The organism is Phosphitispora fastidiosa (assembly GCF_019008365.1).
In the GTDB taxonomy this organism is placed as follows: domain Bacteria; phylum Bacillota; class Thermincolia; order Thermincolales; family UBA2595; genus Phosphitispora; species Phosphitispora fastidiosa.
This window is the reverse complement of record NZ_JAHHUL010000018.1, coordinates 1-98,440: the sequence shown is the minus strand read 5'-3', so window position 1 is coordinate 98,440 and position 98,440 is coordinate 1. Positions and strand designations below refer to the sequence as shown.

The following is a 98,440-nucleotide window of genomic DNA, read 5'->3' as shown; positions in this document are numbered from 1 at the left end:
GTCCTAAATTCGAAGCAATTGTGAGATATTAGGAGCAATCCTAACTCTAGAGTGTCCAGTTTATCAAGAAAGGGTCAACTAAGAAATTTTCATAATTAAAATACCTCTTTGATTCTTTGAGTATAGTAAAAAGCACTGTAATCCTCCCTCAGTGAATAACGATAATAATATTTGTCATTTTTTACATTAATTCCCTGTTTATTAGTATACTTCTCTTTTTTTATCTAAACTCCTTCTTCATAAATCAGCAAAAAAACAGCGGGACTTGGCTTGTAGTCCCGCTGTTTCCATGGTGGGTATGGATACCTATTTAAAAAGTTACAGCTGCTTTCATTTGCAGGTTATCAACCTTTCTTCAGTTCAGCATCTGCAGCCTCCTGGCTTTTATCATCTGCCAACTCCTGGCTTTTATCATCTGCAGCCTCCAGGCGCATCTCATCCTTTACACTGGAAGTCGCTTTCTTGAATTCCTTGATTCCTGACCCCAGGGCCTTACCCATTTCCGGCAGCTTTGCCGGTCCGAAAATAACCAGGGCAATTACCAGTATCAGAATCAGTTCCGCAGGCCCAAGACCAAACATTATATCCACCTCCGTTTATCGGGTTAGATTTATCCGGTGTCACTGTAAAAAATCGGTACAATGCCTTACCATTTTCACCCACGGTCATTTCCGAGTGCAGAAGTTCCCTTGATTTGTTCCGGAGCAATAATCTCTTGACAGCATAGGTCCTCATACCAGAGACAGTGCCTGTGTTTGATATACTCCAGGTCCACTCTGCCGCTGAAAATACTTGGCAGCAGAGCCCGGTTCGCCTTGAAGACAAAGGCCCCCAGGTGTGCAATGATTCCGAAAATAACCATGAAGGTTGCTATATTGTGCAGCATTGTCATCCAGTAAATAAGGTCATTGGAAAAGGTGTTCGCCATTGTGGGAAGATTTTTCAGGACTTTAAAAATTCCTGTTATAATTATTGTGCCCAGACTTCCTGCGATAAAAACATAGGCCAGTCTCTGTTCCGGAAGATACTTGTGGCATGGCGGTTCTTCACACTTGGTAAGCATAGCCTTTACCAAGAGATATGATTCCTTCAGATCACCCTTGCGGGGTATGATGTGGAAGTGCCTGCACATACCATGGTATACCACATGGAATACTGCCGCAAAAACCAGCGCAATAGCAGCAATATAGTGAACATATACCGTTATTTCATAATTTGAACTCCAGGCGAATCCGGGGACCTGGTCGAGGAGATAACGCTTATATATGGGCATCTGGCCCAATCCGGTAAATATCAGAATAAAGGTGGAAAGGGTTACTGTCCAGTGTATCAGCCTTACTGTCAGGGAATGCCGCAGTATGGTGGGTTTCTTTTCTACAGTGTTCTTAGCGGTCACCGGCATCATCCCCCTTCATGGTTTTATATGCCTTATATCCGGCTGTAAACAAACCGGCAACGGGCGCCAGCAGCAGACCTGCTGCAAGACCATTGGGGGTGTCCAGAAAGTTCCCCACATTCACCGGTGTACCGGGGTAACCGGGTGCATCCGGATTAGGCTGTTTTGCCTTCTGGGCCATGAAGGCCTTATTGATTTTCTCAAAAGGTACAGGTGAAACATAAAAAGTAGAGGTCCCGCCATTTTCCTTGTCGCCGTAAACATATCCGCTGATTTCCTTGGCCCTGGCCTTAGCCAGTGCCAGCATTTCGTTCCTGGAACCGAATTTGATGGCACCATTGGGACATGCATCTACACAGGAAGGGTTTTTGCCCTCTTTTACCCTGTCAATACAGAGGTCACATTTGTACATAACCCCTCCGCCAACAAAGTCAGGCGCAATCTTCATATACAGTCCCACACCTGCCTGTCGCGCCGGAATTCCCCAGGGGCAGACATCCCTGCATTTGGCGCCCCCGAAACAGGTCTCGGGATTAATCAGAACAGCACCCTCTTTGGTTACAGTCTGGGCTCCAAAGGGACAAACCTTGGCACAGGGCGGCTTGTCACAGTGCATACATCTCCTGGGCATGTTGACAGCATATGTCTTGCCATTATGTTCAATTTTAGTTTGCTGAATAAATGTCCAGTTATATGGAGTAAGCCTGGTAGTGAGCCCCTTTTTGTCTGACCAGTCTTCCTTTTTATCCTGGGGCCAGTAATTGGGGATTTCAGTATTCTTCACAGGATTGGGGAATTTATCCTGATTTTTGGCACGGCAGGCGCTGACACACTTGGGAACCTCTAACCCTTTACAGCCATTGCAGAGAGTCATATCTATAAATGTGCCTGCCGGTTCCTGCCCCGTGGAAGCTTGGGCAGCCTTTTCAGCCCCGGTCAGGGCCATTCCGCTGACTACTCCGGTAGCTATTGCCCGCTTAAAAAACTCTCTTCTGGAAATACCACCCATATTCAAACCTCCTCTTGCAATACCCCCCTGGGGTATCTTTATATAATTTATACCATACCCCCCATAGGTATGTCAAGAGGTTTTTGGGCTCGAATTTTGTAAGTTTGATGCCTTCTTATGTTTCAGGCTTAGATTTTTTCCGTATCCTTTTCTCCTGTGTAAATGAGGCAGCCTTTTAAAGGTTAAGACCCAAATCAAGGAGGAGCAGATATGTTCCGGAACGACGAGTCTGACATCAGCCGGCCCACGAGCGCCCCGCGCGAGTGGCTAGCCGGCTGAGTTGTAGCCGTCGTGAAGGAATTTATCTGCTCCTCCCTGGCAATCGGGTCTAATATAAAGGCTGCCTCATCTATATCCGGGCAAAGCCGTTTGAAAAAATCATCCCCAGCGCGGCCAAAAGATGGCATAAACGGCCGCTACGCCAAGGGCGACCCATAAACCCGCCCGGTTGGGAATACCCAGGTACATGACCGCAAGTGTGATTATCCCTAGAATCCCCAAATATGAACCATAGACTAATGCATTTCTGCTCATAAGTATCCCCTTTCCTCATCCTCAGTAATATATTCCGTGTTCTGCAGGTTCAATTCCTCCGGGGCATGCAGGACCAGCATCTTCCACGCTGAATCCGGCGGGGCATATTTCTGCGTTGCCGCCGAAACCACCATGATCAGCAGCAGGGAAAACGGAACTGCCCAGATAGCCGGCTGTTCACATAGTGTTTTAATAACAGGATGTTCCCCAAACCACTGCCCCAGGGAAGGTATCAACTGCTTATCGGCCAGCATGACAGATACGATGGCAGCCAGTGCCGAGGTGCCGCCGATCAGCATTCCGGCACCGGCGCCGATAGCGGTACATTTTTTCCACCAACAGCTCACTATCAGCATGGGAAAATATGAAGCAGCTCCAATGGCAAAGGCCCAGCCCACCATCATGTTGATATCAAAGTTTTCTACAAATACCCCCAGCAGACATGCCGTCGACCCGGCTATCACCGCAAATACCCTGAAGCCGGCCACTTTCTGTGACGAAGTGGCCCTCGGGTTAATCATTGTCCCATATACATCATGGGCCAGAGCGCTGGTTATGGAAACCAGCAGCCCCGAGAACGTAGTCATAAACCCGGCAAATGCTCCCATTGACGTAACCGCAGAGAGAATATCCCCCAGATGAGGGACATAGTTATTCAGCAGGCGGGGCAGGACCAGAACAACGGAGTCAGTTGACCTGGCTCCTCCCGCAACCGAATACAGCTCCGGTGTCCAGGCTCTCCCCAGTGCGCCGAACATCGGGGGGAACAGGTAGAAGACCCCCAGGAGAATCATTACCCAAAAGGTGCTTTTTCTGGCGGTCTTGCCATCAGGGTTTGTGTAAAAACGCACCAGTATATGAGGCAGACCCGCCGTTCCGCACACAATGGCAATAATCAATGAATACGTGTAGATAACCGGATGGCCGTATTGGGAACTAAGGACCCCATAAGGTTCCAACCAGCTCTTATCAGTCGGCGCATTTGGCACCGGCTGCCCCGCATTGTAAGTAATCAGAACCTGATTCTGCGGTCCCGCAGGAGTAACAGTAAACCTGGCGGAAACCGTCAGCGGCAGCTCCCTGCCGGTGACAGGGTCAGCAGCAGTTACCGGCTGCCCCTGCCTGGTGACGGTCACCGGGTTACCCGTTTCAAACCGGTCCCCTGCCCGGTACATATACACGTCTGCCTGCTCTTCCGAAGGAAGGGTCACTGTCTCGACAATGTCCGGCAGCTTGGAATTCATCAACTGCTGTGCTTCCACCCTGCCAGCATCACCGGCGATTCTCCGGGAAGCCGTGATCAGGACCCTCGTATCCTGGAGGAAAACACCCTGGGTAGCAGCGCCGAAAACAATTTCATTCATGGGAGGGTCTGGCTTGTAAATGGCCGTATAGTCAGCAGCAAACTTTGGCAAAGTATTGCCAAGGCGGGGATCATTGTGGAACTTTTCCAGGTTCGCCCCATAACCACCCAAAAAAATAAACATAATAAACATTGGTATTGAAATGGCGGCCATTTTAATCCAGTACTGGACAGCTTGTACAAAAGTAATCCCTTTCATGCCGCCCAGAGCCACATTAAATACTACTACAAACCCGACCACACCGACACCAACCCAGTACGGAGTGTTCAGGATATTTACAAAAGCTGTTCCTGCTCCTTTCATCTGGGGCATCGTATAAAAAAATCCTATAAACAGAACAAAGATGACCGCAATTTTCCTGAACATCGGGCTGTTATAGCGGCCCTCGGCAAAATCCGGAATCGTATAAGCCCCAAAACGCCTCAGGGGGCTTGCAATAAACAAAAGCAGAAATAGATAACCCGCAGCATAACCAACCGGATACCAGATATTGTCATACCCGCTTTTCATGATCATTCCGGCAACACCCATAAAGGAAGCCGCACTAAGGTACTCCCCGGAAATAGCGGAAGAGTTCATAGGGACGCTCACCGCTCTGGAGGCAACATACATATCCGCAGCGCCTCTGACCGACCTTCTGATATAAAAACCCAGTCCAATAGTAAAAATTGCCAGCAAAATAACACCGGCAAGAGGGATTACCTGGATTTCCTGCTGCAATCGCAAGCCCCCCCTTCCCGCTGCCCATCACCTGTCTTCATCCATATCAGGGCCTTTTCCTCCAGGGCAATCGAATTCCTGACATAAACCCAAGAAATAACCCAGGTAACAGGATAAATCAAAACTCCAAGGAGCAGCCAGGTAACGGTAAAACCGGCTATCCTAAGATTCATGATTTCGGGGAATACATAGTTAAGGATCGGAAGTCCCAGGAGAATTCCCACAAAAACCATAAAAAGCTTAAAACTTAGCTTAAACTGGCTTTTCATAAGCCTGTCAAGATACTCTTCACTGCACAGAGATACCTGTTTCTCACCGCATAAAGGCTTCTCCTGCTCCTGATGACCCACAGATATCTGCTTCACTTTAGGGCCTGGCTGCCTATCACTACTGCCATGCACCGGCCTCTCCCCCCATATATATGATTTCAGCTTACCCTTCTCCTTAGCTTAATTATAAATTTCACAGGCTTAATGGGCATTAAAAATTCCGTTAACAGAAATAATTAGCACTTTAGGCCGTTTTCCGGTCAGGGATAACAAGGGAACAACCGGTCAAAAGAACGGACTGAGTGGTCATATTTAGCCCTTAAAGGTTTTGTTTTAAAAAAAGTTGTGTGAAGCAAAAAAAATCCCCGGCATCTAAACTGTCAGTAAATGCTGAAGATCTTAATATTTGATGGAACTTTAGCGATTAATACCGTCATGTTGGAGTGTGAATCAGAAAACTCCGGCGACAGTATCAGGCAGTTCCTCAAGTGTTGTCACAATATCCGCCCGGTAATCTCCGCCACCCCGGTTTATCAGATAGTCTTTTACCAATACGGTCCGCATTCCCAGTTTGGCAGCAACCAGGTCCTCATCCACATCATTTCCCACTACCAGGCACTCTTCGGGTTCTTTCCCGATATGGTCCAGAATCTCCTGGAAATACTCCAGGTATGGCTTGCAAAAATGCATATTCTCATAGCTTGTGATAAATCTGCAGTCTGAGCGCTCAACTCCGGTCCACTTCAGCCTCTCAATGATGGCCTGTTCCGGAAAGACAGGATTTGTGGCAATAACTACATCACCTCCCCTTTCCAGAACTCTTTGAACCGCTTCCCGGCTCTCCCCCCTCGGGGAAGCAAATACTGACAGGGAAGGAAAATCATTTTCGTAAAATTCACCAAACATCTTTTCCAACTCATCCCCTGGCATCCCCACCCGCGGAATAAAATCCTCCATAAAAACATCCCGATTTAATTTACCGGGGTCATTGTTCTTCATCATCTTTCCCGTTGACTTCATCAGGGCCCGGATAAACTCCGTGCTATCAATACGGCTGCTAAACTTTTGGGCCAGGAGTCCCAGGTAAGCTTCAATAAGCCTGTCTGTATCCACTGGAAGCAGCGTACCGTCAAGGTCAAATAATACAGTATTAATCATTGGTCTTATCTCCCTGGTTGTTTTTTTGAGCAGCATAAAATATTCTGCGGCTGTCATGCCTGGGAGGGTCAAAAGAAAACCCATGAAACACATCCCGCACAACAAACCCGGCTTCTCTTAGAAAGCCAAGTATTTGATCACTTTTGTAAGCCTTTTCCCGGTGTGTCTCCACAAATTTTTCGTATAATCCGCCCTGTTTTTCATGTAACCCGTTCTGCTTCACAAAGCCGGTCAGCCGTATCTCCCAGATGTCGGCCTCACGGTCATAGGAGGTTTCCCAGATGAGGGACATGTCTTCATCATCGGCAAACGTGGTATCTCCTCCGGCCCCAGACAGCTTTTCAACGGCATTCATGTCAAAAATAAATAATCCCCCCGGTCTCAGGGACCTATATGCCTTTTTAAAAACCAGGCATAGGTCGTCCGGGCTGATAATGTAATTCAGCCCATCATGGTAACTGGTGACTAAGTCCATAGGAACCGGCAGCTCAAGATCCCGCATATCCTGCTCCAGGAATACTGCAGCCAATCCCTGTTCCCCGGCTTTTTGACGAGCCTTGGCCAGCATTGCCGGAGCGATGTCTATGCCATATACCTCGTAACCCCGGGCAGCCAGGGGTAAAGTTGTATTACCGGTGCCGCATGCCAGGTCAGCAATTCTATCGGCACGGACAGAGTACCTCTCCAGAAGCTGTTCCAGATAATCTGCCCATTCCTCATAATCTATGCCGGCCATCAGGTAGTCATAGATATCTGCCAGTTTGACATACTGTGATTGTGGCATTATTCGTCACCAAACCCAATTCCCACAGCTTTGGCAGCAAAAACAATATCACTGTCAGGGGAAACCCTGCGCAGCACTTTAACGGCATCCATTATGGGAACAGATTCAATGTTTGTCCCCCTCAGGCTGACCATTTCACCAAATTTCTTTTCCATAAGAATTTTTACCGCATGAGCGCCATACCTGGTACCAAGGAGCCGGTCAAAAGGAGTGGGGCTCCCCCCCCTCTGCAGGTGGCCCAGAACCGTAACCCTCGTTTCCATTCCACTGCATTTTTCCAGCTGTTCCCCGATAACATTGCCAATCCCGCCAAGTCTGATTGGGTCAGCGCTGTCTGCAATGATTCTCTGTACAACCATCTCTCCGCCAACCTGTTTGGCGCCCTCGGCAACCACCACGATACTGAACTTCTTGCCCTGAACCTTACGGGCCTTAATTTTCTGGCACACATGTTCAATAGAAAATGGTATCTCGGGAATCAAAATAACGTCTGCTCCTCCGGCAATTCCTGAATGGAGAGCAATCCAGCCCGCGTACCGCCCCATTACTTCAAGAACCATTACCCGGTGATGGGACTCAGCAGTTGTATGCAGCTTATCAAGAGCCTCAGTGGCCGTAACCAGAGCAGTGTCGAAACCAAAAGTAACATCAGTTGCCGAAAGATCATTATCAATAGTTTTGGGGACACCGACAACAGGGAGGCCCTGGTCACAGAACTCCTTGGCAATACTTAGGCTGCCATCGCCCCCGATAACCACCAGAGCATCAACTTCCATTTCCTTCAGGTTGTCCATAATATGTCCGGACATATCCACATATACACGTTCTCCATCCTTCATCATAGGATATTTAAAGGGATTGTCACGGTTAGTTGTGCCAAGGATTGTCCCTCCTCTGGGTAATATCCCAGATACTGAAGCAACTGTCAGCTTCTTGGCCATATTATTGATCAGACCGCCAAACCCGTCCAAATAGCCAACTACTTCCAGGTTGTACTTATTAATGGCAGTTTTGACAACCGCCCTGATAACGGCATTAAGGCCGGGACAATCTCCACCGCCTGTCAATACGCCAATTCTCTTTATTTCACCATTCACCGTTTTTCCCCCTTTAGACTTATTTTTGCTGATATTTCGCCGCTGTATCTATCCACTCCTTTATTATACAAAATATTTTTATGGTTTAATACAAGGATTTACGGTGTTGGTGTCGAAATAAGGAGAAATTCTTAATTGTTAAAGGAGGGTGTTGTCGTGCTGGTAAAAGACCTGATGTCATATCCTGTAGTGACTATATTAGATGATTCCACCGTCGGTGAAGCCCTCGATATTTTAAGAAAAAAAAGTATCGGGCATCTGCCTGTGGTTGATTTAAACCATTCTCTAATCGGCGTGGTAACCGAATCAGATCTTTTAAAGGTGTTTCCTAATGGCAAGGAATTATCATCATTTGAATCCAACCTGCTTTCAAGGACTCCTGTTTCAAGGGTGATGAAATCAAACCCGATTTCCATTTCTCCTGATGAAATAATTGAAAAAGCAGCCCTGATTATGCGCACCAACAGGATTAGTTCGCTGCCGGTTCTGGATAGCAGTAAAATCGTTGGCCTGATTACCAAAAATGATATCATTGATGCCTTCATTACAGCTCTTGGGCTCAGAGAAGGCGGGACCAGAATCTCTATTCTGTTTCAAAAAAAATGGGGGTTCCTCTCAGACCTGGTTTCATTTACAGATAACAAGAACATCTGTATAGATAATATTGTAACCTTCGGTAATGAACTGGTCCTCAAGGTAAAAGGCAGCCGCCCTGATTTTGTGGATGATCTGAAAAAGGCCGGCTATATCATCGAAGACGTTGCCTATATTGAGCCTTATCACGAGCCTGAAGCAAAATAAAGACTAAGTAGAACTTCCCGAAACGTCCGCCGCCTGAGTTTTGAGCAGCCTCTTATTATATGCCCTGATAATGTCTGTCCGGGTAAGTATTCCAATAATTATTTCGGGGTTATTTCTGTCAACAACCGGCAGGCGGCCAATACCTCTTAAACCGAACTTCTTTAATGCTTCACTGAGGTTCTCATCGGGAAATGTAACCATAAGCTCAGTATTCATTATTTCCCCTACTGACCGGGTATCAAATCCCCGGTCATGTGCTTTCCTGATGTCAAGATACGTTATTATCCCCACCAACCGGCCTTCCCGTAGCACAGGAAATCCCATATGCCGACTGCCTTCGAAAATACTGTTCATCTCCAAAACACTAATATTGGCCGAAACCGATTCCACTTCCTTCGCCATAACATCACCCACATTCAGTGATTCAATGATGCCCTTTTCCATCCCCTGGTGCAGGTTAATTCCCCTGCGCTTAAGCTTGAGGGTGTAAATGGACTCCCCGAATAAGTGGTTGGCCACCATATAGCTTGTTACACAGGCCCCCATCAATGGCAGAATAATACGGTAATCATTGGTCATCTCAAAGAGCATTATCATTGAGGTAATCGGAGCCCTGGCCGCGCCGGCAAAAACGGCTCCCATCCCCACCAAGGCATAAGCTCCGGGACTTGCTGTGATATCGGGAAATAGTTTATGGGCAACTGTACCTACTGTGCCCCCCAGCATCGCTCCCATGAAAAGCGAGGGGGCAAAAACCCCACCGGAACCTCCTGACCCCAATGTTAGTGCAACCGCAAACAGTTTCATAAAAACAAGCACCGCAAGCAGCCAAAACGCCAGTCTGCCTGCCAGCGCTTCCTGAATTGGCCCATACCCGGCGCCAAATATTTCAGGAAACCACAGGCCGATAATCCCTACCAGCAGCCCCCCCAAAGCAGGCTTAAGATACTCACGGATATTTAACTTGTCAAAAAGGTCCTCGAAATAGTACATAACCTTTATTTCACAGACCGCAAATATCCCTGCTAATACACCCAGCGTAATATAAATAAAAGTCTCTCTATAATCAACCAGTGAGTAATTGGCGGCAAACACTGCCGAGTTACCCCACCAAAGCGCCCTGGCAATAACAGAAGCAGTTACGGAAGAAATTACGGTGAGGCTGAAAAAAGATGAAGAAAACTGGCCACTGATAACCTCAAGGGCAAAAAACACTCCCGCAATCGGCGCATTAAATACGGTTGCAATTCCGGCTGCAGCGCCACAGCAAACCAGGGTTTTCATCCGTTCCTCCGACAAGTGAAAGACCTGAGCTATTGTGGAACCAAACCCGGCGCCTATCTGAACAATAGGCCCCTCAGCCCCGGCGGAGCCTCCCGAACCGATGGTCAAAGCTGAAGCCAGTGACTTTACCAGTACAATTCTGGTCCTGATTTTTCCTCCCTTTACGGCTACAGCGGCCATGACTTCAGGCACCCCATGCCCCTTTGCCTCCCTGGCGCAAAAGTAAGTCAGAGGACCAACAAGCAGCCCCCCAACCACAGGAAGTAAAAAAACATAGTAATCCTTTAGCAGCCCTCCGAGAATAATCCGGCCCCCGCCAAAAAAATATTCGGTAAACAGGTCAATTGTATACCTGAATACGAGTCCCAGCAAAGCGGCACCTATCCCGACCCCAACAGCCATAACAATCAGGAAAGTATTTTCGGGGATAATGGATTTATCCAAAACACGGCGCAGTACACTCATTAATTCTCACCCAACTTTTACGATTGATTATAACAACACAATTTTTATTATATACCCATCCTCTGCTTCCAGCAACCCACCACCGCTCCCGAAAACTTCCAGCAATTTCCTGCTTGGCCGCAAAAAAAGAGAGCTCCTGTTACGGACGCTCTCCTGTACTTTTCCTTTTTTAGAAATGGTACCATATACTCCTGTAATCGTCGGGGTCCTCACCCCTCTTAGACATCTCCGCAAGGAAATCCAGAATCGGAACATCCTCATGAAGGTATGGCTTAGTATCAGCGAATCCCAGATCCCACGGATAAAACTCGTATACCCTGGAACCATCAGGAGTCAGCATAATAACCTCGTGATCATGCCCGGCGCGGAGGTAACTCTTGCCAATTCGCGGTATATTGAACACGGCCTCATCACACCTGTCCAGCCCCGGTGTCAGCCTTGCCTCTTCAACCTGCTCCTGAATCAGCCTGGCTATAGGTACCCGATAAGCCCTGGTTTCCTCTTTGCCCTTGGCATTAAAGGTATAATACGGATCCACACCTATAGACCGCAGGGCCTTGCGCAGGCCCACCATCTCAAAGCGGCGGGCATTTTCCATTGTAAAGACCCCCTGGTTGTAAACCGGTACCCCCCTCGAACGAAGTTTGCGGACAGCCCTCACACTCTCAGGAGTTATTTCGTAAAGGTGCTCAAAATGAGTCATTACAGCAACTTCACGCCTGCCGGGTTCAATAAAACCGGCCAGTATCTTGGCATATTCATCAGTAATTCGCATCGGCAGCACCACAGGGGTCCGGGTTCCTATCCTGATTCTCCTGATATGGTCTAACTCTGCCAATCTGCCCAGGACCTTCCTGGTCATGGCATCATTCATCACTGCCGGATCCCCGCCGGTTACCAGGACTTCAGTTACTTCAGGGTTTTCCTCAAACCACTGCAGAGCGCTCTCCAGCTTACTGTTGGAGGCCTTGGCGCCCGCATCCAGGACATCGGTTATTTCCCAGTTTCGCTGACAGTAAACACAGATCTGGGCACAGGTGTTATATGGTTTGAAAATGGCAATCTGGGGATATCTCCTGGTAACCAGATCCACCGGTGAAGTATCCTTTTCTCCCATAAAATCAAGGTCAGCGCCAAGTTCTTTACTTAAAAGGACATTTTCCACATAATCAAGCGGCGGGATAACCTGTGCCCTGATTGCATGGTCATGCTTCCTTCCTGCTTCATAGTCCATCAGGGAAACATAGTATGGGGTAATCCCAAATGGAAGCCTGTTCCCAACACCCCTTTCAATAGCCATTCTTTCCCTTGGAGTCAACCGAATCATTTTTTCCAGAACCTTTACATCTCTGACAATATTCCGGCACTGCCACTTCCAGTCATTCCACTCTTTAGTGGAAGCGCCTAAAACCTTTATGATTCTGTCCCTGTTGGCAGTCCTCATCCTGATTACTTCATCATCCAGACCGCCGGGGTATTTGCTGATCCGGGCATCTATCTTCTCCCCCACAATGTTGAGTGTTTGAGATCTCAGACGTGCCACTGCCCTGTGGTTATCCTTTTCAAAATGTTCCATGGAAATAACCTTGCTGCCAAGCTCTGTTTTGCCCTTCATGCCCAGGAAAATATTTCTCAGATCCTCAATAAAAGCTACTGATGCCGTTACCTCCGGTTGGTGGGCCAGTTCTGTCAAAAACTTGAGTACACTTTGTCCCGTAAGCTCTTCACTTCTTATGGAAAAAATGTTTTTCAAAACCTGGATACAGCGGCGGGATATGTTTCGCTTGGTAGTATCGGTATTATGGTGAAAAGTGAAGTTTTTGCGTTCAAAATCCGCCAGGTAATTAAACACCCTTTTTCTGATGGTTTCCAGGTCTGCTTCCTGCAGCAGCAGCTGATAAAAAACAGGGTTCTCGGACCAAAACATTTCAACCAGGATGGGAAGAGTTGTTTTCAGATAAACAGGGTTTTTTAAATGAGCATAATTTAGCGCTCCGTTTTTTTCTAACCGGTCAATAATTTCCATCTAATCCCTCCCTATGCTTTTATCATCTAAAAAAAGGTACAAAAAAACCCAGGTAAAGAGGATGCCTGAGCCTGCTATCAAAAGAAATTCGAAAGCTGAACCATATGTGAAATGCACAGCAATTCCTCTTGCCACGCTGACGAGGTTAGCTGACGGATTCGGAAGGAAGAGTCCCCCTACCCACAATACTGTGAGATTCACCCCATTGTTTGGTTCCCCCGCATCCCGGTGAAAAACCGGAGATTTAAGCGTATTCCCAATATGTATTTTTAGTATTTATAGTATATCACAGCATCTATGTCTGGTCAAACACCCCAGTTGCTTGTTATGTCCCCGCCGGAAAGCCACACTGCCGCCAGGCTTCATAAATGACGATAGCAGCGGAGTTGGAGAGGTTAAGTGAACGCACATCATTTATCATGGGAATTCGCATACAATAAGCGGAATTTTCCCGTATAATTTCCCCGGGCAGGCCTCCCGTCTCCTTACCAAAAACCAGAAAATCTTCCAGACTGTAGTTCACCTCAGTATAAAACCTGGTTCCTTTTGTGGTCAAATAGTAAAAGGTATTCTTACTATACTTCTGTCGAAGTTCATTGAAATTGTCATAATAATTTATATCAAGCAGATGCCAGTAATCAAGCCCAGCTCTTTTTAAATATTTGTCATCAATTGAAAATCCCAGCGGTCTGACCAGGTGCAGTGAACTTCCGGTAACTGCGCAGGTGCGGGCAATGTTTCCTGTATTCTGTGGAATCTCGGGCTCTACGAGTACAATATTCATTAGCAGGTTTCACCTCAGGACTGTTCTTTTTTATCCAAACTGTTGTCTGAAGGTGTTTGCTCATTCTCTTTAAGATGTAATTTAAGATAAGCAAACAGGGAAAAGTACAGAAAAATTGACCCCGCCAGCGTAAGGCCAACAGCTACAGTATCCACAACCCGGAGGGGAACATCAAAAACAGCTGTAACCACAGGCCCCTGATATTGGTCCGGAACTATAAGCATGGAGATGGCCAGCAGGTGAAATAAGAATATAAAAATAAATCGCTCCCTCATCATAGACCTCCGAAGAAGTTTTTGGGTATTTTTAGAAGTTTTTAGAAATATTAGATATTTTCCGTATACATTATACCATAAAGGTACAATCTTTCCAATAAGCCGGAAGTTTATAATTAATTGAACTTTCAAAAAAAATAACAGGAGTATCCCTAAGTGCTTTCTGGACAGACTTAGGAGACACTCCTGAACCAACGGTCAGCCATTAGTCCTTGATATTATTCCTCCTTGAATGAAAAAGCTATAGCCTTGAGAAATCTCAGAATATCCTTTAGGCCATCGAGTATCAGGAGGTATATTAGTGAAGATTTTGGCAGGCAAATCCCCTTAATCAGCCGTTCCTGATGCTCATCGGCGTATTTACGACCAATTTCCTCGTAAGTTTCCGCCTTTTCAATAACATGACTTATCAGAACAGGGTTTCTTGTCAGAATAAGATCATGGACTGTGTTTAAACCATCCTGTGCCGCCATAAAGAAGTCCTTTAATTCACTCATGGCTTTATCACTGAACAGAATCCCCTCATCAGCTTTACTGCGGATATTTACGATTATTTTATCAAGGCTGTACTTTATTTTCTCCATTTCATTTACCATTTCCACAATAGTTGCTGCCGGCAGAACTTTTGAATCCTCCTTTGCTGCAAGAACCATTACAGTTACTTCTTTTGCCATGCTGTCGATAGCCTGTCCGAGCTGCTCGGCTTCTTCAAGGCTAGCCCGGCTATGCCTCAATAAGCCGTCAAAGACTTTGATCGTCATCTCCCCGGCATCGTGAGACAATCGGTCCAAAAGCCTGCAGACCTCATCAAATTCATGAGTACACAGTGATTTAGTCATAAAGCCACCCCCCAAATTATTTATTTTACTACCAGGTAACTACTATATGTTTATTAAATTATATCAAATTCACTCTGAAGGTGATAAGGAATTCTCGTAAACTGATTAAAATGAATGCTAAACGGGTTGTATGAAACAACAAATGGTCAGCATGTCTCCATTCATTGACACCCACCCCAATTTCTGATAAATTAATTAAAGGTATAAACAGAATTAGAAGGAGGTTAACAGGTTGGGACAGAATATTGTGCAAAAAATCATCGGCAGTCATATACTTTCCGGAAACATGGTTCCAAATGAAGAGATTTCTGTTAAAATTGATCAGACACTTACACAGGACGCCACCGGCACGATGGCATACCTTCAGTTTGAAGCTATGGGAGTGCCGCAGGTAAAGACCCGCCTTTCAGTAAGCTATGTTGACCATAATACACTGCAGACCGGTTTTGAAAATGCAGATGACCATAGATTTTTACAGTCAGTTGCAGCAAAACACGGTATTTACTTTTCAAGGCCCGGAAACGGGATATGTCATCAGGTACACCTGGAACGCTTCGGGGTTCCGGGGATGACACTTTTAGGTTCAGACAGCCATACCCCAACAGGCGGCGGCCTTGGTATGCTTGCTATGGGCGCAGGCGGCCTCGATGTTGCCGTGGCCATGGGCGGCGGTCCGTTTTACCTGAATATGCCAAGGGTCGTAAATGTAAGACTTAGCGGCAGACTGAACCCCTGGGTTTCAGCTAAAGATGTCATTCTTGAACTATTGCGTATAATGACCGTTAAAGGCGGTGTAGAAAAAATAATCGAATACTCCGGGGAGGGTGTCACCACCCTGAGTGTTCCTGAACGGGCTACCATTACCAATATGGGGGCCGAACTGGGTGCCACAACTTCAGTATTCCCAAGTGATGAGGTTACTCTAGGTTTCCTTAAGGCTCAGGACCGGGCACATGACTGGTCAGAGCTCAAAGCTGATGACAATGCCTCTTATGACGAGATTATTGAAATAAATCTTACTGAACTGGAACCCATGGTAGCACAGCCCCACAGCCCCGATAATGTAGCTAAAGTCACGGAAGTGGGCCGAATCTCTGTGTATCAGGTTGTTATCGGCAGCTGTACAAACTCTTCTTATACTGACCTGATGAGGGTAGCCGGAATTCTCAAAGGTAAAAAGGTTCATCCGGCAACAAGCCTGAGTATTGCCCCCGGTTCCCGCCAGGTGTTTGAAATGCTGGCCAGAAACGGCGCCATGGCTGACATCATCTCGGCCGGGGCCAGAATACTGGAAACAGCCTGCGGACCATGTATCGGCATGGGGCAGTCGCCGTCTTCCGGAGCAGTCACGGTACGGACCTTTAACAGAAACTTTGAGGGGCGGAGCGGGACTGCCGATGCCAAGGTATACCTGGCAAGCCCTGAGGTAGCTGCAGCATCAGCTTTAACGGGGGTCCTCACCGACCCCAGAGAATTGGGAGATTATATTGATGTACCAATGCCTGAAAAGTTCCTCATAGATGATAGTATGATTATCCCACCGGCTGAAGACCCGTCGCTGGTTGAGGTTCTGAGAGGGCCTAATATTAAGTCCCTGCCGGTTAACCGGCCGCTCCCCGCAAAACTCAGCGGACCGGCTCTACTGAAACTGGGAGACAATATTACCACAGACCATATCATGCCGGCAGGAGCCAAAATTTTACCCCTGCGCTCCAATATTCCGGCCATTTCCCAGTATGTATTTTCCGGAATAGATATTTCATTCCCCGACAGGGCCAGGGACGCAGGTGAAGGGTTCGTAATCGGCGGCCACAATTATGGCCAGGGTTCCAGCAGGGAACACGCCGCCCTTGCCCCTATGTATCTGGGTATAAAGGCCGTTATAGCCAAATCCTTTGCCAGAATTCACAAGGCAAACCTGGTGAACTTCGGGATTCTCCCCCTTACTTTCGTTGACGAAAATGATTATGACACCTTCAATGAAGAAAGCACCCTGGAAATTGACGTATCATCCATTGCCACCATGAATGAGCTGGTTGTCAAAAACGTCACCGGCGGGAATGAATTTAGAGTACGCCACGACCTGACCCCGCGCCAGATGGAAATCATCAAAGCAGGTGGACTCCTCAATTACACCAAGCAGCAAGCCGGATAAATATGTGGTGGGTATTGTACCGATTTTCCGCACTGACGCCTATCAGTCTAAGCTGCTACTCCCCGGCAACAAGGCAGCGTCCCCGAACTTGATGGCTCATTGAGCTTTTCTGATAAGATGGCCGCCTCTCGTTTTGGCTTTGCCAAAACTTCCCGGCGGCCTTCGCCATCTTCGAACATACGGGGACTCCCGCCTTGTTGCCGGTGCTTCGCAGCAAGACTCATAACGGCGTCAGTGCAAGGAAAATCTTGTACAACACCTCACCACATTCACCACATCCATTCTTATCATCTTGGATTTAGCATATATCAACTTACTAAAATAGGTTACGATTCTGCAGCAATTATTGTTACCAGAACACTTCTTGAAATGCTAATAGACTTTTCATATTTATGGCTGCGTAAAGACATTAATGGCAAACATACTGACGTAAGAGAAGCTTGGATGAGATATGATGCCGTTAGAAGAGAAAGAATAGAAACCAAATGGGATCAAATGCAAGACTATCGAATTAATAACGGATTACCTGTTGTAGAACCTATGAAGATTTTTAACCAGGAAGTATCCGACCTGATTAATTATCAAAAAATCGAGTTCAAAAACAAATTTAATAGGAGAGGCTGGTGTGTTCCCAAGGGCGAGTCTGACGTCAATACTAAAGGCCTCTTAGTTTTTTAAGCAACTGGGAATGTCACAAATATTAATGGTTAATTACTTATGGCTATAAATTAGAGAGTGGCAGATGTGTTCCGGAACGATGAGTCTGATGTCAGCTTGTCGGCGAGCCGCGAATGCGGGAGCCGGTAACAAGCTGAATCGTTGCCATCGTGGAGGAATATATCTGCCACTCTCACTTTAATAGCCATAAGTAATTAACCCAAAATATTGGCAGCCCTTTACTATAAGAACAAAGGCCTTCTCCCATTGGTCACGGTTTACGACCGTTAACCCTCATATATCGCCCACCAGTCATAAAATCATTGTATATTAGTAACAATTTGTAGTATATTGTTTTAAACAGGCATCCTCGGGGGTGTTTTATTATGCAAAAAATTGAGATTCTTGAAAAAATTACTCCCTTTAATCAATTGGACCTTCAAATACTTATGTCTATCCAACCCAATATTCAGGAAAAGAAATATCCCAGGGAAAGCTTTATGTTCAGACAGGGAGACGCGTCCCTAAATACTCTGTTCATTATTACCGATGGTGTTGCCGAAATAATCGTCCACAACGAAAAGGGAGTGGAATCCGTGGTAGGCCTGCGCCGCCCGTATGATATTTTCGGTGAGACGGTGATTCTTTCTGAAAAGAATTACCCCGCATCCATGAGGGCAGCGACAGACTGTACATGCCTGCTGCTTCACAGGGACATTTTTGACACCCTCATGCAGCAGAGTCCCCAGTTTTCTGATTTTTTCAACAGGCTGCTGACAGACAGGCTCAGGGAAATGTTTAATGAAGTAATCATGGAACAGTCGTACGATGCGTACGGAATGGAAGATGCCCAGCCATTCAGAAAACGAGTTACCGCTGTAATGACATCACCAGTCATCACCTGTACTGAGGATGACCTGGTAACAACTGCCGCCAGAAAGCTGACCAAAAACAGGATCAGCTCACTTGTGGTGGTCAATCAATCAAAGCACCCAGTTGGAATTATAACTGAGTCTGACATGGTTTCCAGAATACTCACCAGGGGAGACAACAATTTTACCGAAACAAAGGTGAGAGATGTGATGACCCCCAACCCGGTGACTCTGCCTCCGGAGGCCTTTTATTTTCAGGCCCTGCTTACAATGGTCAAAAATAAGGTTAAGCAGCTTCCCATTATCAACAACGGCGAACTCCTCGGAATCGTCACTCTGCGTGACCTGGTACAGAGCCGGAGCACCGGTGCTATTACCACAGTTAGTAATGTTGAATCAGAAACAACAATAGAAGGTCTGGTAAGATCCAGTCATGATATCGACAATGTCCTCAAGGCCCTGGTGGCGGAAAAGGCCTCATCCAGAGAGATTTGTGAGGTCATGACAGAACTTTATGATAGGCTGACCAGAAAAATCATTCAGATTTGTGAAAGGCAGATGCTGGATGAGGGCTATGGTCTGCCCCCTGTCGACTACTGCTGGATTACAATGGGCAGCAGCGGCCGTAAAGAACAGATTACCCGGACGGACCAGGATAATGGCATTATTTATGACGACACCGACCCTATTAAAATAGAGGAAGCAGAAAGCTACTTCCCCCGATTGGCAGCCAAAGTTGTAGATGCCCTCAACCAATGTGGTTTCGCCCTGTGCAGCGGCAACGTGATGGCTACCAATAAGCAATGGCGCAGGCCTTATAAGGAATGGGTTTCCACAGTAACCTACTGGGTCCAGGAACCCCACTCAGAAATGCTGCGCAACTTTACGATTTTCCTGGATTTCCGACCTGTTTACGGGACGGTAAGACTGGCAGAACGCTTGAAAAACAGTGTGTTCCGGCTTATCAATGAATCCCCGATTGTTTTACATTTCCTTGCCAGGGATGACCTGTCACACGCCGTGCCCCTCGGACTTTTCAAACAGTTCATTACAGAAAAGTCCCCGGAGCACAAGGGTGAACTGGATATAAAAGGTACCGCACTGGTTCATATCGTTGACTGCACCCGGATTTTCTCAATCCGGGATGGGATTACCGCAACCAATACCTTTGCGCGAATTGCACAACTCACTGCAAACGGTACCCTGCCTAAGGATGATGCAGAGTATATTGATGCGGCATATGAAACCCTGCTGACATTCAGGAACAGGGAGAACCTGCGTAAACAGGCCCTGAGCCTGGAACCCGACAACTATCTCAACCCGTACAATTTAAGCAAACGGGAGCAGGCAGTCCTTCGCGAATCATTTAAAGCAATAACCAGACTACAAAGTTTTACCGGCTCTTATTTCAGGGTAGAGGGTTATTAACCCGGCCTGCCGGCATTCTACCGGAGGAAGTGTGTGCAGATGAAAGATCTGTTTAGAATCCTTCAATGGGCCGTAGGTTTGAGGAGCCCCCGCAAAGACATCGCCTCAGGAGAAATTGACCCCGCCGTGCTTCTCGAGATTAGATATAAAACCGCGGCCGAAAAAAATAAGATATCACTGGATACGCCTCTTATGAAAACCAGATTCGTAGTATTTGATCTGGAAACAACCGGACTGTATCCCTTCAGTGGAGATGAAATTACCTCCGTGAGCGCTGTGGTGATAGAAAATGGTCAACTTCGAAAGGATATATATTTTGACCAGCTGGTAAATCCCCACAGGGACATCCCGCCGCTTGCTACCGAGATTACCGGAATTAGCAATGAGATGGTGGAAAATTGCCCATCTGTCCTCTGGGTCCTCAACGAATTTCTTGACTTCGCCAGAAACAGTGTGCTGGTAGCCCATAATTCTGATTTCGACCTCCACTTTATCAACATCAAACTTAAGCAGTACTGCCATACAAAAATATCGCATCACATCGTGGATACATTTGTCCTCTCAAATGCCCTCCTCACCGGGAAGAATTGTCAGACTCTGGATGCCCTAATCAGGTTCTACAAGCTGTCTCCCGAAGGACGGCATACGTCACTTGGCGATTCCCTGGTAACAGCCGAAATCCTGCTAGAGTTTTTCAAGATGCTGGCTTCACGCAGCATATATACTCTTGGTGACCTATATAATTACCTCCACTGGAGGTCGTTCCAATAAGTAAAGCAAAAGGGGCTGTCTCAAGACAGCCCCTTTAAATTATCTCCGTATTTATTGACATCATTTCCGCATCCGTATTCCGTTCAATGAATTTGATGACCTCATTAACCATACTGTCCACATGCCTGCGGTCAGAACTTACCGCTGCAAACCCAAGGACAGCCTTCCTCCATTCATCCTGACACCCGGTCTCGGCAATAGAAACATTGAATTTAAGGCGCACCCTGTCTATCAGGCTCTTGATTTCCCGCCGTTTGTCCTTGAGAGAGTTGGACCAGTCAAGCCGCAACTCCACAGTACACAAACCTGCAAACATTATTAGCGGACCTCCAAGTCATTTTATTATTATTCCTTTAAGATAGTAATCTTCAGAAACAAGCTCCCTCCTAGCTTCTGCCCCATAGTTATAGAATATTCTATAAACCCTGACATAAGACCTTTCGGACCTCATGTTTTCGTCATCATTGCCATTTTCGGTAACCATCTGAACAGATTCTCCCGGGTTTCCGGCGCCAAATAGTTTTACATTGACACGACCATCTGCAACAATAGCTGATATGTATATTGGCGTATCGGTATTGTTAAGAAACTTCAAATCCATTTCCCCGTAAACTACTGCAGCATCCAGTCCAGGACCGATATAGGCGGGAGGCGAAGAATGAGGGTGTCGTTCTTTAATCGCTAACCCGGAATAAAGAGCAGCTTCGTAAAGGGTTGTGGCAACCTGGCATACACCACCCCCGGTACCCTCTGCCAGACGCCCGTTTACCAGCACCGGGGCGCTGCGGTAGCCTTGCTCTCTGACCCTGGGCCCAACCATTGTATTAAAGGAGAATACCTGCCCTGGCGGTATAATTGTCCCATTTAACATTTTAACAGCCAGGTAAATATTATCAGCTCTTTCTTTATCCGAAGATGAAAAAGCCGTAATCCCGGCACCGATTACCCTATTGATCCCTTTAAGGTCTGAAGCCTTGATATGCGGCATTGCCTGCGCAACCTGGAGCTTCACAGGCACATTGCCTGATTTGCGGATGGCTTCCCTGACCTGTTCCATAGCAACCGCTATGTTAAGTGATATACCTTCGCCTTCAGGAACCAGCCGAACCTTGCCACGCTCAGATACTATAGCTGCATTTACAGGCTGAACATTGATTTCTCCTGCAATTTCCTTAAGGGCACTATTAAATTTGGCTTCATCCAAATTGTATTCCAGGGGGAAATTAGGCTTACTGTACCTGATCCTGAACATTTCCAGCACTTTCCGTATGCTGCTGCCGCTTTTCCCTTCCAAAAGGGCCTTATCAACTGTAGCCCTAATATCAAAAGTAATCCCCAATTTATTAAGTGAGTAAAGCCATGTCTTCTCTTGATACTGCAAAACTATGTTTTCGGTCTGCAGCTTATCACGGTTTTTCCCCAGCAGAGCTGCAGCCTGATCCGCAGTCAAGCCTCCGACCTTCATACCGCTAATAAAAACCCCAGGGAAAATTATATTTCCCCCGGGGACAGATGCAAAAGCCAGTCCACCTAGGATACTGACCAAGCCCTGGGATATCAGAAAAGCGGCAATCAACAGGTATTTTTTCGGAAAACCGGTCATTTTCGCTCCCCCAGCCTGGATTCCTCCTAAATTTAACCTAATCCCTGGTATTCATGGAGAGTTCGGAGAATTTACCGGTCGCTTTGGCTTTATCCATTAACTCTTCGGTAATAACATCTCCCTCTTCAGCTATAGCTTCTCCGGTTTCGGTTTCAATCCTTTTACTTGCCTTCCGGCCCAAAAGGTATTTCCGTTGTCTTTCTTCAAATAGTTTAGCCGCTTCCGACTGCTCCTGGGTCCCGGCTTTTTCCTCAGGCAATATTTCTGCGGTTGCTTCTGCAGTTTCAGTAGAAGCGCTGTCAGGTGATACATTTTGAGTATTTGAACTTTTTTCCGGACTGCCGGAATTTCCCGATAACTCATTGATAATCAGAACATCTTTGCCAAAAGTAATAATCTTATCTGAGGGGATTATTTCTTTACTGCCTGTATCATCTAATGAAGTCATTTCACAGGCATCAATGCGGCCCTCATTGTCCTCATCCACCAGAATTTCGCTGACCATACCGATCATTTTACCTTTTCTGGTCATGACCCTGGTACCTTTGACCCGCACGTTTTTCTCCAGAAGTCCGTTTATTTCGGGCTCATCACCAAGGTCCACAATACAGGAAGAATTCTGAATGGTAACTGCATCTTCCCCAACACCTTCAACCAGTCTGAAAGGTAAAACCTTGATACCCAGATACCGGAGGCCATTATCTACTACCAAATACTGTACCAGTCCGTTATCGGCGTTTATTACCAGATCACTTACAGTTCCCAGCTCTTTTCCGTCTTCAATGCTAATGACTGACAATCGCAACAGTTCTTCGCTTCGTTTCATTACCTACTCTCCTATCATAAGGCTTTATATATATCGAAAATCCGTCAAACTTTATCAAAGCTAATTATCAAAAGTATTATTCAGCCACTGATCTACCTTCCCCTCAACACTAACCTTTATCAGAGCGGGCAGCTTTGAAAACGGCAAATTTGGCGTATTGGCCTTATTAAGCGTTTCCTGCAATATCTCTATGTATTTAATATTAATTGTTATTTCGCGGGCCTCTTCAGAAGACAGTTCCCCTGATATGCCCTCCAAAAAGTCCTTCATACACTGTTTCGCCTCAGTATATTGTCCCAATTCCCTGTACATTGAATGCACATCAAAAGCCAGCATACTTTTCAGGTCTGGAGGAGGATTCAGGTCAAGCGCCGAAGAGAAGTATTTTATGGCCAGGTCAAGTTTCCCTCCGATTTTGGCGTCAAATCCCCTGTCAACGTAAGAATAAATTAACTCCAGTACTTCTTCAGAACCACGTTGCTCAGAAATCATAATCTCTTCTCCCTGTGCGGTATTATCCAGACCAGGCAGGCCGCCTGTATTATCTTTTACTTCAACAGTTTCGTTCTCTATGTTACCATCGTCTATTATAGATAAATCATCTTCTTCCGGTTCTTCATCCGGTTCCGCTTCTTCTTCTTCTTCTGCTGCAACTTCTTCTGCTTCTGCTGCAGCTTCTTCGTTTGAATTTGGCTCTATATGTATTTCCACAGAATCATCAGCAATTACTTCAAGTCTATCTTTAATCTCTTCATCAGCCAAAGCTTCTTCTTTAGTATTAACCTCAGCAGTAATATCCTCAGCGGCAGCCGCAATCAGCACAACCGCTTCTGTATGCTCAGGTTCCGCACCCGGGGGGTCAGCTTGTTCTATCTGTGTAATATAATAAGCCCCTAAACTTAGGATCAATAAATTTATCCCAATAACAACATAAATGTTAAAAAACCCCGCTAATAGTGGAAAACTTATTCCGACCAGCAGCGAAAGGCTACCAATAAAAATAAAGGCCTTGGTTGACAAGCCCGTATCTGTTAATTTGAAATAAAAAAATGCGGCAAAAAGGATATTAATCAACAATACTGTTATATAATAACGGGTCATAGACAACCTCCCCGAAGGGACACTCTGTGTTTAAGCTTATATTCGACGAATACCACTTAATTCCTTCACTGTTTCTGATATTTTTAAAAAATTTCCTTGTTTTCGGCACACGTCGGGTGAAAAGGGGTGGCCTGGGGTAATTGAGAGGTTGAACAGTCACAGCGTCATCGCAAATTGCATGATGGCTCCAGACGTTCCGAAATCATAAGACATAAAAATTTCGGACTCCTGGAGCCAGTCCGCTTAACTCCTCAGGCTATCCTGCAGCCACGTGCGTGCTTGCTAATGGCCAGGTCATATAATTCAAGATATTCTGCAGCAGACCTGTTCCACGAAAAGTCATTTTCCATTCCGGAGACAACCAGACCACGCCACCTCTCCGGATAATCGCGGTATAACCGCAGAGCCCTTTTGACTGTTTCCAGCAGGACAGCTGAATCATATGGTTCAAAGGAGAAGCCGTTACCCGAATTTGTTTCCATATTATAATCAACTATGGTATCAGCAAGTCCTCCGGTAGCCCTCACTATCGGGACTGTCCCATACCTCAGGCTGATGAGCTGTCCCAGACCGCAGGGTTCAAATTTCGAAGGCATCAAAAACATGTCTGCACCGGCATAAATCCGCTGCGCCAGGATGCCGTTATAGCCAAGGTATAACCCTATTTTATGGGGATAACGGTCCCTGATTCCGGCAAACATTTCTTCATAATACCTGTCACCTTCTCCCAAAACAACAAACTGAATATCCTCCTGCAGCATTTCATCAACCATTTCTGCGATAATATCAAGACCCTTCTGGTCAACCAGCCTTGAGACCAAACCAATTACCGGCACATCCCTGACAGGCAGGTCCATTTCTTTCTGCAGGCTAAACTTGTTTTCATACTTATCCTGAATCGAACGCGAGTTATAGGCCCTGAAAATACGCGGGTCGGTTTCCGGATTAAACTCATGATAATTGATTCCGTTTACTATACCGTGAAGATCCTGGGATCTTTTCCGCAGTAACCCTTCAAAGCCCAGCCCATATTCGGAGGTCTGGATTTCCTGGGCATACCTCTTGCTCACAGTATTAATCACATCACCATATACAAGCCCGGCCTTCATAAAGCTGACCTGGCCGTAAAACTCCAGAGAGTTGGGGCTAAAATACTCACTGCCAATTCCCAGTACCCGCATGAAGTCAGGGTCATAATTGCCCTGATAGAGAAGGTTATGAACTGTAAAAATAGTACTTATTCTGTTATAAAATGAATCCTGCGGGCTGTATCTTTCCTGGAGTAGGAAAGGAATCATTCCTGACTGCCAGTCATTACAGTGAATAACGTCAGGCTGGAAACTAATTCGCTTCAGCATTTCCAGTACGGCTGCATCAAAAAAAGCAAACCTTTCGGCATCGTCAAAGTGGCAGTATATTCCCTCACGATCAAAATAGTGATAGCTGTCAATGAAGTAAACCGGAACGTTCTTTGTTCCTCCTTCAGGCAATTTCGCTTCAACATTAGCTTGCCTGACTATGCACGTCTCCATCCGGTTACCCATCTTTACCGGGAAATCGGCGACAGTGGTCAGGTCATCAATACCCTGATACCTCGGAAGCACAATCCTGGCATCATTACCCATGGCAGTTAATGCCTTAGGGAGAGATCCCATCACATCGGCAAGCCCCCCGGTCTTTGCAAACGGCACAACCTCAGCCCCTACTAACAACACTTTAAGATTTCTGTCCAGCATCATAATTCATACCTCCGAAAAAAGTTCATTTATGCCAAATAATTTATCTTATCTTAGAGTGTGAAAACAAGAACCTTTTTATTCTATCTACCTGTTTTATTCTATCTACCTGTTTAAAATAAATCAGTCACCCCCAAAAAACAGTTCCCATTTTCGATAGGTTATATTAACCAATACTTGAACAAAAGGGAGGCCTCACCGGATGCGCCGAACCAAATTAGTTTCCCTATTAACAGGTTTTTCTTTTATGGCTTCCTGCTTTTTGACTACCGGGTTTTCTTTTTCATATGTACAGGAATTTAATCTGCCGCCTGTAATTTCGGAATCACTGCCTGATCCATTCCCTTTCCCTGATGCCAAAGGTAATTGGGCTGAAGCCGCAATTGCTGAGATGTACGTCAAAGGTGTGATTAATGGATACCAGGATTCCACCTTCAAACCTAACAGGCCGGTAACAATGCTGGAAGCAGTGGTTATTCTGGGAAAAATGTCAAATTACGAGCCATCGGAATTTGACCTGGAGTCAAATAAATATCTACAGATAAATTTTAATATTCCTGATTGGGCAATCGGTTATGTGGCAATGGCGTTAAAGCAGGATCTCCTCCTATACAGTGAATTGCAAAAAGCGTCTTTGCAGCAGCCCCTTACCAGGGAAGAAGCAGCCGTATTCGCAGTCCGCAGCCTGGGTCTGGCAAAACAAGCCCGAAAGAAAACCAACACTCCACTGCCATTCTCAGATTCCCAACAGATTGAGGAAGACATAAGGGCATATGTCTCAATTGCGTGTGAATATAAAATTATGAACGGTTTTCCGGATGGCAGGTTTCAGCCGGATACTCCGTTATCAAGGGCCGAAATGGCAGTAGTGCTGAGTAATATTGCGCTTCATTTGAATTCGGACAGTATTACCGGGTCTGTTGAAAATATTGCAATTGAAAAGGACTTGATTTACATCACTGATGCAGCAGGAGATACCTGTCAGGTAAAGCTGCCAGGACATTTCCTGGTATACCTGAACGGCAAACCGGCTGTAATAGAACAATTGACTCCCGGCAATTACATCAGGGTTAACACTTCCGAGGATAACACCTTAACTGTCATAGCGGCCCAATCCATTGTCCCCGACAACGGTGTTCCGGTATCAATTAAACCGGTAAGCAAAGATTACTCATTTCCTGAACTTCAGCAGTGGGCAGATACAAATAAGGCTTCAGAAAATTACCTTACCGCTATATTTGATAGTAATCTTTACTTCCTGGTCACCCGCGGGGAGAAAAAGACCGGGGGATATACGGTAGACATAACCAAGATATCTTCAGTCAGTGATGAAAAAGGAATCACTTACAGAGTTTGGACCACCCGCGCTGATCCGGCCAAAAGCGCCATGGTTATTGAAGTAATTACTTATCCTTACGCAATGGTCAAAATACCCCTTTCGGAACAGCCCTTAAATTCAGTAATTTTTGTTGATGAATTTAACCAGATCCTGGCGGAAATAACGATTGACTAAGAAAGAGCAGTCCTTGTGACTGCTCTTTCTTTATTGACAGATCCCATATTTTTTGATTGTAAAAATGTAACAAGAGACAGGGGTAGATGAATTCCTCGGGCGGGGCCCCCAATCCGTTACCGAGCCCCGGCCTTTCAGAAAGGCCGGGGCTTCGACGGATCGGGGGAACCCCCATACATCTCCGCCGGCAACCGCTCCCGCTATGCGGTCACGGGCCGGACGGACGACAGACTCCGCCCTCCGGAACACATCTACCCCTGTCTTATAACATTTTTACAACAATATTAATGACTTTGTCAGCAACCTGAAAGCAGTCCTTGTGACTGCTCTTTCTTTTCCACAATTTTACTGAAATTAATGAGCTAATTTTAAAATAAACAGCTAATAAAAGGAGTTCAGTCAAGAAATGCTATGGATAAAAGGAGTGATAAAATTGCTGAAGATAACAGACCGCTTTACCCGGGGACTGCTGGCCGGTATCATTGCTGGGGTTATTGCTAAAGCTTATGACATACTGGCCTATTATTTAAATTTTTCTACATTTCGCTGGCTGGATGTTGCCGGAATTGTAATTTATGGCCGGAGACCGTTAAATGCAGGTGAGGCAGTTTTCGCCACACTGAGCACATGGTTTTTTCATGCCCTGCTGGGCATAATCTTTGTATATCTCGTACAAAGGCTGATTTCCAGCGCCAATTTATTTTTAAAAGGCTGGTACTTCAGTGTAATCAGCTGGTTTTTGATCTATGCCATTATTATACTTTTTAAAATCCCGGAAATCTCCGCCATCCCATTGAAAACATCTGTTTCAAATTTCATAGGCGCTTCAATCTGGGGCCTAATCCTGGCTGCAGTGCTGTACTGGCTGGAACAGCCTTTAGATAACACCTGACTCTTCCTCCGCATCAGGAATAAATTCCGCATGAATATCGTGTTTGTCAAAAAAGCAGACCATATTCTGCAGAGCAGGCTTTTCGGTAAAATAGTGGCCACCGCCGATAACATTGATGTTTAATTGTTCTGCCAGTTTGCGGAAACGCAGGTTTGCCTCAAGGGAATCGGGTATTTCTGCTTCCTCAATCGCTGTTCCGGTAAGGAAAGTGTCACAGCCAAGACGTCCGGCCTCAGTAATAAAGTGCTCATATCCGCCATTTCCGGCAATCACAGCCACCCGTCCGGCTTCAGTACTCTTTTTGTTACTGATAATATTGATATCCCTGGCCCCGGTCTGCCTGCTAAGCAGGTTTTTTAATTCATTGAGACTGCTAACAGGTGACCGGCCAAAAACTCCCGTGGTTTTGCCATTAACTGCGGCAAATTCACCTTCCTGCCTGATGCCAAGCATCCTGGCCAGCTGCACTGAAGTTGACCAGGGCCCATTATTGAAAAATGGAGTGTGCAGACTATAGACTGATAACTGCTTTTCCTTGATTTTCTCAAGAATGTCCAGGGGAATAGGCAAAAAACCTTTTTTCCTGTGAAATCCACAGCAGTGGTGAGTAAACACCAAATCACCCCTGTCCGCCTTCTCCAAAATCTTTTCAAATGGTCTTCTGTTAGGAAATACCGTGCAAAAAACTTTACTTGCTTTGGCAGCCCCTTTAATCATTAACCCGTTATAATAATCAAAAAATGCCCACCGATAAAATTTCCGGTAATTAATTCCCGCCTTTTGGTTTACTTCGGGAAACACAAAACCTATCGGATCATATTTTTTAGCGTTTTTCAGATTTGCAAAAGGGTACAGCAGGCCTAAAATCTGGCGATGCCTGCGCACTTGAAACGGGAATGATTCTTTTAACAGTTCACATATTTTACTTAATTCCATAGAAACCCCTCCGAAGACAAACTGGATTTTAACAGGTATTTGGTTTATACTAACAGTATTCCTGATTTTTCTGGAGGTAAACCATTGAAGCGTATTTATCGCAGAGAGTTGTGGCAGCGAATCGGAAAAGCAAATGAGGACTTCGGGCTTATCGGAGCCGGTGACCATATTGCCATAGGGCTGTCCGGTGGCAAGGACAGCACCGCACTCCTTTATATCATGACTGAATGGCAGAAGTTTTGTCCGGTCAGCTTCAAAATTACTGCTATTACCCTTGATATGGGCTGGGGCGGCGACCTGACACCCTTGAAAAACTATTGTGCGGCAACCGGGGTTCTCTATCATGTCGAACAAACCAATATCGGCCCCATTGTATTCGAAACAAGGCAGGAGTCAAACCCATGTTCACTTTGCGCCAGACTGCGGCGGGGAACATTACACAATATCGCCAAGTCACTGGGCTGCAACAAAGTAGCTCTGGGACACCACCTGGATGATGCCCTGGAAACCCTGCTCCTTTGTATGTCCTTTGAAAGCCGCTTCAAAACTTTTAAACCAAAGACATACCTGGACAGGGCAGACATTACCCTGATACGTCCTATGATATATGTAGAAGAAAAAACAATAATCAAGCTTGTAAAAAGATTGTCCCTCCCTGTTATTCATAACCCCTGCCCGGCCAATGGCCTGACGAAGCGACAGGAAATGAAGGATATTATTTCCTGTTGGGAAAAAATAAGTCCCTCAGTTCGGGATAATCTGCTGGGTGCACTTAAAAACAGTAATCTTTGGCCACGCTGATCTGTAGCTTTCACCGTCCTAAACATTGAATACTCTGAATATTCCAAATTTCCTTCTTAGTTTGAAATTTTTTTTTGAAAAAACCCCCTGACCGGGGGTTCACTCTTTCACACTGTATTGCTCCTGTTATGGAGCCTTTTTATTAACGCAATATGATATAACCTGATATATTCGAGAGCTGAAGCAGACCAGGAAAAGTCTTCTGTCATGGCTTTCCTGACCAACCCTATCCACAGTTCCGGACTGCCCCGGTAGACATCTATAGCAGCTTGAACAGCAGTCAGCAATTCTTCCGACCTGTAATTACGGAAAACGAAACCATTGCCGTTATGTGTACCGGGATCGTAATTCGTAATCGTATCAGCAAGGCCGCCGGTGGCCCGTACAATGGGAATAGCGCCATACCTCAGACTGATGAGCTGCCCCAGTCCACAGGGTTCGAATCTGGAAGGCATCAGGAACATATCCGCACCCGCATAAAGCTGTTGGGCCAGTGGGGCATTAAAACCGATATGGACCGCTGTTTTGTCCGGATGCCTTAGAGCCATATTTTTGAAAAAACTTTCATAATAGTTATCCCCTGATCCCAGAACTACTACCTGGATATCGTCCGCCATTAAGCGGTCATAAATGTCCGCCAGCAGGTCCAGCCCCTTCTGGTCTACCAGTCTGGAAACAAGGCCCAGCAGCGGCCTGTCGCCTACCGGAAGTTTCATGGCCCTTTGCAGGGCATATTTATTATTCCGCTTAAGTTCAACTGAGTTGCTGTCATAGTTTTGTGCCAGCAGAGAATCCCGAGCAGGATCAAATTCGTCATAATCGATACCGTTTACTATACCGTACAAGTCCTCAGACCGCTTCCGCAGCAGCCCTTCCATGCGTTCACCATACTCAGGTGTCTGAATTTCCGTGGCATAAGTCCTGCTAACAGTGTTAATGACATCTGAATATACCAGTCCGGCCTTGAGAAAGCTGATGTCCCCGAAAAACTCAAGCCTCTCGGGGTGATAGTACTTGTCACTGAGTCCCAGCAGGCGCAGACAGTCCTTGGGATAATTGCCCTGATAGTACAGATTATGGACCGTAAACAAAGTGGCTGTATTCCGGTAAAAGGCATTTTTAGAGTACTGTTCCTTCAGGAGAACAGGAATCGGACCGGTTTGCCAGTCATTGCAGTGGATTATATCGGGTTGAAAGCCGATCCTGGGAAGCATTTCCAGAACAGCCCGGCAGAAAAAAGCAAACCGCTCCACTTCATCGAAATAACAGTATAGATTATTGCGGTCAAAATACTGGTAGTTATCTACAAAGTAAACCGGCAGTGTCCTGCGGCCTTCACTGTCAAGTTCAATATGGTGCTCACGGATTATGGCCGCCTCTTTCCGCCCACTGATCATTACCGGGAAATCATGTATGGTCTCAAACCGGCATGAGATAAATTTGTATCTGGGCATCACCACTCTAATATCATGCCCCATCTGGGCAAACGAGCGGGGCAGCGAGCCGGCCACATCAGCAAGCCCGCCGGTCTTGGCAAAAGGTGACACCTCTGAGGCCACATAAAGAATTTTAAGTTTTTTGTTTTCAGTCATTGGCTTCCACTCCATTCATGCCGCTGTCATCCTGTAGGTCAGGCCGTGTTTCCCCTCAGTCAGGCTGAGTTTCCCTCAGCAAGCCTGCAGCCATTTCAGGTGACACCGGGTTTATATGTATGCCTGAACCCATTTCAAAGCCTGCAATAACGGAAAGCCTTGGCATGATTTTGATATGCCAGTGGTAACTGCGGCTTTTTATGCCTGCTGGGCAGGTATGTATTGTCAGGTTATATGGCGGGCGGCACAGGGTTCTTTCCAGCCTTCTGATTGACCGTCTGACCGTTCTGCCCAGCGCTTTTATTTCCTCAATGCCGGTTTTTTCAAAGAAGGTTTCATGTTTGGTGGGGATGATCCATGTTTCATAGGGAAAGCGTGAGGCAAAAGGTGTTAATACCACAAACTCCTTTGTTTGTTCGATGACCCTGGACCCATTATTTGTTTCCTCAGCAATCATTCTGCAGTAGACACATTCCCCATTGGCCGCCCAAAACCTTTGGGTTCCATTTATTTCCCGGGCAACTGTTTCGGGCACCAGCGGCACCGCGATTATCTGCCAATGACTGTGTTCAAGGGATGCCCCCGCGGCAGCGCCGCTATTTTTAAAAACCTGGACATACTTAACCCGTGGGTCTGCGGATAAATACCGGTATCTTGAAGCTATAACCTCCATAACCTGTTCAGCATGGGTATCAGACAGCCGTCCGAAGGTCTCATTATGCTCCGGCGTGTCAACAATGACCTCGTGAGCGCCAACAGCCTTAACAGCCTTCCTGCCTCCTACATAAAGACAGTCAGGGTTACCGGCTGTCGTAACAGCGGGAAACTTGTTGGGGAAGGCCCTTACCGTCCACCCCGGGCAGTCAGGCAGTCCGCCGCCGGGCCTTATTGCAAGTATTTCAGGTGGAGTAGCGGTCTCTTTGCCATAACAGAAAACACAGCCCTTACTCCCTTTTGGGGGTTCATTTACCTGCGTAAAGTCCTGTGGCCGTTTACTTCTTTCCGCGGCAATTATAACCATACCTCCGGTAATCAGGTCTTCTCTTATTTCCGGCAAAACAGCACCTCCGTATAATCCCTCCAAAATTCAGGTAATTATATTATATGAGCTGTTTCCCGATATCAGCACTAATATTCGCTGTTTTCCTGCAAAAATCCCCTAATTCCCTTGTTTACCGTAATATCTGCAGTAATCCCTCAACTGACATTCATGACATTTAGGTTTTTGTGCCCGGCAGACTCTGCGCCCGTGAAAAATAAGCCAGTGATGAGCCCGATTCCAATCACTGCTTGGAATTATCTTCATCAAATCTTCCTCGGTTTTTTCCGTTGTCTCTGCAGCAGCCAGTCCGAGCCTGTTGGATACCCTGAAAACGTGTGTATCAACGGCAATCGCGTCTTTTCCAAAGGCATTTGCCAGAACCACATTGGCTGTCTTCCGCCCGACTCCCGGAAGCGCTATCAATGCCGCAAATTCGTCAGGCACCTGGGAATCATGTTTTTCAACCAGTAGTTTACTGGCCGTAATAATATTTTTAGCCTTATTTTTATATAATCCGCAGCTCTTAATTTCTCTTTCAAGTTCTTTAGCTGTCAGGACAGCAAAGTCCCGGGGTGTGGCATGCTTCCTGAAGAGCTCCGCAGTAATGGCATTAACCTGCCTGTCGGTTGTCTGTGCCGAAAGGATGGTGGCCACCAGCAACTGAAAAGGGGTTTCAAAATTGAGTTCTGTCTGGGGATTAGGATAAAGTTCATCCAAAATCCGCAGAATTGCAGTAGTTTTGTTGTTTCCCATATGTTTAATTTCCTTATATTTTGGCCAGGATTACTGCCCGGCCGCCTTTTTGTTTTTCACACACTTTGCATGAATGATACCAGAAGTAAAAATCGTTTGTCATTATTTGTTTTGACATCAGGTAACGATCAAACTGTTTCAACGCCTTGGGCACAAGATACCTGGGGCCTGTATAAGCCTTGCCCATAAGTATGAGTTTATCAAAGGTCTTGATATTACTGTCTTTTACAGATGGTTTGACTATTTCAACCATTATACTCCCCACTAATAGACCATCTTCAAAAAGGACGAACAGCGGCGATACGGTTTGGTATCCCTTTTCCTCAATCTCTTTAAGGGTTTTTTCGATTCTGATTTCCGGGTTTATGGGAAAGTGAGATACCATTGGCGTTTTTAACATATAAAAGGAACGTCCCGCGAGATCAATTTCCTTTAAATCCAAGTTGTCAAATTCATCCCCGGTAAAGTCAGGGCAAAAACAGCTTAATTTCACGGCTCACACCTCTTTATTCAGGGTTTCCCATAACCTTGTTGTATTCAGGCAGCTGCAGGGTTTTGAGGGCCATCCCTGTGCCCACGTTAATTCCCACACCGACAGACCATAACTTTTTTAATATCTCCACTGGAAAATAACTGGCTATTATCGCCAGTAAGACTGCACCGATTATCCCCCATTTTACAGTATTCCGCGCCCTTTCAGGGTATCCCAGTCGTCGCCAGTTCATGGCTGCCAAAAGAATACCCAAAATAAAAAACGGCGCTGAAACAAATGGAATGACTTTTGGGTGAATCGGTTTTTTATGTTCCCCCATAATTACCTCCTCCCCGAATGCAGTAAATTTAACTGCTGCCTTCCGGTAGTATTATACCAAATACCTGCACAACTAAAGCAAAAAAAATCCTCATCAGAGGACTTTTCATCTAAAAATCTTTGAGATTAAACCTAAAAATCCAGATATAAATATTAGCAACGGCATTGTATAAAATCAGGTAAAGTGAAAGGAAAAACAGTATTCCAAAGACATTACTTCTTACAGATAACATCATACCTGCCAATGAAGCAAAGAGAAAACCTCCACCGCCAAGGGTAAAAAAGCCCAGACCCCACATTCGACGCATATACAAACCATATGAGCCAATAATAACAGGGGCTACAGCAATAACTGCCAGTGGCAGGACAACTGCCCAGATGTTCTCAGGCAGGTAAGCAGCTTCTACAACACCCTGATTAATCAGGACAAAGTATGCAAATGTTATTATTGAATTCAATACAGCCAGGACAATAACAACTTTAAACCTAAAATGCCTGCCGTCAGTATACAAATCAGTTCTCCCCCTACTTACTGTTAAAATAAGCCCTGCTCTGGTGAGCGCATGATAATCCTTATTCTAACAATGTTATTCTATCCCCAGTTATGATTTTCCTTCCTGGTGTCAAAATTTAATCTCTTTATGTTTGGAGGGGTTCTGAAAAAACAGTAAATAAAAAAAAGGGGCATGCCTCTCGTCCCTTAATTTTCCGGAACTATGACACTCCCCTTTGCTTTATTCTTCTTTAATAGCGCTTGTAGGGCATCCATCTACGGCCTCATGGGCCAGGGCTTCCATACCGGACGGCACTTCAGGGACTTTGGCCACAGCTTTGTCGTCATTGCCCCATTCAAAGACATCGGGACAGGTATCGATACACATACCACAACTGACACAGACATTATCAATAACTTCGACCTTCATCATAATCCCTCGCTTCCTCTAAGCATTGTATCATTCGTGTCTTATTATGGTCCCATGTCCTTGGAATTATTCAGGTCCTTGGAATTATTCAGCCTGTCACCCATGCCCCCTAAAAAACTGCGCACACCAGGAAATATAATAATTTCAGTAACTGCCCCGGCAAACTCTTCGCCCCGTGGCGAATCGGAACTGTAATAAACTTCGAATTCCTCACGTGCCGGATGAAAGTCAACTTTAGTTACCCCCTCGAACCCTTCCAGGGTCTGTCTGACACGCCTGACTCACCCGCCGCACAACAAACCGGTTACGGACAGTAATAACTTGTGTTCCCCCGGTTTAAGTTCCGAATCTGCTAAAACCTTGACCTCAGGATCAACGAGAATATTCCGCGCACCGGGACCCCGGCCTTCCCGGGCAGAGCGGCGTTGTCCGCAGGGCTCTTCTTTCACAGCACACTGGCGGCATCCGTTATCGATAGCCTTACCGGCAGCTACAAAAGGTGTGCTGACCAAATCTTCAGCCACATCCACCATCTGTTTGCCCGTTGTATTCCTGTCATCCAGCAGTTTGCGCGCCGCTTGCAGCGGCAGGAGCGCCAGTGACTGGTTCAACCTGATGAATTCCTTAACAATACTCAGCATTTCTCTTTTCACCGCCTTCAAATCAATTGTCCCTTAAAAATAATTGCCGGAACAATTGTTTGAATTATTATTTCCCTATTACTTTTGTCCCATACTACGGTGAAAAATGTGCCAAAACATTCTAAAAAGACTTGCCGAATTCCGGAGTGGTGTCTGACTTTTTCCCTATGCCGACTGTCAGGCAGTTTTTAGGGCAGTTATTCACACACTCAGTACATAAAATACATTCCGGATGCGAGACCCGCTGTCCTGCTGTGATGTATTCCAATATCGGCACATCCATTGGGCAGACTTCTTCACACCTGCGGCATCTGCTGCAGGACAAATGGTTTTTTTCGATTTTGAGGACACTCTTGGGAGAAGTCAGGGTCATTAATGCCCCTGCAGGACATAAGTACTTGCAAAACGCCCTGCGGTCCCCCAAAAACAATGCCAGGACCGTTCCTACCACATATATCAAGGCATTTTCCGTCAATATCCACTTAAACTGGGCTTCCGGGCTCAGGAAATTGTAACCTGCAGCAATAAAGAAACCCGGGACAATCAGTGCAATGATAAGAACCACATATTTATACATAAAGTGCTTTTCCGGAATTCTTTTTTTTACCCTCCTGACAGGAAGCAACTCGAAAAGCGAAGCATTCCAGCACACCCAGCCGCAAAAACCGCGACCGAACAGCAGGGGACCGAAAAACTTGGCTATGGCAACATGTATGGTGGCCCCGGTAAATACACCTGCAAACAAGTTAAAGACAATCTGGCTTAATTGCAGATTGCTTTTCCCGGAAATGAAATGAACACCCCAGTAAAACAGAGTGAAAAACAGCAAGAAAGCCAAACGGGTTGATATTACCGGTGATTTCCTTTTAACCGGTCCATACATTTGAATACCCTCTTCCTTCCTATTTTTCCAGATAAGTTCCCGCTTCCTTTAACATTTCCCTAATGGGTAGACTGTAAGGACATTTTTCCTCACACTGCCCACAGTCAGCACAATCAGATATTTTAGCCGGCATCGGTCGGTAGCGTTCCACAGCCCACTCCTGCAGCCCATAACGAGTCGAATAACCCTGCAGCAAAAAAATCGTCGGGATATCTATGCCCCTAGGGCATGGTTGACAATACTCACATCTGCGGCAGAATTTCCGTCCCAACAGTTCCGTTTCCTCATCCAGGAGGCTTTTCTCCTCACCTGACAATTCGGAATCTATTTGTCCTGCAGCAATATTTTCTGCAACCTGGGAGACTTCATCCATCCCGGGAATCGCCGTTGTAAATCCGTTTTCAATGATGAATTTCAGGCAGGCAGTCCTGTTTTTAAAAGCTCCCCCGGCAAAGGGCTTCATAGCTATTGTTCCCATATCCAGATCCCGGGCCAGCGGCAGCAGTTCATCAAGAGCAGCTATTTCCACGGGATTAAATGGAACCTGTACTGTATCAAACTGACCTGTTCCGATTACCTTGACAAGTATTTGGGCTATGTGCCCGGTTACACCGATAAAACGAATTTTCCCGCTGCTCCTGGCATCCTGAAGGGCCTCCAGAGCGCCTCCCGGAGCCAACACCTTTTCCAGGCTCCCCTCATCCTTAACATTATGCAGTTGATATATGTCTATGTAGTCAGTTTTCATTTCCCTGAGGCTGGTGTCAATATCCCGCGCCATATCCTTCCTGCTTCTGGCCATGGACTTTGTTGCTATTATTAGTTTATTCCGGTGGCTTCCAATAATCCCCCCCAGCTTGGACTCACTGTCGGTATAAGCCCTGGCGGTATCAATGAAGTTAATTCCACCGGCTACTGCTGCCTCAACTACCTTGACTGCCTGGTCGGAGCTGACCCTTTGAATCGGGATGCCCCCAAAACCTATCACAGCAACCTGTAAACCTGTTTTTCCCAGCCTACGTAACTGCAAACCTGATCACCACCTTTGTTGTTCTTTTAATGTTATCATCTCAGCCGCAACCCGGTCAATTAGTTTCTGTAATATCTCCGCAGGTAATAAGCTGCATTTCACTTATTGTATCCATGTACATAGTAAGTACATGCATGGGCACACTATACAGAAGGGTTGGCATTAGTGTAATCTCAATCAAGAGGGCAATCATATTATGGCAGAATAATTGAACAGGAGGGAATGACTTGGACAAGAAGGAAGACAGGAAAAAGGCAACCCGGGGAAAGATAACTGCAAATGCAGGGGCTGCAATGGAGCCCTATCAGGCTGTCGAATATACCTCTGCCGGGGATAGGGTGACACCTTATGAAGCTGATGAAGATTTAGGTGAAAAAGGGAATATGCAGGAATGATAAAAGGCAGGATATCCTTGCTCCCATCATTTTTGAGCCAAATTTTATTAAGACAGGGGTAGATGTGTTCCTTAAGGCGGTGTCTGTCGTCAACCGGTCCAAAGCCGCTTTCAGCGGGTTTGGGTAACCGGTTGAGACGTTGCCCGCCGGAGGAACTCATCTACTCCTGGCGTTATTACATTTGACTCAAAAATAATATAACCCTGTGCATACTGTGTTTATATCACTATATCCCCTGATGAATCAGGGGGTTCCTCGTTAAGTAAGGGAGGCTTGGCTGCTTTGATACCCCGGTACAGAATGTATACCGCAAGGCCCCACTTAATCACCCAAAACATGGGCAGCGCCGGATAGGCCAAATTTTTAAGCATCTCAATCAGCCACGGCAGGGTAAAGGCATAAACAGCCATATTTAACAAGTTTTCGAACTTGAGCTCTGACTTCTCACTGCTATTAAGAATCAATCCAATAGCAGCGAGAATCAATACCGTTATGAAAACCCATACTAGTTTAAAAATATAGGCAAAGACAGCAATGAAAACCAACAACCATTTAAGCAAAGGCATTAAGCCAATCAAATCCTCCTTATTATAGGAAATCTCTTTAAAATTTGCAAACATGATTTCCTTCTGCTGATAATCCTGTTTAGTGATCAACCTATTCCGTAAAACCAGGACCCCTTCAGTATAATCATTCAAGACTGACTCCTGGGTTTGTCCGGTAGTATCAATTATCATAACGGTGTGTCCGTCATCACCTAATATGATGGGCTGCTCCCCCAAAACGATCAGTTCGCCGTTTTCCAGCCTGAATTCGGGTATTTGCTGCTCCACAGTCTCCCTTACCCCTGCTGCACCGGCCTTAAAATCAAAAACAAACCTGAGGCCGCCAATCAAAAATGTCAGGGTAAAGAGAAGAACCAAATATTTAAAGGTCTTGCCTCTTTTTTGAATGGCAAATTCACTGTAAGATTCAAAATTTGTAAAGCTGTCCTTGACCTGCCTGAAAAACCCCATCGATACTCTCCTCTCACGCTGCAAGTAATATTATTATCCAGCCGGCTGCTTTTAACTCATCCGGTTATTTTTTTGGCAATCCTTTCCCACAGTTCGGGAGCCTTCTTAGCCAGATTTATCGGCTTTCCGATACGGTCCACAAAGGCATGTCCGGTCTTTCCCTCAGTAATAACCGTGCCCTTTGGGGAAAGTAAACGATATTTAAAATTTATCCTGGTTGGCGTCAGCCGGGTTACTGTTGTCTGAACAGTTATCAGGTCATCATAACCTGCCGGGATTCTATATCTGCTCTCTGCTTCGGTAACCGGAAGCATTATTCCCATCTCTTCAAATACAGTATAGGGAAGACCTATGGACCTGAACAACTCTGTCCGGCCCACCTCAAACCAGGTAAAATAGTTTCCGTGATACACAAAACCCATCCTGTCAGTTTCTTCATACCTGACCCTGATTTGTGTTTGATTTACTGCTAAAGATGTTTCCTGTAGTGTTTTTTTATCCACTGAAAATAAGTGCTCCTTTCTCTGGTTGTCCCATATAATTATACATTTAAACGACCAATGGAGTCCATCCAAAAACATATTTTGGCGGCAATCCAGTTGGACATTCACAGGATAAAAATCTGCTTTTGAGGGAATTTATATTTTAAGCGCATTTACTTGAAACAATGTACATGAACAAGGAGGCTTGATTATGTCAGACAGGATTGTTGCCGCAATATTTGGCGGCATAATTGGAAGCATCCTGCAAACAGCTTTGGGATACATTTTTTACCTGACCGGTCTTGCCAAGACCAATCACCTCTTAATGGCCGGCAATTTTTTTCTTAATGAAAGTGCCCTTAATACTACCGCCGGATATATTGTAGGCTTGCTTGCAGACCTGGTTATGGGTGGATTTCTGGCATTAATCTTTGTATACCTGATTTCAATTACAGGAAAAGATTACTGGCTGTTAAAGGCTCTTGGCTATACCGGCTTTGTTTGGGTACTCGGCTCCGGCCTGCTGGATAGGGCTTTTAATATAGTGCCTGTTTTGCAGGAGCATGCCCTGACAAATCTGTTAATGTTCGTAACAAATATAGTTTATTCCGTCTCCATGGCTTATTTTGTGGTCAGGTGGGGCCGGTTCCCCTCCAATATTATTACCCAGGATTACGATGATCCTGACAACCGGTGAGATTACAGAAGGTGAAAGATTTCTTAAATGCCTAACGGCGACCATACTTTAACAAATAATAGCGATAATTCCAGTCTTTGAAGAAATCCCTGGCCGCCGCCACACCTGAATCATATAATGAGCGGATACGCTCTTCCGAAATACCGAAATCTGTGGCTCTTATTCCCATAGTGGGTATAGTTATCGTCCGTTTAAAATTCTTTTCCTCAACAAACCTGTTGTCATGAGCTTCCAGCATGGTACCAAAAAGGGCCTTCAGCATTGAAATGGGGCCATCAATATCATTGCGCCGTTCTTCATTTGGCCCTGTCAGCTTGAAACCTATTGTCGGCATGTCTTCCAACCCGCTGCAATCGTCAAACAGCCAAACCGGGAAATTACTCAAAAGCCCGCCGTCCACAATACAGCTATTAAGCTCCCTGCCATCTTCCGCTTTATGCGTCACCTGAACAGGCTCAAAGAAAAAAGGAATACTGATGCTCATCCTTATAGCGGTGGCAACCTCTAGGTTATCAGGGTCTATCCCGTAACGTGAGATATCCTGGGGGAGTACCAGCATTTTTCCTGATGTTATATCAGAGGCAATAACCCGGAGGCGGTATCGCCCCGGAAAATCTGATGCGGACCGGTTAACAACCACAAGATCGCCAAAACTCTTAATCCCTTTAGCCTTAAGAGCTTCCCTGACCCAGTTTTCAATATAATCACCCTTATAAAGGCCAAGATTAACCCTGAGATTCCATGCAGGACCAAAAAGAGGTAATTTGCCCACCGCGTCATTGTCTTCGAACCGGCGGTAATCGATACTGAAAATCATATCCCTGATCTCTTCTGCAGTATACCCGGCAGCAACCAGAGAGGCCACTATAGCCCCTGCAGAGGTACCGGCAGCATACATCCAGCTGTAATGCTCGCTGGCGACCGAGAGCGCCCCGGCGATGCCAATCCCCTTAATCCCCCCGCCCTCAAAGACAGCATTAGCTTTTTGCTTTTTAACTGCTATTCCAGCCATATACATTCACCCATAGTATTATATAAAAATGCTGGATAATTGGTGAATAGGGAAAAATTGGCTAATGTTTAAAAACTCTGCAGCTCAGATATAACAAGTTTGATGTTCTCAATGTGCATTTTAAGCATAACCCCCTCAATGGGGCGGTTCCTATAGGGCAGGCCGCTAAGCACTTCAGTGATTTCTCTGGTCTGGAGGCCTTGTACAAACAGATCCTGAGCCCACTCGGTCAGACTTACCAGGTACTCCCGGTCGCTTTCAATCCGGTCAAAAATCTCTTCTCTCCCGTCAGCAATATCACCATGTCCCGGAACAACACAGGTTATATTATGGTCTCTGACAAGTTTCCCGGCCAGATCCAACGTTTTTTTGTAAGCTGCCGTACTGAAATTTACAAAGGGGAACTCCAGGTTGGACAGGTAGTCCCCGGCAAACATAATGCCGCGTTCCAGGCTGATTACGAAAATACAATCACCGGTATGCCCCGGCGCATGAACAAGCAGCAATTCGTCACCACTTATGGAAATCCGGTACGTTCCCTGAAAAGTTATCTCAGGGTCAGGAAAAACAAAGGGAGGTGTGCGAAGTACGTAATAACTCTGGTCAATTTCATTGAGCTGGATCAGCTGGGAATCGCGGTCACAAAACGCAAATTCTTCATGTGCTACAAGCTTATAATTCTTAAAATTCTGGTAACCAACTATGTGGTCAAAATCTGAATGGGTAAAAATCATGTACCTGTTAAAGCTGCGTTTCCGGTTGACAAAATCTGCTATTATCCTGATTTCTGCCGGAAAATAGCAGGGATCAATAACAAGGTTTGCTGTTTGATTTATAATGACAGCGCTGTTGGTCTGCCACATGGAGCTCTGATAAACATAGATATCAGGGGCTATTCTATAGGGCATAGGTTCACCGCCTTTTGTTGAGGTATGCAACCGGCAGCATAAATAACTAGAAAAGAAAAGCGCGCATAATTCAGAAAGGTTTGCCATTGCGCAAACCCTCTTCAGCTTATAGTATCATTTTCCGGTCCCTGGTCTTCAGTTATGCCGTAAACACGGTAAGCTCCAATCTCCGCCTGACCGCTTAACTCCTGATTAAGCTTATAAAAGTAAGAACCATTATGATTTTGCCGGGCATTTTGTGCTTCATCCTTTATATCATTATATACTTCATCCCCAGTGTCATAATTCATAATCAGTTACTCATCTCCCTGCCTGTATATTTCTAACTATGATATACTTCATTCCCGGAAAATATTCGTCTGCCGCTTCCGAACCGGTTAAAGCTCCATGCGGCTGCCGGGAACTGCCTGCTGCTTGTATTTATAATGTTCATCGGCATAAGCCGAATCAATCTGCCGCCATTTGTTCCCATATAAGCTCATCTGTTCTTCCCAGAGGCCGCCGCATAATGGGCATTTCAGCAAAACAACATTTTCCGGGCGCAGCATAGCCAGTACCTGCCATTTCTGCCGGGAAGTACCGCATGTACAATCAGTGGTCCCCCATCCGGTGTGTTCCCTCACTATACTCATACCCCGGGCATTTTTCTTTACCTGACTTTTCAGCTTGCGGTTAAAAATTATTAATACCCAGGTGATAGCAAGAATTATAAAAAATATCACTGATTTAATCATCCGGTTCACCTTTTACATTAACTTCAGTCCTGTGTACTTCCGGAGCGCCCCCAGATACCTGGGGATTATCGTTTGGTTTGCTGTAGGAAACCAACACCACCCCCGCAATTATTACAAGCACGCCTATCCAGCGAATCGTTGGAATAGTTTCTTTGAATAACAGCCAGGCGGCAACCACGCCGATAATATAAGCCATACTCTGCATGGGATAAGCATAACTTAACTCCGCCCTTGAGAGGACAACAAACCATACAACTGTTGCCACCACATACAGGGCAAGACCTGCAAGAATAAACGGGGACAGGGCAACTCGCAGCATATTATCCAGAGAAAGGCCGCCCTCTCTTGTCAGTCCAATTTTCCAGAGGATCTGCCCAGAGGTGAGCAAAACAACATTAAAAACTATCAACAGGATTGTTTTCAATCTTTTCCCTCCTGTTAACGGTTTCATAAAGGTCTTCCACCTTCTTGTTAAGCACCCCGATCTCCTGGGCCAGCCGGACGTTCTGGTTGTGCAGTCTTGAAATAATTACAGAATAATGAAGTATCAGGGCAAAAGAAAAAAGAATACCTACAATGAACAGCAGTGAAGGCGCATAAAAGATGCCCAGCCGCTCGGCAAGGCTTTCAATCATACCCCGCCACAGCGTTAGTGTCAACATAACCCCGCCAACAAACAGCCATAACAGGGAATACTGCTCTTTAAGCCTCTTGCTGCGGACCAGCTCAAGAACAATGACAAGGAATCCCAGGCTGAACAAAGCTGAAAACAAAAATATGTTAATCATTATCCTTAAGCCTCCTTTTTATGTGCCCTGAGCAGGTTCATGAAAATTGCCAGCAGTACCTTAATCATGTAGTATACCGACCTGATAGGTGTTATTGATGACCTGCCATATTCCCGGGGCGCCATGGTAACCGGCACTTCTTTAATGGAAAACCCGCTCTTCTTGAGCAGAACCAAGGCTTCTACTTCCGGGTAGTCTGTGGGATAGTTATTGACAAAAAACTTGATCACCCGTTTACTCACTGCCCGGTAGCCGCTGGTGGTGTCTTTCAAAGGCTGCCTGTTAATCAGTGAAACTACGGCAGAGAAAACTACCATTCCCATTTTACGGGCAAAGGGTGTTTTGTACCCGGTCTTGGCGACATACCGCGAACCCAATACCATATCAGCTTCGCCCCGGAGCACAGGTCCGATAATTTGCAGCAGGTCTTCAGGGTTGTGCTGGCCGTCAGCATCTACCTGGATGGCAACATCATAATTATTTTTGTGGGCAAATAGATACCCGGTCTGAACTGCCCCGCCTATCCCCAGATTGAAGGGAAGGTCGATAACATTGGCCCCTGACTCCCTGGCAACCGCCGAGGTCGCATCCTCGGAACCGTCATTAATTACAATCACGTCTATCCCGGCAAACTGACGAATCCTGCCGACAATTCCGGGAAGGTTTGGTTCCTCGTTAAAAGCAGGAATAATAACAAGTACCCTCTTGTCTTTTAATAAATCATTGTTATGCAGTAAAGCGCCATTATCGTCTCGCATCTTGTCCCCCATATTGCAGCAGATTAAAAACCAAACCTTTTATCTGGATAATATAGCCAATACTCTCTGAAACTATTATACAATAATGAAGTGCTTTGGGGAAATACTTATATCAGGGCCATATATTAAATTATGTTCAGAAAGGAGATTTTTCATGAAGCAGGTAGCAAAGGCAAAGGCTGACAAAGTACCCAAAGAAAAAGAGCCTACACGGGAAAAGCCCTATAAAATGACCTATAGTGAGACATATGTAGAACCCGTGGGAATGGGTCCGGTGAAAGAGAAGTAAAATGTCTACCTGAGTAATTTTTTAAGAAACTCATGAGCCTGTTCGAAAAGAAGGCCCACCACAAACCAGACCGGAGCATAGTCGAGCCTGATAAGGCCTCCCACAGAGTACGGGGAATGGCCGGAATAATCCCAGGGAATCCTGCCTACAGCCATTTTGATAACCAGGCCGGAAGCAAACTCCATTGTGAAAATCACTAGGGCCCAGATCATTCCTCTGGCAGGCCATCTAAGCCCTCTTATGCTTTCGTGAACAGGCTCCAATAGAAATGCGGCTCCATAAATAGGGAACATCCAGATATAACTGACTCCCCGGAGGCTGTAATCACCCCTGAGCATTGAACCTCCGCCTGTCCAGACTATTTCCATAGCTACACCTAAAAGGCCGTAAAATAGAATTCGGTATTTCATGTAAATATTTTTTGTCCGGAACGGTCAAAATATGCCTTACTTATCCTTCCGGGCAGCCATATATCCGTTGTCCATCAAAATCCTGGCGCCCTCCCAGCCTCTGACAAAATTAATGAATTTCAGGACATCCCCTGCCGGTTTCCCTTTGGTAACAAAGGCCAGTTCCTTGATATAAGGGTACTCCCCGTTTAGGACCATTTCGTACCTGGGACTTACCCCATTTATCTTTAGCATGGAGGTTTCAGGGTATTCAAGAGTTACCGCACCCAGGTCTGTCCACCCAATACTGTACGGTATGGATCTAATGGCCTCATTCATTGCCTGATCACTCCTTAACAGAACCGCCTCAGGCAGGTTGCCGGTATTCCCAAATCCCTTTAGGCAGTTATCCCATACAAGCCGGGATGAGTCTGACAGCTCCCTGGTAAGTACAACAATTTCATGGTCAGGCCCGCCAATTTCCTTCCAATTAGTAATTTTGGCAGTGTAAATCCCCAGCAGCTGTTCTTCGGTAAGATTGTCAATATTAACATTATTATTGACGGCAAAGCTTAACAGAACCCTGGCATACGGGATGTATTCCAGCCCAAGTTCACGCTCGGCAGGCAGGAATTCACGGGCAGTCAGGCCAATATCGATTAAGCCTTCATTGGCGCTCTTGATGCCACCGGTAGAACCAAGGCTTTCCGGTATCTCCACCTCAATACCGGGATACCGCTCCATAAAAGCCCGGCCCAACACTCTGGTAATTGGCAGGTTTGACCCGGAACCTCCCACCATGAGAATAGTCCTTTGGGAACCCGGTACTCTGGATTGATTCAGCTCGTCCTTACTTTCTGCAGCTCTAATTTCTACAGCTTTTTTACTGTCCCAGTATCCTGAAACTGCCAGTATTATGAAGTTTAGTATAGCCACACATATAAGTGCAGTTAATACCTTTCTTCTATCCACTTACATACCCCTCTCTCAGGAGATCATTCTGGATGCATCGAAATCGATATTTTCCAGAATCCGCAAAAACGCCTCCACAATGGCGGGGTCAAAATCCGTCCCGGAACACCTGACCATTTCCTCCCTTGCCTGCTGAAAAGTCCTTTTTTTCTGGTACGGACGTAAGGAGGTCATAGCATCAAAACTGTCAGCTACCTTGAGAATCCTGGCAGACAGTGGAATCTCTTCTCCGGCAAGCCCCGCGGGATAACCACCTCCGTTAAAACTCTCATGATGGTATAAGACCAAGGGGGCAGCTTCAACCAGGGAAGCGACGGATTTTACTATCTCAGCTCCCCATTCCGGGTGGCGCTGCAGTAATCCCAATTCATCCCGGGATAGTTGGCCGGTTTTATTTAACAGCTCTCTGTCTATCTCAATCTTGCCAATGTCATGCAGGTAGGCGCCAATCTTTATTGTTTTTAGTGTGGACTCATCCAGATCCATGGCCTCTGCAATAAGGAGCGCATACCTGGCTACCCTTTCTGAATGTCCATAAGTATACTTATCCTTTGAATTTATCATCGATATAAACGTTTTAATGGTATTAATACGCTCATGTTCGGCTTCATTAGCCACACGCTTAAGTTCATCCAATACCGAATAATAGAGAACCACCCTGTTCCTATTGGTGTTTTTGGCCTTGTAAAGAGCATCATCAGCCATTTTTATCAGGTCATCCTGCCTGGTGGCATTAACCGGCACCGCAGCTATCCCGGCGGAAATACTTAAAACGCCGTCAGGCTGATTATCCCGACCTTCAAAGGGGAAGCTTTCTACTTCCTGCCTGATGCGCTCACACACGGAATAAGCCGCTTCAGGAACGGTATCAATCAAAATGATGGCAAATTCCTCCCCCCCGTATCTGGCGGCAATATCCACACCCCTGATATTCCTCTTGATAATCTTCCCCAGAACCTGAATGACCTTGTCGCCGGCCGGATGGCCCTGGCTGTCATTATATTTTTTAAAATAGTCAATATCCATCATTACCAGGGAAAGGGGATACTTGAAACGCTCGGCGCGGTTTAATTCCTCCCTGAGGCGCTGCTGAAAATACCGGTGATTATATAATTCCGCTAAACCGTCTACGGTGGCCAGCAATTCAGCCTCATCGAGCCTGGCCTTAATCTTATCAGCCATAAAGTTTATTGCCTTGCCAAGCTGCCCCAGTTCGTCCCCGGTGAATACCCTGATTCTCCTGCTTAAATCTCCATTGGTGATCGCAGTTGTTACTGTCAGCATATTCGTCAGCGGCCTGAGGATTAACTCTGCCAGCAGGAAACTGCTTAAGAAAATCAGGACCCCGGCTGCAATCGTAATTCTTATAATATCATGTGATAATTCCACCTTGGCTGCAAGCAGATATTCATTTGGCACCATTACGGAAATTTTGCCGTCATCACCAATTTCCTCCCAGGCGTTGAGATACTCATTCCGGTCTCCGGAAACCACAACCCGGAAATCACCATCTTCCATTGAAGCAATCAGCTGAGGCATGATTTCGGCACGGGTCTCCCGGCTAAGAGTTGAAGCCGTCAGCTTACCGGCATGAAATATATTAATTTCCACGCCAGACCTGTCCTTAATTTCCGCAAGCTCCGGATCACTAATATGACGGTCAACCACCAGAGCGCCAATAGGGACTTTCAACCCATAGCTGGTGGGATCAAAATGAATAGGTGAGGCTGCATAAAGTTCCAGACCGTTCCCGGTGACACCAAAATCCGAACCGGTAACTCCCTCTATAGCGCGGTTGAGAAGGCGGCCTTCAGCTAAATTACCTTCTGATGCCCGATTGAACAATTCAACTATGATTTTTTTATTCCGGTCAAAAACCTGTATTTTCTGATGTCCGGAATAGTACTTGGCAGGGGCCAGCAGTTCATAAAGCAATTTCCTGTTATTCCCGGCCACTGCCTTTTCCAGTTCCGGAGAATCTGCCAGCAGCCGGACATAGGCTTCAAGGTTAGCGGTCTCATTCCTGAAATTTTCGACAGTCCCAGTCAAAACGCCATAAGCCTTTTCCTGCTGCATTTCTTCTATTTTGGTATCCACCAGGTTCATGGCATAATAAGAAATAGCGGCAATAATAGAAAAAGTAACAATAAAGAAAGGGATAAAGATCTTCGTCCTTAGCCCTATGGAATATTTATATTCCAACCGGTTTGCCAACTTAAACAAAGCCTGGTTCATTTTTTTGAAAGCCATGGTCTCTCCCCCCACTGGCACTTCACAAAAACACTTCACATTACATCTTATAATACGTTCTATTTCTATTCTTTACGACTATATCCTCTTTTTACCTATAGTAGTAATTGTTATTATACGCCTTAATACTACCCTCTGCTATCATAAATATCTGGCCGGCGATGCTTCAGGAGGGGAAACTCCCTGCGTACCTGAGCGGCTTTTTGGGGATCAATTTCAACGGTCAATACCCCTTCTTTTTCTTGCAGCGCCCCGATTATCTGGCCCCAGGGGTCAGCCGCCATGGAGTGGCCGTAAGCCACATATGAAGCTGCTTCATTCCTCGCCGGCGCTATTCCGGCAACGTAAAACTGGTTGTCAACCGCTCTCATCCTGATGGACAGCTCCCAGTGGGCCGGACCTGAAATCATATTAAAAGCGGCAGGTACTACCATCAGCACAGCGCCCTGTAAAGTCATCAGCCTGGCAAGTTCCGGAAAACGAATATCATAGCAGATTCCCACACCAATTTTCCCCAGGGATGTATTCACAACCGTTATCTCATTCCCTGCACCCAGGGTGTCCGATTCTTTAAACCTCAGTTTCCCGGTAAGGTCAACATCAAAAAGGTGTATTTTCCGGTGTCTGGCCAGAAGACTGCCGTCAGGCCCGAAAACAAAACACGTATTATATATGGAGTCACCATCCTTTTCGGGAATAGACCCGCCAAATACATAAATCTTATTTACTGCCGCCTCTTCTGAAAGCATCCTGATGGTTTCCCCTTCAGGATATGACTCAGCAAACAAAGGAAATGCCTTGCTTTCATACGGACAGTTAAACATCTCCGGAAGGGCTGCTGCTTTTGCGCCCTGGGCTGCAGCTTCCCTGATCATGTCCCGGGCCCTGACTATGTTTCTTGCTTTATCTTCGGTTACTTTGCTCTGAATAATCCCTAATACCCATTTGTCCTGCAATGAATTCACCTCTTGTATTAAACTACAGAACCTGCTTTAGTCAAGCAGGCCCGAACTGATAGTGACAGCCATTACCCGGCCTTCACTGTTAATATCCAGTAATAGCTTGTATTCCTTTTTGTCCACAAGGTTATAAGTCCATAAATTAGTCTGCACAGCGCCTGCCTTGCCCAGCTTCCTAATGACATCTTCCCTGGAATCACCGACTTCAACCCCTCCGGGCCCGGGACAGCCTCTGTCCGATGCAGCCACTTTGACCACAACACCATTCTTATCAAAGATAACTTCCATACCATCATAACTATCTGTTCTCAATGTCTGTTGCACGAAGTTATCCCATTTCCGCTGCGTTTTTCGGGGAGTGCCGCCGGCCTCTTTGGCTTGATTCCGGGTCATATCAAGGCCTATGCCTGAGATTTTCATATCCTTTTCCTGTATATCAAGGGCCTTGCCAGACTCGGCTTCAACCTGAAAATATTTGGTTTCCGGAACCCGGTCAGGATACCTCTCAGTGACCTCAATCAGCCAGACAGGGTAGTCATCTGACGGTTCACGGTCTATCTCAAAGGTCAGTGTGGTTCCATCGAGTTCAGATACCCGAATCAGGTTATTTACCCAGGGGACATTCTTCACCGCGCTGACAGCTTCTTCAGCAGAAACATATTTTGAGGCGCTCTCATCTGCACTGTCTGCCCCGTCTTTTTGGTCTTCTGCACCTGCGAGCCCCGAAGGTATCCTCTCCCGGCCTGACCACATCAGGTCATAAACCGGCTCTGAGTAATAACCTGTAAGCAAACCTGAAACTATCACGACTAATACCAACACTATTCTTTTTAACAAGTTTAATGACCCCCCCGGCAGTTGTTTGTCAAAAATTCTATTTTGACAAATATTCCTAATATAAAATTATTCAACACCGGGCTGTCATTTCCTTCATAATCAAGGTTGATTTTCGATACCTTTTCCTCTCCTGATAAGCCCGTAAGTAAGACCAAGCAGCAGCAGCAGACCCGCATACCCTACTGCAGGATAAACTGTCCTTACCAGAGTTGAAAAACCCAGCAGACTTGCCAGAAATGCAGCAACAGCAGTGCCTATAATATAGTACCTGGCCCTGGGGCTCTCCTCAGGGGCCAGCCTGACCGTAAAACCATAAAGACTTCCCACCGCTGTTGTATAAATTTCAGCCAGAAGAACTATGCTGTAAAAAGTTCTGAACACAGGGCCCAGGGTTCCGGCCACATACAACATCGGAATTTCAAATCCTCCCGCTGTGGGAAGATTGGGAGCCAAAGCCAGAAGAATGGCCGCTGCCCCAAGCCCCAAACCGATGCCTCCGAGGATAGCTCCCTTTGTCAAGAGTCCGGGACGATTATAGCTGGCTCCAGTTGGCGCCAGAACAGCCACCGCCATTACCAGATTATACGACACATACAGCACCGCCGCCAGAGGCCAGAAGGGCACCGCTGCTTTAAAGGGAACCGCGCCGATAACCGGGTTAGCAAAGAAATCCTTATTAATCAGCGTCCACACAGCCATACCCACTACTGAGGCTAACAACACCGGGACAACCATGCTTATGGAGGTGATAACACCTCTAAGTCCCAACATTACGGTAGCTACCGTGACGACTACCATCACAGCGCTGCCAATAACAGCCGGCCATTGGAACTGCTCGGCAAAAATTGCTCCTGCCCCGGCGGCCATTGCCGTAAAAGCGCCAAAGAGGAAAAATGTGATCACATAGTCAATCACGGTTCCCATCCAGCGTCCCCCGATATGTCTTATTATTTCGAGGTGTGACTTCGCCCTCAGTCTCATGCCCATATCCAGTATCGCCCAGCCAAAGAGACCGAACATGGCAGTTGCGGCCAGCAGCCCGGCAAAACCCAGCAGACCGAACTTCCCGAAAAACTGCAGTACTTCCTGTCCCGAAGCAAAGCCGGCCCCCACTACCGTGCCGACATATGTTGCTGCAATTTTGAAAACAGATAAACCGGGAGTTTCCCTGGCCTTATTTTCCGTATTACTTCCTGGAGCGTGTCTTACTTCATTCAATACTATGCTGCCTCCTTTTATCTAATACCCTGGAAGTTTTCACGATATAGTAAGCAATCGTTGAGTGTGCCAGCAAGGCCACAGGAAGTGTGAGAATACTGTTCCAACCGTTATAAACAAGGTAACCGGCCCGGAAAAGCCAGTGGACAGATAAACCGGCCAGCATGGTAAATCCCGCCAGGTAAGCAAAAACCTGCCGGTCATTGCCCAGGTATTTCATGAAGTATGAGAACATTATTACTTCCGGAACCCACGCCAGGGCTGCAAACAAAGGTATCCCGGCAAAGGCAAAAAAATCGTGGTATCTCAGCTGCCAGACTTCAAAAACCGATACCAGGAACCCCATAATGATGACAGCCTGCCCAAACCCTCCGATAATGCCGACCGGAAACAGCTTGATAACTGCCCGCCGAGGCACAAGTATCAGCATTGCAAGCATTAATAGTATAAACAGGGTAACCCAGAACAATCCATACATAGCCACATGCCCTTTCTGTCATAATCTGCAGTCATCCCTCTGCTGCTATTTTTCTTCCTACCAAACCTATTTATACGCAAATTTAAGAGGCGGGTAGTCTACCCGCCTCAGGCTGTCGACAAAGTCAATATTTTGTACTATAAAATGTTATAAGACAGGGGTAGATGTGTTCCGAAAGGCGGTGTCTGTCGTCAACCAGTCCAAACCCGCCTTGGTGGGTTTGGGTAACCGGTTGAGATGTCGGGGGTCCCCCCAATCCGTCGAAACGGCGGCCTTCCCGAAAGGCCGGGGTTTCGGTAACGGATTGGGGGCCCCGCCGGAGGAATTCATCTACCCCTGTTTATATTACAATTTAATCTTCAAAAAATATTGGGTTTGTCAATGAGCGAGACAGGTAGTCTACCCGCCTCTCAAATTGATTCTTTTTTCCTGTAAACCAGCCCTTCGGCCACACAGACAATTTCACCGGTCTCGTCACTTACGGCTATTCTGTAAAGCCCGGTGCGGTTCGTCAGTTTATCCTCCGTCGCCTCTGCGGTAAGGAAATTCCCGGTACCGGTGGCCTTCACGAAATTTATACTCATATTCAAAGCCACCGCAACCTGACCGTGAGAATTGGATGCCAGAGCGAAGGCCATATCTACTAATGTAAAGACAACAGAACCATGAGTTATGTCTACGGAGTTCAGGTGCTTATCCTCTATTTTCAGGCTTACCCGCGCATATCCCGGTCTGACCTCCTGTATCTCTGTTCCTACCAGCCTGGCAAACCTGTCATTTGAAGTAATCCTCCGTACTGCCCGTTCTACCCCATCCATATTCAGCATTCCTCCTCAAGAAAATAAATACTTGTTTAATTCTACTAATAAGCAATTATTCCTCCATTTACAATTAATACTTGCATTTCAATTGTGACAAAATTGCAGTTTATGCTATAATTACATTAATTTCTTTGCCAAAAACCGCAGGAAGATTGAAGGAGGTATACGTATTGGGCATCTCAAAAAAAGTTGAAGAAAATCTGAAACGTTCCTCATGGATCAGAGCTATGTTTGAAGAGGGTGAAAAGCTCAGGAAAGTACACGGGCCGGAAAAGGTCTATGACTTCACCCTGGGTAATCCCGACATCGAACCCCCTGAGGCCTTTAAAGAGGCGCTGAAACAGGCTGCTTTAAGCCCCACCCAGGGCATGCACCGTTATATGAGCAATGCCGGCTATCCTGGGACACGCCGGGCTATTGCCGGGGTAATCTCTGAAGAATCAGGCCTGGCCCTTACCGAAGAAAACATCGTTATGACAGTGGGTGCCGGAGGTGCATTAAATGTCGTACTGAAGACACTTCTCAACCCAGGCGAAGAGGTTGTCATAATCCCCCCCTACTTTGTGGAATATAACTTTTACATAGACAACCACGGCGGAGTTGTCAAGGCAGCGCCTGCCAAAGATGACTTTCAGCTTGATCTGGATACTATTGAGGCAGCTATAACGAGTAGTACCAAGGCGATTATAATTAACTCCCCCAACAACCCCACCGGGGTAGTATATGATGCTGCAACCCTGGAAAATCTGGGGGAACTGCTGCAGAAAAAAGAGGCGGAACTGGGGACAGAAATCTATGTCATTTCTGACGAGCCATATGCCAAAATAAGTTATGACGGGGTTAAGGTGCCCAATGTATTTAAATACATTGCCAACAGCATTATTGTGACCTCACACAGTAAGGACTTGGCCCTCCCGGGAGAACGCATCGGTTATCTTGCAGTAAGCCCCCGGGTGAAAAACCTCTCTCTGGTCATGGAGGGAATGACCTTTGCCAACAGAACTCTGGGTTTTGTAAATGCTCCGGCACTGATGCAGCATCTGGTAACAGGCCTGCAGAGGGAGAGTGTGGACATCGCTCTCTATCAGGAAAAACGCGATATTTTGTATAACAGCCTCACTGAAATGGGCTTTAAGATTGTTAAACCGGCAGGCGCCTTCTACCTCTTTCCACAGTCGCCCATTCCCGATGACATCGAGTTCGTCAGGGCCGGCCAGAAATATAATATCCTCCTGGTACCGGGAGCAGGCTTTGGTAAACCGGGCTATTTCCGAATGGCCTATTGTATCGATAAGCAGATAATTTTAAACTCGCTGCCGTCCTTTAAGGAACTGGCCAAAGAGTTCGGCCTGTCATAGGAAACCTTTTTGTTATAACACACTGCACTTATACTAGTCTCTTGGAAATGACCGTTGGTAAAATGGAACCGCCAATTCGGCTCTACCCGCAAGGGGCACGCCGGAATCCGTAAGCCGCTAAAGCGGCAACGGCTCCGCTGCTGCCTCAATGGCGGCTCCGCCATCCGTGGCTCCGGTCTGTGGCTTCGCTTAGCGGAACTGCGGTAAAGCGAAATAAAAGATGTGTTCCGGAAGGCAGAGTCTGTCGTCCGTCCGGCCCACCATGGCAGCTCTTGGCGCTTTAGCGCTTAGAGATGGCGGTACCCTTGGGGTAAACCCGCAAAGCGGGAGTGGATGCCGGCGGAGATGTAGCCTGCCGGAGGAACACTTCTACCCCTGTTTAAGTTACACTTTATTGTTAAAAAACACTGCTTACTTATTCAAAACCTCTTTTACTCCATTGACTTCATTTTTAATTTCCCGGGCAATTTCTCCTGGTTCACTGGTAGCATTCTTAAACTCTCTGATACTCTTACCAAAGGCTTTTCCAATATCAGGGAGTTTGCCGGGCCCAAAAAGGACCAGCACTATAACCAGGATAATAGCTATTTCAGGCAGTCCCAGACCAAGCATGAATTATCCCTCCTTATATCAGGCATTTGCTGTCTCAATATCAGGCATTTCCTGTCTCAGTGCGATAACCCCTCTGTTCTGCAATTAAATCCAGGTAAACGGTTGCAGTTTCATCCTCCATCACCTGACGGTCACCACCGTTTCTTTCATTTACGGCCTTGATGTACCCGCCGCAGGACTCGCAAACGTGCAGTTCATAGCCCGGAGTCTCCTCAATCCTCAGAAAGGCCAGCGAACTGTGGTCGTCATTACCACACCGCGGGCAGCTTAACAGCCTGAAAAGCCATTCAGTATCACAGCTGCCGCACCTCAGGTAACGCCTGCCATCCCCGCTCTCAACCCTAGCAATAGCAGGTGCCCCGCCACAAACCGGGCAGAAGCTTTCCATCCAAAGCTCGGTATCCAGCACTGGATTTACGGCTTCGGAATAAAGCTTCAGGAATGGCCTGACTGTATGAAACAATATAAATCCAGCCACTTCCGGAGCGGTCCCCAAACTCCCGGTAATCCCCTGGAAACCTGGCATATCTCCTTTTATGGTACATTCAACTAGCTCGCAAAACTCCGCTTCGCCAAGGGCTTTGAGTCTTTCGGCATCCCCCGTCCATTCAGGTTTACAGGCAGCCAGCAATTCCAGCAGGCGATTGAACAACCCGCGGGCTGCGGCATTATCAACTGACGGGCTGATTTCAGTTATTACAGGCCGTTCCCCTGTCCATACCCAGTTGGCCGGTGGTGAGAATACCTGGTTTTTCAGACTTGCCTGATTCAGAACCTCTTCATTAATGCTGCATATGCCCTTGGAAAGCTTAACAACTTCCCGGGGCAGGCTTATTACGTCATTGATGCCCATAATAATTCCCACCTTCTTTCAGTAAAGTTCGGGTATTAGAGTGAAACCTGTCCGGCAAACAGGAAGACATATCTCAGTAAAAATCCACCCACCAGAATCAGTACAGAAGCCACCACAGGAACTGTAAAATCGTTCCCGGTGTGCAGTTTTGCTGAAAACATGTTATAAATTTCCACAATTAGGGGTATTACCAGGCCGCAGGCTACGATGCCAAGCCAGAATACCACTGAAAAACTCCCTTTCAGGATTACCGCTGCAGCTTCAGGGGCGCCTGAACCCAATGCCAGCATAAGCAGGCAGAACACAATCATTTCAAATACGATTACCATCGCATCTGCCTTGGCCAGCTTCTGGATTACAGCAAAGTCCTCTTTACGCCATGCCAATACCAGCATCAATGCGGCTATTCCGGTGGATGTCGCCGAAATCAGGAAAAGCAGTCCCAAATAGGATGTACTGCTCCAAAGGGCAGAGGATGTACTTGCCAGCAATACCCCGGTATATCCGGCCGTAAGTAATCCTACGGGCATCCCAACCAATCCGGTAAACCTCCTGAGACCTGCCTTATTCTTAAAGGCTCCCAGGATTCCGGAGTTCCCGGCGAACTTCTCCTCAGCAAGCCAGGTCAGTGCATTCAGACCACCGAGTACTATAAAGGCTGAAAGCAGCCAAACCCCGATTGACATTGTCGAACTGGCGTTAAAATGCAGCAAAAACCTCCAAAAACTCATCGGTTTACCCAGATCGAAAAGCAGCATCAACACACCGCCAACTATCAGAGGTACACCGATATATGCTCCGTATTTGGCCAATTTCCGGTACTTACCATTGCTGAATATATCAGCAAGAACACCGGTATAGAAAGCAGCAGTGCCAACTCCGGCCATGAACAGGTATACAGCAATTAGCGCCGGCCAGTTAACTTCATGCATTTTCATCCACCCCCGTTCCTGGAGAATTCTCCACATCTGACCCTTTATCACCAAACAGGAGTTTAAAGGGTGCAAAAGCCAGAATCCCCGCTCCTGCCAGAACACCCAGCCAGTTTCTTGCCACACTTGCCGTGGCAGGCCTTGGGTTTTCAGGCAGCCCGTATACTTTTGGAGGAGCATCAAGAACATAGACGACGCCGGTGCCGCCCAGTTCCTTTTGTCCATATATGTATGCCTCTTTACCTGCAGCCTTTAGCTGGCTGACACGTTTCTCAGCCACTGCCAGGATATCTTCGCGTTTACCGGACTGCAGGGCTCCCGGTGGGCATGTTTTGACACAGGCAGGAGGCATGTTGTTGGTAACCCTTTCATAACACGCCCGGCATTTCCTGCTGGTCCCTGTCTGCGGGTCAAATCCGACAGCGCCGAAGGGACAGGCGACAACACAGTTTTTACAGCCAACACACTTGTCCTGGTCAATAACAATAGTTCCGTTATCCATTCTGGTGGCAGCCCCTGATGCACATACGGCCACACAGCTGGCCTCAGTGCAGTGCATGCACTGGGTTTTCCGGAAAAGGAACCGGACACTCCCATCACTCTGCCTGTCCTCGGCAAATTTAACTCTTGTCCAGGTATTACCCTCAATCCGGGGCGGGTTTTCATAGCTCCCGGAAAAAGCCGTGGCCGTTGCCGGCAGGTTGTTCCACTGCTTGCAGGCAACCTGGCAGCCGCGGCAGCCGGTGCACTTGCTGACATCAATAAGCAACCCCATTTGTTCTGCCATTAGCCAGCCCTCCTTACGTCGACCAAGAAGGCCTTATATTCAGGTATCATGGTATTACCGTCACCGATATGAGGAGTGAGTTTGTTGGCAGTCTCGCCTGTAGCAATCCCCTTAAACCCATAATGCCATGGCAGCCCCACCTGGTGAACCGTGCGCCCGCCCAGATCGAAGGCTTCAAAACGCTTGGTGACCATGGCATAACACTTTATTTCTCCCCGGGCAGATTTTACGACCACCATGTCACCATTGTTGATTCCTTTTTCTTTGGCCAGGTCTTCACCGATTTCCACAAACATGTCAGGGAAAAGCTCTGCCAGCCAGGGTACATTTCTGGTCATGGCGCCTGCCTGCCAGTGCTCGGAAAGCCGGTAAGTTGTAGCCACTATGGGGAATTTATCAGGAGTACCCATTTCTTCAGGACGCCATACCTTGACAACAGGGTTAAGCAGTTGTCCTGAGAAGGGGTTTTTCTCCAGAGGAGTATCCCATGGTTCGTAGTGTTCCGGGAACGGCCCTTCTTTCATTCCAGTGACTCCAGAGAGGCCTCCCAGGCCCTCGGGCTTCATGATAAACGGGTTGCAGCCCCCTGGACTTGCAGGGGCCAGTGTACCATTAAAGTCCGGCACATCTTCACCGACCCACTTGCTCTGGAGGGAATCCCACCAGATAACCGCCTTATCACCTGCCCACGGCCTGCCGGTCAAATCGGCAGAACACCTGTTATAGATAATCCGCCTGTTAGCAGGCCAGGAAAAGGACCAGTTCAGGTATGTCCCGATTTTTGATGTGTCCTTGTTGTCCCTTCTCTGGGTTAGATTTTTACCCTCTTCAGGATACATTCCTGACATAATCCAGTTTCCGGAGCATGTGGAACCGTCATCCATCAGTTTGGCAAACCCTGGAACCAATTTTCCGGTAGTGGTATTATAACCGTTAATTTCCCGGGATACCTTGTCTATATCACACATATCCTGGCCATAATCCCAAAGGAGGTCACGGATTGGTGCATCTTCAGGCCTGGTTGAACCTGCATAAAGCTTTTTCAGGACATTGCCCAATTCATTAATGATATCCAGGTCAGCCTTTGATTCACCCGCCGGTTCAACACCCTTCCAGCGATACTGGATCCAGCGCCCGCTGTTGGAGACAGTACCTTCCTTCTCATAGGAAGCACACGCCGGCAGGAGGAACACCTCAGTTTTGATGTCAGCCGGTTTGGCCCCGGGACGATTCCAGAAGGCTGCGGTCTCAGTCTCCCAGAGATCCACCCCAACCATCCAGTCCAAGTTCTCCAGGGCTTTGGCTTCCAGGTCTGAATTGGGTCCGCCCACCACCGGGTTCTGTCCAAAGGCAAATAAGCCCTTCAGATCACCTTTGGCAGCAGCCTCAAACAACGCTATATGAGAGTAGTTTTTTGTTGCATTCAGTTTGGGCAGGTATTGATAACCAAATTCATTTTCTTTAATAGCAGCATTACCCCAGAAGGCCTTAAGCATGCTTACCATAAACTTGGGTTTATTGGACCAGTAACCGGTCTTGGGGGTTTCTGTTTCATTATAAGCCTGGAGTGTGGCATGCTCAGGTTTGGCTGCAGGTGTCCCGATATATCCAGGCAGGATGTGGAACAGTAATGCCATATCAGTGGAACCCTGGACATTGGATTCACCGCGCATGGCATTGACCCCGCCGCCAGGCAGCCCGATATTACCCAGAAGAAGCTGCAGCATGGCATAGGAGCGCACATTTTGTGACCCCACAGTATGCTGGGTGGTTCCCATTGCGTACATAATCGTCATGGTCTTATCTTGGGCCGCCATGGCAGCAACACTTTCCAGAACCTTTTTGTAAACATCACTGGGTGTGCCGGTTACCTTGCAAACTGTGTCAATATCGTACCGCTCATAGTGCTTTTTCATCAGGTTAAGCACACAGAAAGGATTGGCTAAAGTCATATCCTTTAAGGGTTTACCTTCAGGATCAGTCTGGTATTTCCAGGTATCAACAGTGTAACTCCGCTTTTCCGGGTTATATCCGCTGAAGAGACCGTCTGCAAATTGATAACCGGGATTAGTGAGCAGCGGAGCATTAGTGTAATTCAGGACATACTCTTTATTATAGAGGCCATTTTGCAGGAGATAATTAAATATCCCGCCTATGAAGGCTATGTCAGTGCCTGAACGTAACTTTGCATAGATATCAGCCTTGGCGGATGTCCTGGTAAACCGCGGGTCTACATGGATAATTTTAGCACCCCTGTCCTCTTTGGCTTTGGTTAGCCACTTGAAGGAAATGGGGTGGTTTTCCGCAGGGTTGGCCCCAATAACCAGAGCGAGATCAGTGTTTTTTAAATCAATCCAGTGATTAGTCATTGCCCCTCTTCCAAATGATGGCGCCAGACCGGCAACCGTGGAAGAGTGTCAGATACGCGCCTGGTGCTCAATAAATACCAGGCCCATTCCCCTCATGAGTTTTTGCAACAGATAGCATTCTTCGTTGTCCAGAGCGGCGCCTCCCAGGCATCCTATCGCCTCAGTCCGGTTAACAGTTATGTCAAGAGCTTGTCCGGTCTTGGAATCAGTTACTGTATCCCTGACTGTAAAAGTTGCATCCCTGGTCTCTTTTGCTTTCCGAGCTATCTTTTCTATCATCCATTCCCAGTCTTTTTCTTCCCATTTGTCGCTTCCGGGAGCCCGATAAAGGGGCTTTTTGAGCCTTCTCTCATTTTCATGCAGCTGGTAAACGGCTGCTCCCTTGCTGCAGAGTGACCCCTGATTAATAGGGTGATCCGGATCCCCTTCGGTATTAACCAGCTTACCGTTCTCGTTGTAAATCAGGATACCGCAGCCCACACTGCAGTACGGGCAGATGGTTGGAGTTGCTTTGGCTGACTTAATTTTGAACCCCTGAACCTGGGCAGAAGCCTGTGAAAGGTCGAAACCCAAGTCTGCCAGCATAACTGATAATGTGGTCGCCCCGGATAATTTGAGAAAGCTTCTTCGTGAAATCTGCAAATGAAATAGTCCTCCTTCCGATGGATTAGTTTTTTGAACCCCATACACTATATATGCAAATTTGATGCCAGCCGAATTTTGTCACATTTTGCCGTCAAATGAACACAAAGTATGCATTATGCTTTTTTAAACACAACGTGGAAACTCTTTATTTTCAGGCACTATCACTTAATACTATTATTGTGTATGTTTTCTTTACATGTAAGATTATACTTACAGCTAATTTCCGCAGCTTGTGATAGTGAATACATGTGTGGAAAAGATAAATTTTATGCCTCGCAAACATAAAAATGACAGGATAAATATCCTGTCACAGGTGCATTCAAATAATTCAATATATAATTCAAGGGCATCCTATCGAGTTCCGTTTAGCTGCATTCCGGCCAATGGCTCCACCGGCTAGGATCGTCAGGCTCGCTTTCAAATTTGGCAATAACCTCTTTTTTGTCATAGTGTCCCAGTGATAACACAATCCCCAATAAAGTCAGCAGACTGGCTCCAATCAAGATAATTATCACAATCGCAAGAACTGAGGATAACATACTCATGGCCTTCCTTCCCTTTTCATGATAGGGGGTTTTAAAACTCTTATCGACCTTTTAACCTAATACTACTGTATCACTACGAGAGTAGTTTTTCTATTGTTTAGGGACGAAACAGCATAATTGCCCACTGAATGGAATTTATAGGGGATTGAATAGTTGCCTGTAATAAAAGACCTGCCTCGTGGTTAAAATAAAGAGACTTGTGTTAGACAAGAGGAGGGACAGCGTTTTGCTGATTGTTCTTGTTCGCACCCTGATACTTTATGTCTTTGTAGTTATGGCCATGCGCATCATGGGCAAGAGACAGATCGGCCAGCTTCAGCCCTTTGAACTGGTAGTCACCCTAATGCTGTCGGAATTGGCCGCAATACCTATGGAGAGTCCGGGCATACCCTTAATAAACGGCATTACCCCGATTCTGACACTTATTGCCGCTCAGGTTATCCTGTCCTATATTTCTTTAAAGAGTGACCGGGCCAGGGGTTTTATCTGCGGCACCCCCAGTGTCCTCATCGAAAACGGAAAAATCGTCGAATCTGAACTCAAGCGGCTGAGGTATAACCTTAGTGACCTAATGGAACAACTTAGAGCAAAAGATGTCCCCAACATTTCAGATGTTGAATTTGCCATTCTGGAAACCAGCGGCCAGCTCAGCGTTATCGAAAAGTCTCAAAAAAGACCTGTGATACCGGAAGATTTAAATCTTCCCACAAAATATGAAGGGCTTCCCTATACCCTGATAATGGACGGACATGTCATTCACAGGAATTTGGCGAAATTGAAATTGAATATTGAGTGGCTGTATCAGGAGCTTGAAGACCTGGGGATAGCAAGTCCCAAAGATGTTCTTTTTGCCTGTCTGGATACCGAGGATAAGCTCTTTTGCCAGCTTAAGTCAGGTAAAGAAGCGAAATAACAGAGGTGAAAAAATTGAAAATTGTAGTCGCTACAATAGTGATTTTAGCCCTTCTCCTGGGTTTCGGAACCTATGCCTATTATTATCTTGACAGCACCGCAAATGAACTCCTGGTTATGGCTGAACGAATTGAAAAAAGTGTTGCCAATGATGACTGGCAGCAGGCCGAATCTGACTTTTCCAAACTTCATGCCATATGGGAACGGACCATCGTCAAATGGACCATCCTGATTGACCACATCGAACTGGACCAGATAAATACATCAATGTCCCGGACTAAAAAATTCATGGACACCAGGGACCTATCCGGCTTTATGTCGGAAATGGCGGAACTAAAGCTGCTTATCAAACACGTCCCTGAAAAAGAAGCCCTCAATATGAAAAATGTATTATGAGAGGGGAAATGGAAAATGTATTCCTAGGGCGTAAATGCGGAGTCTCGGAATGAGACTCCTTTTTTTGTTTACATATTGGGTGACGAATAACAAATACCGGTTTTTCTGCATATCCTAAACATAGGAATAACTCTGTTTAGAGGGGGTCAAAAAATGTTGAGAGAATATAACAACTGTCTGCCTCCGGAGCCAATAGGAGCGTGCTTTCCCCAGGCCCGGCTGGCACAGGCATGGACACCTTACCAGTATATGAGGCTGGTATTTGACCCGGAAATCGGCCTGTACCATGGCACTATCTTTCCGGAACTTGTGAGACCTTATACTCCCCATCCGTGTACATCTGAATGGTAATAATGACAGGAGGTAGCTATGAATAGGAAAATTTCTCACCAGGCACACCTGCTCAAGGAAATAATGAGCTACGAATTTACTGCCGTTGAACTTAACCTCTTCCTGGACACACATCCTGCTGATATCAAGGCATTGGCAGAATATAACCAGGTCACTGAGTGTCTGAAAAAACTCAAGTTTGAATACGAAAAATGCTACGGTCCCCTGATGAACTTCGGCACTTCCCCCAGCCAGCACCCATGGCGCTGGATTGACGAGCCATGGCCGTGGCAAATCGAGTACTAAGGAGGGCTAAGATAGTATGTGGATATATGAGAAAAAGCTTCAATACCCTGTCCGGGTAAGCGGCCCCAACCCACGGCTTGCGAAAATAGTCCTGGAACAGTACGGCGGCTCCGACGGGGAAGCGGCAGCAGCCAACCGCTACCTGACACAGCGGTATACAATGCCGACAGGAATGGCCAAAGGAGTGCTTACAGATATTGGGACCGAAGAGCTGGCACACTGGGAGATCATTGCCACACTGTTCTATAAGCTGATGAAGGGGGTAACCCCCGCCCAGGCCAAGGCAGCCGGGCTGGAAGCCTATTACGCCAACCACGGCAAGGATGTCTTCCTGCAGAATGCCGGGGGAGTACCCTTTACCGCGGCCTACTTTGCCGCCAAGGGAGACCCGGTGGCAAACCTGGTCGAGGATATGGCCGCTGAGGAAAAGGCCAGGGCCACCTATGAAAACATCCTCAACTTAAGTGATGACCCCTGTGTCAATGATACCCTCAAGTTCCTCCGGGAGCGTGAAGTTGTCCACTTCCAGAGGTTCGGTGAAGTCCTGGATAATGTGCAGACACATTTGAACTGTAAGAAAGTATTTTAGGGGAAAGTGCTAGAAAAAGGCCCATGCGGGGCGCACGAGGGAAAGGCCTGACCGGAGCGGTCAGGCCTTTTTTATATACTACAATTCAGAAACTTCTAAGTGACAATAAAGATAACTTGCTGAAAACTCTTCAACCTTTACGTAATATGTTCCCGGGTCCAGGTTTAAGATAACACAGGCATATAAATCGGTGTAATCATCATTAGATCCCAGTATATTGCCAGCTGTAGCTGCATCTAAAACATACAGGATGGTATCGCAATCGAAAGAATAAAAACTTGTTCTGAATTCATAAGTCCCCGTGTGAGTTATTGATACCGGGAAACGTTCTGTTATCCAGAAAGGTTCGTCTATATCCATTGATAACAAAGGCCCGGCAAGGTTCACCGTAACACTTACTGTGCCTGTTGCGGTACCGCCGTTGCCGTCACTGATATTATAGGTAAAACTGTCGGCTCCGGTGTAACCGGCATCAGGCGTATACCTCAGGCTGTCTCCTTCCTTGGACACCATACCGTTAGTCCCCTGGGTGAGGCTCGTGATTGACAGGGTATCACCCTCAACATCCGTATCATTGGCTATTACATCTATCAGCACAGTACTATCCTGGTCAACTGCAGCAGTATCATTGACCGTAGCCGGGGCATCGTTGACCGCATTTATGGTTACACTAACCGTGGCTGTCGCGGTCCCGCCATTGCCGTCACTGATTTCATAGGTGAAGCCGGTGACTGTCAGCGTATGACTCAAGGCATCGGTGTCATTCGCCAGTACATCTATTAATACGCTTTCATCTTCATTTACAGCCCCCGTATCTTGACCTGCTGCCGGAGCATGAGTGGAATTAGAGCTTCCGCTGCCGCCTGCCACAGGAGTTGTCACCACTCCCGGCTCATTAATCTCCTGGCCTCCCACATTAGTTGACTGCACTGCTTGGGACACCGTTACCCGGTTCACCTTCTGCTGAATTGTCACATTATTGGCATTAACAACTGCAGCATCAATCGTTCCGCTGCCGGTGATCTGGATGCCCGCATTAATAATAACATTATTTATACTTGCACTGCTGTCTATATCAATCTGACTGCCTTCTGCCGAACTGTCAATTTCAATATTATTTATATTGGTATTTCCCGTTATACTCACTTCAATCTTTGCAGCTATGGAAACATTTTGGAAATCCCCATCCAACTCAACTGCTTCCCCCGGTTTGATGACAATTATCTCAACATCACTGAATCCTTTGCCCCGGGCATCCTGTTCCACCAATATTGCCGGGGTCTCCAAAACCGCTTTGTTTAAAGAAGTATCCCCTTCGGCTACAACACGTACCCTGCCGCTGTTTTTATAAATGATAATTCCTTGGGAAGAGGTATTCAGAAAAATTACAGAGTTTATTCCCCCGCCGCTGATAATAATATTACCTTTAATATCTGAATCCTTAACATAGACATTACCTTCACCAATACCTGCAGTGCAGTACATATCCCCTGCCACGGTCAGGTTCTGTAATATAATATCCTGACTGGTCAGGGTAAGGTTGCCGTTAATCACCTCTTGCCCTGTTTCAGGTCCATAAGTCTTGGGTTCACTTATTATTTGGCCCAAAACCCTGTTTAGCATGGCAACAGCCTCAGCCCTGGTGATAGGTGCCGTGGGATGAAAAGTCTGGTCTGCATAACCATTAATATATCCCTTAACTGCCAGCTGGTTAATACATGCTTTACTCCAGGCAGGTATAGAAGCCGCGTCCCTAAATTTTTTCACTGTCATCAAATTATTGGCTTCAGTTAACCTCAGAAGATTGGCCACAAGTACTGCAACCTCCTGCCGCGAAATATTGTTTTGCGGTCTAACGCTGCCGTCATTGTAACCTGAAATATATGCTGCATACCTGGCTTTTGCAAATTCCCCGGCATACCAGGCACGTTGGGGAACATCCTTAAAATTGTCCTCTGTTTTCTCCTTAAGCCCTAACGCTTTGTTCAGGATTGTTATAAACTCGGCCCTGGTTATATTCTGGTCCGGTTTAAATGTCCCATCGGCATATCCTGTGATAAATCCTTGTTCTATCCATTGATTTATCTCTTTTTCTCCCCAGTGCCCCTGTACATCTGCCGCATTTTCTGCAAAAGCGGGCATAGCAGAGGTCAGCATGATACAGATAACTATTAAGCTCAATTTAATTAGCTTTATTCCCAACACCCCCCATATTCCAATTACTACTATTTTATTACTCTTTTCGACATAAAACGTTATTTCCCTACAGAACCAAATTTTTGTGGTCATGGTTTTAATGTATTCAGTTCATTTCCCTTGAGGTTTGAGAAACTAAATATCGTCCATTACGAACACTTAGCCTTGGTTCGAACATCCATCGGACTGATGTTGTTTAATTTTGAGCAAGTTTAGCATCCTCCGATGGGGCATCCTACTGCTCAGGCACGTTTATTCTGTAAGTGGAACGGGACTGCCGTTACAACCACATCTGTCTTCAGCACCAAGAGGTTCTGCAGCATTAACCCGGTTTGGTTATGCAGAAAACGGTGCCACCATTTGGAGGTTACAAATTCAGGGATTAGAACAGTAACAACCTCCCCGGGTTTTCATTTAAGGAGTAATATATCCACTTCCCGTCCCGGCAGTCTTTCACCAGCCCGGCCTGCCTGAGAATTTTCAGGTGATGGGAAACTACCGGCTGGGACATGTCCAGCCAGTCAATTATTTCACAGACACACATTTCACGTTCTGTCAGCATTTGCAGTATCTTTAACCTGACCTCATCTCCCCATAACCTCATCAGGAGCCTCCACTCCTTCGATTTCGTTTGGTTCTATAATTAAACGTTTCTTTATATTCGGATATATTGATTCGTTGCTATTGCGAAAATACTTTATTTTACACCCCATCAACTCAGCTTCAACACAGATGTCAAAAGGTATCAGGGCACATTCAAAACCCGCCGTCTCAAAATTCACCTGTTCCACTTCAAAACAACAAAAACGGGAGGGAACATATGCCCCGCCCGAATAGTTCTAATAGAATTTTTTTCTGAAATTAGCAGCAGCCGCTGTTATTACAACAGCCGGAATTTGCCATCGGCACCCTTTTCGCTTCTTCTATGCCTAATACCTTAAATGCCGCCTGCCGGATGGCCTTGGCAGGTATGTCTTCATACTCGCAGCCTTCATATGTAATGGTTCGACAGTAAGTTTCATTTCCCAGTAAAGCAGTACAGGACTCACAGAAGTTCTCTGATACCTTAATATCCAAGATGTCTTCAATAGGAACTCCATTGAATAAGATAGTATTTGATTGAGGAATCTGGGTATCATCGAGTTTGGTCTCAAACCATTCTACCTCGATGCCCTGTGGTTGCAACGCTCTGTTTAATCTTTTTACTTCCTGATTAAGATTTTCACCCGTATCATAACAACGGTTGCAGGTCTCCCCTTCAACATCAAGATGTTTCCATTCAATTATAAGTTTTTTCATTTAAATACCTCCCTGTAATAGTGTTTTCATAAATAAAGACGGAGGCATCAACAAAAGGACGCATTTATTCTAACACTTTATACACGAAAATTCAGTTCCATCATTTTCTTTATTATAAAAATCTATTATATTCCCTGCGTTATCTGATTTGACTTCACAGCAACTAAGCAGCACTTTTTTTAATTTTTTCCGTGCCCGCTGGATTCTGGTTTTGCTTCCGGAATTGCTTAATCCCCATTTTTGACCTAACAGGCTTTGCTTCTTACCATTATAATCACTTTCAATAATGGCTTCTTTATATGTGTCAGGAAGATATTCAAGAAGTTTTAGCAAGCACTCCGCCGCCTCTTTGTTATAGTTCTCCTGCTCAGTTGCGGCTGGAACGGGTATTTCATTGATATGGTCTGTCAGTAAATGCTTGTTTGCTCCTCTGAAATAGTCCACTATTAAATTATGGGCTATCCGGTACAACCAGGCCTCAACATTGGTTATATCTTTAATTCTGTTTGCATTTTTTTGCATTCGAATGCCGACTTCCTGAAGTATATCTTCTGCTTCATATTTATCCGGTATATGTTTCATTATATAGGTCTTCAGGCTGGAACTATAGATGGCCCATAATTCTTCCGTATTCAAATATATCACCTTCTATATATATATAAAAAATAACACCTATTGCATTTTATTCTGCTGAAGGCTGTCAATCTCCTCCTCCAGGGAATCATACAATTCAAGAATTTCTTTAGCGTACCTACATGATTCCTATAATCCCTATCACGATTAGAGCAGCAAACACCCCTGAGATGTCTATTAGGAAACACAGCCGAACCGCTATAAGAAAGGGTCCGGCTGTGTTTCAGCTCATTATATTTATAATTGTTTTTTAAAAAGATTACTGCGTCTTCGCCGGATGATCGTCAGCGACATCATGACACAGATTACAGTTCATTTTCCCCTGTTGGTTATCCAAAGTACTCTTCTCTCCCTGGTGACACTGCATACAGTGATTAAATTCCTCAGGAACCTTGTACAGAGGAACAACCTTGCCGCCAAGAGCCTGGTTCAGGAGTTCTGCTGCCCTGGCAGCCGTATCACCGGTAACCTTGGCACAGCGATCTTTCTTTGCCTTTTCATTAATCCTTTGAATGGAGTCAGCAGCATTGGCCCACGTGCTTACAGATACGTGGCACAGAGGTGATTTGGATATTGTCTGATGCTGTTTGGGAAAATGGGAATAAGCATCCATTTTGTCGGACGGGAATGGAAACTCGGTGTACCATCCGATTAAATCATTGCCTATTTCGGCATGTTTTTCTGAAGCAAGGCACATAATGGCCATACTGGTATTTAAAGCTCCGCATAAAGTACCCCATGAATATGCTCCACCAGCGCCGTATATGAACATTTCAATTGGAATATTATCCCACGGCCCCCCGGATGATTCTCTCAGAGTCAGAAGCAACGCTTCTGCGGCTCCATAACCTCAGCCATACTTAAAATAAGCTTCATATCCTCTTTTCCTTACCAGCTCAACATCCAACTTTTGATATTTCCATGGTACTTTACCACCGGAAGATAATGGGGTTGCACCCGGTTCAGCTGAAGTCCCAGCGGGCTTTTCCTTCGCCCCGCATCCCACCAGACCTGTGGCAGCCAGTACACCGGATGTCGCCAAAGCTCCTGCGCCTATCAGAAATTTTCTCCTGCTCAGCAGGGAGTTTTTTCCCTCTTCCAGATTATTTTTTTCTTTAATCACTACTAATCTCCTTCCCCAATAACTTAAAAGACACCTTTTTAAAAAAGGATGTAATTATTTAGCTTTTACCTGCTTCTTTCCATAGGATTTCGGCCCTCTCAACCGTTGTCTTAAAATCACCGCGCAGGTTAAGGAAATGCTCTTCTTCTACAGGCAAATCAAGCCAGTTGCCATAAACTACAAAGGAATCTTCATAAACCCGGACGTCCTTATAACCTAAGCTGCGGAGAGCAAGGAAGGAGAAGGCGGTCCGGCAGCCGCGGTGGCAATAAACAATAACTGTCTTGTCTTTAGGAACATCCTTATAAAGTTCTGCAAATTTATCAACTGCAAGTACTCCGGCTTCTTTATCCATGTTAATATCTACCGGATAGGAGATTCCTCCCGGAATCCTTCCGGCACGGGTAGTGCCAAAGCCGATACCATTATACTCATCCTTACTGCGAACATCGATGAGGTAGTAATTGGGATCCTTTGTTGAAGCGATTTCAGCCATTTGATATGTGGAAACATACATATTGGGGTTAACAGACTTGGCAGTAAAAGTAGCCGGTGACAGTTTCACGGGATCCGTTTCAACTGACTGGCCTGCTTTCTGCCATGCCTCGTAACCACCGTTCATGTAGTGGAATGATTTTGCCCCGTAATAAAGCGGAGAGCCTTCGATAAATACATGATAATCATTGGCTTTTCCATAGACAATCAAGTCCATGTCATTGCTGATTCCCATTTCACTCATTAACTTGGCAAATTTTTCGGCAGGCAGGACACGGCCATCCATTGGGTGCTTGAGAACAGTAACGAGACCTTTGCCGCCAAAGTTAACAGCTCCCGGGATATGTCCCTTGGCATAATCCTCAGCAGAACGGGCGTCAATTATTACCCATCCGGAATCTTTAACCTTGGATTCAACAAAAGCAACATCTACAATGTCAGACGGGCCGATTTCATCAAGGGAAAAAGCTCCCAATGATTCAGTACTGGTAGCTACTGTTTCCGGGCTTGCCGGATGGAGTTTTAGAGCTGCTGCAGCAACTGAAGTTTCCGTTTCACTGGCAGCAGGTACGTTATTCTGGGCGACACCGGAAGAACTGCACCCGGCTGCAACTAGAAGAAGTATCATCATAAGGCTTAAAAATACTGTTCTTTTTGATAAATAATGCATCTGATAATTTCCCCTTTCGTTTGTGTTTTATAATTGCTTATGGCATCAGCCGGCAGTGCTTGAGTTTTGCCTTGTTGCTAACCCACCTCTCCTTTTAAAATATGTTTTTTTGGATACCAAAGCACTGCCTTATGGAGACAAATTAATTATTACAACTCCAAGTTGTCAGAATTGATTTAATTCTCACTATTTTTGGAAATAATTTACACTACCGCTTGTGCTAATTATAACATGCACATACTAATTCGGGTAATAGGATTAAATTATACCCCTATCAGGAATAGTTATATCTAAAAACTGGCAAAAAAAGATACAAGCTTCACAGCAAATGTGATGCCTGTATCCACTCAAAATACTTTTTAAATTCTAAATCTGTCCAATGCATCCTGAAGCTCTGTCTCAAATCTGCTTCTTTAAGGAAGCCTCAGAATCTTTCTTTTCGGTATTCTCTTCCGGCAATTCTTCTATCTGGAAACTGCCGCAGCATGATCCTTTTTTATCTTTCTTGCTGCCAAAAAGGCTTTCAAATAATCCCTTCTTCTTATTTTCGTTATTCATTAACATGTTTCCCCCTTTCATGTTTCATATTAATTTTTGAAATCATTTTCACGTATTGCCTATAAAATCATATTGAAAATATATCCGCCAATAACAGCTGTAAGAAAAATCGCCATAATAATAGCTGCTACCAATTTTTTCTTAAATATACCTGCTAACATACTCATTTCGGGAATTGCCATACCTGCCCCGCCAATAATTAGAGCGATTACAGCTCCAATGCTCATACCTTTTTGCATTAAGGCTACTCCGATTGGTATCGCCGTTTCTGCACGAATATACAGGGGAATGCCTATTAGCGCTGCAATTGGGATGGTAAAAGGATTATCCGGACCGGCAATTTTTAATACAAAATCCTGCGGCAGATAGCCGTAAATAATTGACCCAATACCGACACCGACCAGCAGATAAATTAAGACACCCCTGAAGTCTCCCCAGGCTTTAATAAAAGACAGCCTCAATTTGGATTTAAAAGCCTTGGGCATTTCTTCATTATCTTTCTGCTCACCTCCTTTTATTCGGACTCCCTTAACAAGCTTGGACCCACCTGCTTTTTCCAGGATTACTCCAAAAATAACAGTCCCGCCAAACACAATAATAAAATAGATTACGCTTGCCTTCCAGCCCATCAAGGCCACCAGCATGGTCAGTATTATAGGATTCAATAAGGGCGAAGCAATCACAAATGATATCACAGCGCCAAATGTGACTCCGGCTTCCAAAAAACCAAGAGTCAGCGGAATAGTGGAACAAGCACAGAAAGGTGTCAAGGCCCCGATAAATGCTCCAATAAAATTACCCCATATACCCTTACCTGACATCCAGTTTTTAATTTTCTCCTGAGATATATACATAAGGATTAATGCCACAATCGTGCTGATTCCCAGAAACAATACCGTAAGCTCCGCAGTTATGACAATAAAATATTTTATTGTGCTTGTAAGTGAATTCACATATACCCCCCCAGTTAGATGCAAAATTTTAGACTATCTGAGCTCTTACCGCTCTATTGCTGTTAATAAAGTTTCCAATGCATCTTTAATAACATCCACTACCTGTGGTTCAAGGTCTTTCAACCTTTCTTGAAGCTGGGCAGTATTTTTTCCCATGGTCTCATTTATCATTTCTGTTCCTTTTTCCGTAACTGAAACACAGCAAACCCGCCCATCAACGGAAGAACGTTCACGTGTGAGGTATCCCTTACTTACCAAGCGGTCAACAATTCTGGTAGCTCCGCTTTTCGTAAAATTCAATGCATTTCCTATGTCCTGTATTGAAAAATTTTTATTAAGGAACGTTTTTTTTAATGTCATAAATTCAACTAAAGAAAGGTCCCCGCAGCATTCCCCGTCAAATCCTTTGTTTCCGAAATACCATGCTACCTCCTGCAGCGAATTATAGATTGCCGAAATGTTTTTATCCACTCTAGAGCTCTTCCTTTCTAATTTGGTTGACCCCATCAACTAAATTATACTTTTATTAGTTGCTGACGTCAACCTTTTTTAGGGCCTTTCTTCCTGTAAAAATAAATAAGGGCAATGCCAATAATGGTCATTTTAGTTTCTCCCTTTTACTTTGTTGCCTCAATATAAGCGCTGACAACATAGTCCTGGAGTGACTGGCCTTCTTCCAGGCTGTCCAGCATAGCCCTCCCTATCGGGTCTTTGGTATCCGGATCCAGGCAAATCGAAGAACCTTTAACGGTCACTTTCACATCCTTTAATCCGGATGCTTCAACCACCTCTTTGTACTTATCAATCAGCATTGCACCGGCAACACAACCCACATAAGCTTCCATGCTAATCCGGGTTTTTTCAGGAAGCTCTTTTAGCAGAGCAATATCAGATATGGCCACCCTTCCGTGAGGCTTAAGCACCCTGTATATTTCCTGAAAAACCCTGGCCTTATTGGCAGATAGATTAATAACACAGTTACTTATCACTACATCAACCGAATTATCTGCTAAAGGCAAATTTTCAATTTCACCAAGCCTAAATTCAACATTGGCATTGTGGTCTTTTGAGGCTATGTCCCTTGCCCTTCCAATCATCTCCGGTGTCATGTCAACACCGATGACTCTGCCTGACTGACCAACTTTAGCTGCTGCCAGAAAACAATCGAAACCTGCTCCGGAACCGAGATCAAGAACTGTTTCACCTTCCTTTAGGCCGGCAATCGCGGTGGGATTCCCACAGCTTAACGCCAAATTGGCTTCCGTAGGTATAACGCTAAGATCACTGTCAGAATACCCAAGAGATTTGGCAAATTCCCCTGCGTCATCCCCGCAAGAACCGCCACAGCCACAACCGCTTTGCTGGTTGGCAATGGACCCATAGGCTGCCCTGACAACTTCAGCTGTTTTGTCTGGATTCATATTGTTACCTCCTCATGCAATTATTTGGCTTTTACTTGTTTTTTGCAAATATCCTACTGGATAATTATTTTATATCGCAACACATTTCCGATTTGAATAAAGCTTTATTTAACAGTTTCATTGATTTAATCACTACCTCTCGTTCAAACTCTGTGAAACAGGAAAAAAGCTGCTCAAGATAACTATTCATGCGCATATCGATCTGGTCTGTTATCCTTTTGCCTTCAGAGGTAAGCGCCAGTATATTAATCCGCCGGTCATCGGGATCGGGCGATTTTGTAACCAGGCATTTATTTTCTAAGGATTTAATTTGCCGGCTAAATGTCGTGATATCTATCCCCAGAGCTTCCGCGACCTGATACATCGCAGGATTTTCTTCCCTCCTAATCTCAAACAGGATATAGCTTTGAACCAGTGAAACTCCTTCCCCGAAACAGTTCTCACAACAACTTGCGTTCAGCAATCCAAACCTTTGGACTAAAATCCGGATCAACTCGTGGACGTTTTCCAACTTCATTTCACCCCCTGAGCTAATTATATGATTATTTATTGCAATTTGCAAGTTTTTGTTTAACTTAATCAGATCATAACATAAAGAAAACCCGCAAACTGCGGGTAATCGTCTAACTTCAGGTACACTTTTCGCCTGTAGTCGGACTGCAACAACTATCTGTTACTTTGATTATTTCAATATCCTGTTTCCGGCGTTTGGCTGCAAAAAACTTTTTCAAATTCTCCGGTATCTCGCCTGTTTTGGCTGGCTTTTTCGTACTCTCTTTTGTACCACCGTAAACTTCCCTTAAGACAGCGTCAATTATCATGCCTTTTGGCGGAGCAGTATATTCCTTGCCCTGATATGTCCAAATCCGGCAGTCAACACTGTCCCCGCACAGATCACCGCAAGAATCACATAAGGCTTCTTTGACATCCAACTGAATATCCTGTCCATTTATGCGGATTGTCGGCGAACTTACAAATCCCAGTTCACGGGCCTGTTCTTCTGATTGCACATGTATTTTCCTGACATTCACATCAACACCGGTGGCCTTTAAAACCCGGGCCACTTCCGCTATGGCTTCATCAAGGTTAGATTCCGTTGACTGACACCAGTTACAGACACTCAGGTCAAGATACATAAATTCAATGTTCACCTGTCTTCCGGGGCTCTCAGCAACCTCCTGTGCAGCTTCTTTCTTTTGGACGCCAAGCTGCCGGAGCACCCGAAAAATCTCTTCTTCATTTGGAATCATGCTGCATTTACTCTGATTTGTACACATTACATTGCCATTTACAGAAACTTCATAGATACCGTTATGACCTTCCCTCAATTTCGCAGGGATACCAAACTCCTTCTCTATAGCGGCCGCCAGACCGGAGGCCTTGGAAAGAAATCCTCATTCCACACAGTAAGTGATTTCAATGTTTAAATTCTTTTTAATATCAACAGACATTATAATTACACCTCCAATAAAATTTTCAGCACTTGCCTGCCGGATTTTCATACTGGCAGTTGCATCTTTCCTGCTCCACGGCAGTCAGCGGCACGCTCTGGCCCTGCCGGCCGCAGACAGGACAAATACTGGCATTCATAACTCATTATTCTTCCTCTTTGGTCATTGAAATTAATATGTCTTTAGGCAGGGCTAACTCAGACGCAACCTGTGTTGCTTTAAAAATGCCTGCCGGAACTACACAACCGGCGCAGCATCCCCTAAGAACATTTCTTGCCTCAGACATAATTACGCCATCAAAACCCCGGGTTATTTCGTCCAGTCCTCTGACTTCCCTGACAGACTCACCCAGTGCAATAATCTTTTCACAGTTACTTTCAATTTCAATTAAAGTCGGCTCTTTCACACCGGAACCACATGCTGTGACAGTAGTTTCAAAACCACAGATTCCTGCCTGAATATTAATACTTACTTTCACAGTTAAATCACTCCCCGTTTTGTCCTGACTGTATATGCAGTACCATTCAAGTCCCCACGGCAGCCAAACAAAGTTCCACTGCCTCCTCGGCCGTTACTGCAAAAATATCCGCACCGGCCTCAGCTGCAAATTCAGGCGTTACCGCCCAGCCTCCCAGCATAATCTTAAGGTCTTGCCTGAGACAATCCTGCTTTAAAAGCTGGACAGTCTTTGCTGCCATGGGCAGAGATTCTTTTGTATATACGGCTATTGCAAGAACATCAGGTTTTTCCATACGCACATGTTCAGCAAATGTTTCAGGAGATACATCTGTCCCCAGGTCAATTACCCCAAAACCAGATGCAATAAATAGAATTTTCAGCATCAGTTTACCGAAGTCTATCAGGTTACCCTGTATGGAACCGATCAATAATCGCCCTCGCTCTGCTCCTTTTCTTTCATCTCGCAGTTTTGGAATTAATTCGTTAAGCAGCAACTGAATTAATTCAAATTTTGCCAGTATTTCTGCCATACATGTTTCGTCATTTCCATAGCTTCGGGCTAACTCGCATGCTGCCGGATATAAACCCTGCTCAACCAAGGCCTCGGCAGGTACTTCTTCTGTCAAAGCCGTTCCGGCAATCTTCAATGCCAGCTCCTGCTCACCTGATAAAACTGCTTCCCTTAGCTTCCTCAACAGGCCCTTGTTCATGAATTCTACACCGGCCTTTTCATATGAACCATTCACCCCATTTGGCTCAGCCTCCCAAATAATATTTGCCTATTTCAAATAAATACGCGGCCAGTTCCTTAACTCCTTCATAAAGCTGCAGCCGACCCCAGCTTCCAGAGCCTGCCTGTATGCTCCCCGCCCTGCGTTAACATCAACCTTGCGCATAAATTCATCGGAAGCCCTGTATACAACCTCCGGCTTGGGAAAAGAAGTGGCCGCATTATCAAGATATATCGGCATAGGTATAACCTCCGCATCATCAACAATATCCTACGGGTTTTTGGCATAAAAGGTTTTGCCCAGTTAACCTGCTGCAAAACCTTTTATGCCGTAAAACATTATAATTTTGACCGGTTAGCGGCGTTATCCCTTTTTGGCCAGTTCTGTTGCAATAATCTCATTCAGTTTGGCCTTGGAGGGAACTCCACCCGAAAACACAACCTGTTCATTGATAACCAGCGCCGGGGTTGACATTACCCCATAGGACATTATGTCCTTAAAATCTGTTACCTTGCTTACATCTGCATCAGCGCTAAGCTCTGCCAGCACATCAAATACCATTTGTTCCAGTTTGTTGCAGTTAGCACATCCTGAACCAAGCACTTTAATATCCATTTGACTACTCACCTCCTTCTTTTCGCCGTTTATCAAGCAGCATCAGGGTATCATGAACCTGGGATATCAGAATTGTCTCCACCATGTCAAGCATTTCAAAAATCTGCGGGTAATTCACCTTATATTTCAGTAAATTCACAGACACATTTAGGCCCTTCTTTCAGGTGCTTCAAAATCCCCACCCTGGTCGGATGAGCCAAAGCCTTAAAAAATTCTGCTTCCATAGAAAACAACCTCTCTTCCAAGGCCATTACCTCCCCGTTTTTCATGCTGTCCATGCAAAATAGAGCCCAATGACTATTAAGACCACACCCGCAGCTTTTTCAAAAACTCCTGCCCATCGGGTCAGACCGGGAAGTCCTTTAGCAAATCCGGTAAAAGTCCCTGCTGCTATCACAGGCGCTCCCCTGCCGAGACCGTATATAAACAGCAGCACTGCCCCGTATGCTATCTGTCCTTTGCTCATCACCAGAGACAGGATGGCAAACAGTATGGGAGTAGCACACTGGGAGCCGACCAGGCCAATCACAAGTCCCATCAAGAATGCCGGCCAAATCCCCTTGTGCTGCGGCCTGCGCAGAATTCGCGCTCCGTAATTTGGCAGGTTAAAATTTATTACCCCTGACATTTTCAATCCTACCAGTATGCTCACCACAGCAGCAATATAAACCAAAACTGATTTGGAGACACCGAAAAACCCGCCGATAACTGAAGCAATCACACCCAGCAAAGCAAAAGTAGTTGATGTTCCCAGGGTGAAAAAGAATGATAACCAAAAGCTTCTGGCCCTGGATACCTCAGATGTCCCGCCCACATAGGCCATCAGGACAGGGATCATAGACATATTGCACGGACCTATGCTGGTAACTATCCCTCCGACAAAAACCAGTAGTACTGCCAGTACAGAGTAACCTGTCAGGGCCTGAGAGAGATAGTTGGTAACGATATCTTCCATTTTACCCCTCCCCCGCCAGGGCATTTAGTTTGGCCCGCATTTCATCCAGCTGTATCACACCGACATAATCAAACGCAATATTCCCGGCAGGCTCAAGAAGGTATGTGGTGGGGATATACTGTATTTTATACTGAGCACACAGTTCCTGCTCAGCCGGGTCATTTACATTGATGTCAACAAAAGTCACTTTTCCTTCAAATTCGGGTTTTAGTGTGTTAAACACTTTTTCCATCTCTATACAAGGCTGGCAGGTCTTTGAATGAAACAGGAGCCAGGCAGGCTTACCGTCTTGTATGGACTGTTTTATCAGGTCTGCAGACTGGGAAACTGCCCCATTTGAGGTATACTCATCCGGGACAGGATTTGTCCTGAACCCCTTGGCAGCCAGCAAGGCAGCTAATGCAGCTACCAGCAATATTAACACAACTGCTCTTATCTTCAATTTTTCCCCTCCAATATTTTAGAGTATCAGGTTGAACAGATATCCGGTAAATATTATTGCTGCGCCAACGATTGAAATAAATATGGCAATTAGTTTGGGTTTTAGCACTTTTCTTAATATTATCATTTCCGGCAAGGACAATGCTGTAACAGCCATCATAAAAGCCAGGGCGGTTCCTATCCCAACCCCCTTTCCTATCAGCGCCTGGGCAATGGGAATAGTCCCGACAGCATTGGAATAAAGGGGAATTCCAATTATTACGGCTGCAAATACAGCCAACGGGTTATCCGGACCTGCATATTTGGCCAGGAATTCTTCCGGAGCATAGCCGTGTATCAGCGCCCCGACACCAATTCCGATGAGAATATAAACCCATATTTTTCTAACTATTTCAGAAACATTATCTTTGGCAAATTTAACTCTGTCTCTCCAGGTAAGCTCTTCAATTTCCGCAGACTGCCCCATCTTTATTTCATAGACATAATCTTCAACTTCCTTTTCAAGCTTGAGTTTGCCGATTATAATGCCTCCCACAATGGCTATAATCATGCCGCTGGCAATATAGAGAAGCGTTACTTTCCACCCAAACAGTCCCAGCAGCATAGCTGCCGATATCTCATTAACAAGTGGAGATGCAATCAAAAAGGAAAAGGTCACTCCGAGCGGAACCCCGGTTTCAACAAAGCCTATAAATATCGGAACAGATGAGCATGAACAAAAAGGTGTCACAACTCCCATCACAGCCCCAATAATATTCCCTATCAGGCGGTTGGTATGACCAAGGATCTTCTTGGTTTTTTCCGGAGGAAAATAACTCCTTATATATGAAATCACAAAAATCATAGCTGCCAGGAGTACAATAATCTTAAGGGAGTCATATATAAAGAAATGAACCGAGTCACCCAGCCTTGTATTTTGCTGGAGATTAAACAAGTTGTATACGATATAATCAGCTATTAATTCAAACATAACTATCACCTTCCCATCTTTCTGCAAATTCTATTAAATGGTTAACTTAATACATGGGGCACGCGTTTCCCCGGTAGGCCTCCCTGATATCGCATACTGTCAGGCCCTGCATATGGCAGTTCTGCTCCAGTTGGACAGTAGAATGCATGATACCAAGCATGCTGAAAGAAATTAACTGTCCTGAAATCTTCCACGCATGGATGTCATATACATTTACTACTCCTTCAAGTGGTTGTGGTTATTTTCTGCTAGCATATAATCACCTCTTTTCAATGATTATATTAGTAATTTATAATATTATTATAATAGATGGTATATTAGCGGTCAATCAAATTTTTAGTTAAAACAGGCTGTTGAGGAAGAAAATCCGGCAGCCAGGCTTAGCCTACCAAAAGCGGTTAAAGCTGCAGCAAAGGTAAAAAAGAACATCGCATTTTATTTTTATATTAAGCAACCTTCGACAAGGCAGCAAAAAATCAGTACATATATGTTCATGCTCCCGCCGGTTATGGCAAAACTATTTCAACTCTTTTATGGCTTAAAAAATCGGGCAGGAAGTTAAATCTCCTGCTTTTAATGCTTCTCCCGTCGAATGTACTATTGATTTGTTAACTCAGTTAACCTATGAAGATTTTAAATACGCGCTTGTGCTTGACGATTTCCATTCCATCTCCAATGAGGAAATAATAAAGTCGCTCCCATTTGTTATGAAGCGACTTCCCCTGGCGATCACAATACTCGTTTTAAGCAGAAACAATCTGCCGGATTCATTTGCGGCTTTATATGAACAGCAGAAGATTTCCTGTATTGCAAGCGAGTGCCGGACAAATTTTCTTTAGAGCTCTGCGAATACACCGAGATAGTTGAACAAACAGGTCTAAGCCTTAACACAATCAGAACTCACACAAAGATTGCTTATCAAAAGTTGGAGGTACATAATGCTTTGGATGCGATTGCTCGTGCGAAGCAGTTAGGGATAATCAAATAGCCCATGCCGGGCGCGCTGGAAAAAGGCCTGACTGTAACAGTCAGGCCTTTTGGTTTTTGGCTGCTTACAACAGCATATATACGTGTTTTGCGAACTCACTAAAATCTTCAAGATGTTTTAGGCTCAGATAAACAATTTTATTATCTATCTCCAGGTAATCATGAACAAGAATATTTCTAAAACCGGCCACCCTTTTCATTTTATCAGATAATACCTCAAGGATAATACCTTCTTCTAATAGTACATTAAAACTGTCAGCATACCCCTGAGGTGTCCGAAACCCCTTGTCTGCAATAATATGGTTAGCTATGTCTATACAAGCCTGCGCCGCAACCTGCAAATTACGTTCTGCCCTGTCTCTGAGGGCTTCATTACTATTGTATTCTTCCCAGGATTGTTCTGCAATTTCTCTTAATTTACGTACCGCCTGTTCAAGTTTCATAAGTCTTTGTTCGATCTTTTCTTTATCTACCACCAAAACCGCCCTCCCTGGTTCGCCTTGCCAAACTTTCGGAAAACATCCTTTGTACCGGCTGAAAATCAAAATACCGGTCCATTGTCTTCACCTTAAAAGCAACCAGCTGCTTTTTCACTTCATCCCGTGTATATAACAATTCTCCATCCTTAATAATACGGTATGCCAGGGCCGGCTGCAATTCATTAAGTACTACCAGTTCAACCGCATCAATACCAAGAACTGTTGACACCTCGCCCATCAATCTAAGTCGTTCCATAAGGTAGTAATCCTTATTAACAGATTCATCAAAAAGGACAGCCAAATCAACATCACTTGATGGAATTGGCCTGCCTTTAGCATAGGATCCGAAAAGATAAAAGGCAATTATTTTTCCGTCATGTCTGATTTGTTCTGTAAACCTAAACAACTTAAAAATCAATACATCTTTTGGGATTATGTTTTCTGACATAGCACCCTCCCACCACGCCTTTTAATTTATTATACCTCATCAAGCGTATCATTTCCTGCAATTTCTTGAAACCGGAATCAATTATTCACCATTTATTTTTAACAAAATTGCTCCTAAACAAACTTCCATGAAATGCCCACGGGGACAACACATCCGGCCCAGCATGATTTTAAGGTCCCGCCTGAGACCCTGCTGCTTTAAAAGGTCAACATTCTTCACTACGAGAGGTAAAGACTCTCTGGTTTTTTAACATGTTTTTTCAAATGCAAGATAAAACTTTATTAAAATGCTTCATGTTTTCATATACAACAAAAAATGTGGTATAATTTAAAAGGTCAATTTCAAATGTGCTATAATTTATAGGACTAAATTACAATAGAAAGGGCACAAATGCATAATCATAAAAATAAGCTTACCTCAGAAGTCAACACCAGACGTACTTTTGCTATCATCTCACACCCCGATGCCGGGAAAACAACCCTGACCGAAAAACTTCTTTTATTTGGCGGGGCCATCCGGTTAGCCGGTACTGTTAAAGGGAGAAAATCAGGAAAACATGCAACCTCCGACTGGATGAAAATTGAACAGCAGCGCGGTATTTCGGTTACTTCCAGTGTCATGCAGTTTTCTTACCAAGGTTTAAAAATAAATATTTTAGATACTCCCGGTCACCAGGACTTCAGTGAGGATACCTACCGCACCCTGAATGCCGCCGACAGCGCAGTTATGCTAATAGATGCAGCCAAAGGGGTGGAAGCCCAAACAATAAAACTGTTTGAAGTATGCCGCATCAGGTCTATCCCCATTTTCACCTTCATAAACAAAATGGACCGGCACGGCAAAGACCCTCTGGAACTCTTAGAGGAAATTGAGCAGGTGCTTGGTGTGCGTTCGTGTCCGATGAACTGGCCTATTGGTATGGGAAGAGATTTTCGCGGCATCTTCGACAGGCAGAAAAACAGGCTGGAACTATTTAATGAACGGAGTGTAAGGAAATTTGTCCCCTGTGCTGCAGGAATTGAAGACCCTGCTCTCAAAAACGTAATCGATGAAACTCTTTACCACCAACTCTATGAGCATATTTCCTTATTGGACATCGCCGGAGATCCGTTTGACCGGCAGCAAATCCAAAAGGGGCAGCTAACTCCTGTTTTTTTCGGGAGCGCCATTACTAATTTCGGTGTCCAGACTTTTCTGGATGACTTCCTGGAGCTTGCCCCGGCCCCAACGCCCAGAAAAAGCAGCATCGGTCTTGTCGCCCCGGAGGAAACGCCATTCTCCGGTTTTGTCTTTAAAATTCAGGCTAACATGAACCCGGCACATCGTGACCGCATCGCCTTTCTCCGCATTTGTTCAGGTAAGTTTAGCCGCGGCATAATGGCAAACCATGTCAGAACAGGCAAAAAAATAAGGCTTTCACAGCCACAGCAATTTCTAGCCCAGGGGCGGAATATTATAGATGAAGCCTATCCCGGTGACATCATTGGAATATTCGATCCGGGAATTTTCCAGATAGGTGACACCCTTTGCGAAGAGGGATCATTTCAGTACGAACGGCTCCCCCGCTTCTCTCCCGAGCATTTTGCCAGGGTAACAGTAAAGGATGCTATGAAACATAAACAATTCCAAAAAGGAATTAACCAATTGGCTGAAGAAGGCGCTGTCCAAATATTCCGGACCTTCAGGGACAGAACGGAAGACATCATTTTGGGAGTGGTAGGAAAACTTCAGTTTGAAGTTTTTGAATACCGGCTTAAAGCAGAATACGGGGCCGATATTCTACTGCAGCATCTCCGCTTCAACATTGCCAGGTGGGTAAAAAGTGATAACCCGGAAGACATCCGTCAGCTCCACAGCAGTTCCAGCCCTTGTGTAAAGGACCACAACGGTGATACTGTGGTACTTTATGAAAATGATTTTGCCCTCCGCTGGGCGGCAGAAAAAAACCCCCGCGTTCGTTTCTGCAAACCCTATGAACTGTCTGACGGTTAACCGGCTGTACCTCAGCCGGTTTTCTTTATACTAGACCTCCATTATTATCGGTAAAATAAGCGGTTTCCTTTTTGTCTCGGAATACATCACATTACTTAAGGTCTTCCGGATTTGTTCCTTAATTTTAGACCATTCCCTGATATTTGATTTTTCACAGGTTTTCACCGTACGATCCAGTTCATGCTTCATCCTGGCCAGCAGCGCCTCAGACTCGCGGACATAGACAAAACCGCGTGATACTATGTCGGGGCCTGATAACAGCGCCCCTGTGGTCTTGTCAATAGACAGCACGGCAACCACAACTCCGTCTTCAGCCAAGTGCCTTCTGTCACGTAAAACTATATTGCCCACATCCCCTACGCCCAAGCCGTCAATCATTATGCTTCCGGAGTGAACTTTACCCTGCATGCTGAATCTGCCCAGGTGAAAAACATTTTTATCCCCAATAGAGCTGATGATAACGTTTTTTTCAGGAATCCCCAGTTCGGAAGCTGTCTTTCTGAATTTAATCAAATGCCTGTACTCACCGTGAAAAGGCATCGCATATTGGGGCTTAACAATATTTATCAGGGTCTTAATTTCTTCCTTGGCTGCATGTCCGGACACATGTACAGATGCAATATCCCTGTAAACTACTCGGGCGCCTCCCTTGAAGAGATTGTTAATTGTCCTGTAGACATGCTTGGCATTTCCCGGGATAGGTGTTGCCGATAAAATTACCGTATCTCCGGGTTCAAGTACAATCTGCCTGTGGCTGCCTTCGGCAATTCGTGTCAGGGCAGCCATCGGTTCCCCCTGGCTGCCGGTTGTTATAATTACAATACGGTGTGGAGCATACTTATTTATCTGATCAATATCTATCATTATTGAATCCGGACAGGATAAATAATCTAATTCCCTGGCCGCCTCAACCACGTTTACCATACTCCTGCCAACTACGGCAATCTTACGATCATGTTCCACAGCGGCATTTACCACCTGCTGGATCCTGTGCACATTTGAAGCAAATGTTGCTACGATGATTCTTCCTTCTGCCCGCTCAAACTCCTTCGCAAATGTTTCTCCAACCACTTTTTCAGATGGTGTAAAGCCCTCATTTTCAGCTCCGGTACTGTCACACATAAATAGCAGCACCCCTCTGGCGCCATATGAAGCCAGTTTGTGCAGCTCAGTTACCCTGCCGTCAATTGGCGTATGATCCAGTTTAAAGTCCCCGGAATGCACCACCAGCCCCTCAGGGGTATCAATTGCCAGTCCGACTCCATCAGGGATACTGTGATTAATCCGAAAAAATTCAACCGTAAAAACACCTGCCCTGATCACATCATCAGGATGGATTTCAATCAGCTTGGCGGTTTTTTCCATGGCATGCTCTGTCAGCCTTTTTTTAATCAGGCCAATGGTAAGCCTGGTAGCATACACAGGTACATCGATATCTTTAAGGACATAAGGTAAAGCGCCTATGTGGTCTTCATGACCATGGGTAATAAAAATTCCCCTTACCCGGTCCTTGTTTCTTACCAGATACCTGATATCCTGGATTACCAAATCTATGCCATACAATTCCTCGCCAGGGAAGGCAACACCGGCATCAACAACTATTATGTCTTCACCATACTCGAAGACCACCATGTTTTTCCCGATTTCCCCCACACCTCCGAGGGGTATAATACTCAGACCACTGTTGTCCTTTTTCAATTTAGTCCCACTCCTGCGTTTAACTTTCAAATTCTTTCACCCCGTTTCAGTCTTTCTATGAATTCATCCAGGTCATCCCTTTTTACCCGCCAGTGCCGTCCTATTTTGAAGGCCGGAATGCTTCCCTCCTGAACCAGCTTATAGGTAGTCACTTCACTTATCTGAAAATACTCAGCTACCTGATTTATTGTCATAATATCCGGATAATCTACTTTACTTTTTAACCCTTTATCTCCATAATGTTTTGACATACATACCACTCTTTTCATGTCACTTATAATTAATTATAACCATTTATAGTTATTTATAATTATCTCTTTCTAAGCCTTAATAAAGTATACTAAATATTATACTCTTGTGCAATGCTGGTGTTTGAGATAATATAACATTTCCGAATTAAGCAATTTACACAAAAACAACCGCAATATCTTTACAGCATTTAGTTTTTCCAAAATAGTACAATAGTATCAAGTGTAGAACTGTTTCATAGCAAATTCTACTACAGATTCCGGTCGGACTATCCCACTGGTACATCCCACTGGCAAGAATCCTCTTTATACAATAAGCCAAGGCAGGACCAGTGTCCTGCCTCAAGCTACTGACAAAGTCAGTAATTTTGGGGGTTTGTCAATAACCCCACACCTGAATCCTGTTATTTCCCTGATCGGCAATATATATTTTGTCATCATCATCTATAAATATTCCCACAGGCATGTTGAAGTTAGTCTTCTCTTCCGGTTCTGCTGTGAAACCCGCCAGGCTGTTCCCATCCTCATCAAATACCCTGACCAGGTTTGCCAGAGTATCAGCCACATAAATTCGGCCTTTTGAGTCAACAGCCAGCCCTTTGGCCATGCTCAAGGCCTGTTTGGGCCCGCCGTCAAAAACCTTTCCGGTTTCTCCGGTGGGGCTGATGAGTTTAACATTATAGTTGCCCCCGTCTGCGACCCATACAGATCCATCATCCGTTACCGCAAGACCCTGAGGAGACCCCAGGGCAACCTGCCGGGACTTGATGGTCTTGATCAGGCTGCCTGCTTTGTCAAAAACCAGGATTTGTTTGCCGGCCATGTCAGTGATATACACTTCTTTATCATTGGTGACAAAAACCTGAGCCGGTTGAATACCTTCTTGGTGATTAAGCCACGTTTTTTCATATTTTCCGGCAGCGGAGTATTCATACAGGGCGTCTGCACCGGGATCGGCAACCAGAACCCGGTCTCCCAGCAGCCCAATACCATACGGGTAAGAAAGGGGCTTCGCCGATTTGGGCCCGCCGATTTCGTGAAGGAACCTGCCTTTGGCAGTGAATACCGCCACCCTGCGCCTGCCGCTGTCTGCCACCAGGATACGGCCCTGTTTATCTGTCGTGGCATATACCGGGTCTTTAAGGCCGTTATCCCCATTTCCCCCGGTTATTTCATACAGAAACCGGGGTCCGGCCGCCTTCTCACTCCCACCGTCCCCGGTAAAAACCATGACAGCCGCAATCCCCGCTATAGCCATAATGAAAAAAACAAGCAATAAGTGTTTAACCTTCATGTATGTAAACCACATCCTTAACAGATAATTAAATGACTGCCCCATCTGTTTTAACAAGCCGATGCCGCCGCGATGCACCGCGATGCCGCCCGGTCTACATACTGAATATTCTAGATAAATCCAGGAGTTCCTCCATTTTTTAGTGACAGCTTTTCTGGCATGACCACTGGACGCCATGGCCTTTCCAATCACCCGGGATGGTATTTACACTGTTGATTGCTGTAATCCCCACCCCGTCACTATATGGTCCGGGATCATCAGCGGTAACCAGGGACAACCCTCCAGTTCCACTGTCTTCTTTATTCCAGCCATGGGGAACCGCTCCGTGGCACTGGACACATCCGGCGCTGCCATGGGAACCCCCGGAGCTGTTATGCAGGTTATAATTTCCTTCCCTGGAAAACTGAGATCTTACAGTCTCACTGCCAGGATCAGCCCCTGTATAAAAGTCATAGTCATGACAGTAGAAACAGAGATGATTGGAAGTCCCGCTTTCTCCGGTAGTATTATCCCATCGGCCTTTGAGGATGAACCTGTTTGGTGAACCGTGAGGCCCCCTCCTGCCCGGATAGCTGTGGCAGTCTGTACACTTCATTTCCGAATCTGCCGTCCATGAATTCGCAAACATTCCGTAATCATATGTGTCATCATTATAGACGAAATCGGGTACTTTGCTTTCTCCAATTACCGCATGGAAGGCAGGGTTATCAGGGTTGAACTCCATAGCAATATCCGTCTGGTCAAAAGCGCCCTGCCATGACCCATTGGACGATGGCGACTCAGGAGGTGAATTATATGAATAAGGGCTGTGGCACTTAAGACACAACAGGTATTGCTTAGCGCCGAAAGTCAGCGGCACCAGCTCCGCATCAGCAAACGTTTCCCATGGGTCCCCGCTCCAGGTAAGGTCAAGACCGGTTACCTGTCCCAAAAGGCCCTGCTCAGTGCCGTCAGCCCTGGAGGTGTGGACATCATGGCAGTCGGAACACTCGGCATGCCTGTCCACATTTTTCGCGGCCAGGTCCTCGGTATTGTCATGAACCCCATTTACATCAAAGGTAGGATGCCGGTATGGAGAGTTGGCCGGATTAAATACAGTCTTAACTTCCGTATTCACGAACGAGTTGCCTATTGATGCCTGGTGGCATAATCCTAAACAATAAGGGCTATTGCTGGAATTGAAACTGTAATTAAAATCCCGGTCGATAGGTTCAGTCATCAGGGATAAATATTGGGACCCATGCCAGGTATGACACCCGGTGCAGCGCCTGGGTGTCTGGAAACCCTGGTTATAATGACCGGAATTGGTGAACCATGATTTATTCCAACCGGAGCCGTTGGTAGTTATATCCAAATCAAAACTGACCGTGTAAGGCACAACCTCAGTATCAGTCCGGGTCTTTTGGGGCGGGTCGCCATCATGACACTTGAGGCAGAAGTCATTATTCAACCAGCCTGAATATGCCAGCTTGGTATTATCCGGATCGCTGATTTTTGCGGTAGCTGCGGTGTTGGTATTATCAACAGTATGCGGGCCGTGACAGTTGGTGCATTCAACCCTGCCCTTGCCGCCAGTGCCGCCGATGTCGTGCCGGGAAACCTTGCTGGCGCCGAGAAACTGGTCATAGATATTTTTGGCGGGATTTTCCGGCCCGTGACAGCCTGATTTGAAGCACAGGGCTTCCTCACTGCCGGCCAGGCTGTTGTCCAGAAGGCTGCCATATTGGGAACCGTGTTTTTCGTGACATTTCACGCAGGTAATCTGGGTCCCGGAATCAGGATTAAGGAAATCCGCAAAATTGACGTTATCATAATGAACCGGTCCGGTAGTATTTGGAGCATTTATATTATCCGGGTTAACCGGGTTAATGTGGTTCCCCCCGGTATTGGCATAATATGTCCCGTCTTCAAAACCGCAGTCAATATTGCCATGGCAGGCCAAACATACCTGATTGCCCTGATAATATTTATTTCCGCCGGCATCGGTAACCCGCAGCAGCTTGGGATAAATCGTATTGTCAGTGTTTTTGTCGATAACATCTCCATGAGGATTATGGCAATCAACACATGAAAGCACGTCATATCCGGGATCATCACTGTCCAGGGATTTGTGAAGGGTAAAAGAATATGGCATCCCATATACACTCCGGGAAACAAATTCACCTTCCACCTTTAAGGCGCTGGAACCAGTGATACTATGACAAATGAAGCAGACCCTTTTAATGGTGGTATCAGGAAGCAGTGAACTCCCTGAAGCATTATGCGCGCTGTGGCAAAGTCCGCATAAAACGGTGGCTGACCCGGCAGGAACAGTTCCTCCTGACCACTGGGAAAACTTACCGTGAGGGCTAAAGGCCTCCCAGGATACCTGATTGGCCGTACCATTTTCCGGAAGGGGAGTCCCATAATCATCCTCAATACCGGTCAGAGCCACGGTATATGTTAATGGAGTTAACTGGTTTCCGGTTCCCTGTTCTCCGTTTAGGATAATTCTGATGATCCTCCTGTCATCGGTAACCTCTGCAGAAGTTACCTCAGGCGGTGTTCCGTATACATTCTGGGTTACCGTCCATTCGGCAGGATTACCCCTGATAACAACCGGTTCGTCAAAAACAAGATAAAGAATCTGTTTATTGGTAGGGTCAGCCCTAACAATTACCGGCGCCGGATGGGGTTCCGCAAATTCAGGCTGCACAGAGACTCTGTCAGACGGGGCCGAAACATTGCCGGCACAGTCAACAGCAATAACCTTGTAATAATAGGTTTGTTCAGAGTCAAGGTCGGTGTTATGATAAACGGTTCCAGACACAGCAGTGATAAGATTAGCTCCAATTCCCGCATCAGTGGGCACAAAATCCGGGTTAGTACTGCGGTAAATCCTGGTATTTTTGATATCGCTCTCCCTCGTCCAACTCAAATTTACGCTGGACGGGCCCGGTTCAGCCCAGAGATGCGGCGTCCGGGCAGTTGTGTCCACAACCACTGTACCGCCGGCTGCAGGCACATTATCGCTCAACGACTGCCCGAAGATATCTGCAGCCGTTACCTTTACACTTGCCGATCCGTCATTGCCCGGCACAGTAACCCCCCAAGTCCCCTGATAAACCTGACCGCTAACCCAGGCGGCTGTTACCGGTTCAGTGATATCATTAGCTGTGCTTCCGGGCGCATCAATTACATAAGCAGGCGCAGCCACCAGGGGATTGCCGGCGGTAAACTTAATGTAAATAGGTGATCTCAGATTTGTTACATACCGGCCGTCCGGGTTTTTGGGCAGCAGCTGCGTCAAACCGGCATCCGTATAATAATCCACATTAAAAGTCAGTCCTGGCAGGGACTTGCCGGAAACCTCATCAGAAACAGCGGTGTTTTCAATATAGTCCACCTGCTGGACACGGTAATAATAATTCTGATTAGGCTGAACGTTTTTATCTGTAAAGGAATTTGCCGTAAAACCGGTGAAGCTTGCCAGGAGGCAGTATTCATTGGGAGTGAACCCGCTTACAGTACTGCGGTATATCCTGACATATCTGTGGTCCGGGTCAATACCTGAAATGTTGAGGGTTATCTTCCCGTTTAAATTGTCAGTTGCGGTTACTGCCGGCTGAGTCGCAGTATTATCAACAATAACCTCCCGGGTTACCGTCCCGGTGTTCCCCCCGGGGTCTCTTCCTTCAGCCTGGATGACGGCAGTCCCGTCCTCAGCGGGCAGGTCAAGGTTCCAGATCCCCTTAAAATTAACATTGTCAGTTGTCGAAGGACTCGCCACGGCCTGGGGATGCACATCATAAACACTATAGAACACCGAATCTGGCAGCAGAGCTTCTGAACCGGTTATTTTAAGATATACCGGAGAGCCTGACCGTGTGATGGGCTTGCCATTGTAAACGCTGAGCGGAATGGTCCGGTTAATATCCTTATATAATCCCAAAGTCAGTTCCGGACTGGTAGAGTCATAGCTTACAGTGTAATAGCTATATGTACCGGGATAAGTGTTATATGACCTTGCTTCCGACTGCCAGGGCAGAGTCAGTTCGCTGTTGCCGTCAAATTGGGTTTCATTATCATATACCCAGACCTTGATTTTATATATTGTCTCCGTATACCTGTTACCTGCCCCGTCAGTGCCGTCCCAAACGAGGCTGGCAGCGGCATCGGTCCCATTAAAATCCGCTACTCTGGGTCCCACTGTAGCAAATACGGAACCATTACTGCCCCTTAATACTTCTGCTTTAACATAACATCCCTCGCTGGCAGATACCGATATGGTAACATTGTTGTTCCAGGGGTTAACAACCGGGTTCGGCGACACACTGGGGACTGCCAAAATTACCGGCGCTTTGTCGTCAAAACTGACTACTTCAGCCCCGCCTGTGCCGGGCCGGGTAAACACCACATCCCGCCAGTTATCCTGTGGATTGACGGCAGCGCTGGCAATCAAATAGGTACTCCGGGGCGACCAGGTATAGGAGGCATTAGTATTTAAATCATAATAGTTATCTGTGTCACTATAGGTATCATAGTTAAGGCTGTTAGTGCTGCCGAGATACCACATTTTAACAACCCTGTTTTCCGGAGTTCCATCGGTCTTGTCCCCGGTTATCACGATTATATTTGTATTTCCCGATGAGTTGGTCAAAGAATGGTCGATGTAGCCCAGGTAAACGGCCAGGACCTCTCCGGCGGGGGCCATGTAACCCCGCCAGTCGTCCCCGGTAGCCCGTTTAAAGTTGGGGTTATTCAGACCCGAACCGCCAACTTCAAATAACAGGACATACTGCCCGTGAGCCGGATTTCCTCCGGCATCCCTGGCTGCACCTGTACCAACAGTAACATATCTCCTGTCAGGCTCCGCCCCTCCCACAGCCTGGACCTTGATGTCATTGATACGTCCCAGGGTCTTGCCACCGGTGCTCGTCCAAACCTCAGCCCCGGTCCTGCCGTTGAGGGTTACAATAATATCGCTTTTCCCCGCTTTCAGGTCCTGAGTGCCGACAACGATTTCCGGAATACCATCAGTGCCGTTGCTGTTTGAGCTGTCCACAATGTCACCGGAAACGGCCAGTGGGGCAAATACATTGTAGGTGGCCCCATCAAAAACAACACCGTTTACTTCCCAGACCGGGGGCGGATTATCCACCCCCTCAAAGAGAAATGTCCTCACACCATAAACAGTAGTCACCACCAGCGCATCCTGGGCGCCGTCATAGACAAAGGATTCAACCCGCCGGGCCTGGTATGCAGTATTTGCTGTGAAGCCGGTTTTCCAGGTATCGGCATCATTGTACACCAGTTCCATTTTGTTTGCCGATGTCACTGCAGCCACATCAATACCGGTATTGCCATTGGCATCGGTGAACTGTCCGACCGCCAGGTCCAGAACATTGGCGCTGACAGGAACACTGAAAAGCTGTGCCAGCGTATTGTTAATAAAGGTATATGCCTCAACCCGATTGCTGTCCGGGCCGGCGATTATAATTTCCTGTTTACCGTCGCCGTCAAGGTCCCGCAGCTTGATTATCTCAGGTGACATTCCGGCAGTGATGCCAAAGGTCTGGTAAGGCTCTGTCAGCCTGGTGGCGTGAATGTATTTTCTGACGTATAGTTTGCTGTCCTGACCGCCATAGACCACTTCGCTGACATTATCACCATCGATGTCAGCAGCTGCAACAGCATGTACAGCAGCAGTGGCAGGGGTCTGCCAGACGGTTTTCCTGACCGCCTCAGCGGGGAGAATATTCCATATTATTGCTCCCAGAGCCGCGGCGATTAAAATGATCATGGTTGCTAATAAGACCTTTTTCTGTTTAATTACCTTTTTTAATCCTCTACTCAATATAGAAGTTGCCATAAAGCGAATCCCCCCAAGGCTTAGGTATCCTCTTATTATTAATGTGCTATAATTATCATTCCTACTATGTGGTTACGTACTTATTATTCTAGTATTAATATTTCTACATATGGTACTAATTTCCTTCATGTTAGGCAAATCTTGTCCCACTTTTGCAAAAATATTTTGAATATTGCCTCTACAATTTCTCGCTGGAACAGTGTGCATCTTTCAAAACAAAAATAAAGCCGCCCCATATATGGGACAGCTCCTCATCTCATCACTCCGGCTGAATATTTTTTCAGGCAGCACTCTCCTGATGTCTGGTATCCAGATGTTTTAACTCCCTAAATAACCAGATTCCGGTTATAATTGATGAAGCTAAATCCGCCAGCGGTCCGGCCATGAGTACCCCGTCTAAGCCAAAAAACCTTGGCAGGATCAGCAGGGCCGGAATGAGTACCAGCACCTGCCTGGAGAGACTTAAAAAAGCAGCGTGTTTTGGTTTGCCCACTGCCTGAAAATAGTTGGCCGAAATAATCTGAAACCCGATAATAGGAAGAAAAATAAAAAACACCCGCAAAGCATGTGCGCCAAACTTGATAAGCTCCCGGTCCTGACGGTTGAACATAGCTACAAGCTGTTCCGGTATCAGCATGGTTATCAGAAAACCGATACAAACAATTATGGTGGCTGCCATTATCCCCTGCTTCAAAGCATCTTTGACCCGATCAAACTTTTGAGCGCCATAGTTATAGCCAATTATCGGCTGAACCCCCTGGCTGATGCCAATAACAGGCATCATAAGCACCATCATGACACTCATAACAACTCCCATGGCTGATACAGCAAGGTCCCCGCCATAAGTGAATAAACTTCTGTTCATAATAACCCCCAAAACCCCGGCGGCAATCTGCATGGCAAAGGGCGGTGCCCCAAGGGCCATAATTTGCCCTACTGTTTGCATCTGCAGTTTTAGATTTTTTAACCTTAGTTTCAACTGGCTTCCGCCGCCTGTATAATAATAGAGCACCCATGCCGCAGACACTGCCTGGGACAAAATGGTGGCATATGCCGCCCCGCTCATCCCCCATTTGAACACAAATAAGAAGATAGGGTCCAGAACAGTATTTAGTATCGCTCCCAGCAGCATAGTAAACATAGCCGTCCTGGGATTCCCTTCAGCACGAATAAAGTTGTTCATCCCAAAACCAATCGATTGAAACACTGTGCCCCATAAAATAATACCCATGTAATCCCTGGCATAAGGCAGCACTGCCTTACTGGCGCCAAAAGCAGTTAAAATGGGTGTGATAAACAGCAGACCCACAGTAGAAATCAATACAGAAATGGCAATCAATAAAACCATGGCATTTCCCGCTATCAGTTCTGCTTCTTCTTTTTTCTGTTCACCCAGTCTGATTGAGATTAAAGAGGTGGCTCCAATGCCAATCAGCATACCGAAAGCCATAATTACCATCATAACAGGAAAACCTATGGTGGTCCCGGCTATCCCCAGAGAACCTACCGCATTCCCGATAAAGATCCGGTCAACCAAATTATAAACGGCATTTACCAGCATTCCTACGACTGCCGGAATAGAAAACTTCATTAAAAGCTTAGATACCTTTTCTTCTCCCAATTTCCGGGACTTATCCACATTTTTTCTCCTTCCCTATACCATGCACCCGGAGCAGCGTCAACTTCCTGGCTCCGGAAAATAAACTCAATGAACTATTCTATAATCTTAGCTAAGTGAACCTCCATTATACTTTGTGTAGAGGGTGGGGGCTTCCGGCCAGCTCAGAATGCATGTCTCATTGGCATCTCGGTTTCAAGGCGCCTCACCTGACAGGTGTGAGTACATCATTCCGGTAGAGCCGGCAACTATATGCCAAATAGCATACGGTTTTTTGAAAGTGCTCTTTAGCCAGGCGCAGGCAATCATTCCAAACCTGTACTGATCCACGATTGCAGGCAAAAAGACAGTCGAGGTATTTTTTGGATGTGTGGAACTTTGTTTTTAAGGCTCTGATGATACTGAACACCCCCTCCTTAGTTGAGTTTTAACCTTATTTTACCACAAACAGGAGTTGAGGAGAACTGGCGTTCGGAAAATATTTAGAGACCGGCGATTCATCTGACCATCTAAAGAGGTGGGAGTATTCTCGCCGCCAGGGCTAAATTTTCGTGTTTGCTATTTTTCGTGTTTTTCTTGTAGAATCCGTCTGTGACAGTGTATAATTACGGTAGTGACGTACTCCCACTACCTACGCTAACGCTTAGAGGTAGGGGCTTCTTGGGACGTACCAACCCACGTTGGTATAATTACCAAGCTATCCCCGTTCGCCCAACGGTTATTTGATTATGTCAGGCTATACCAAGTATCCGGCAGCCTTCATTTTTGATATTGATGGCAGCGTTGACATCCCTGTCCAGTTCTGTTCCGCAGTGGGGGCAGGTCCAGTTTCTGTCTGCCAAGGTCAGTTCTTTATTTTCATGCTTGCATATATGACAGAGTTTGCTAGATGGATACCATTTTATCGATAATGACAAGCTGTTTACCTTGTTCCGCTAGTTTGTATGCCAAAAAGGTTTTTAGCATCCCAAAACCATTATCATTGGCTATCTGCCTGGACAGTTGATGCAAAAAATCCTTCCGCTGATTGGCAACCTTCTCATGAAGTTTGGCAACTTTACGGCGTTTAGCCTGGCTTCTGCCTGGCGGTAATATTTCGGATAGTCCGGACTGTTTGTCTTACTATCAACAAATAGTGCTTTGGAAGAATAGTCAAGTCCGATTGTGGTTTCTACCGTGGGTGTTATTGGCTTTATTTGAACTTCATATTGAACCACAATAGCTATGTAATATTTCCCTGTTGGTGTTTGACTGATGGTTGCTGATTTGATTATGACGTTTTGTGGTAATGGCCTATGCATATTAATGCGCACATCTTTTAATTTGGGTAATCGAATGGCTTTACTGTCAATAAACCTTATGGTTCCTTTTTGGTTATTGGTTGTGTAGGATTCTTTATCATGATGCTTACTTTTGAATTTTGGAAAGCCTACCGACTTGTCTCTGAAAAAGTTATTATAAGCCCTATTGAGATTTAGTTGAGCATTGGCAAGAGTTTATACTTCTCATAAATTGCCTTTCTGTCAGCATGCATTCGATTGTATACAAACCGAACACAGCCAAAGGTTTTATTTATGAGAATGGCTTGCTCTTTGTTCGGATAAAGGCGGTATTTATATGCTTTATTCACAGCTTCTCCCCCTGGCTTTCAATATATCTTTTTATCACCTCAAGCGGTGCACCACCAGTTGTAAGTATGCAAAAACTTCTTGACCAAAAGTATTCTTCCCAGAGGCAGCTACGTATTTGCCGGTATTCTTTTTTTATCAGGCGTGATGATGCACTTTTACTTTTATCAATGGTTATCACGGAAAAGAATGGCGGCAATTCATCTCCCGCCTACGCTCTCACTAGCGTGAGCAAGGTAGCTTAGCGGCGGGAGACTTCTTGCTGCAGGCGGTTAAACCCGTTTTATGGTCCCCGAAGCTTAGGGAGCTTAATCGTTAATCGAAAAGAGGTGAATTTATTTATGGATCAGCCTGATGTCAGACAAATGGAAGAAGTGAAAAAACTTGCCGGCAAGATTGCCACAGCATATGTTGAAGGCCTAAAAGAAATCGGTGGTGATATTACAAAAAGCTGGGTATGTGGAGCTGTTTGCGGCGGAGGGTGCAGCGCCGGCTGTGGGGGTGGATGTGTCGGCGGGTGTGCCATGGATGGACCTGTTCCGGTAGGTGACGTATATGCTGCCGGGGGCGCCGGAGGCGCTTCAGGAGGAGTCGCAACCGGGATCGCGGAAGGCTATTAAAATTAAAACACAGCTAAATTAGCCCTAAATATAAGAGTCAAAGGAAGATGCCATTTGAAAGAAACACTTCGGGGACTTCATTTTAAAAGTTTAAGTGGTATGGATTACTACTATGATGACTGTTCGGGGATGGTTTTTCCCTGCCCCGGCGACCTGAAAAATACCCTTCTAAACATGGATGCCGACAACCTGGAGCGTCTAGAAAAAACGCCACCTGAATCATTGGGGTATTGGGAACGTTTTATTCAGGAGCGGCACCATATATACGGAGCCTTTTGGGCTCCGGACTCTTTTCCCCAGATACCCGCTAAACCCGATCCGGTTATTTTGGCCCAGACCACGGCTCAGAATGGATTTCGCCAGCTGATATTGACGGTTACCGGAAGCTGTAACCTGCAGTGCCGCTACTGTATTAATTCAACAATTTACCCCTATTCGGAAACACTGCCTTCTGAGGCCATGTCACTGGAGGTTGCCAAAACGGCAGTTGATTATTACCTGGAAAACCTGGCCCGGATTCGCCTTGCCGATCCCTGCAGAACCGGAGTCATAACCTTTTACGGCGGGGAACCACTGCTGCGCTTCCCCCTGATAGAAGAGGTAGTCAAATATGTCCGGGGGAAAAAAGTGGCCAACGTTCTGTACACCATCAGCACTAATGGCCTTTTATTGGATGACCATGTCTCAGATTTCCTGGCAGCCAATAAATTTGCCGTCTGGGTAAGCCTCGACGGTCCCGGGCAGCAGCATGACCGCAATCGTATCACACCTGGAGGCAGGGGAAGTTTCTCCGAGGTATATGGCAATATTCAGCGTTTTTGGAAGAGGCACCCTGACTATCCCCTCCTGGGTTTCCTGGTAACCTATGACTGGCGCAGCGATATTGGTGAGCTGTGGCAGTTTTTCAAAACTCATCAGGAGTTCAAAAGGTCTTTGTTTATGTTTAATCCTGTCGGGTCACATTTCACCGACTATTATAAACAGTTTTCCCAACAGGAAAGACTCGGTTTTTTTGAAAGTGTGGCCGCCATCAGGGAAAAGCTAACTGACCCTTTAAGAGAAAACGATAATGACCCCCTGATAAATTTCTTCATTCTGTCACCATACCGGTTACATTTAATGCGAAAAATCTTAGGTCTGCCCGGCAGGCCTGAAGTCCCGGCGACCGGAACCTGCCTGCCCGGAGAAAAAATTTGTGTCCTCCCGGACGGAAGGCTGCAGCCCTGTGAAAGGGTACCCGGCCTGGCCAATATCGGCACAGTGGAAACCGGACTTAACTTTGAAGTTATTGCCGACTTGGTTCATATGTATAATCGGGAGATTGCCGCCCAGTGCCGTGGATGCCAGATTATGCAGCTATGCAGAACCTGTTTCTCACACTTCTGGTCTGGAAAAGACTTCCGTAAACCTACCCCCTCCTTTTGTGAAAACCAGGTCCAATGGACCCGGGAAATATTGACGGAGATTTACAGTCTCCTGGAAAAAGCCCCTGAGTACTATGAAGAAGTAATGAAAATATACCAGCGGCGATACAGCCAAATGTTATCCCTTAATTTTTGATACATCCTGTGGGAGGGTATTACTTTGACCAACACAAAAAGATACTTCCGCCTGTTTCCTGAGGCAATTTATGTCCCGGGATCCGTGGGTGGCGCCTTATATTTGCTTCTGCAGCAAAAGGTGTTTGCCCTTGATACTGTGTGCAGCCAGATACTTGCAGATACGGAACAAAACTGTTCACTGGAGGAGGCCGCAGACCGTACAGGACTTTCCTTAGTGGAAACGAAAAGTTTTTTTGATACCTTAAATAAACTGGGGGCAGGCTGTTTTCTGGACCGGCCCTGTTTTGTGGAAAAAATCCGGCCCTATAATCCCGTTGAGGATATTACTTTTTTTCGCCCGGCGCCAAGAATCGATATCCTGCATATTACACTGACGGGACAATGCAGCCAGAACTGCAGCTTTTGCGTGCCCGGCCAATTGACTCCCCGGCTGCAGCCCTGTCTGGGATGCCACCGGGAATTGACCGGTCGGGAACAGGCACTACCGCTCCCCTACATTAAAAAGGCCCTGGAAGAAACAGCTCTGTTAGGCTGCCATTCCGTGGTCTTCCATGCCGGTGACCCTCATCTTACAGAGGAATTGCTTCAGGAATCGATACTTGCTGCTCAAAAGCTGAACTATTCCATGTTTGATCTCATCACCGGCATCCCGTTGGCAAAGGAATTTACCAAATGGCTGATAAAAACAAAAACCACTCCTGTCTTCCAGGTTTTCTCTGACCAGGAAGCGGTTCATGACCGGATCAGCGGCAAAAAAGGCAGTTGGGCACAACTGCTGCAAAATATTTCTCTCCTGAAGGAAAACAATTATCCCTTCAAACTGGTTTACCTGTTTACCGGGGAAGACCCTGCCCCCTATGAAATACTCAGCAACCTGAATCAACTCGGCGCTGGGTCAGTTTACAGTGACAGACTTATTAAAAGTTCACCACCGGTTAAGGATTTCATTTATGGCGAAAATTATCTAATCCCACCAGACATACAAAGGTATATTGCCAAACAAAAAAACCATACCTGCCGGCACAGCAAGCTGGCCCTAAACTGGGATGGCAAGTATTATCCCTGTCCGGCACTGTCGGAACATGAACTGGGTCATGTCCGGGATACCACGGTACAGGAAATATTTGCAGAGAAAAAAATTCAGCCATACTGGCAGAATGACCGGGAATTGGAGCCCTGTTTCAGGTGCGAGTTTCGCTTTGCCTGCCACAGGTGTGAAACAGTGTTTGCACAGTATCAGGATAAGACAATGATTTGTGGGAATAATGTGGCGGCACACTCTGGGGAAAGCGCGAGATGAATTAAAGGTAAGGTTCATGTGGCAGGAGAGATGACTACAGATATAACCGCAACAGCCAAAAGCATCCAATTGGGCGCTTTTTGTTGTTTTTAGCTAAAACACTCCCCGGGAATACCGAACTCTTTATCGTGTAAGTTTATCAATATCCATCAGAGAACCAAAACTTGCAGTTAGGCCATAATCTCTAGGGCAAAGTGTAAGTTTATCAATATCCATCAGAGAACCAAAACACAACAATAAATGGATATGATATATTATATGTGTAAGTTTATCAATATCCATCAGAGAACCAAAACATGTGAGGAATGTACCAGGAGAAGAATATTGTGTAAGTTTA

The 98,440-nt window shown here is 45.9% G+C and carries 110 protein-coding genes, 2 pseudogenes and 1 riboswitch; of the genes and pseudogenes, 21 read left to right on the top strand and 91 right to left on the bottom strand.

Annotated features, from left to right (window positions below; all coding sequences use genetic code 11):
* Window positions 1–344 precede the first annotated feature (344 nt).
* From Ga0451573_RS15280 to Ga0451573_RS15240, 9 genes are all read right to left on the bottom strand, one after another.
* Window positions 345–581, bottom strand: a complete 237-nt coding sequence (locus tag Ga0451573_RS15280) for a Sec-independent protein translocase subunit TatA/TatB (protein ID WP_231685008.1) — start codon at window positions 579–581, stop codon at window positions 345–347.
* Window positions 582–655: 74 nt separating this feature from the next.
* Window positions 656–1,396, bottom strand: a complete 741-nt coding sequence (locus Ga0451573_RS15275; protein WP_231685007.1) for a formate dehydrogenase subunit gamma — start codon at window positions 1,394–1,396, stop codon at window positions 656–658.
* Window positions 1,386–2,405 (bottom strand): 4Fe-4S dicluster domain-containing protein, encoded by a 1,020-nt coding sequence (locus Ga0451573_RS15270; protein WP_231685006.1) that lies wholly within the window; start codon window positions 2,403–2,405, stop codon window positions 1,386–1,388. The genes Ga0451573_RS15275 and Ga0451573_RS15270 overlap by 11 nt, the downstream gene beginning before the upstream one ends.
* A gap of 378 nt (window positions 2,406–2,783) precedes the next feature.
* Window positions 2,784–2,939: a hypothetical protein gene (locus Ga0451573_RS15265; RefSeq protein ID WP_231685005.1), complete on the bottom strand. Its 156-nt coding sequence runs from the start codon at window positions 2,937–2,939 to the stop codon at window positions 2,784–2,786.
* Window positions 2,936–5,023, bottom strand: coding sequence for a solute symporter family protein (locus tag Ga0451573_RS15260; RefSeq protein WP_231685004.1), 2,088 nt, complete (start codon window positions 5,021–5,023; stop codon window positions 2,936–2,938). The genes Ga0451573_RS15265 and Ga0451573_RS15260 overlap by 4 nt, the downstream gene beginning before the upstream one ends.
* A complete protein-coding gene (locus Ga0451573_RS15255; protein ID WP_231685003.1) occupies window positions 5,002–5,424 on the bottom strand; it encodes a DUF485 domain-containing protein in 423 nt (140 codons plus the stop codon). The genes Ga0451573_RS15260 and Ga0451573_RS15255 overlap by 22 nt, the downstream gene beginning before the upstream one ends.
* Window positions 5,425–5,742: 318 nt before the next feature.
* Window positions 5,743–6,450, bottom strand: coding sequence for an HAD family hydrolase (locus Ga0451573_RS15250; RefSeq protein WP_231685002.1), 708 nt, complete (start codon window positions 6,448–6,450; stop codon window positions 5,743–5,745).
* Window positions 6,443–7,234, bottom strand: a complete 792-nt coding sequence (locus tag Ga0451573_RS15245; RefSeq protein WP_231685001.1) for a class I SAM-dependent DNA methyltransferase — start codon at window positions 7,232–7,234, stop codon at window positions 6,443–6,445. Before Ga0451573_RS15245 ends, Ga0451573_RS15250 begins: the two co-directional genes overlap by 8 nt.
* On the bottom strand, window positions 7,234–8,331 hold the full coding sequence (locus tag Ga0451573_RS15240) for a 6-phosphofructokinase (protein ID WP_231685000.1): 1,098 nt from the start codon (window positions 8,329–8,331) through the stop codon (window positions 7,234–7,236). The genes Ga0451573_RS15245 and Ga0451573_RS15240 overlap by 1 nt, the downstream gene beginning before the upstream one ends.
* Before the next feature lie 135 nt (window positions 8,332–8,466).
* Here Ga0451573_RS15240 and Ga0451573_RS15235 point away from each other — a divergent pair, with 135 nt between their 5' ends.
* On the top strand, window positions 8,467–9,132 hold the full coding sequence (locus Ga0451573_RS15235) for a CBS domain-containing protein (RefSeq protein WP_231684999.1): 666 nt from the start codon (window positions 8,467–8,469) through the stop codon (window positions 9,130–9,132).
* Window positions 9,133–9,135: 3 nt separating this feature from the next.
* Here the strand turns inward: Ga0451573_RS15235 and Ga0451573_RS15230 are convergent, their stop codons facing one another.
* The 5 genes from Ga0451573_RS15230 to Ga0451573_RS15210 form a co-directional block, all read right to left on the bottom strand.
* Window positions 9,136–10,881 (bottom strand): chloride channel protein, encoded by a 1,746-nt coding sequence (locus Ga0451573_RS15230; RefSeq protein ID WP_231684998.1) that lies wholly within the window; start codon window positions 10,879–10,881, stop codon window positions 9,136–9,138.
* Window positions 10,882–11,050: 169 nt separating this feature from the next.
* Window positions 11,051–12,907: a KamA family radical SAM protein gene (locus Ga0451573_RS15225; protein ID WP_231684997.1), complete on the bottom strand. Its 1,857-nt coding sequence runs from the start codon at window positions 12,905–12,907 to the stop codon at window positions 11,051–11,053.
* 120 nt (window positions 12,908–13,027) lie between these two features.
* A riboswitch (cyclic di-AMP (ydaO/yuaA leader) is annotated at window positions 13,028–13,168 on the bottom strand.
* 64 nt (window positions 13,169–13,232) lie between these two features.
* Window positions 13,233–13,691: a tRNA (uridine(34)/cytosine(34)/5-carboxymethylaminomethyluridine(34)-2'-O)-methyltransferase TrmL gene (gene trmL / locus Ga0451573_RS15220; protein ID WP_231684996.1), complete on the bottom strand. Its 459-nt coding sequence runs from the start codon at window positions 13,689–13,691 to the stop codon at window positions 13,233–13,235.
* Window positions 13,692–13,705: 14 nt separating this feature from the next.
* Complete coding sequence (locus Ga0451573_RS15215) at window positions 13,706–13,969, bottom strand: hypothetical protein (RefSeq protein WP_231684995.1); 264 nt, start codon at window positions 13,967–13,969, stop codon at window positions 13,706–13,708.
* 215 nt (window positions 13,970–14,184) lie between these two features.
* Complete coding sequence (locus Ga0451573_RS15210; RefSeq protein ID WP_231684994.1) at window positions 14,185–14,805, bottom strand: Na/Pi cotransporter family protein; 621 nt, start codon at window positions 14,803–14,805, stop codon at window positions 14,185–14,187.
* 232 nt (window positions 14,806–15,037) lie between these two features.
* On the opposite strand from Ga0451573_RS15210, the gene Ga0451573_RS15205 reads away from it, so the two are divergent.
* Window positions 15,038–16,960: an aconitate hydratase gene (locus Ga0451573_RS15205; RefSeq protein WP_231684993.1), complete on the top strand. Its 1,923-nt coding sequence runs from the start codon at window positions 15,038–15,040 to the stop codon at window positions 16,958–16,960.
* Window positions 16,961–17,007: 47 nt separating this feature from the next.
* On the opposite strand, the gene Ga0451573_RS19890 is transcribed toward Ga0451573_RS15205, so the two are convergent.
* Window positions 17,008–17,139, bottom strand: a complete 132-nt coding sequence (locus Ga0451573_RS19890) for a hypothetical protein (RefSeq protein ID WP_269438323.1) — start codon at window positions 17,137–17,139, stop codon at window positions 17,008–17,010.
* Between Ga0451573_RS19890 and Ga0451573_RS20325 the strand changes: the two genes are divergently transcribed.
* The 3 genes from Ga0451573_RS20325 (at window position 17,078) to Ga0451573_RS15195 (ending at window position 20,688) form a co-directional block, all read left to right on the top strand.
* Window positions 17,078–17,638, top strand: coding sequence for a DUF5677 domain-containing protein (locus Ga0451573_RS20325; protein ID WP_353740079.1), 561 nt, complete (start codon window positions 17,078–17,080; stop codon window positions 17,636–17,638). The genes Ga0451573_RS19890 and Ga0451573_RS20325 overlap by 62 nt on opposite strands.
* A gap of 365 nt (window positions 17,639–18,003) precedes the next feature.
* On the top strand, window positions 18,004–19,917 hold the full coding sequence (locus Ga0451573_RS15200) for a DUF294 nucleotidyltransferase-like domain-containing protein (protein ID WP_231684992.1): 1,914 nt from the start codon (window positions 18,004–18,006) through the stop codon (window positions 19,915–19,917).
* 39 nt (window positions 19,918–19,956) lie between these two features.
* Window positions 19,957–20,688: a 3'-5' exonuclease gene (locus tag Ga0451573_RS15195; RefSeq protein WP_231684991.1), complete on the top strand. Its 732-nt coding sequence runs from the start codon at window positions 19,957–19,959 to the stop codon at window positions 20,686–20,688.
* A gap of 34 nt (window positions 20,689–20,722) precedes the next feature.
* On the opposite strand, the gene Ga0451573_RS15190 is transcribed toward Ga0451573_RS15195, so the two are convergent.
* The 5 genes from Ga0451573_RS15190 to glgA (Ga0451573_RS15170) all read right to left on the bottom strand — a co-directional run bounded on the left by Ga0451573_RS15190 (window position 20,723) and on the right by glgA (Ga0451573_RS15170) (window position 25,957).
* On the bottom strand, window positions 20,723–21,004 hold the full coding sequence (locus Ga0451573_RS15190; RefSeq protein WP_231684990.1) for a DUF503 domain-containing protein: 282 nt from the start codon (window positions 21,002–21,004) through the stop codon (window positions 20,723–20,725).
* An 18-nt stretch (window positions 21,005–21,022) separates the two neighbouring features.
* Window positions 21,023–22,291, bottom strand: coding sequence for a VanW family protein (locus tag Ga0451573_RS15185; RefSeq protein ID WP_231684989.1), 1,269 nt, complete (start codon window positions 22,289–22,291; stop codon window positions 21,023–21,025).
* Window positions 22,292–22,328: 37 nt separating this feature from the next.
* The gene (locus Ga0451573_RS15180; RefSeq protein ID WP_231684988.1) at window positions 22,329–23,117 is read right to left on the bottom strand and encodes a PRC-barrel domain-containing protein; all 789 of its coding nucleotides are present in this window, start codon (window positions 23,115–23,117) and stop codon (window positions 22,329–22,331) included.
* Between the two features lie 60 nt (window positions 23,118–23,177).
* Window positions 23,178–24,218, bottom strand: coding sequence for a hypothetical protein (locus Ga0451573_RS15175; protein WP_231684987.1), 1,041 nt, complete (start codon window positions 24,216–24,218; stop codon window positions 23,178–23,180).
* Between the two features lie 251 nt (window positions 24,219–24,469).
* Window positions 24,470–25,957 carry a glycogen synthase GlgA gene (gene glgA, locus Ga0451573_RS15170; RefSeq protein ID WP_231684986.1) on the bottom strand — a complete coding sequence of 496 codons (1,488 nt, stop codon included), beginning with the start codon at window positions 25,955–25,957 and terminating at the stop codon, window positions 24,470–24,472.
* 199 nt (window positions 25,958–26,156) lie between these two features.
* Here glgA (Ga0451573_RS15170) and Ga0451573_RS15165 point away from each other — a divergent pair, with 199 nt between their 5' ends.
* Window positions 26,157–27,467, top strand: coding sequence for an S-layer homology domain-containing protein (locus tag Ga0451573_RS15165; RefSeq protein ID WP_231684985.1), 1,311 nt, complete (start codon window positions 26,157–26,159; stop codon window positions 27,465–27,467).
* Window positions 27,468–27,900: 433 nt separating this feature from the next.
* Entirely contained in the window at window positions 27,901–28,359 is a 459-nt protein-coding gene (locus Ga0451573_RS15160; RefSeq protein WP_231684984.1) for a hypothetical protein, read from the top strand.
* On the opposite strand, the gene Ga0451573_RS15155 is transcribed toward Ga0451573_RS15160, so the two are convergent.
* A complete protein-coding gene (locus tag Ga0451573_RS15155; protein WP_231684983.1) occupies window positions 28,345–29,295 on the bottom strand; it encodes a Nif3-like dinuclear metal center hexameric protein in 951 nt (316 codons plus the stop codon). The genes Ga0451573_RS15160 and Ga0451573_RS15155 overlap by 15 nt on opposite strands.
* 84 nt (window positions 29,296–29,379) lie before the next feature.
* Between Ga0451573_RS15155 and Ga0451573_RS15150 the strand changes: the two genes are divergently transcribed.
* On the top strand, window positions 29,380–30,096 hold the full coding sequence (locus Ga0451573_RS15150) for a tRNA 2-thiocytidine biosynthesis TtcA family protein (RefSeq protein ID WP_231684982.1): 717 nt from the start codon (window positions 29,380–29,382) through the stop codon (window positions 30,094–30,096).
* Between the two features lie 107 nt (window positions 30,097–30,203).
* On the opposite strand, the gene glgA (Ga0451573_RS15145) is transcribed toward Ga0451573_RS15150, so the two are convergent.
* The 10 genes from glgA (Ga0451573_RS15145) to Ga0451573_RS15100 form a co-directional block, all read right to left on the bottom strand.
* Entirely contained in the window at window positions 30,204–31,688 is a 1,485-nt protein-coding gene (gene glgA, locus Ga0451573_RS15145; protein ID WP_231684981.1) for a glycogen synthase GlgA, read from the bottom strand.
* A gap of 55 nt (window positions 31,689–31,743) precedes the next feature.
* Entirely contained in the window at window positions 31,744–32,745 is a 1,002-nt protein-coding gene (locus Ga0451573_RS15140) for a galactose-1-phosphate uridylyltransferase (protein ID WP_231684980.1), read from the bottom strand.
* Between the two features lie 102 nt (window positions 32,746–32,847).
* Entirely contained in the window at window positions 32,848–33,483 is a 636-nt protein-coding gene (gene nth, locus Ga0451573_RS15135; protein WP_231684979.1) for an endonuclease III, read from the bottom strand.
* A gap of 13 nt (window positions 33,484–33,496) precedes the next feature.
* The gene (locus tag Ga0451573_RS15130) at window positions 33,497–33,976 is read right to left on the bottom strand and encodes a hydrolase (protein ID WP_231684978.1); all 480 of its coding nucleotides are present in this window, start codon (window positions 33,974–33,976) and stop codon (window positions 33,497–33,499) included.
* Window positions 33,977–33,989: 13 nt separating this feature from the next.
* On the bottom strand, window positions 33,990–34,295 hold the full coding sequence (locus Ga0451573_RS15125) for a hypothetical protein (RefSeq protein WP_231684977.1): 306 nt from the start codon (window positions 34,293–34,295) through the stop codon (window positions 33,990–33,992).
* A 109-nt stretch (window positions 34,296–34,404) separates the two neighbouring features.
* Window positions 34,405–34,806 carry a hypothetical protein gene (locus Ga0451573_RS15120; RefSeq protein ID WP_231684976.1) on the bottom strand — a complete coding sequence of 134 codons (402 nt, stop codon included), beginning with the start codon at window positions 34,804–34,806 and terminating at the stop codon, window positions 34,405–34,407.
* 222 nt (window positions 34,807–35,028) lie between these two features.
* Window positions 35,029–35,220, bottom strand: a complete 192-nt coding sequence (locus Ga0451573_RS15115; RefSeq protein ID WP_435052294.1) for a ferredoxin — start codon at window positions 35,218–35,220, stop codon at window positions 35,029–35,031.
* A gap of 278 nt (window positions 35,221–35,498) precedes the next feature.
* Window positions 35,499–35,879, bottom strand: coding sequence for a hypothetical protein (locus Ga0451573_RS15110; protein ID WP_231684975.1), 381 nt, complete (start codon window positions 35,877–35,879; stop codon window positions 35,499–35,501).
* 100 nt (window positions 35,880–35,979) lie between these two features.
* Complete coding sequence (locus tag Ga0451573_RS15105) at window positions 35,980–36,741, bottom strand: 4Fe-4S binding protein (protein ID WP_231684974.1); 762 nt, start codon at window positions 36,739–36,741, stop codon at window positions 35,980–35,982.
* Between the two features lie 19 nt (window positions 36,742–36,760).
* A complete protein-coding gene (locus Ga0451573_RS15100; RefSeq protein WP_231684973.1) occupies window positions 36,761–37,771 on the bottom strand; it encodes an aldo/keto reductase in 1,011 nt (336 codons plus the stop codon).
* 227 nt (window positions 37,772–37,998) lie between these two features.
* Between Ga0451573_RS15100 and Ga0451573_RS15095 the strand changes: the two genes are divergently transcribed.
* A complete protein-coding gene (locus Ga0451573_RS15095; RefSeq protein WP_231684972.1) occupies window positions 37,999–38,166 on the top strand; it encodes a hypothetical protein in 168 nt (55 codons plus the stop codon).
* Window positions 38,167–38,384: 218 nt separating this feature from the next.
* Here Ga0451573_RS15095 and Ga0451573_RS15090 read toward each other — a convergent pair whose 3' ends face one another.
* Both Ga0451573_RS15090 and Ga0451573_RS15085 read right to left on the bottom strand, forming a co-directional pair.
* On the bottom strand, window positions 38,385–39,182 hold the full coding sequence (locus Ga0451573_RS15090; protein ID WP_231684971.1) for a DUF1189 domain-containing protein: 798 nt from the start codon (window positions 39,180–39,182) through the stop codon (window positions 38,385–38,387).
* Between the two features lie 56 nt (window positions 39,183–39,238).
* Window positions 39,239–39,685, bottom strand: a complete 447-nt coding sequence (locus Ga0451573_RS15085) for an acyl-CoA thioesterase (RefSeq protein WP_231684970.1) — start codon at window positions 39,683–39,685, stop codon at window positions 39,239–39,241.
* A 190-nt stretch (window positions 39,686–39,875) separates the two neighbouring features.
* Between Ga0451573_RS15085 and Ga0451573_RS15080 the strand changes: the two genes are divergently transcribed.
* The gene (locus tag Ga0451573_RS15080; protein ID WP_231684969.1) at window positions 39,876–40,361 is read left to right on the top strand and encodes a hypothetical protein; all 486 of its coding nucleotides are present in this window, start codon (window positions 39,876–39,878) and stop codon (window positions 40,359–40,361) included.
* Between the two features lie 31 nt (window positions 40,362–40,392).
* Here Ga0451573_RS15080 and Ga0451573_RS15075 read toward each other — a convergent pair whose 3' ends face one another.
* The 7 genes from Ga0451573_RS15075 to Ga0451573_RS15045 form a co-directional block, all read right to left on the bottom strand.
* Entirely contained in the window at window positions 40,393–41,373 is a 981-nt protein-coding gene (locus Ga0451573_RS15075) for a patatin-like phospholipase family protein (protein WP_231684968.1), read from the bottom strand.
* A 68-nt stretch (window positions 41,374–41,441) separates the two neighbouring features.
* Entirely contained in the window at window positions 41,442–42,281 is an 840-nt protein-coding gene (locus Ga0451573_RS15070; RefSeq protein WP_231684967.1) for an MBL fold metallo-hydrolase, read from the bottom strand.
* Window positions 42,282–42,382: 101 nt separating this feature from the next.
* Window positions 42,383–42,571, bottom strand: coding sequence for a hypothetical protein (locus Ga0451573_RS15065; protein WP_231684966.1), 189 nt, complete (start codon window positions 42,569–42,571; stop codon window positions 42,383–42,385).
* Between the two features lie 87 nt (window positions 42,572–42,658).
* Window positions 42,659–43,015, bottom strand: a complete 357-nt coding sequence (locus Ga0451573_RS15060; RefSeq protein WP_231684965.1) for a hypothetical protein — start codon at window positions 43,013–43,015, stop codon at window positions 42,659–42,661.
* Window positions 43,008–43,439: an EamA family transporter gene (locus Ga0451573_RS15055; RefSeq protein WP_231684964.1), complete on the bottom strand. Its 432-nt coding sequence runs from the start codon at window positions 43,437–43,439 to the stop codon at window positions 43,008–43,010. Before Ga0451573_RS15055 ends, Ga0451573_RS15060 begins: the two co-directional genes overlap by 8 nt.
* Entirely contained in the window at window positions 43,411–43,803 is a 393-nt protein-coding gene (locus Ga0451573_RS15050) for a DUF2304 domain-containing protein (protein ID WP_231684963.1), read from the bottom strand. The genes Ga0451573_RS15055 and Ga0451573_RS15050 overlap by 29 nt, the downstream gene beginning before the upstream one ends.
* A gap of 5 nt (window positions 43,804–43,808) precedes the next feature.
* Window positions 43,809–44,561, bottom strand: a complete 753-nt coding sequence (locus tag Ga0451573_RS15045) for a glycosyltransferase family 2 protein (RefSeq protein ID WP_231684962.1) — start codon at window positions 44,559–44,561, stop codon at window positions 43,809–43,811.
* 154 nt (window positions 44,562–44,715) lie between these two features.
* Here Ga0451573_RS15045 and Ga0451573_RS19885 point away from each other — a divergent pair, with 154 nt between their 5' ends.
* Entirely contained in the window at window positions 44,716–44,850 is a 135-nt protein-coding gene (locus tag Ga0451573_RS19885; protein ID WP_269438322.1) for a hypothetical protein, read from the top strand.
* A 5-nt stretch (window positions 44,851–44,855) separates the two neighbouring features.
* Here the strand turns inward: Ga0451573_RS19885 and Ga0451573_RS15040 are convergent, their stop codons facing one another.
* The 8 genes from Ga0451573_RS15040 to Ga0451573_RS15005 all read right to left on the bottom strand — a co-directional run bounded on the left by Ga0451573_RS15040 (window position 44,856) and on the right by Ga0451573_RS15005 (window position 52,771).
* The gene (locus Ga0451573_RS15040; RefSeq protein WP_231684961.1) at window positions 44,856–45,260 is read right to left on the bottom strand and encodes a putative ABC transporter permease; all 405 of its coding nucleotides are present in this window, start codon (window positions 45,258–45,260) and stop codon (window positions 44,856–44,858) included.
* A gap of 36 nt (window positions 45,261–45,296) precedes the next feature.
* Window positions 45,297–46,211 (bottom strand): substrate-binding domain-containing protein, encoded by a 915-nt coding sequence (locus tag Ga0451573_RS15035; protein ID WP_231684960.1) that lies wholly within the window; start codon window positions 46,209–46,211, stop codon window positions 45,297–45,299.
* Between the two features lie 15 nt (window positions 46,212–46,226).
* Window positions 46,227–48,461 carry a diguanylate cyclase gene (locus Ga0451573_RS15030; protein WP_231684959.1) on the bottom strand — a complete coding sequence of 745 codons (2,235 nt, stop codon included), beginning with the start codon at window positions 48,459–48,461 and terminating at the stop codon, window positions 46,227–46,229.
* 128 nt (window positions 48,462–48,589) lie between these two features.
* Window positions 48,590–49,417: a carbon-nitrogen hydrolase family protein gene (locus Ga0451573_RS15025; protein WP_231684958.1), complete on the bottom strand. Its 828-nt coding sequence runs from the start codon at window positions 49,415–49,417 to the stop codon at window positions 48,590–48,592.
* A gap of 36 nt (window positions 49,418–49,453) precedes the next feature.
* Window positions 49,454–50,257 carry a PepSY domain-containing protein gene (locus tag Ga0451573_RS15020; RefSeq protein WP_231684957.1) on the bottom strand — a complete coding sequence of 268 codons (804 nt, stop codon included), beginning with the start codon at window positions 50,255–50,257 and terminating at the stop codon, window positions 49,454–49,456.
* 99 nt (window positions 50,258–50,356) lie between these two features.
* Window positions 50,357–51,475: a YkvI family membrane protein gene (locus tag Ga0451573_RS15015; RefSeq protein WP_231684956.1), complete on the bottom strand. Its 1,119-nt coding sequence runs from the start codon at window positions 51,473–51,475 to the stop codon at window positions 50,357–50,359.
* A complete protein-coding gene (locus Ga0451573_RS15010; RefSeq protein WP_231684955.1) occupies window positions 51,468–51,953 on the bottom strand; it encodes a hypothetical protein in 486 nt (161 codons plus the stop codon). The genes Ga0451573_RS15015 and Ga0451573_RS15010 overlap by 8 nt, the downstream gene beginning before the upstream one ends.
* Before the next feature lie 410 nt (window positions 51,954–52,363).
* Complete coding sequence (locus Ga0451573_RS15005; protein WP_231684954.1) at window positions 52,364–52,771, bottom strand: PaaI family thioesterase; 408 nt, start codon at window positions 52,769–52,771, stop codon at window positions 52,364–52,366.
* 173 nt (window positions 52,772–52,944) lie between these two features.
* On the opposite strand from Ga0451573_RS15005, the gene Ga0451573_RS15000 reads away from it, so the two are divergent.
* Entirely contained in the window at window positions 52,945–54,132 is a 1,188-nt protein-coding gene (locus Ga0451573_RS15000) for a pyridoxal phosphate-dependent aminotransferase (protein ID WP_231684953.1), read from the top strand.
* 411 nt (window positions 54,133–54,543) lie between these two features.
* Here the strand turns inward: Ga0451573_RS15000 and Ga0451573_RS14995 are convergent, their stop codons facing one another.
* The 6 genes from Ga0451573_RS14995 to Ga0451573_RS14965 form a co-directional block, all read right to left on the bottom strand.
* On the bottom strand, window positions 54,544–54,744 hold the full coding sequence (locus Ga0451573_RS14995; RefSeq protein WP_231684952.1) for a twin-arginine translocase TatA/TatE family subunit: 201 nt from the start codon (window positions 54,742–54,744) through the stop codon (window positions 54,544–54,546).
* A 40-nt stretch (window positions 54,745–54,784) separates the two neighbouring features.
* On the bottom strand, window positions 54,785–55,597 hold the full coding sequence (locus Ga0451573_RS14990; RefSeq protein ID WP_231684951.1) for a formate dehydrogenase accessory protein FdhE: 813 nt from the start codon (window positions 55,595–55,597) through the stop codon (window positions 54,785–54,787).
* A gap of 35 nt (window positions 55,598–55,632) precedes the next feature.
* Window positions 55,633–56,529: an NrfD/PsrC family molybdoenzyme membrane anchor subunit gene (gene nrfD, locus Ga0451573_RS14985; RefSeq protein WP_231684950.1), complete on the bottom strand. Its 897-nt coding sequence runs from the start codon at window positions 56,527–56,529 to the stop codon at window positions 55,633–55,635.
* The gene (locus Ga0451573_RS14980; protein WP_231684949.1) at window positions 56,522–57,316 is read right to left on the bottom strand and encodes a 4Fe-4S dicluster domain-containing protein; all 795 of its coding nucleotides are present in this window, start codon (window positions 57,314–57,316) and stop codon (window positions 56,522–56,524) included. The genes nrfD and Ga0451573_RS14980 overlap by 8 nt, the downstream gene beginning before the upstream one ends.
* A complete protein-coding gene (fdnG, locus tag Ga0451573_RS14975) occupies window positions 57,316–60,327 on the bottom strand; it encodes a formate dehydrogenase-N subunit alpha (protein WP_269438321.1) in 3,012 nt (1,003 codons plus the stop codon). Before fdnG ends, Ga0451573_RS14980 begins: the two co-directional genes overlap by 1 nt.
* 368 nt (window positions 60,328–60,695) lie before the next feature.
* The gene (locus tag Ga0451573_RS14965; RefSeq protein WP_231684946.1) at window positions 60,696–60,875 is read right to left on the bottom strand and encodes a hypothetical protein; all 180 of its coding nucleotides are present in this window, start codon (window positions 60,873–60,875) and stop codon (window positions 60,696–60,698) included.
* Between the two features lie 226 nt (window positions 60,876–61,101).
* On the opposite strand from Ga0451573_RS14965, the gene Ga0451573_RS14960 reads away from it, so the two are divergent.
* From Ga0451573_RS14960 to Ga0451573_RS14940, 5 genes are all read left to right on the top strand, one after another.
* Window positions 61,102–61,788: a DUF421 domain-containing protein gene (locus Ga0451573_RS14960; protein WP_231684945.1), complete on the top strand. Its 687-nt coding sequence runs from the start codon at window positions 61,102–61,104 to the stop codon at window positions 61,786–61,788.
* Window positions 61,789–61,802: 14 nt separating this feature from the next.
* Window positions 61,803–62,183, top strand: a complete 381-nt coding sequence (locus Ga0451573_RS14955; protein WP_231684944.1) for a DUF4363 family protein — start codon at window positions 61,803–61,805, stop codon at window positions 62,181–62,183.
* Between the two features lie 153 nt (window positions 62,184–62,336).
* Window positions 62,337–62,534 (top strand): spore coat associated protein CotJA, encoded by a 198-nt coding sequence (locus Ga0451573_RS14950; protein WP_231684943.1) that lies wholly within the window; start codon window positions 62,337–62,339, stop codon window positions 62,532–62,534.
* An 18-nt stretch (window positions 62,535–62,552) separates the two neighbouring features.
* Window positions 62,553–62,819, top strand: a complete 267-nt coding sequence (locus Ga0451573_RS14945; RefSeq protein WP_231684942.1) for a spore coat protein CotJB — start codon at window positions 62,553–62,555, stop codon at window positions 62,817–62,819.
* A 16-nt stretch (window positions 62,820–62,835) separates the two neighbouring features.
* Window positions 62,836–63,408 (top strand): manganese catalase family protein, encoded by a 573-nt coding sequence (locus tag Ga0451573_RS14940; protein WP_231684941.1) that lies wholly within the window; start codon window positions 62,836–62,838, stop codon window positions 63,406–63,408.
* Between the two features lie 78 nt (window positions 63,409–63,486).
* Here the strand turns inward: Ga0451573_RS14940 and Ga0451573_RS14935 are convergent, their stop codons facing one another.
* The 26 genes from Ga0451573_RS14935 to mntA all read right to left on the bottom strand — a co-directional run bounded on the left by Ga0451573_RS14935 (window position 63,487) and on the right by mntA (window position 80,292).
* Entirely contained in the window at window positions 63,487–65,613 is a 2,127-nt protein-coding gene (locus tag Ga0451573_RS14935; RefSeq protein WP_231684940.1) for an S-layer homology domain-containing protein, read from the bottom strand.
* A 233-nt stretch (window positions 65,614–65,846) separates the two neighbouring features.
* Window positions 65,847–65,987 carry a hypothetical protein gene (locus tag Ga0451573_RS20455; protein WP_492207357.1) on the bottom strand — a complete coding sequence of 47 codons (141 nt, stop codon included), beginning with the start codon at window positions 65,985–65,987 and terminating at the stop codon, window positions 65,847–65,849.
* Entirely contained in the window at window positions 65,987–66,208 is a 222-nt protein-coding gene (locus Ga0451573_RS14930) for an ArsR/SmtB family transcription factor (RefSeq protein ID WP_231684939.1), read from the bottom strand. Before Ga0451573_RS14930 ends, Ga0451573_RS20455 begins: the two co-directional genes overlap by 1 nt.
* On the bottom strand, window positions 66,189–66,386 hold the full coding sequence (locus Ga0451573_RS14925) for a uroporphyrinogen decarboxylase family protein (RefSeq protein WP_231684938.1): 198 nt from the start codon (window positions 66,384–66,386) through the stop codon (window positions 66,189–66,191). The genes Ga0451573_RS14930 and Ga0451573_RS14925 overlap by 20 nt, the downstream gene beginning before the upstream one ends.
* A gap of 79 nt (window positions 66,387–66,465) precedes the next feature.
* The gene (locus Ga0451573_RS14920) at window positions 66,466–66,903 is read right to left on the bottom strand and encodes a DUF2703 domain-containing protein (RefSeq protein WP_231684937.1); all 438 of its coding nucleotides are present in this window, start codon (window positions 66,901–66,903) and stop codon (window positions 66,466–66,468) included.
* Between the two features lie 69 nt (window positions 66,904–66,972).
* The gene (locus Ga0451573_RS14915) at window positions 66,973–67,548 is read right to left on the bottom strand and encodes a sigma-70 family RNA polymerase sigma factor (protein WP_231684936.1); all 576 of its coding nucleotides are present in this window, start codon (window positions 67,546–67,548) and stop codon (window positions 66,973–66,975) included.
* 247 nt (window positions 67,549–67,795) lie between these two features.
* On the bottom strand, window positions 67,796–68,365 hold the full coding sequence (locus Ga0451573_RS14910) for a C-GCAxxG-C-C family protein (RefSeq protein ID WP_231684935.1): 570 nt from the start codon (window positions 68,363–68,365) through the stop codon (window positions 67,796–67,798).
* A 21-nt stretch (window positions 68,366–68,386) separates the two neighbouring features.
* Entirely contained in the window at window positions 68,387–68,659 is a 273-nt protein-coding gene (locus Ga0451573_RS14905) for a hypothetical protein (protein WP_231684934.1), read from the bottom strand.
* A 58-nt stretch (window positions 68,660–68,717) separates the two neighbouring features.
* Window positions 68,718–69,824 (bottom strand): sulfurtransferase, encoded by a 1,107-nt coding sequence (locus Ga0451573_RS14900; protein WP_231684933.1) that lies wholly within the window; start codon window positions 69,822–69,824, stop codon window positions 68,718–68,720.
* A 399-nt stretch (window positions 69,825–70,223) separates the two neighbouring features.
* Window positions 70,224–70,382 (bottom strand): hypothetical protein, encoded by a 159-nt coding sequence (locus Ga0451573_RS14895; protein WP_231684932.1) that lies wholly within the window; start codon window positions 70,380–70,382, stop codon window positions 70,224–70,226.
* A gap of 59 nt (window positions 70,383–70,441) precedes the next feature.
* Window positions 70,442–71,335 (bottom strand): permease, encoded by an 894-nt coding sequence (locus Ga0451573_RS14890; protein WP_231684931.1) that lies wholly within the window; start codon window positions 71,333–71,335, stop codon window positions 70,442–70,444.
* 45 nt (window positions 71,336–71,380) lie between these two features.
* A complete protein-coding gene (locus Ga0451573_RS14885) occupies window positions 71,381–71,806 on the bottom strand; it encodes a MarR family winged helix-turn-helix transcriptional regulator (protein ID WP_231684930.1) in 426 nt (141 codons plus the stop codon).
* Between the two features lie 146 nt (window positions 71,807–71,952).
* On the bottom strand, window positions 71,953–72,756 hold the full coding sequence (gene arsM, locus Ga0451573_RS14880) for an arsenite methyltransferase (protein ID WP_231684929.1): 804 nt from the start codon (window positions 72,754–72,756) through the stop codon (window positions 71,953–71,955).
* Between the two features lie 64 nt (window positions 72,757–72,820).
* Complete coding sequence (locus Ga0451573_RS14875) at window positions 72,821–73,273, bottom strand: MarR family winged helix-turn-helix transcriptional regulator (protein ID WP_231684928.1); 453 nt, start codon at window positions 73,271–73,273, stop codon at window positions 72,821–72,823.
* A 112-nt stretch (window positions 73,274–73,385) separates the two neighbouring features.
* The gene (locus tag Ga0451573_RS14870) at window positions 73,386–74,006 is read right to left on the bottom strand and encodes a DUF2703 domain-containing protein (protein WP_231684927.1); all 621 of its coding nucleotides are present in this window, start codon (window positions 74,004–74,006) and stop codon (window positions 73,386–73,388) included.
* 346 nt (window positions 74,007–74,352) lie between these two features.
* Complete coding sequence (locus Ga0451573_RS14865; RefSeq protein ID WP_231684926.1) at window positions 74,353–74,685, bottom strand: DUF6951 family protein; 333 nt, start codon at window positions 74,683–74,685, stop codon at window positions 74,353–74,355.
* Between the two features lie 46 nt (window positions 74,686–74,731).
* Entirely contained in the window at window positions 74,732–75,412 is a 681-nt protein-coding gene (locus Ga0451573_RS14860; protein WP_231684925.1) for a cobalamin B12-binding domain-containing protein, read from the bottom strand.
* A gap of 33 nt (window positions 75,413–75,445) precedes the next feature.
* Complete coding sequence (locus tag Ga0451573_RS14855; RefSeq protein WP_231684924.1) at window positions 75,446–75,637, bottom strand: hypothetical protein; 192 nt, start codon at window positions 75,635–75,637, stop codon at window positions 75,446–75,448.
* Between the two features lie 123 nt (window positions 75,638–75,760).
* Window positions 75,761–76,012 (bottom strand): thioredoxin family protein, encoded by a 252-nt coding sequence (locus Ga0451573_RS14850; protein ID WP_231684923.1) that lies wholly within the window; start codon window positions 76,010–76,012, stop codon window positions 75,761–75,763.
* A 4-nt stretch (window positions 76,013–76,016) separates the two neighbouring features.
* A complete protein-coding gene (locus Ga0451573_RS14845) occupies window positions 76,017–76,157 on the bottom strand; it encodes a hypothetical protein (RefSeq protein ID WP_231684922.1) in 141 nt (46 codons plus the stop codon).
* Window positions 76,132–76,257, bottom strand: coding sequence for an ArsR family transcriptional regulator (locus Ga0451573_RS14840; RefSeq protein ID WP_231684921.1), 126 nt, complete (start codon window positions 76,255–76,257; stop codon window positions 76,132–76,134). The genes Ga0451573_RS14845 and Ga0451573_RS14840 overlap by 26 nt, the downstream gene beginning before the upstream one ends.
* Before the next feature lie 20 nt (window positions 76,258–76,277).
* Window positions 76,278–76,967, bottom strand: coding sequence for a cytochrome c biogenesis CcdA family protein (locus Ga0451573_RS14835; protein WP_231684920.1), 690 nt, complete (start codon window positions 76,965–76,967; stop codon window positions 76,278–76,280).
* A 1-nt stretch (window position 76,968) separates the two neighbouring features.
* Window positions 76,969–77,409 carry a thioredoxin family protein gene (locus Ga0451573_RS14830; protein ID WP_231684919.1) on the bottom strand — a complete coding sequence of 147 codons (441 nt, stop codon included), beginning with the start codon at window positions 77,407–77,409 and terminating at the stop codon, window positions 76,969–76,971.
* Between the two features lie 18 nt (window positions 77,410–77,427).
* Window positions 77,428–78,378 carry a permease gene (locus tag Ga0451573_RS14825; RefSeq protein WP_231684918.1) on the bottom strand — a complete coding sequence of 317 codons (951 nt, stop codon included), beginning with the start codon at window positions 78,376–78,378 and terminating at the stop codon, window positions 77,428–77,430.
* Between the two features lie 1,052 nt (window positions 78,379–79,430).
* Complete coding sequence (gene hepT / locus Ga0451573_RS14820) at window positions 79,431–79,841, bottom strand: type VII toxin-antitoxin system HepT family RNase toxin (RefSeq protein ID WP_231684917.1); 411 nt, start codon at window positions 79,839–79,841, stop codon at window positions 79,431–79,433.
* Window positions 79,831–80,292, bottom strand: a complete 462-nt coding sequence (gene mntA, locus Ga0451573_RS14815; protein WP_231684916.1) for a type VII toxin-antitoxin system MntA family adenylyltransferase antitoxin — start codon at window positions 80,290–80,292, stop codon at window positions 79,831–79,833. The genes hepT and mntA overlap by 11 nt, the downstream gene beginning before the upstream one ends.
* 390 nt (window positions 80,293–80,682) lie before the next feature.
* Between mntA and Ga0451573_RS14810 the strand changes: the two genes are divergently transcribed.
* Complete coding sequence (locus Ga0451573_RS14810; RefSeq protein WP_231684915.1) at window positions 80,683–82,284, top strand: peptide chain release factor 3; 1,602 nt, start codon at window positions 80,683–80,685, stop codon at window positions 82,282–82,284.
* Window positions 82,285–82,314: 30 nt separating this feature from the next.
* Here Ga0451573_RS14810 and Ga0451573_RS14805 read toward each other — a convergent pair whose 3' ends face one another.
* The 10 genes and pseudogenes from Ga0451573_RS14805 to Ga0451573_RS14775 form a co-directional block, all read right to left on the bottom strand.
* Window positions 82,315–83,982 (bottom strand): ribonuclease J, encoded by a 1,668-nt coding sequence (locus tag Ga0451573_RS14805; RefSeq protein WP_231684914.1) that lies wholly within the window; start codon window positions 83,980–83,982, stop codon window positions 82,315–82,317.
* A gap of 26 nt (window positions 83,983–84,008) precedes the next feature.
* Window positions 84,009–84,233: a helix-turn-helix domain-containing protein gene (locus Ga0451573_RS14800; protein ID WP_231684913.1), complete on the bottom strand. Its 225-nt coding sequence runs from the start codon at window positions 84,231–84,233 to the stop codon at window positions 84,009–84,011.
* A 376-nt stretch (window positions 84,234–84,609) separates the two neighbouring features.
* On the bottom strand, window positions 84,610–85,602 hold the full coding sequence (locus Ga0451573_RS20100) for an NHL repeat-containing protein (protein ID WP_231684912.1): 993 nt from the start codon (window positions 85,600–85,602) through the stop codon (window positions 84,610–84,612).
* A 61-nt stretch (window positions 85,603–85,663) separates the two neighbouring features.
* Window positions 85,664–91,375 (bottom strand): cytochrome c3 family protein, encoded by a 5,712-nt coding sequence (locus Ga0451573_RS14790; RefSeq protein ID WP_231684911.1) that lies wholly within the window; start codon window positions 91,373–91,375, stop codon window positions 85,664–85,666.
* Between the two features lie 280 nt (window positions 91,376–91,655).
* Complete coding sequence (locus Ga0451573_RS14785; RefSeq protein ID WP_231684910.1) at window positions 91,656–93,014, bottom strand: MATE family efflux transporter; 1,359 nt, start codon at window positions 93,012–93,014, stop codon at window positions 91,656–91,658.
* Between the two features lie 710 nt (window positions 93,015–93,724).
* Window positions 93,725–93,910, bottom strand: a complete 186-nt coding sequence (locus Ga0451573_RS20430; RefSeq protein ID WP_435052293.1) for a zinc ribbon domain-containing protein — start codon at window positions 93,908–93,910, stop codon at window positions 93,725–93,727.
* Window positions 93,879–94,004 (bottom strand): hypothetical protein, encoded by a 126-nt coding sequence (locus Ga0451573_RS20175; protein ID WP_337833080.1) that lies wholly within the window; start codon window positions 94,002–94,004, stop codon window positions 93,879–93,881. The genes Ga0451573_RS20430 and Ga0451573_RS20175 overlap by 32 nt, the downstream gene beginning before the upstream one ends.
* Window positions 94,005–94,028: 24 nt before the next feature.
* Window positions 94,029–94,088 (bottom strand): annotated as a pseudogene (locus tag Ga0451573_RS20170) (hypothetical protein); the annotation flags it as partial.
* Window positions 94,089–94,467: 379 nt separating this feature from the next.
* On the bottom strand, window positions 94,468–94,623 hold the full coding sequence (locus Ga0451573_RS20165) for a helix-turn-helix domain-containing protein (RefSeq protein ID WP_337833079.1): 156 nt from the start codon (window positions 94,621–94,623) through the stop codon (window positions 94,468–94,470).
* Window positions 94,620–94,793: pseudogene (locus Ga0451573_RS14775) on the bottom strand (transposase); the annotation flags it as partial. The gene Ga0451573_RS20165 and the pseudogene Ga0451573_RS14775, both read right to left, overlap by 4 nt.
* A gap of 169 nt (window positions 94,794–94,962) precedes the next feature.
* Between Ga0451573_RS14775 and Ga0451573_RS14770 the strand changes: the two are divergent.
* From Ga0451573_RS14770 to Ga0451573_RS14760, 3 genes are read left to right on the top strand one after another with little or no spacing between them, the layout of a single operon-like run.
* Window positions 94,963–95,241 (top strand): hypothetical protein, encoded by a 279-nt coding sequence (locus Ga0451573_RS14770; RefSeq protein WP_231684909.1) that lies wholly within the window; start codon window positions 94,963–94,965, stop codon window positions 95,239–95,241.
* A 54-nt stretch (window positions 95,242–95,295) separates the two neighbouring features.
* On the top strand, window positions 95,296–96,801 hold the full coding sequence (locus tag Ga0451573_RS14765; RefSeq protein ID WP_231684908.1) for a radical SAM protein: 1,506 nt from the start codon (window positions 95,296–95,298) through the stop codon (window positions 96,799–96,801).
* Window positions 96,802–96,825: 24 nt separating this feature from the next.
* Window positions 96,826–98,103: a radical SAM/SPASM domain-containing protein gene (locus Ga0451573_RS14760; protein WP_231684907.1), complete on the top strand. Its 1,278-nt coding sequence runs from the start codon at window positions 96,826–96,828 to the stop codon at window positions 98,101–98,103.
* 123 nt (window positions 98,104–98,226) lie between these two features.
* Here Ga0451573_RS14760 and Ga0451573_RS20425 read toward each other — a convergent pair.
* Window positions 98,227–98,440 (bottom strand): hypothetical protein (locus Ga0451573_RS20425; protein WP_435052292.1); only part of this gene is annotated, 214 nt, incomplete at its 5' end.

Coding starts and splice junctions, on each gene's coding strand:
- Ga0451573_RS15280 (WP_231685008.1), bottom strand. CDS start 581: ATGTTTGGTCTTGGGCCTGCGGAACTGATTCTGATACTGGTAATTGCC.
- Ga0451573_RS15270 (WP_231685006.1), bottom strand. CDS start 2,405: ATGGGTGGTATTTCCAGAAGAGAGTTTTTTAAGCGGGCAATAGCTACC.
- Ga0451573_RS15265 (WP_231685005.1), bottom strand. CDS start 2,939: ATGAGCAGAAATGCATTAGTCTATGGTTCATATTTGGGGATTCTAGGG.
- Ga0451573_RS15250 (WP_231685002.1), bottom strand. CDS start 6,450: ATGATTAATACTGTATTATTTGACCTTGACGGTACGCTGCTTCCAGTG.
- Ga0451573_RS15245 (WP_231685001.1), bottom strand. CDS start 7,234: ATGCCACAATCACAGTATGTCAAACTGGCAGATATCTATGACTACCTG.
- Ga0451573_RS15230 (WP_231684998.1), bottom strand. CDS start 10,881: ATGAGTGTACTGCGCCGTGTTTTGGATAAATCCATTATCCCCGAAAAT.
- Ga0451573_RS15225 (WP_231684997.1), bottom strand. CDS start 12,907: ATGGAAATTATTGACCGGTTAGAAAAAAACGGAGCGCTAAATTATGCT.
- trmL (WP_231684996.1), bottom strand. CDS start 13,691: ATGAATATTGTACTCGTAGAGCCCGAGATTCCACAGAATACAGGAAAC.
- Ga0451573_RS15215 (WP_231684995.1), bottom strand. CDS start 13,969: ATGATGAGGGAGCGATTTATTTTTATATTCTTATTTCACCTGCTGGCC.
- Ga0451573_RS15210 (WP_231684994.1), bottom strand. CDS start 14,805: ATGACTAAATCACTGTGTACTCATGAATTTGATGAGGTCTGCAGGCTT.
- Ga0451573_RS20325 (WP_353740079.1), top strand. CDS start 17,078: ATGGCCGCCTCTCGTTTTGGCTTTGCCAAAACTTCCCGGCGGCCTTCG.
- Ga0451573_RS19890 (WP_269438323.1), bottom strand. CDS start 17,139: ATGTTCGAAGATGGCGAAGGCCGCCGGGAAGTTTTGGCAAAGCCAAAA.
- Ga0451573_RS15200 (WP_231684992.1), top strand. CDS start 18,004: ATGCAAAAAATTGAGATTCTTGAAAAAATTACTCCCTTTAATCAATTG.
- Ga0451573_RS15195 (WP_231684991.1), top strand. CDS start 19,957: ATGAAAGATCTGTTTAGAATCCTTCAATGGGCCGTAGGTTTGAGGAGC.
- Ga0451573_RS15190 (WP_231684990.1), bottom strand. CDS start 21,004: ATGTTTGCAGGTTTGTGTACTGTGGAGTTGCGGCTTGACTGGTCCAAC.
- Ga0451573_RS15185 (WP_231684989.1), bottom strand. CDS start 22,291: ATGACCGGTTTTCCGAAAAAATACCTGTTGATTGCCGCTTTTCTGATA.
- Ga0451573_RS15180 (WP_231684988.1), bottom strand. CDS start 23,117: ATGAAACGAAGCGAAGAACTGTTGCGATTGTCAGTCATTAGCATTGAA.
- Ga0451573_RS15175 (WP_231684987.1), bottom strand. CDS start 24,218: ATGACCCGTTATTATATAACAGTATTGTTGATTAATATCCTTTTTGCC.
- glgA (WP_231684986.1), bottom strand. CDS start 25,957: ATGATGCTGGACAGAAATCTTAAAGTGTTGTTAGTAGGGGCTGAGGTT.
- Ga0451573_RS15165 (WP_231684985.1), top strand. CDS start 26,157: ATGCGCCGAACCAAATTAGTTTCCCTATTAACAGGTTTTTCTTTTATG.
- Ga0451573_RS15155 (WP_231684983.1), bottom strand. CDS start 29,295: ATGGAATTAAGTAAAATATGTGAACTGTTAAAAGAATCATTCCCGTTT.
- glgA (WP_231684981.1), bottom strand. CDS start 31,688: ATGACTGAAAACAAAAAACTTAAAATTCTTTATGTGGCCTCAGAGGTG.
- nth (WP_231684979.1), bottom strand. CDS start 33,483: ATGGGAAACAACAAAACTACTGCAATTCTGCGGATTTTGGATGAACTT.
- Ga0451573_RS15125 (WP_231684977.1), bottom strand. CDS start 34,295: ATGGGGGAACATAAAAAACCGATTCACCCAAAAGTCATTCCATTTGTT.
- Ga0451573_RS15115 (WP_435052294.1), bottom strand. CDS start 35,220: ATGATGAAGGTCGAAGTTATTGATAATGTCTGTGTCAGTTGTGGTATG.
- Ga0451573_RS15105 (WP_231684974.1), bottom strand. CDS start 36,741: ATGTATGGACCGGTTAAAAGGAAATCACCGGTAATATCAACCCGTTTG.
- Ga0451573_RS15090 (WP_231684971.1), bottom strand. CDS start 39,182: ATGGGGTTTTTCAGGCAGGTCAAGGACAGCTTTACAAATTTTGAATCT.
- Ga0451573_RS15080 (WP_231684969.1), top strand. CDS start 39,876: ATGTCAGACAGGATTGTTGCCGCAATATTTGGCGGCATAATTGGAAGC.
- Ga0451573_RS15075 (WP_231684968.1), bottom strand. CDS start 41,373: ATGGCTGGAATAGCAGTTAAAAAGCAAAAAGCTAATGCTGTCTTTGAG.
- Ga0451573_RS15070 (WP_231684967.1), bottom strand. CDS start 42,281: ATGCCCTATAGAATAGCCCCTGATATCTATGTTTATCAGAGCTCCATG.
- Ga0451573_RS15065 (WP_231684966.1), bottom strand. CDS start 42,571: ATGAATTATGACACTGGGGATGAAGTATATAATGATATAAAGGATGAA.
- Ga0451573_RS15060 (WP_231684965.1), bottom strand. CDS start 43,015: ATGATTAAATCAGTGATATTTTTTATAATTCTTGCTATCACCTGGGTA.
- Ga0451573_RS15050 (WP_231684963.1), bottom strand. CDS start 43,803: ATGATTAACATATTTTTGTTTTCAGCTTTGTTCAGCCTGGGATTCCTT.
- Ga0451573_RS15045 (WP_231684962.1), bottom strand. CDS start 44,561: ATGCGAGACGATAATGGCGCTTTACTGCATAACAATGATTTATTAAAA.
- Ga0451573_RS19885 (WP_269438322.1), top strand. CDS start 44,716: ATGAAGCAGGTAGCAAAGGCAAAGGCTGACAAAGTACCCAAAGAAAAA.
- Ga0451573_RS15040 (WP_231684961.1), bottom strand. CDS start 45,260: ATGAAATACCGAATTCTATTTTACGGCCTTTTAGGTGTAGCTATGGAA.
- Ga0451573_RS15030 (WP_231684959.1), bottom strand. CDS start 48,461: ATGGCTTTCAAAAAAATGAACCAGGCTTTGTTTAAGTTGGCAAACCGG.
- Ga0451573_RS15010 (WP_231684955.1), bottom strand. CDS start 51,953: ATGTATGGATTGTTCTGGGTTACCCTGTTTATACTATTAATGCTTGCA.
- Ga0451573_RS15005 (WP_231684954.1), bottom strand. CDS start 52,771: ATGGATGGGGTAGAACGGGCAGTACGGAGGATTACTTCAAATGACAGG.
- Ga0451573_RS14995 (WP_231684952.1), bottom strand. CDS start 54,744: ATGCTTGGTCTGGGACTGCCTGAAATAGCTATTATCCTGGTTATAGTG.
- Ga0451573_RS14990 (WP_231684951.1), bottom strand. CDS start 55,597: ATGGGCATCAATGACGTAATAAGCCTGCCCCGGGAAGTTGTTAAGCTT.
- nrfD (WP_231684950.1), bottom strand. CDS start 56,529: ATGCATGAAGTTAACTGGCCGGCGCTAATTGCTGTATACCTGTTCATG.
- Ga0451573_RS14980 (WP_231684949.1), bottom strand. CDS start 57,316: ATGGCAGAACAAATGGGGTTGCTTATTGATGTCAGCAAGTGCACCGGC.
- Ga0451573_RS14965 (WP_231684946.1), bottom strand. CDS start 60,875: ATGAGTATGTTATCCTCAGTTCTTGCGATTGTGATAATTATCTTGATT.
- Ga0451573_RS14950 (WP_231684943.1), top strand. CDS start 62,337: ATGTTGAGAGAATATAACAACTGTCTGCCTCCGGAGCCAATAGGAGCG.
- Ga0451573_RS14945 (WP_231684942.1), top strand. CDS start 62,553: ATGAATAGGAAAATTTCTCACCAGGCACACCTGCTCAAGGAAATAATG.
- Ga0451573_RS14940 (WP_231684941.1), top strand. CDS start 62,836: ATGTGGATATATGAGAAAAAGCTTCAATACCCTGTCCGGGTAAGCGGC.
- Ga0451573_RS14930 (WP_231684939.1), bottom strand. CDS start 66,208: ATGAGGTTATGGGGAGATGAGGTCAGGTTAAAGATACTGCAAATGCTG.
- Ga0451573_RS14920 (WP_231684937.1), bottom strand. CDS start 66,903: ATGAAAAAACTTATAATTGAATGGAAACATCTTGATGTTGAAGGGGAG.
- Ga0451573_RS14900 (WP_231684933.1), bottom strand. CDS start 69,824: ATGCATTATTTATCAAAAAGAACAGTATTTTTAAGCCTTATGATGATA.
- Ga0451573_RS14895 (WP_231684932.1), bottom strand. CDS start 70,382: ATGAATAACGAAAATAAGAAGAAGGGATTATTTGAAAGCCTTTTTGGC.
- arsM (WP_231684929.1), bottom strand. CDS start 72,756: ATGAATCCAGACAAAACAGCTGAAGTTGTCAGGGCAGCCTATGGGTCC.
- Ga0451573_RS14875 (WP_231684928.1), bottom strand. CDS start 73,273: ATGAAGTTGGAAAACGTCCACGAGTTGATCCGGATTTTAGTCCAAAGG.
- Ga0451573_RS14870 (WP_231684927.1), bottom strand. CDS start 74,006: ATGATTCCAAATGAAGAAGAGATTTTTCGGGTGCTCCGGCAGCTTGGC.
- Ga0451573_RS14855 (WP_231684924.1), bottom strand. CDS start 75,637: ATGCCGATATATCTTGATAATGCGGCCACTTCTTTTCCCAAGCCGGAG.
- Ga0451573_RS14850 (WP_231684923.1), bottom strand. CDS start 76,012: ATGGATATTAAAGTGCTTGGTTCAGGATGTGCTAACTGCAACAAACTG.
- Ga0451573_RS14835 (WP_231684920.1), bottom strand. CDS start 76,967: ATGGAAGATATCGTTACCAACTATCTCTCTCAGGCCCTGACAGGTTAC.
- Ga0451573_RS14825 (WP_231684918.1), bottom strand. CDS start 78,378: ATGTTTGAATTAATAGCTGATTATATCGTATACAACTTGTTTAATCTC.
- mntA (WP_231684916.1), bottom strand. CDS start 80,292: ATGTCAGAAAACATAATCCCAAAAGATGTATTGATTTTTAAGTTGTTT.
- Ga0451573_RS14810 (WP_231684915.1), top strand. CDS start 80,683: ATGCATAATCATAAAAATAAGCTTACCTCAGAAGTCAACACCAGACGT.
- Ga0451573_RS14800 (WP_231684913.1), bottom strand. CDS start 84,233: ATGTCAAAACATTATGGAGATAAAGGGTTAAAAAGTAAAGTAGATTAT.
- Ga0451573_RS14790 (WP_231684911.1), bottom strand. CDS start 91,375: ATGGCAACTTCTATATTGAGTAGAGGATTAAAAAAGGTAATTAAACAG.
- Ga0451573_RS14770 (WP_231684909.1), top strand. CDS start 94,963: ATGGATCAGCCTGATGTCAGACAAATGGAAGAAGTGAAAAAACTTGCC.